Origin of the sequence: Myxococcus sp. CA056 (assembly GCF_013336715.1) — a bacterium.
GTDB classification, from domain to species: domain Bacteria; phylum Myxococcota; class Myxococcia; order Myxococcales; family Myxococcaceae; genus Myxococcus; species Myxococcus llanfairpwllgwyngyllgogerychwyrndrobwllllantysiliogogogochensis.
In genome coordinates this window covers 173,015-288,357 of the sequence record NZ_JABUMT010000008.1, presented here as the reverse complement: position 1 = coordinate 288,357, position 115,343 = coordinate 173,015, and the positions used below count along the sequence as shown (strand labels likewise).

Below are 115,343 nucleotides of genomic sequence, written 5' to 3'. Positions count from 1 at the left end.
GCACGTTGCGCGAGTCGAGCAGCAGCCTGACGCCGCCTCGGAACACCTCGACTCCGCCCACCTCCTGTCTCAGCGTCACCACCGAGGAGCCCAGCGGGCTGCGGCGGGTGCTGGCGACGAAGACGCCCTCTTGCGAGAGCGAGCGGTCCCCATAGAGGGGCGCCAGCGCGTCGAGCTGGGCGCGAGCCGCCGTGGCCGGAGTCATCCGGGCGTAGGCGCTGTCGGCTCGAAGCGCCAGGGGCCGCGCGGCACCCGCCATGGGCTTGGAGGCCCAGACGAAGGTGGGTACTCCGAGCCGGGAGTCGGTGTGCAGCACCCGGGCATCCGGGAACGCTCCTTCCGGTGGCATGGCACCGGCGTCCCGCGCGGGGGCGTGTTCCAGGAGCGCATCGTGGTTCGGAGGGGCACTGGCACCCGCCCGCGTGCCGGCGAGCGCCAGGACCACCCCGGCAAGGGTTCTGAGCAGAGTCTTCATGAGAGGGACCTCGAGAGCGGGCGAAGTGCGAGACGGGCCGGGGACGGCGCTAGCGAACCCAAGACACGCGCCTCACGAAGTACGCGGGCGGATTGCCCATGGAGACAGCGTCCGTGCCATCGATGTTGGAGACCATGATGGTCTCAATCCCTGTCTCCGGATCGGACTGCGCGTAGGCCACGCGCGTACCGTCCGGAGAGAGCGTGAAGAGCGACTGCAGGTACCTGCCGCCATTGCCGAGCCCGATGGGACGCACGATCTCTCGCCCGGTACCATCGGGCTTCACACGCTCCAGCCAGGTGTCCGAGGTCACGTCCAGGTTCCGGTAGTGATAGAGCAGGTCACCATTGGGCAGCACCATCGGGAACTTCGAGAGGGACGCCATCTCCTGCCCCCGGACCGCGAAGTCGAGCACCTTGCGCGCGCTCCTGTCCGCGAGGGAGTAGGCCCAGAGCCGGGTGCCCTTGGCCAAATACTCGACGGTGTAGAGCGTGGCGCTGTCGCGCGAGAAGGTGCCGTAGACCACGGACGAGATGGGCGTGGGCGACGGCATGTCATTGACGTCCGCGATGAGGATGCGCCGCTCGTCGGTCCCGTCGGGGCGGATGATGTACTGGAACTCCGTGGAGGCACGGCCCGGGAATGGGTCGTACGAACAGGACCTCACGAAGGAGATCCACTGCCCATCCGGCGAGAACTCGACGGAGCGTTCTCCGCACAGCGCGGGGCTCACCTGCGAGAGGCGCCTCACATGGCTGCCATCCGCATCCGCGAGATAGACGACGCCCCGGAAGAAGATGCCTCCGAACATGTCGCGCCCATCCACCCACGCCATCGTCTTGCGGTCGGGCGAACGGGTCAGCTCGGAGTGCACGTCGCGAGGCGAGACGAAGGGAGCGGGAACCGGCGTGAGCTGACGAAGCCGTGTGCCGTCCGGGGACACGGCGTACGCCTGCGGGAAGCTCGACTCCTCGCTCGTGGCCTCCCCTGTCGGTGACGCGGCATACAGCAGCAACTCGGACGCGTCCGGCGCGCGCAGGGTGCCCACGGTGGCGCTCAGCGCCGTCTCTCCGCCGAGGCGCACGGGAGCGCCCGCCTCGCTGACATCGAGCAGTTCGAGCAGCAGCGTGTAGCGGCCCTTGATGGCGAAGCGCGTGCGGAAGGCCCAGGTCTGGCCCTCGCTCGTCTGGAGCTGCGTCGTGCCCACCTCGAACCCCTCCTCCGGGCCGAGATAGGTGACGCCACTCCCGTCCGTCTCGAAGCCACCCATCCAGGTCTCGGGCCGGTCCGACACTTCGCCCGCCGTCCCCGTGTCGTAGCGCAGGGCCTGCCCCACGACAGGAGACTGGATCTCCGGCTCGGACGAAGTCATGGGGGGATTCGTGCGGCTCAGCGTCACCCGCCAGCGCAGCTTCGTGGAGGGGGCCACCGCCTTGGCGAGCTGAGCCGTGAAGGAGACCACCCCATCCTCCAGCGTCTGGAAGGTGGGGACGACCGCGGAGACACTCAGGCGCGCGACGTTCACCTGGGCGCTGGCGCTCAGGCCGTTGAAGGTCGCCGTGAGAGACGAGGCACCCGGCCCCACCGGCGTGACCTGACCGCGCGTGGAGGCATCCATGGAGACGACGGCCACCGTGGGCTGGCTGCTCTTCCACGTGGCGCTGGTGGTGACGTCCTGGCTCGTGCCGTTATCGAGCGTGGCCGTCGCATGGAGCTGGCGCGGGTGTCCTTCCACCAGCGTGACCTCCGCTGGCGAGAGCGTGAGCGCGGTGGCCTCCGCGACCGTCAGCTGGGTGCTCCCGCTCACCTCACGAAACGTCGCCGTGATGCGCGCGGTGCCCATCCCCTGACCGCTCGCGACGCGCTGGCTCAGGGACACGACCGCCGTGTCACTGGAGATCCAAGTCGCCTCGGTGGAGACATCCGCCACCGTGCCGTCGGAGCGCGTGGCGGTGGCGACCAACGACACGGTGCTTCCACGGGCGAGCGAGGCCGCATCGGGCGTCACGGCGATGGCGGTGACGACGGCGTCGGTGACAGTCACCAAGGCGGAGACCTCCACCGTGCCGAGCACCGCCCGGACCGTGGCCTGCCCCGGAGCGAGGGCGCGCACCAGGCCGCTCTCGGAGACCGTGGCCACCGTCGCGTCCGAGGAGTTCCACTGGACGTCACTGGTGACGACGTGCGTGCCGCCATCCGTGAGGGTGGCCGTGGCCGTGAGCTGCTGGGAGAGCCCCACGGCGAGGGACGGCGCAGAGGGAGCAATCACCATGGAGACCGGCGTGGCGTCGGTCACCTGCACGGGCGCTTCCGCGGAGACCGCGTCCCACCGGGCCCGCACGGTCGTCTGGCCCTGGGCCAGCGCTCGCACCTGGGGCGCGCCACTCGCGTCCTGGGACACCGTCGCGATGGCGGCGTCATCCGAGGACCACGTCGTCTCCCGCGTGACATCGCGCGTGCTGCCATCGGAGAGGGTGGCCGTCGCCACCACCTCGCCCCCCAGGCCCGCGGCGAGCGTGAAGCTCGTGGGCGCGATCCGCAGGGATTTCACGGAGGAGGGAGACTTGTCGCTGCTACACGCCGCGATGGCGGCCACGGAGACAAGCCCGAGCAACGCGCGGTGAAGCCAACGACGACCGGAACGCTCTCTCATGAATCGACCTCTCTGCACGGCGCCGCGCATCCGACACGCGAGGACCGGGGATGGGGAATGGTGACTGTGAAGAAGGAGGGAACCGCGAACCATCGGGGGCGCCCCTAGGAGTCCCTCAGGAATCCCCTAGGGGCGCGTGGCGCCGCGCACGGCTCAGGGGCGCGGACTGGCGCTCACGCCACGGAAGGCGGTGTTGGCCGGGGCCGTCGCCAGCACGGTCACCGAGGGAGTCACCGTGCTCCCGTCGTCCAGGAAGGTGACCACCATGTTGCCCGCGCCACCCGAGCTGCTCAGGTAGGTGGTGACGTAGACCCTCACGCCCGAGGGAGTCTTCGTCGCGGAGACACCATGGGCTGCCATGCGGTTGGTCGTCGTCCCCGCGACGGCGAAGGTGGGCACGAAGGAGTCCTTCTTGCTCCAGGCCACTCCGTCGAAGGTCCACTTCTCCAGGCGCAACGTGTCCGGCGTTCCACCCTGCGAGGCAGGGAGGCTGATGTTGATGGAGACGTAGGCCGTGTCCACTCCCTCCACCTCGGGGTCCAGGTCGAGCAGCGCGAAGCCGGAGGTCGTGAGCGTGATGGCGAACGAGGGCAGTTGAACCGGGGTCTCCATCACGGTGGGGAGCGCGGAAGGGAACGCGTGCACGCCCTGACGGTAGCCCTGCGGGTTCGGGACCGGCGCGATGCCGAGCGTGAAGTAGACACGCCCGTCGAAGACATTCACGACACGGCAGTCATTCACCCCGTTGGAGAGGACGGTCGATGCCCTGGGGTTCGCGCCCGCCAGGACGTGGCGGATGCCACCACCCCGCCCCGCGAGCCAGTACGCGGAGCCATCCACCGTCGTGGCCGAGCGCACCGAGTCGAGGTCATAGGCATCGCTCAGGCGAGCGCCGATGGTGAAGGCTCCCGCGACATCCACCTGACCCACCACGCGGGACGTCTGCGCCGCGGACGTGCCGGAGACATTCGCGGTTCCCACCTCCGCGTCATACCCCGCGAAGGTGAGCAGGCGGCCGTCCCCGGAGAGCGAGAGGAACCCCTGATAGTCATCGCTGCCGGAGACGGTCAGCCGGTTCGCGCCAGCAAGGCCCATGGCGGGAATCGCGAGGGTCCGCACCGGAGCCCCCCCCGTGGGGCGGTACTCCTCGAGGAAGGCCTCGGTGGCGGACGCGTTGAGGGCCGAGGCGCCGCCCCCCACGTGAAGCACCATCACGTTGGGCGCGCAGGAGACGGCCACGGTGAGGCCCGCATCGCCCATGGTGCCCGTGCCGCTCAGCACCTCGCATGTCTGCCCCAGCGGCTGACGGCTCACCTGCACCGAGTACGACTCACCGGGGAGCAGCCCTTGCGCGAAGGCGTGCTCTCCATCGGCGACGACGGTGAGGGTGTCTGTTCCGGAGCGCAGCCCCAACGTGCCCGTCAACCCCGCGACGTGAACCCCCAGCGCGTAGACATCCTCACAGGAGACCGCGAGGTCGGAGACCGGACCTCCATTCACCGCGCCGTCCCCGGACTGGACGGAGCAGCGCTGCCCCACCGGCTGCGTCTTCACCGTCACCGCGTACGTGGCCTGGTCCACCACGGACCGGGTGAAGGTAAACGGACCGTTGGCGGAGAGCGCGAGCACGTCGTCGCCGTTGTTCTGGAGTTCGAGCGTGGCGCCCGCCGCCAGCCCCGCCACGACGCCTCCGACAGGGTATGACGTCCCTCCACAGAGCACCGTCACGTCGGTCACATCCCCCGCGCCCATGGTGCCAAAGCCCTTCGCCACGCTGCACCCCAGCGGGGACGCGATCTCCGCCGAGACGGAGTAGGCGCTACCAAACGCCACCGGCGTCGGGAAGGCGAAGGCACCATTCACGGCCACGGTGAGCGCCGTCCCTCCGTTGTTCCGCAGCACCACGGACTGCGAGCCGTCGAGCCCGGCCACCGTGCCCCTTACGACGAAGGAGTCCGGGCTGCATGTGACAGCCACCTGCGTGACATTCGAGCCTCCCACCGTGCCCGTACCCTGCTGCACCGAGCAGGACTGCCCCGCAGGCTGCGTCTTCACCGCGACGGCGTAGGCCCCCAGGTCCGCCACCGGACGGGTGAACGTGAAGGCACCGTTGGAGTCGACGGTGAGGACCTCGCTCTCGTTGAGCCACAGCTCGAACGTCATTCCCTCGACGAATCCTGTCACCGTGCCCCCGACCGCGAAGGACCAGGTGCGGCACGCGACAGCCACATTCGTGACGGCCGCCGAGCCCTGCGTGCCCGTGCCATTCGGCACGACGCAGCTCAGCGGATAGGTGGCCTCCGCGGTGACGGCGTAGGTGCCGCGAAAGGGCACCCCGGTCGGGAAGGCGAAGGCGCCGTTGGCCGTGACGGTGACAGCGTCCGTCCCGTTGTTCTTCAACACCACCGACTGACCGCTGGAGAGGCCCGTCACCGTCCCACTCATTGGGTACTGCTTCGCTCCACAGGTGACGACCACCGAGCTGACATTGGCTCCGCTCAGCGTGCCCGTTCCCCCCACCATCTCGCAGTCATGTCCAATGGGCGAGGAAACGAGGCTCACCGCATAGCCCGCGAGGTCGTCCACGGGCTGCGCGAAGGTGAAGGGGCCGTTGGTGTTGACCAGGAGCGTCTCGGCGCCGTTCTGCAGCTTGAGCACGCCTCCCTTGATGATGCCCGACACCGTTCCGCCCACCTGGTATCGCGTGGTGGTGCAGGTGACAGCGACGTTGGTCACCGCCTGCGCCGCCATGGTGCCCTCGCCCCGCGACACGCTGCACGTGACGGGATAGGTCGCCTCGACGGTGACCGCGTACGGCGCCCCGAAGGCCACCGGACGGGCGAAGGTGAAGAGGCCGTTGGAGGACACGGTGACGGCGTCTTCGCCGTTGTTCCTCAGCACGACCGATTTCCCTGGGGTCAGGCCGAACAGCGAGCCGCCCAGGGCGAAGGTCCGCGCCGTGCAATGGACCGCCACATCGGTGACCGCCGAGCCGCTCAGCGTGCCCGCGCCGTGCTCCACGATGCAGTCGTGGCCCTCGGGCTGCGCCTTCACCGTCACCGCGTAGTCCGTGAGGTCCGCGACCTCCTCCGCGAAACGGAAGGCTCCGCTCTCCGTGATGGTGAGCACTGGCCCTCCATTGTTCTGGAGCTCCAGCGTGGAGCCCGCAACCAGGCCGGACACGCTGCCTCCCACCGCGTGGAGGTTCGCCGCGCAGCTCACGAGGACGCCGGTGACGTCCGCATCCCCCACGGTGCCGCTCGCCTCCCCCGTGGTGCATGTGGCGCCCGCCGGCTGCTCCTGGATGACGACCGAGTAGGCGCTCCCTTCCGCCACCTTCTGGCCGAATACGAAGGCCCCATTGGCGCTCACCCGCAGCGAATCGTCGCCATTGCGCAGCACCACCTGGGCGCCCTCACGCAGGCCCGTGACGGTGCCGCCCACCGCGTGGCTGACAGGTGTCTCGCCTCCGGCATCTGTCCCGCCTCCGGCATCTGGCTCGCCTCCGGCATCTATCCCGCCTCCGGCATCTGGCTCGCCTGGCGACTTCGGGTCCGAACCGCAAGCGGTGAGCACGACACTCAGGAGTCCCACCAGCAAGGCGCTGGAGAGACGGGGACGGGGATGGAGACTCATGCGGTGGGGGCGCTCCGTGAGGGACGAGGACACGGCGCGACGCTAGATAACCCTCGGATGAGCCCACCATCGGGGAGCCCCCTAGCCGTCCCTCAGGAATCCCCTACGGCCCCACGGGCTCCCCCGGGACGAGCCCGTGGCGCACCGCGAGGCGGACGAGCGAGGGGACGTCGTGGATGTCCAGTCGGTCCATCAACTGCGTCCGGTGTGCCTCCACCGTCTTCACGCTCACGTCCAGCCGCTCGGCGATGGCACGCGTGCCGTTCCCCTCCGCGATGAGCTGGAGGATCTCCCGCTGGCGCGAGGTGAGGAGGTCCAGGGGATTCGCCGCGGGCGTCTCCTCGGTGATGCGCAAGAAGCCCGCCACCACCGTCTGGGAGATGGCGGGGCTCAGGTAGGTGCGCCCCTGCGACACGGAGTCCAGCGCCACCTTGAGTTCCTCCACCGCCGAGTCCTTGACGAGGTAGCCCGCCACGCCCGCGCGCAGCGCCTGCGCCACGTACTCCGCCGAGGTGTGCATGGAGAGCACGAGCACCCGCGTGGAGGGGCTCAGCTTCGGCACCCGCCGCGCGACCTCGATGCCATTGAGCCCGGGCAGCGACAGGTCCAGCAGCAGCACGTCCGGCTGGAGCTTGTTCGTCAACACCAGCGCCTCCTGCCCGTCGCCGCATTCCGCGAGCACCGTCACCCCACCGAAGGTTTCGAGCAGCGCGCGCAGCCCCGCCCTCACCAACTGGTGGTCATCCGTCAGCAACACGCGCATGCGTTCCTCCGATGGAGTCGTCCTCCAGTCGCACTTCCGCCACCACCCGCGTCCCCTCCCCCGGGCGCGAGGTCACCTCGAAACGTCCTCCGAGGTCTCGAACCCGCTCCTGCATGCCGAACACCCCGAAGCTTCCGGGTGCACGGCCCGTCAGGACCTGGTCGACCTCGAAGCCCTTCCCGTCGTCCCGCACCTCGAGCCGGATGAGCTGCCCCACCGACTCCAGCCTGACGTCGATGCGCCGGGCCTTCGCGTGGCGCAAGGCATTGGTGACCGCCTCCTGGATGACCCGGAAGACGACGATGTCTCGCCCCGCGCCCAGCGAGGGAGGCGCCGCCGCCGAGGTGAACACCAGCTCCACCCCACTGCGCTGGGTCACCCCGCGCAGGTACCACTCCAGCGCGGAGACCAGCCCCAGCTCGTCGAGCTGGGGAGGACGCAGGTCCACCGACAGCGCGCGCACCTGACCGATGAGCCGGTCGATGAGCGCGACGGCGTCCGGCAGGCGCACCGCCGCGGAGCCGGTGATGGGGACCGTGGCGCTCACCAGGCCCAGGTTGAGCTTCACCGCGGTGAGCGCCTGACCGAACTCGTCATGCAGCTCCCGGGCAAGGTGCTTGCGCTCCTCTTCCTTCGCCGCCTCCAGTCGCATGGTCAGGCGACGAAGCCGGTCGCGCCCCGTCTGCGCCTCCTCGAGGGCCTGCTCGCGCTCGACCTGCAAGGTGCGAAGCGCCTGGTTGCGCCGGCCCAGCAGGCGGGTGCGCCACGCGAGCCCCGCCACCAAGAGGATGAGGACCACCGCGAGCGTGCCGAAGCGCACGTCGGTGCGCTGCCAGAGGGGCGGGGCGACGCGCAGGACGAAGGGGCGCATCCGGACCCACTCACGCCCCGGACTGCGCGCGCGCAGTTGCAGGGAGTGCTCCCCCGGCGGAAGCGAGTGAAAGGAAATCTGGTTCCGAGTGCCCAGCGGAAGCCAGGGCTCGTCGGAGGTGAAGCGGTACGCGTACTCCGTGCCGCTGCGTCCGTAGTCGAGCAACGAGAACTCGAGCGAGAACGGCTGATGCCACGGCACGTCCAGGCGGGACAGCTCCCACACGGGCTTGTCGGGCAGGGCGTCGCGCTCCAGCCCCTCGATGGAGGTGAGCACCAGGGGCGGCGGCGGCTCTCGCGGCGGACGCACCGTGGGGTCCAGGTCCACGAGTCCCTTGGAGCTTCCCCAGTAGAGCCGTCCTCCCAGCAGGGCCACCGCCTCTGGGTTGAACGCCCCCGTGGGCAGTCCATCCGATGCGGCGTAGTTCTCGAACGCCTGGGTGTGCACCTCGAGGCGGGAGAGTCCCGCGCGAGTGCTCACCCAGAGCGCGCCATCCGGGGCACCTGCCAGCGCCATCACGTTGTCGTCGATGAGCCCCTCGGCGCTGGTCCACAACGCCACGTCCACGGGCACGCCCGCCTCGTCGAGGGAGACGCGCTGCAACCCACCGCCCACCGTTCCCACCCAGACCGCCCCTGTCGGGTCTTCCATCAACGAGCTCACGTAGAAGTGGCTCAGGCGCGGCACCGAGCTCGCGCCCAGCCGGGTGCAGTCGAGCGTGTCCTCTCCCGCCGTGCAGACATTGAGCCCGCCCGAGCGCGTGCCCACCCAGAGCCGCCCACGTCGGTCCTCCATCAACGCGGTCACGTAGTCGTCGGACAGCGAGCGCGGCGCGTCCGCTCGATGCTGGAAGGCCAGGAAGTCGTCGGTCTCCGGGCGATAGCGCTGCACCCCGTCGCCGCCACTGCCCAGCCATACCCGCCCGCGCGAGTCCTCCAGCAGCGCGGTGACGTAGCGAGGATTGTCACCCGCGCCGGTGTCCAGGCGACTGCGGTACATCTTCAACCGGCCCGTCCCGGGCTCGAAGCGGTACGAGCCCTGCGTGAAGCCCGCCCACAACATGCCCTCCCTCGTGCGCAGCAGGCTCAGCACACCGCGCGCATCCGCGCCCTCGGGAACGGGCACGCGCAGGGGCTCCGCCTGACCGGTGCGCACGTCCACGCGGTCCACGCCCCCGCCGAAGCTGCCCACCAGCAGGTGGCCTTCGTCCTCGGGAATCACCGCCCACACGTCCTCATTCGTCAGCCCGGAGGTCCTGTCCCCACCCCTCGCCCGCAACGTCTGGAAGACGTCGGAGCGCAGCGGCGCATGGAACAGGCCCATTCCAAACGTGCCGATGAACAGGTCTCCGCTCGCGCCCACGGCGAGCGAGCCCTCGTCGATGCGCTGCTCGTAGCCGGGCCCCGCCGAAGGAAGCCGCTCCTCGCTCACCACTCCGCTCACGGTGTCCACGCGAAACAGGCCTGAGCCGAAGGAGCCGACCCACAGCGTCCCTCGCCCATCGGGCTCGAGCTCGGTGACGGTGCGCAGCTTGTCCACGACGCTGGACGGCGTGAGCCTGGCGCGGCGAAGGACCTGCTCGCCCGGCCCGATCCGATAGAGCCCCGCGCGCGTCCCCACCCACATTCCTCCGCCCAGGTCCGGGGCGAGGCTGAAGACATCCCTCGCGTCGGGGCCTCCCTCGTCTGGAGAGACGTGCTCGAAGGCGTGGGTTCCCGGGTCCAGCCGGAACAAGCCCCCCTTGAGCGTGCCCACCCAGAGCGCGCCGGCGCGGTCGTGACGCAGCGCCATCACGAACTCCTCGCCGCCTCCCGGTACGAGCGGCACGCGCATCGCTCGCCCGGTCGATGGGTCCAGCAACGCCAGGCCCGCGCTCGTCCCCACCCACAGTTGGCCGTCATCCGCGTCCGCGAGCGCGAACACGCCGTCGTGGGGAAGGCTCGTGGCGTCCGAGGAGTCGTGGCGGAAGTGTTTGAAAGACCAGTGTGCCCGGTCCACCAGGCTCAGCCCGCCCGTCATGGTGCCGACCCACAGGCGACCGAGGCGGTCTTCGAACAAGGTCCGCACCGCGTTGCTCGCCAGGGATGCGGGGTTGCCGAGCTCGTACTGGAACTTGCGAAAGCGCTGACCGTCGTGGAGGTAGAGCCCCTCGCGGGTGCCAATCCAGAGCAGCCCCACGCGGTCGTACATCACCTCGGTGATGTACTCGGCCTCAAAGGGGCGGGCGCCTCCCACCTGCACCAGCTCGAGTGCCGGGGCGCCAGACGCGACGCCGGCGCTCAACCCCAGCAGCAAGAGAACAACCAGAAACCGAGACCACGAGGCGGTGCGCGCGGTGCGCATCCCGGGCTCATACCACTGGAGCCGAGGGGCCGTGGACGGACGCGGCGTCACTCGCGCGACGCGCGCTGCCCGCCGGCTGGCTCGCCAACCGTCTCGCCTCACGGAAAACACACCACAGGGGCAAGTGAACGGCGAGCTGCCCGGCGGCATTCCTATGACGGCGAGGATCGCGGTGACCGTAGCCGACGCCTGGGTGCCCGCTCAGTCCTCGTTGAAGTCGGCGTCGAATGAAGCGATGGCTTGCTCAACCGTCGCGAACAGCCTGCTCCTCACCTCGGGAGCCTCTTCACAAAGCAATTCCCAGAAGCGCTGCTCGTGGCCCCGGAGCATCTCTCGCTCAACGGGCAGCCAGACCCTGTCAGCGCTCTGGACCATGAAGCCGCGTCCGGGAAGCACTTCAATGCAACGGTAGATGACGGCCTTCTCTGTCCCCAGGCGTTGGACGATGTCGAAGGGGCGGTAGAGAACCGGGTCGCTCATGAGCGGGAAACATACTCCCGCGGAGCCCAAGCCCCGCGGGAGTCGATACGTCAGGGCGTCTTCGCCGCGGGCTTCTCGATCTCCTTGAGAACCTTCTCCGCGTTCGTATTGGTCGGATCCAGCTCCAGCGAGCGGCGATAGCTCGACGCGGCCAGGGCCTTGTCGCCGTTGGCCAGATACGCTTCGCCCAGGCTGTCATGGACGTTCCCATCCTGCGGGAACTGCTCCACGTTGAACTTGAAGATCTCGATGGCCTCCGGCGTGCGCCCGGCCGACAACAGCTGATAGCCGACGGTGTTGAGCTCTCCCGGACCGAAGAAGTACTCGGTGGGCTTCTTCTCCTTGACCGTCTTGTACCGCGCGATGGCGTCCGAGGCGGTCCCCTTGTCGAGCACCTCCCACACCACTTCGCCCATCGGCTTCAGCGGAGTCTGGGGCGTGACGCCGTGCAGGATGCTCAGGGCTCCCACTGCCACGCTGCGCGCCCTCACCCCGCGCCCCACGTTGCTCAAAACGATGACAACTTCCTTCTTTTCCGGCACGCGAATCAGAAACGAGCTGAAGCCGTGGATGCCTCCACCGTGGCTCGTGGTCGCGACCTTCGTCTTCCCGTCATCCAGTTGGGTCGGGGCCACGTTCCAGCCGAAGCCGTAGTCGTCCAGCCCCGGGGTGAACATCTTCTGCTTCAGCGCCGCCGGCAGCACCTTGTCCCCGTAGAGCGCGCGGTCCCACAGGTAGAGATCCTCCACCGTCGAGTACATCGACCCGGCGGCATAAGGCAGGCCCATGTCGATGTATGCCGCGTTCACGAAGCCGCCCGGGTTGCGCTCGTAGCCGCTCGCGCGCTTCGCCAGCACCGTCGCCGACACGTCGAAGCCCGTGTTCTTCATCCCCACCGGCTCGAAGATCCGCTCGCGCAGCACCTGCGCATAGGTCTTGCCCGTCACCTTCTCGATGATGGCGCCCAGGAGGAAGTAGCCCGAGTTGTTGTACGAGTACTTCGACCCCGGCTCGAACTCCAGGTCGCCGCTGGCGAACTGCTTCACGAAGTCGGGAACCTTGTACGGATTGCGAGCGAACTTCGCACTGAAGTCTGGCCGCGACGTGTAGCTGGGGATGCCCGACGTGTGGTTCAGCAGGTGCGTCACCGTGACGCGCGCGCCCGTGTCCTGGCGGTAGTCCGGCAGGTGCTTCGTGATGGGGTCCTCGAGCCCCACCTTGCCCTCTTCCACGAGCTTCAGGATGAGCACGGCGGTGAACTGCTTGGTGACGGAGCCGATGCGGAACTTCGTGTCCGGCGTCACCGGGATCTGCCACTCGAAGTTCGCCGGGCCGTACCCCTTCTTGAGGATGATGCCCTTCTCGTCGGCGACCAGCAGCGCACCGTTGAACTGCTTCAGCTCGTGGTACTTCGCCGCCAGGCGGTCAATCGAGTCCTTCCGGCTCGCCGCGGCGGCCGGTGACACCACGAGCAACAGCGCCAGTCCCGCGACAACACCCACATCCATCCAACCGCGCTTCATTCAGGACTCCCGCGACACATAGAACAGCCAGAACCCGCCATCTCCACCGGTTCAGGCCCACAACCACTTCCCCTGCACGAACGAAGACCGCTTCGATTGCGTGCGGGCATGGCATGGGCCAAGGGCCCGCGCTACCTTCAGGGCCTGATGCGCATCCCTCACCCCTGGCATGCCCTGGCGCTCGGCCTGCTCGCCATGACCTGGGCCTGCCGGAGTGACCCTCCGCCCAGCTACGTCCGGATAGAAGGCCCCGCGCCGATCATCGCGGATGCACCGGACTCGCGCGCGTTGCTGGTGGTGTTCTGGGCGTCGTGGTGCCCTCCCTGCCGCGGGGAGACACCTCAGCTGCGTTCCCTGGCCGAATCGCCTCCCGAGGGACTCCAGGTCATCGTCCTCAGCCACGACACGGACCTCGCGGACGTGGAGTCGTACTTCGAGGGCCCTCCCCCCCCCGAGTTTCGACTTCGCCTGGACGTGGGCAAGCAGGTCGCCCATGCCTTCGGCGTGGAGCTGCTCCCGACCAGCCTCCTCGTGGTCGATGGCAGGTTGGTCGCCCGCTTCCCAGGCCCTCGTGACTGGGACTCGCGGGCCATGCGACGCCTCCTGGAGAAGTTGACCGTCCCTCCGGAGAGTCGGGCCGCCGGCTCGGCGAATTGACTCCGACCCTTCGTCCTGGCTAAGCCAGTGGGTGGATGCGGTTCCTCCTGCGATTCCTGGCCGTGCTCCTCGTCCTGATGACGGGCGGCGTCTTTCAGACGCTGGCCTTCGCTTCGGATACGCACGCCGACTGCGCGGAGGAAGAAGACGACGAGTGCACCGACTGCGCTCCCAGCTGCGTCCTCTGCCCGTGCTGCCCGCTGAGGGCCACTCCCGCGCCGGTTCCCGTCCTGGAGAACCTCGCGGACGCGCCCACTCCGCCGCCCGTGCCGGGCCGCGTGGACGAGCCGGTCCTCTCCGGGCTGGCCGACGACATCTTCCAGCCGCCTAGAGCCTGACGCCTCCCTTCACGGGAGACGTGTGCCCTCCGCATGCCCACCGGGCGTGCGCGTGCATGCGCGTCCTCGTCGCCTGAAGCCTTGTCCAACGTCCCCGCGCCTGGTCGCGCGGGAATTCACCGCCGTGGGCGACTGCCCCGGCTGGAGTCTCCTCATGCGTTCTCTGCGTACCCTGTCCGTGCTCGTCGCGCTGTTCACCGTCTCCCCTGCCCTGGCCGAAGCGCCCAAGGCCCCCGAGAAGTCCCAGTCCGCCGAAGCCGAGAAGCCCAAGTGTGAGCACGGCGTGCAGAAGTCCCTGTGCACGCGCTGCAACCCGAAGCTCGCCGCCGTCTTCAAGGCCAAGGGCGACTGGTGCGCGGAGCACGAGCGGCCCGAATCCCAGTGCTCCCTCTGCCACCCCGACCTCGCCAAGAAGGGCGTGAAGTAGATGCCTGCCTCCCGCGTCGGTCCGGTGATGCTGTGCGCCCTGCTCTGCTTGAGCGCGGCGAGCTGCTCGAAGGAATCCAAGCCCGCCGAGGCGGAGAAGCGCGCCGCATCGTCGGCCGTCGCGGGAGGCACCTCCGGGCCCGCCCAGCCCATCCCCCTGTGTGAACACAAGGTGCCCGCGGAGCTGTGCACCCAATGCAACCCGGACCTCATCGACGTCTTCAAGGCACAAGACGACTGGTGCGCGGAACACGGAGTGCCCGAGTCACAGTGCTTCCAATGCAACCCGAGCCTCACCTTCACCGCGCAGACCACCGCGCCGAAGGACTGGTGCAAGGAACACGCGGTCCCCGAGTCAAAGTGTACGAAGTGTCATCCAGCCCTCGTCGCGAAGTTCATCGAGGCCGGTGACTACTGCCGGGAGCACGGCTTCCCGGAGTCCGTCTGTCCGTACTGCCACCCGGAGCTGGTGAAGGCCGCCGGCGCGGAGCCACCCGCCTTCCCCGAGCCGGGCACGCGCGTTCGACTCGCCTCGGCGGAGACCGCGCGAGAGGCGGGCATCCAGACCCGGCGCGTGGAGAAGCGGCCTTTTGCCCGCACGTTGGAGGTCGTCGGTCAGCTCGACTTCAACAACAACCGCCGGGCACAGCTCTCGACTCGCGGCGAAGCGCTCATCGTCGAAGTCCGAGCCGACGTCGGCGACGAGGTGAAGGCCGGACAGGCCCTCGTGGTGGTGACCTCCGGTGCGGTGGGCGCGGACCAGAGTCGACTCTCCTCGGCCCAGGCGCGCGTGGAAGCCTCACGTGCCGCGCTCGCTCGCCAACAGTCCCTCGTCGACAGTGGCATCAGCGCGCGCAAGAGCCTTGAACAGGCCCAGGCGGATGTGGTCGCGGCCGAGGCGGAGCGCGACGCCGCCCGCGCCTCCCTGACGGCCACGGGCGCCTCCGCCCACAGCCAGCAGGGGACGTACACGCTGACAGCTCCATTCGCCGGCACGGTGGTGAGCCGCGACGCGGTCCCCGGCAGACAGGTGGGCGCGGGACAGACGCTCCTTCAAATCGCCGACCTGAGCACCCTGTGGGCCTTGCTGGAAGTGCCCGAGGCGGACGCCAGCGTGGTGCGCGCGGGACAGCCCGTCACCCTCTCGTTCGAGAGCATGCCGGGCGAAACCCGCGAAGCCACCCTCACCCGCGTAGGGGCCTCCGTTGACCCGACCACTCGCACCGTGCGCGCTCGCGTGGAGCTGCCCAACCCCGAGGGCGCCCTCAAGGCGGGCCTCTTTCTTCGAGCCCGCGTGCAGGTCGCCGCCGAACATCAGGCCCTGCTCGTCCCTCGCGCGGCCATCCAGCGCGCCGAGGGCCGCACGCTCGTCTTCGTGAAGAAGGACGCGGGACTCTACGAGCCCGTCGTGGTGGAGCTGGGCGCCGGGACTCGCGAGGCCGTGGAGGTGGTGAAGGGACTCTCCGAGGGTCAGGAGGTCGTCACCACGGGCGCCTTCCTCCTCAAGACGGAGATCCTCAAGGAGTCCATCGGCGCGGGCTGCTGCGAGACGGCGGAGGGCGAATAGCCACCATGCTGACCCGAGTCATCGACTGGTCGCTGACGCATCGCGGAGCCGTCCTCGTCGGCACCCTGGCCCTCATCATCTCGGGGCTCTTGTCCTTCCGGGCGCTGCCCATCGACGCCATCCCGGACACGACACCCACGCAGGTGCAGGTCAACACCGTGGCCCCGGCCCTCACGCCCCTGGAGGTGGAGCGGCAGCTCACCATCCCCATCGAGCAATCACTGGCGGGCCTGCCCCGCGTCAGCGAGCTGCGGTCCATCTCCAAGTTCGGCCTGTCCCAGGTGACGCTCCAGTTCAGCGACGGCACGGACCTGTGGTTCGCGCGGCAACAGGTGGCCGAGCGGCTCGGCCGCGTGGAAGTCCCAGCGGGCATCGAGCGCCCCTCGCTGGGGCCGGTGGCCACGGGCCTGGGCGAGGTCTTCCACTACGTCGTCAAGAGCCGCACGAAGAGCCTGGAGGAGCTGCGCACCCTGCATGACGGCATCATCGCGCCGCGCCTGCGCAGCGTGCCCGGCGTCGCCGAGGTGAACGCCTGGGGTGGTGAGGAGAAGCAGTGGCACGTCGTGGTGGATCCGCGCCGCGTGCAACAGTTCAACCTCTCCCTACAGGACGTCTACCGGGCGCTAGAGGAGAACAACGCGAACGTGGGCGGTGGCGTGGTGGAGCGCGGAGGCGCGGCGAGCCTCGTCCTCGGCGTGGGCATCCTGGAGAGCGGCAAGGCCGTCGAGGACGTCGTCGTCGCGGCGCATGACGGCGTGCCCGTGCGCATCCGCGATGTGGCCCGCGTGGAGGTGGGCCATGAAATCCGCCGGGGCGCCACCACGGCGGATGGCGAAGGAGAGGCCGTCCTGGGCCTGGGCTTCATGCTGGTGGGAGAGAACTCCCACACGGTGACGAAGGCGCTGGCGCAGCGACTCGAGGAGGTGAAGCGCGCCCTGCCCCAGGACATCTCCGTGGAGCCCATCTACGAGCGCACCGAGCTGGTGGACCTCGTGCTGCGCACGGTGCGCACCAACCTGATGGAAGGCGCGCTGCTCGTCATCGCCATCCTCTTCCTGTTCCTGGGCAACTGGCGCGCGGGCCTCATCGTCGCGGCGGCCATTCCCCTGTCCCTGCTGTTTGCCTTCAACGCGATGCTGCAATTCGGCATCGCCGGCACCCTCATGTCATTGGGAGCCATCGACTTCGGGCTCGTCGTCGACTCGTCCGTCATCCTCGTGGAGAACGCGGAGCGGCGGCTCGCCGAGGCCCGAGGGAGCCGCTCCCTCCTCGAAGTCGTGCGCGACGCCGCCGTCGAGGTGCGCGGGCCCACCCTCTTCGGTGAACTCATCATCCTGGTGGTGTACCTGCCCATCCTCGCGCTGGAGGGCGTGGAGGGAAGGCTGTTCCGCCCCATGGCGCTCACCGTCATCTTCGCCCTGCTGGGCAGCGCGCTGCTCTCCATGACGTTGATGCCGGTGCTGGCATCCTTCGCCTTGAGGCGCGGTGGAGGACAGCACCGCGAGCCGCGCCTCGTCACCTTCCTCAAGCGCCGCTACCAGCCCGTGCTCGACTGGGCCCTCCGTCACACCCGGGCAGTCCTCGTCGGCGCGGGGCTGCTCGTCGTGGGCGCGCTCATCGCCGCCACGCAGCTCGGCAGCGAGTTCGTCCCGCGCCTGTCCGAAGGCACGCTTGTCATCAACACCGTGCGACTGGCCGAGGTGTCCCTCACCGAATCCGTCCGCTACGGCACGCAGATAGAGAAGGTGCTCCTCACCCGCTTCCCCGATGAAGTGCGGCGCGTGTGGACGCGCACCGGCACGGCGGAGGTGGCCACGGACCCGATGGGCATCGAACTGTCCGACGTCTTCATCACCCTCCAGCCACGGGACGCCTGGAAGCGAGCCACGACGCAGGATGAACTGGTCGCGGAGATGAAGGCGGAGCTGGCGGACCTGCCCGGGATGCGCATGGCGTTCCTCCAGCCCATCGAGATGCGCGTCAACGAGATGATCGCCGGCGTGCGCGGCGACGTGGGCATCAAGCTCTTCGGGGACGACCTGGACGTGCTGAAGGCCAAGGCCCGTGAGCTGGAGGGCCTCGTCAAGGCCATCCCAGGCGCCGCCGACGTCACCGTGGAGCAGCTCACGGGTCAGCCCGTGCTGGAGGTGACGGTGGACCGCGAGGCCGTGGCCCGCCACGGCATCTCCACCCGCGCGGTGCTCGACATCGTGGAGGCGGTGGGTACCCGAAGCGTGGGCGAGGTGCGCGAGGGCGAGCGGCGCTTCGACCTGGCCGTGCGGCTGTCCGAGGAGTACCGCGATGACCCGGCGAAGCTGGCCACGGTACCGGTGACGGCGCCCGGGGGAGCGCGTGTGCCGCTGGGGCGGCTGGCCCGCATCCGCGAGGTGTCCGGGCCCACCACGCTCCAGCGCGAGTGGGGCAAGCGCCGCATCGTCGTGCAGGCCAACGTGCGCGACCGAGACCTCGGCGGCTTCGTCGATGAAGTGCGCCGCACCCTGGACGAAAAGTTGGAGCTGCCCTCGGGCTACTACCTCCGCTTCGGCGGACAGTTCGAACACCTGGAGCGGGCACAGGCGCGCCTGCTCATCGTGGTGCCGCTGGCGCTGGCCCTCATCTTCCTCCTGCTCTACCTCACCTATCGGCGCGTGCTCGACGCCGTGCGCATCTTCGCGGGCGTGCCCTTCGCCCTGGTGGGCGGCGTGCTCGCGCTCCTGCTTCGGGGTCTGCCCTTCTCCATCTCCGCCGCCGTGGGCTTCATCGCCCTCTCCGGCGTATCGGTGCTGGGAGACATGGTGCTCGTCTCACGCGTGCGCGCCCTCCTCGATGAAGGCCACGCGTTGAGCGAAGCCCTCCGCGAAGCGGCCCTCTCACGCTTGAGACCCGTGCTGATGACAGCCGCCGTGGCCGCCATCGGGTTCCTGCCCATGGCGCTCAACACCGGCGTGGGAGCGGAGGTCCAACGGCCTCTCGCCACCGTGGTCATCGGCGGAGTCATCTCCTCCACCCTGCTCACCCTGGTGGTGCTGCCGGTCCTCTACGCCGTGTTCGGAGCCGGACGGCAACGGCCCCCGCACCCACGGGAAGAAGCACCCCCGCCACCCGCGGAGGCCCTTCTCGACGCTCACAAATCAGCGGCCGGCTGACCCACCTGCTCGGGCACCTCTCCCCCTGGGACACGACCGCGTCGAGGAGCGATCACTCGCCCTACCCACCAGGCCAGGACCGCGTCACCTCCATGACCTGACAGGTTCGGCGGGTTTCACCCAACCGACAGAATTGTGGATTCCTCACTGTCACTCGATTCCGGGTTCAGGAGCACTGCGCTTATTTTGGCGTCAACGGCATCACGGTGACGGCACCTGGGCGAGTCGAAGCACGGGGGACGCGGCATGGTCAGTCCGAGGACGGCACCGATCCGGACAGGCAACACGAGCACCTTCACGCTGAAGCAACGACGCCTGCACATCATCCTGTTGGACCCGAGGGAACAGCCCTACGCGGGACGTGAGTACGTCCTCCGGGTGGGACGCACCGAGCACTGCGGCACGACAGCCTCCGATGGCTCGCTCTCCCACGAGGTCCCCGGCCTCGCCACCGGTGAGCTGCTGTTGCACCTGCCTCCGCCCGACCCGGGCCCCGACGAGCCTCCGCCCCCCGTGGCCACACGCCCCGGCCAGCCTCCCCGATATCCCCCGTCCATCGTCGCCAGCGACTTCATGGACACGCACGCCTCGGTGGAGCCCTCACCCGACCTGCTGAGCTGGGCGCTGCACCTCGAATCCCCCGCGACCTTCGACGCCGACGCGATGACGGCCGCCCAGGAACGACTGCACAACCTGGGCTTCCTCATCGAAGGCGAGCGCGGCGCTCCCGGGCCCCGCACTCGCGCCGCGGTGCGCGCCTTCCAGCGCCACCATGGACTCGCGGAAACAGGTCAGCTCGCGGACGTGCAACGCGAGCTGATTCGCCGTCACGACACGTGAGCCCCCGCCATGGCACGCCTCGCTCTCTCGGCCCATGTCGCGCTCACTCCTCCCAGTGGACGCAATCGCAACCGGCTTCGTCTCGCCAGCTTTGGCGTCACGGACTTCCGGCTCTCCATCCCCGGCGGCGCGACCTCCCGCTTCCATCGCCCGGGACTCCGCACACGCACCACCGAGGCTCCCGAAGATGACTTCCACTTCGTGCCCGAAGTGGAGCCCGCGGAGCTGACCTATCGGCTCTCCAATGACGCCCACCTCGTGCGCGTCGGTCGCCTGGAGCTGTTCACCCGCCACGCGAAGAAGCCCCTGTGGACCCGGGACCTGACCGCCGAGGAGCTCACGGGCGGCGAGCACCGCCTGCCCTGGGACGGCACCGTCACCGCGTGCGAGACCTTTCCCGATGGCGTCGTCACCGTGGAGCACTCGCCCTACAAGCTCAAGCTGACGCTCCAGGGCGCGGGCCTCGCGGAGTGCCCCGTCGCCTGGACGTACTTCCATGTCCTGGTGGATGGGATTGAGCTGGAGCTGGGTGACTCCCGCGTGCTCACGCGACAGAGGGACCGCGACGTGGCGACCACCCTCGGACGGCTTCCATCCGACGGAGAGCGGGCGGAGATTCGACTCGTCAGCAACCTCTTCAAGACACGCATCGAGGAGATGGGCGACGACACCGACTTCCGGCAATACCGCCGCGCGTGGGGCATGGGGCCCGATGTCCCCATCTTCGCCCGCGCGTGGCTCAAGGACTCACGGAACCGTCGCGTCGACGCTCCCCGCGCGCTCGGCAGGGTGCGCTTCCTCTGGGATTGGGAAGACGAGTCCGAGGACCTCACCCCGCACTCGCCCCTCGCCCGCGCCTATCTGGAGCACGCGCTGGCGCGGCAATGCCAGACCTCACGCCCCAAGGGAGACAACGCGCACCGCGACGTGGGCGGCAAGCGCGGCCAGCCCTCCGCGACGGTCTTCCCTCGGCAGACCGGTTACACCCCGCAGGCCGAGCCCCGGGACGGAGCGTTCCCCTTCCGCGTCGTGCCGTGTTCGAAGCGCAAGTGGGCGGCGTACAGCCTGCCGTGGACCCGCGGCGCCTTCGCGGGGCGAACGGGTGTGGTGTTCCAGCCCTCACGCATCGCGGGTGACGCCTGGCGCGTGACGGTGCAGCTTGCCTACGACAAGCGGAAGGACGGCGGCGTCGTGCTGGACGTCGAGGACGAGGCTCCGCTCCCCGCCGCCATCCAGGCCCGCACCGGCATCTTCGAGTCCTGGCGCGAGGTCCACATCTCGCGCGTGCTGCGCAAGCACCCGAGCGTCTCCGGCGTCTGCATCGCCGACGTCCAGCAACGCTTCGCTCGCGCTTTTTTACGACTGGAAGACCGCAGCGGTGGCGTCACCATCATGGACGCGGACACCTACAACAAACGCATCGCCCGAGCTGTCGCCGCCCTGTCCCCGGAGGTCCGCGCCGCCATCGACCCCCTCGTGGACCAATACGCCGCGGGCCCGCATGCCCTCACTTTTCGCACCTACCCGAACTTTCTCGACGAAGTGAAGCGGCTGCGCGGAGGTGGGCGCGCCACCGCTTCTCGCTGGCTCGTTCCCGGCAAGATCGCGAGCACGGACAACAAGGAACACGCGTACCATCGTCTCTGTAAGGACTGGGCCAAGAGCATCCTCGTCACGGCCTTCGACGAGCCCACCGGTGGCACTCCCGGCATCGTGCTCCTGCAATTCAACGGCCTCTACAATCTCGAAACAGAACCTGGGGGCAGTCTCGTCAATGGATTCTCCCAGGAGTTTCCCTCGCAGGACCGCGCGCGCTGCGCCGTCGTGCAGTGCGGAACCGCGAGGAACTACAACGGCGGCGCCAACTCGCTCGTGCAGACCATCGCCCACGAAGTGGGCCATCAGCTCTTCCTTCCCCATGCCCCCTTCCCGGTCCACCGGGTGCCCACCGGCGCGATGACCGAACAGCATGACCAGGACGGGAGCGACTGTTTGATGGGTTACGACTTCTCCGTGGAGCGAAGGTTCTGTGGCATGTGCCTGCTACGACTCCGGGGCTGGAACAAACAGGCGCTGAGCAGCATCGGAAGTCGGAACGCCCGGCCATGAGCCCGATTCTCCTGTCCTGCCACACGCTCCTCGTCTCGCTGACGCTCGCGAGCGCGCCGCCCCGGCCCACCAAGAGTCCTTCCACGCAGCCTGGAGGTCCCTCCGTGCGCATCCAGTTCAACATGCCCAAGGAGCGCTTCACCGCCATCGAGGACCGCAGCCTGCGCCTCACCGTGCGCAACAACGGCCCATCTCCCGTGGAGCTGGCGGACCCCTTCCGGAACTCGGATGCCACGCTCACGTACACGCTGACGGGCCCCGAGTATCCCCAGGGTCGCAGCGCCAACGGGCGCGAGGTCACCCTGCGCAATCCAGACAACGCCGTGTCTCCCGACGCCGCCCCGCGCGTGAGGCTCGGCGTGGGCCAGGCGCTCGAGTCCGTGCTGGAGCTGCACGAGTGGCTTCCCGTCACCCGTCCCGGACGCTATCGCCTGGAGGCGCGGCTGGAGCAGCCGGCGCTCTCGGTGGAGTCGGCGCCGGTCGAGTTCGACATCGTCGCGTCGACTTCGGGTCCCGCGTCCTTGGGCTTCGACGTGGCGGCCAGGTATCGCAGCAGCGTCTTCGCCACGTGGTTCCAGGAGATTGAGGGCCAGCCGATGCTCGTCGCGGGCGTCTATGCGGACGCGACGGACGACAGTGAGTGGGGCGTGCGGTGGAGTCCCGCGACCATCCTCGGCCCTGTCGAGCCCGGCTCCAGAGACGCCCTGGCGCCGTGGACCAACAACACACAGGGCGCGCCGTGTGTCGACTGGGTGGTCTGGCGCAAGGGCGCCTCGGTGATGGCCCTGGCGGAGCCCGCAACCACCGAGCATCCGTTTCGCATGGACCTGGAGGCGCCCCCCGAGTCCCTGGTGCGTCCGCCCCTCCAGACAGCCGCCGGTGAGCTGTTCATTCCCTTCATCGCCGCGGGCGGGAGGGAGCTTCGGCTCCTCCGCTTCCAGTCCACCCTCGATTCGACGGAGGTCACCCCCGGCCGCGAGGTGGGGCGCGTGCGGCTGCCAGGAAAACCCATCGCCTCGCGCGCCACCATCCAGCCCGACTCCCTGGGAGACGCCATCAGCGTGGTGCTCGTCGAGGACACGGCCGAAGGACTGGACCTGCACCATGTGCGCAGCCGTGCCGGAGGTGGGCTCACCCGCGTCGCCAGCACCCGCCTGCCTGGGCTCAGAGCGCTTCCCAGCTCGGAGCCCGGGCTGTGGATGGACCCGGCGGGCAGGCTGAACGTCGCGGTGCTCGCCGCGTCACTGAAGCACCCACGCCGGGCCATGCTCGCGCAGGTGCGCTACCGGGCGGATGGGAGGTTGGAGTCGCCCCCTCGGGTGAAGGCCTTGGCGGAGCTCCCCGCGGTACCTCGCGCGGCCATCGCCCGGCACCATCCGGAGGACCTGAGCAAGGGCGAGTTGTTCTGGGCCATCCTGCTGGTGGATGGGCGGATGGTGACCTCCTCCACGAAGAATGGAGGCCCGATAACGCCCCGTCATCCGGTGGCCCTGCCGCTCGAGCTCTATCCGGCCCGGGACACGTACGTGCTCACCGTGGACCCCGTGCTCGGACCTTCCTTCGAGCCCCTGCGCTGACACCGTGACGGATGCCCACCTACAGCCCGGGCGGCGGGGCGGGCGTCCGGCGCTCAGGTTTCACTGTCCAACACGGGCCCGGTAGAGCTAGGTAGAGACGGCTCCCGGGAGTTCCGATGACCGCCGCCCTGCTTTCCCTGACCCTTGCATTCGGCCTCATCACCGGCCAGTTCGCGCCCCAGCAGGCGGCGAGCGAGCCTCTCGCGCCCGAACTCGAGGTCCGCGTCCAGCAGCTCGGCAAGACGTTGCGCTGCGCGGTGTGCCAGGGCCTCTCCATCTCCGACAGCCCGTCCTCCATGGCGCGCGCGCAGCTCGACATGGTCCGCGAGCTGGTCTCCGAGGGGAAGAACGACCAGGAAGTCGTCGACTTCTTCGTGTCGCGTTACGGAGAGTGGGTGCTGCTGGAGCCCAAGGCGGAGGGCTTCAACTGGTTCGTCTGGCTGGGCCCCGTCGCGCTCCTCATGGTGGGCGGGTTCGTCATCTGGCGACAGGTCCAGCAAGGACCGCCCCCGCAGGCCACGGCGGCCACGCCGGCCACTGCTTCCGCGCCCACTCCGGGCACCCCTTCCGCGGCGGATGACGCCGACCCCTACCTCCAGGCCGTGCGCCGGGAGCTGGAGCGCTAAGCCATGCAGCAACAGCCGACCAACTGGTTGCCCGGTATCATCGTCCTCGCCGTGGCCTTCATCGCCGCCGCCGCGTGGCTGCTCTTCATGCGTCGCAAGGGCGCGCTCACCACGCCCGAGCCCAAGGACGGCGTGCTCGACGACCTGGGCCAGCGCGCGCAGTCGCTCATCGACCAGCTGCGCACCCTGGAGGCGGACAAGCACAACCTGGCCGCCGAGCAGTACGCCGCGGAGAAGTCCCGCCTGGAGCACGAGGCCGCCGCGGCCTTTCGCGCCAAGGACGAGCACCTCAAGCGCAAGGCGTCCAGTGGGGAGCCGCGCGCCCGGACGCAGCAGGCGCCCGCGCCCACCGGATGGTCGGCGCGCAATCCGCAGTTGTCTGGCGCGCTGTGGGGCGCCGGCATCGTCCTGTTCTTCGGAGGACTGGGCTACCTGCTCGTCTCCGAACAGCAGGCGCGCACCGACGGGCAGGAGGCCACCGGCCGCATGCCTCCGGGCGCCCCCGGGCAGGGGCAGGCGCCGCAGCAGGGCGGCATGGGCGCGCAGCAGCCGGAAGGCGCGGAGATGGAGGAGGCGCGCGCCCGGCTGGAGGCCAATCCGTTCGACCTGGACTCCGCGTCCATGCTCAGCCACGAGTTGATCCGTCGTCAGCAGTTCGACGAGGCCGCGACGGTGACGGCCAAGGGCCTGGCGGTGGACCCGTTCCACGTCGAGCTGCGCGTGCACCGGGGCGTGCTGCGCGCCACTCGAGGGGACATGGAGGGCGCCGAGGCGGAGCTGACCGAGCTGGTCAACACGTGGCCCGACGCGCAGGAGGCGCTCATCTTCCTGGGCAGCCTCGCGCTGCGCCGCGACGACAAGCTCAAGGCGCTGGAGCACTTCGAGCGGTTCTCCGTCGAGGTGCCGCGCAACATGCAGCCTCCGCAGCTCCTGCCCGCGATTGCCCAGCTGCGCTCCGAGGTGGCCGCGGTTCCGTGATGGGTCCGGGCTTCCACTCTGGAAGCCCGCGTGGTCCACACAGTTGTCGAGATGGGTCCGTGAGTGGACGGGCCCTGTGCGACGGAGTCAGTTGAGCGTGCCGCACTCGGCGATGCGCTGAACTCGCAGCGCGGCCAGTCGCTCCAGCGCCGCCGCGGCCTCGGGTCCTTCCAGCATCGCCACCGCGCGGGCTATCGCGTCGAGGGTGGACATCCCGGACGGATGCGTGGGCTCGCGGAGCATGAGCATTCCGGACTCGGGTGGAGGGAGGACGAGTCTTGGAAGCGTCCGGAGCACGGGGATGCGTTGAGACATCCGCCGAGCCTGGGACCAGCTCCCGTCCAGCACCACGAGCTGTCGGGGCGCGGGGGCATCCGGCGGTGCGGAGGGACCGTCTGGGAAGAGCATCCAGGTGCCCGGCTCGGAGAGGACCGACGTGTCGAAGGACTCGTCCGGCGCGCCGTAGGTGAGCAGCTTCGCGTTCGACAGCGCGAGCGCGGCCACCCGCCCGGTGTTGCTCTTCTTCCATGTCTCCACGATGTGCTGGAGCAGGACGATGCGGGTGCGCGTCGCGACCTGGGGAATCTCTGCGCACAGGCACAGGTGCTGCGGGAGGTTGCAGCGCTGACAACGGGGCCGACGAAAGACGGGGACAGACATCCTCCTGCATCCTGTTCCGCGAGCCCCTGGAAGAGAAGCGCTCGCACCTGCTCACCCTGAAACATCCCGAGCCGTTGATTTCGCGTGCCGTCACAGTGTTACATCGTGACCGCAGTGCAGCACCGTGACTGAAGAGGGGGAGACATGTCGACTCGTATCTCGAAGGACGCATCGCCCGTCGCGAATGTCGCGGCGGAGCAGGCCCGTCGTGCCGCGGAGGAAGCCGCGCGGCGTGCGGCGGAAGAAGCGGCCCGGCGCATGTTGGAAGAACTCACGAGGCTCGCCGCCCAGGCCGCGAGCCTGGACGCCAAGAAGCCCGACTCATTCAAGACCGCGCAACCCCAGACGCGAGGCCCTGACCTCGCGACCGATGGAACCTCCGCGCCCGGCACCTCGCTCGCGAGCGAGAACGCGAAGGACGGCCGGGTAAACTGCCTGGACGCGATCGCGGACTTCCTGTCGCTGGCGCCCGCCGTCATCCGCGCACGCTCGGAGGTCCTCTTCCTGAAGGACAGCCGCCCCGGCGCCGAGGGCACCACGGGCCACGTCGTCATCCGCCAGGGCAACAACATCTACGACCCCACGACGCGCGAATGGACCGCGTCGGAGACCTGGCTGAAGCAGCACCCCGAGTACTCCATCGCGGGCTCCGTGCCGGGGAGCACGGTGAACACGATTCTCTCCGCTCCCCCTGGCCCGGAACGAGAGGCCGCGCTGGCCCGGGCGAACCTTCCACCGGAGATCGCGAACATGGTGGTGGCGGACACGGGCACCTCGCTCCCCGTCCCCGCCTGGCTCGAACAAGGCGGCCCTCCGCCATGGCTGCACGGCGCCTGGCACCATCTGGATGCCACGGCCCAGGCGAGCGTCCTGAACGGCATCCGTGAGAATTGGAGCCAGCACGTCGAGGACATGGCCCCCGCGTGGATTCGCGACCCGTCCCTGTCTCCTCCACCCCTGACGGAGGACTGGAGCGAGCTGTCGCCGGAAGAGCAGCGCGCGACGGCCGAAGAGCACTGGGCCACGCTGGTCGAGGAAGAGATGTCCCTCTACTTCGGGCCCCTGCCTGAAACCGGCGTGGCGGCGGAGACGCCTCTCATCGGCACCTCACGCGGGTGGCCCTGGGGCGAAGGCAGCGTCGGCGAGTGGGCCGCGAACCACTCCGCGGGACAAGACCCCATCGCCCAGTACCTGAACATCGGCGCCATCCTCAACGGCGAGGGCAAGGACTACACCCACGGCAACCTGTGCGGAGAGCTGTCCGCCCTCTCCGTCATGGGGATGGAGCTCGTGGACGGCCTCACCCGCTTCGCCAACCTCGGCTCCGATTACCGAGGCATCCTGAGCAACGGCGAGATGCTGACGAACTCCACCCACCTGGAGACCTTCCTGGCCAGCGAGGGCTGGAGAATCGTCGGTCAGCAGGCGGGCTCCGAGAACGACCCGACCATGACGGACCTGGACGGCAGCTTCAGCGCCACCAACACGTACAACAACAACCACGCGCAGAACCCCACGCCCGAGGCCGTGCAACGCATCCTCGACGACGGCGGCGCATTGATGGTCCTCGTCAACATCGACGGCGCCGACAACGGAATGCTGGAGTCGGTGCGCACCTCGGACCAGGACATCACCCACTGGGTGAGCGTGGTCGACATCACCGAGAACGCCCAGGGACAGACGTACGTACGCGTCTACAATCCCTATCAGAACCGCGAGGAGGTCTACTCGTGGGCGGACTTCAAGGCGGCCTGGCAGAGCCCCAGTGAGTCGGGCTTCACGTACGTCGCCGCGATGCCGCCCGACGCAACCAGCACGCCCTGAGCGAAAGGCCGCGAGCGAAAGGGCGCGCGGCCATTCACGCCGCCGCCCTCTTCTGCTCGCATCGGACGCCCGCCTCCGGCCTCGCCCTACGCACGATGCCGGTCGCCTGGCCTCACCGCGACGTCCTCAATCCACCGCGGCACGGCGACGCCGGAACCGGCGCACCTTCTCCACCCACGTGCCCGGCATCACCTGCTTCGCCGCGTTGCGCCCCTTGCGCGCCAGCTCCTCCGCCCGGGTGAACCAGGCCCCCGCGCGCGTCCCGCTGTGCACGCGCACGGACACCGTGCGCCGCTGCTTCGACACCCAGTCGGACTTGTACGTCTCGGTGCCTCGCAGGAAGTCGTACTCGGTGAGCCCGGCCTCCATCGCGTCCTTGAACGTCTCGCCCACCAGCACCAGGCCCACGCTGCGGTTGCGCCACTCCGGGTCATACCCGGACTGGAAGTACACGAAGCGGTCCCCGTGCACGATGCCGTACACCGAAGCCACGGCCCGGCCGCCCACCTTCATCGTGTACAGCCGCAGCCGTCCCCGCTCCGCGAGCAATTGCGTCGCGTCCCGGTGGAACGACTCCACACCCGTGCCCTTGATGCCCTGCGAGCCACCGTCCTCCGCCCACCGCGCCGAGTGCAGTCGGAAGAAGTCCGTCATCGGCCCGGCCAGCTCACCCGGCGCCTCGGTGCGCTCTATGCGGTAGCCATCCTGCTTCTCCAGCCATTTGCGCCGCCGCAGGTAGTTGTCACGCCGACCCGTGCGCTTGAGGAACGCGTCGAACGGCTCGCGCGGGTCCAACACGTCGTACGGACACACGTACCGCTCCGACAGCCGCACGTCCTGTCCGGAGAAGGCCGCGCGCAGAACGTCCACCGTGACGGAGTCCTCGCGCAGGTCCGTCAAATCCAGCACGTCCCACTCCTCGCGCAGCGCCACCAGCATCCGCGCGAAGGCCCCCGCAACCTCGCGCTCCGCGCCCCTCCGGGCCACGACGTCCAGGTAGTCACTGCCCACGTGCGTCTCGCCCAGGAAGCCCAGGCGCCGCACCCGCGCACCCGTCACCCGACGCGTCTCCAACCCCAGCGGCAACAGCCCCACCAGCGTCCCCGCCGCGTCGCGCGCCGTCAGGACCAAGGGCCTCCGCCCCGGTTCGATGCGCCGGCACCACGGATACAACCACTCCCATGAATTGAAGGGCCCCGCGTGGCTCGAATCCAGCAGCGAATCCCACTCCGCGCGCATTCCCGCCAGCGCGGACAGACTGCCCACGGCGCTCACGTCCAGCCGCTGCGCGGCGCGCGGCCCCTGCCTCAGCTCGTCCTCGCGAATCACCGTCCCGCCTCCTCGGAGGGGAGAACCGCCCCTCCCATCCCCGCAGACCCACTCATCCCGCGCGCTTCTTCGACCGCTTCTCCGCTCGCACCGCGTCGCGCACCACCAGCGCCACGTCCGCCATCACCTCCGGCGACAGGTCCTGGTGACACGGAATCTCCACGATGCTGCGCCGCAACTGCGCCACCTCGGGGAACGCCCCCGCGTCACACGCCGGATGGAAGCGCTTCCAGAAGTCGATGGCATCGATGCCCTTCGCCCTCAGCCGCGCGAGCACCTCCGCCTTCTCCTGCACCACCATCGGGAAGAAGAGCGGACACGCGCCGGGCGGCAGCTGGTTGAACAGCGGAGGCACCACGTCCCGCAGCCGGCCCAGCAGGTAGAAGTAGTTGCGCCGCCGCTTCTCGACGATGGACTCCAAATCCTGCGCCAGGGCGATCCGCTTCGTCAGCGGACTCATGCCCAGGTCCACGTGCTTGCGGTCGAAGTGCTGCGTGCCCGTGGCCACGCGCTCGATGCTCGCCGCCTTCACCGTGCCGTGCCCCAGCGTGCGGACGAAGCCCCGCAGCGTGCGCCCCGCCACTCCGCCGCGCAGCTCCAGGTTCTGCAGCAGCGCGGACACCGTGTGACTGAAGGTCGACGCGGACGGCGGCGACGGAGGCTCCGGCAGGCTGTAGGAGCGCGGCCCGTTCACCACCAGCGCGCCACCGTTCGGCACGGGCAGCGTCTTGTAGAGACAGTAGATGCCCACGTCTCCCGTCGTCCCGAGCGGCACCGAGCCATCCGACGACAGGAGCGACAGCGCGCAGTCCTCAATCAGCACCAGCCCGTGCTGGTCCGCCAGCTTGCGCATCTCTTCCACCGGGCCCGGGAAGCCCGCGTAGTGCGTCAGGTACAGCGCCTTCGTCTTCGGACCGATGCGCCGCGCCACGTCCTCCAGGTCCACGTCCCACCGGCTGCCCACCCGGTAGAACCGCGGCGTGGCGCCCGCGTCCACCAGCGCCTCCACCTCCACGCCATGGTGGTACGACGGCATCAGGACTTCGCCCTTGTCCAACCCCAGCATCTTCACCGTGAGCCACACGGCGTTGCGGGCGAAGTAGAAGTAGCGGACGTTGGGAGACGAGAACGGCGGCAGTGCTCCGGGCCGGGGCTTGGACAGCAACATGCCAGGCCACAGCGTGGGCAGGGACGGCACGAACATCTTGCCCGGGGGAGTCATCGCTTCCATTTCGCCACCACCTCTTTCACCGCCGGGCTCCACCGGAACTTGGCCGCGCACAGCGCCCGGCCGAAGGCGGAGTCGTTGAAGATGTAGAGCCACGTGTGGCGCCGGACCTGGTCGGTCCAGTCGCGCTTCCACACCATGTCCGGCCCCAGGAAATCGAACTCGCGCAGGCCCCGGTCGATGCAGGCCCCCACCACTTCCTCCATCAGGAGCTGGCCCGGGCTGCACTCGCGCAGCGCCTCGTCGTAGCCAGGCTTCAAGAGGAAGTAGCGCCCGCCGTCTTCCAGGCCGTAGTGGAAGGCCACCGGCCGGCCATCCAGCCGCAGGATGTACAGCGCCAGCTTCTTGCGGTAGGCCGCATCGCGCCCCAGCTCCGTGTAGAAGCCGCGCGTCGCCGCGTCCTGCGCCATGGCCGTGCCGCGCTCGCCCTTCCAGCCGCTCTGCTCCAGCAGGAAGCCGTCCTCCAGCGTGCGCTCCAAATCGAGCCCGCCCTCCACCCGCTCGAAGGTGACGCGGCCCTTCTCCTCCAGCTTGCGACGCCGACGCCGGCAGTTCGCCTTGAACTTCGCCTGGAGTGACGCCTGGTACTTCTCCCGCGTCGCGGGCAGCGGAATGTACGGAGACTGAAGCGACTCCCACGCGCCCACGGGCATGTCCGCGCTGCGGGCCGCCGCGTGCAGTCGCCACGCCGAGCCCCCATCCGGCACGTCCGTCAAACGCAGCACGTCCCACCCGCCCCGCCGTCGCAGGTGCGAGAGGAACAGGGCCGCGGCGACCTCCGGCTCGCGGGCCAGCAGGTCAAAGCGACACGAGTGCGCATTGGCCGCGCCGGAGAGCTGACGCACCGGCACGCCGTACAGCGTGGTGCGCTCCTCCCACAGCGGCAGCGCCGCGCTCAGCTGGCCGTCCGCGTCCCGCAGCGTCAGCACGCGCAGGCGCGCGCCGGGGGCGAAGTTGTCCAGCCAGATGCGCAGGAACTCGTGCCGGTAGAACACCTCGCCGGACGTCGCCTCCACCAGCGCGTTCCACTCCGACTCCAGGGCCATGAAGGCCGCACGGTCGTCGACTTCGACGACGCGCGGCCCGGGGTTGCTCAGGGTTGCTTCCATGTTCGGGCGCCCAAGGTGGTGATGGGAAGGCGTGGCTACAAGCCGCTGCGCGCCATCTTCAACAAGCAGGCGGCGACCTTGCGGCTGTCGTGTCGGATCCTCGACCCATCCTTGAGGAGGTCGGCCCGCACCGGCACCACCCCCGCGGCGATGAGCTCGCGAGTGTCCACGTCGACGGGGAACGAGCCCCGCCGCCCGTACCGCCGCATGGCGTCCGGCGCCGGCAGCGTGCCGTTCACCAGCACCGCGTCCAGCACGGGGCCCACGTGCTCTCGCACCGCCTGCACGTGGTCCAGGCACGACATGCCGTCCGTCTCCCCCGGCTGCGTCATCAGGTTGGCGACCATGACCTTGAGCGCGCGCGTCTCTTTCAGCGCCTGGGCCACGCCGTCCACCAGCAGATTGGGCAAGAGGCTCGAGTACAGCGAGCCCGGGCCAATCGCCACCAGGTCCGCGGTGTAGATGGCCTCCAGCAGGCCCTCCACCGGAGGCGGCGAGCGCGGGCTGAGCGTCACCTTGCGCACCCGCCCCTGCGCCCGGCAGATGTTGCGCTCGCCGACGACCTCCGTGTCGTCATGCATCTGCGCCACCAGCTGCACGGAGGCCAGCGTGGACGGCAGCACCGTGCCGCGCGCGCCCAGCAGCTCGCCGGACATGCGCACCGCCTCCATGAAGTCGCCCTTGAGCTCCGCCAGCGCGGCGATGAGCAGGTTGCCCACCGCGTGACCGGCCAGTCCGCGCGCCCCACCGAAGCGGAACTGGAACACTTCCTTCAGCGCGCTGCGCCCTCCGGCCAGCGCCACCAGGCAATTTCGGATGTCACCCGGAGGCAGCGCGCCGTGCAGCCTGCGCAGGCGGCCAGAGCTGCCCCCGTCGTCGCTCATCGCCACCACGGCGGTGATGTCCACGCCCGGGTCGCCCGGCTTGGGCGCCGAGCGCTTCGCCAGGCCGCGCAGCACCATGGGAAGCCCCGTGCCGCCGCCAATGGCGACGATGCGAGTGGGCCGCTGCAAGTGCGGCTGCATCAGCTCGTTGCGGTCCGTCTCCCGTTCACGCTCACGCTCCCTGCGAGCACGGGCCTCCTCCCACGACTCCGGGAGCTGCGAATCCATGTCCATCCCCACCATGACCCAACCCCCATCCACGACGCCCAAACCCGCCACCCCTGGCGAGTCCCCGCCCGACCTTCCCTCCCTCGAGGGAAGGCCGACGAGAGGTGTGCCTACCGAGCTCCACGCCCGAGCAAAACATGCCTCACGGTGTGGAAAATGATGCCCACGTCCAGGAACAGCGAGCCGTTCTTCACGTAGTACAGGTCGAACTCCAGCTTGTTGCGCGCATCCTCCACGGAGGCTCCGTAGGGGTAGCGAATCTGGGCCCAGCCCGTCAGGCCCGGCTTCACTGCCTCACGCAGTCCGTAGAAGGGAATCTGCTGCTTGAGTTGCTCGACAAACACGGGCCGCTCCGGACGCGGACCCACGAAGCTCATCTCCCCCATCAACACGTTGAACACCTGGGGAATCTCGTCGATTCGCGTGCGCCGGATGAACTTGCCCACCCGGGTGACACGGTCATCGTTCGCACGAGCCCACACCGCGCCGTTCTTCTCCGCGTCCGTCCGCATGCTGCGGAACTTCCACAGGTAGTACGTCACGCCTCCCAGCCCCGTGCGCTCCTGTCGGTAGAAGACAGGCCCCTTCGAATCCAGCTTGATGGCCACCGCCACCAGAAGCAGGAAGGGTGCCGACAACGCCAGGAGCAGCGACGCCACCGCCAGGTCGAAGGCCCGCTTCAGCGCCCGCCGCAACGGAGACACCGTCAGCTCGTCCGCGAAGGCGAAGTCGCTCGCCCGGAGGAACTGCACCGGAATCCGCCGCAGCACCCGCTCGCAGAAGCCCGTCGCGTCATAAACGCGGCGGCCTTGCAGCCGACAGCTCAGCAGTGAGTCCACCCAGTTGGCCCCGCGCATGTCGTCAGCAGCCTGCACGACATATGCCGCGCCCATGCGGGCCGCCATCTGCTCCAGGGGTTCCTCCGTGGTGCGTGGGTCCACCAGCGCGACGACGCGGTAGCTGCCCTCGCCGCCCGCTTCGATGGCGGTCGCCACCGCGCGGGCCTTGAGGCCATCACCGACGATGAGCACCGCGTGCGGCGCCCCCACCAGCGCGCGAATGGACACCCGGACGACCAGCGTGCCCGCGAGCGCCCCCATGGCTCCACCGAGCAGCGCGCCAGGAGGCAGCGCGACGGGCAGCACCAGCGGGGCCACCAGCATCACCCCACCGGTCACCATCGCCGTGACACCCGCGGCCTTCAGGAAGCGGTAGCCCCGCGCCCGGTCCTCCGCGGCGACGCGCAAGTCATACAAATCCAACAGGTACAGCGTGAACTGGAACGTGACCACGAAGGCCGCGCCCAGGCCCAGCAGCGTGGGCCACAGCGCCGTGAGCGGCGGCCGTGTCCCAGCAGGCGCGAAGAGTGCCGCACAGGCCGCCGCGCCCATCACGCAGGCCAGTGCGATCGCCGAGCTCTCGGCGAGGAAGAACGTCAGCTTCTTGGCAGAAAAATAGTGGTGAAAAACCCGGAGCACGTGCCCCTCCAACCAACCCGCCCGACTCACGACCCGCCCCCTCGACTCGTCACCTCCGCCCCACTCCCGTCACCGGGACGCGGGGCGGAGGCTACCGCCCTCTACTTCTGCTTCTCGTAGTTCTTCAGGTACGGCGTCGCATGCACCTCCGCGCCGTTGAGCACGCACCCCAACACGGGCGCGCCGGCCAGCTGCTCCACCGCCTGGTGCACCGTCTTGCCCGGCGTCACGTTGGCGCGGATGACCATCAGCACCCCGTCCACCTGGTGCCCCAGGATGGCCGCGTCCGCGAACGGCAGCGTCGGCGGCAGGTCGATGTACACCTCGTCGAAGCCCTCACGCACCGCCTTGAGGAACTGCTTCATCCGAGGGCTGGCCAGCACCTGCGAGGGCTCCTCCGGCGCGGTGCCGGCGGGGATGAGGGCCAGGCGCGTGGCCGCGAAGCGACGCACCACGTCCCGCACCTCCACCTCGCCGGACAACAGCTCCGCCAGGCCCGTCTTGTTGCGCACCCCCAGCGTGGCCGCCACACCGCCGCGCCGCAGGTCCGCGTCCACCAGCAGGATGCGCCGGTCCGGATTCGCCCGGGCCGCCGCCATCGCCAGGTTGACGCTCGTCACCGTCTTGCCCTCGCCGGGCATCGCGGAGGTCAGCGCCACCACCTTCATGGGGCGCAGCTCCCGCATCCGCTCCAGCCGGTAATACAGGCTGCGGTACTGCTCCGCCGCCGCCGAGGCCGGCGCGGTCAGCGTCACCACCCGCCGGTCCACCGCGTTCGGGTTCGTCGAGTTCTCATCCACCCGCGGGAGGAAGTTGCCCGCCCGCTCCATCGTCTGGTCCATGTTCGGTTTCCGTCCTTTCCTTTGGGTGTCAGTTCAAAGAGGTGGGGGAGGACACGTTGTTGCGTCCGCCCTGGGACGGCATCAGCACGCGCCGCTCCGTCTTGCCCTGCATGTCCGGCACCACCGCCAACACCGGCAGCGTCAGGCGCTGGCGCACTTCCGAGCCATCGCGCAGGCTGTCGTCACGCATCTCCAGCACCGCGCCCGTGAGGATGCCCAGGCCCAGCGCCACCAGCAGGGCAATCACCAGCCCCGTCATCCGGTCCGGCCTCGCCGCCGTCACCGGCACACCCGCGGGGGAGATGACGTTGAACAGGCTCTTGGAGCTCTTGGCCTCCAGCTCCTGGGCAATCTCCGCCTCCACCTTGCGGCTCACCACGCTCTGGTACTTGGTGCGCGCGATTTCGTAGTCGCGGTTCATCACCCCCAGCTCGTGCGCCCACTTCGGCGTGTTGTTCAGCCGGGCCTGGTACGCCTCCGCCTTCCCCTGCAGGTCGACGATGTCCTTCTGGATGACCTCGATGAGCGATGCCACCCGGCCGCGCTCGGCACGCTCCGCCCACAAGCGGCCTTCGGCCTCCTTGCGGCGCGTCGTCATCCCGTCCAGCTCGGTCTGCATGCGCTTGATCTCCGGGTGGTCCTCCGTCCACGTCGTCCGTGCATTCACCAGGGCCCGCGTCAGCCCGCTCTCCGCGGACTCCAGGCGACCGGCCTCGCTGTCCACCGCGTTGCGAGCCCGCGCCAGGTCCGAGCGGCGCGCTTCCGCCACGCGCAGCTCCTCCGACTTCGTCTGCAGCTCGTGCGACACGCGCTCGAGCCCTCGCATGTTCATCTCCATCTGCTCGGGCAGCTCGCCCAGGTGGTCCACCTTGAACTGGGAAATCTTTCGCTCCCAGTTGGAGACCGCCTTGCCCATGCTGCCCATTTCCTCGGTAAAGAGGTCCGTGGCACGCGCCGCCTGCGCCTGGCGCAGCTTCAGCGTCTCCTCGGAGAAGATGGTCGGCAGCCGGTTGGCCACCTGCGCGGCCACCTGCGGGTCGCGGTTGGTGTAGGTGATTTCGAACGCCGTCTCACCCTCCACGCGCACCTGCAGGTCCTTGCGCATCTGCGCAACCGCCGTCTCCATGCCCTTCTCGGACACGATGTCCGGATAGAGGTTCATTTCCTCGATGGCCTTCTGGAGCACGGGGCGTGCCATGAGCTCCTGGCGCACCGTGAGCAGCCTTTGCTCGATGAGCTCGCTCACCGTGCGCTGCACCATTTCCTCCCCTGGCCGCTGCGGCTCCACGCGGACCACCGCCGACGCTTCGTACATGCTCGGCCGCGTCATCACGATGGCCGCTCCCACCGCGAATACCGCTGCTGTGATGGCTCCCACCAACGCCTTGCGGCGCCAGAGAGAGGCCAACAGCTGGTCCGCCGTCATCCCACGCTCCATGATCCGCTCCTCCACCAACCCACTCACGTGTTGTCACCACGCCGTCACGATGAGACGGACAGCGAAAACGTTGCGCGTCAGATCTCCCGCAGCGCCCGCCGACTCCGCCACGCCCACCTGGGCAATCCGGTCCACCGCTCCCTGAGCCGCCACCTGGCGGCTGAAGCGGTACTCCACCCCTGCACCTACCGCGTACCCCTGGGAAACCAGGGGGGTGCTGCCAAACGTCGTCCAGTCCCGCGAGGGCGCTCGCCCGTTGCGGAAGAAGCTGGCCGCTCCAAACGCCGAGAACTGGTGGTCGAACCGCCGCGCCAGCATCAGCGACGCGTAGTCCGCCCACAGCGCGGTGGCGAAACCGCTGGCGCCGACCAGGTCGTGCCCCACGGCGAAGCCCAGGTCGAACAGCTCACCCTCGCGCGCCAGCTCCACATTCACGCGAGGAACCCACCCGCCCTCCTGCCCGTCCGGCGCCAGGTAGCGCACCGGTCCACCGCGAACGATGAGCGTGGTGGGCCGCGTCAGGCGATAGCGCAACGTGCCCGCCACGCCATGCGCCTGGGACAGGGAGTTGTCGTAATAGAAGCCCTGGTAGCGGTACTCCACGCCCAGGGTCAGCCGGCGCGTGGTGCGGTACATCACCTCCAGGGACGGCGTGTGGGCATAGCCCGGCTCCTGGCCGCTCTCGAGGATGCGCACCACTTCGATTCCGTAACCCACGCGCACGTCCACCCGCTCCGACGCGCGCGCGGTGAGTCCCAACCGGGCCTGCGTGAAGAACGTGGGTGACGTCGAGCGGGCCAGACCATCGCGAGGCAGCGAGGTGGGGTCCGTGACGCGGAAGACGCGCACGTTCGTGTCCACCCGGAGCCGCCGCGACAACAGGTGCCGCAGCTCCAGTGCCCCGCGGTGGTCCAACGTCACCTTGCCGGAGCCGTGCCGCATCAGCACGTCCGCGCCGTAGTAGCCGTTGAGGTTCAGCCGTTCGTCCCTGCCCTCGACCCCCAGGCGCGGCGACAGCTTCGTCATCAGCTGGCCGCCCGTGGCGCCCGCGCCCAGGCGCAGGTCGTCGTCGTAGCGTTCCTCGGCGGCGATTCTCAGCCGAGGCTCCCACACGGTCGCCGCCGGTACGGCCGGCGCGGTGAGCATGAGGCCCGTCAGCAGCCACTTCTTCCAGTCGCCCTTCACCGTCGTCCTCCCTCGCCTACGCCACCCACCGTCCATGGACCCCTCACTCGACTTCCGACGACGCTTCACGGCACGACGATGGTGTCACCGGGCCGAAGCATGACGTCCTGGCTCCCGTCGGGAGAGATGAGGTCGCTGTAGCGCACCGGAATCTGCCCGCCGTTGCCGTCGCTGCGGATGACGACGATGCCATCCGAGTTGGCGAAGTCGGTGAAGCCGCCCGCCAGGGCGATGGCCTGGATGAGCGACACGCGGCCGCGCAGCGGATAGGCGCCCGGATGCGTGACTTCGCCGGTGACGAACACGCGGCTGCTGTTGACCTCGCGGACAATCACAGTCACGCGCGGCTCCTGCACATACGGCTGGAAGCTGCTCTTCAACGCCTCGGCCAGCTCCGTCGGCGTCTTGCCCGCGGCCAGCACCTCGCCCACCATCGGCATGGAGATGTAGCCGTCGGGGCGAACCGGCAGCGTGCGAGACAGCTCCGCGTCGCGCCACACCGCGACGTCCAGCACATCCTCCCGTCCAATACGGTAAGGCTGCTCGGAGTTGTCCACCTTCACCGCAGGCTGGTGCGCACACCCGCCCAGGAGCATCACCCCCAACACCGTCCAGAACCCCGCGCTCGTCTTGCCCATCGTCCTCTCCCTCGTCGCTGCGGATGTCTCTTGGAGTCCCGCACCCGCGGAACTCGTCCCGTCCTACCCGGCGCGGTTGCCATAGCAGCGGGTGTGCCATGCAGCCCTGGGAGGGAAAACCCATGGATCGTCGTGGGTTACGAAATGCCCAGCGATTCGACCTCCCGCGGTCCGGGAAGAATTACTGGCATCGGACGGGGGGATGGCCCGGTGTTTTCGACAGTCTTCCTCCTGTTGATGGAAGACATTTTCCCACTGCGGGGCACGTGGCTTCTCATTCCGCACCGTGTGTGCGCGGCACGCGAATTGAAGTCTGTTGAGGGAGAGGAGTTTTGGTTCCACAACGGGCCCCTGGGCCCGGCAGACAGGGAGCGAGCGGATGAGGAAGGCAGCGGGGGCGGTGGCGGCGGCGTTCGCGATGGGAACCGGAGTGATGACGTGGATGGGCGTCGCCTTCGCGGCCCAGACGGAAGCGGCGGCGCTCGGGGTGATGGGGCTGGCCCTCTACGCGAGCAGCGCGCTGTTGAGCGGCAAGACGGCCGAGGACACGACGCGAGGCATGGCGAACCAGGCCTGACGCCTCGACACGAGATATCAGTACAAGGCCCGATGCCCGCGAGGACATCGGGCCTTTTGTTTTTCAGACGTCAACCCCGTCAGGGGTCGCACTCAAGGAATGGCGCGCACCACTCCGCCATCCACGCGCAGCGCCGAGCCGTTGATGCCCGACGCCTGAGGGCTGCACACGAAGGCCACCAGCGAGGCGACCTCGTCCGTGCGCGCGAAGCGCTGGAGCAGCGACGACGGCCGCGCGCTCTTGAAGAACTCGCGCTCCACCGTGGCCACGTCCACGCCCTGCTGCTTCGACAAGCTCTTGAGGAACTCCTCCACGCCTTCGGAGCGAGTGGGCCCGGGGAGGATGGAGTTCGAGGTGATGTTCGTCCCGGACAGGCCCTCCGCGATTCCGCGCGCCAGGGCAATCTGCGCCGTCTTCGTGACGCCGTAGTGAATCATCTCCACGGGAATCTGCACGCCGGACTCGCTGGAGATGAAGACGATGCGGCCCCAGTTCTTCTCGCGCATGCCCTTGAGGTAGTACCGGCTGAGCCGCACGCCGCTCATCACGTTCACGTCGAAGATGTTCAGCCAGTCCTCGTCGGAGATGGCCTCGAAGGGCTTGGGTTCGAACACGCCCAGGTTGTTGACCAGGATGTCCACATGGGGAACGGCCTTGACCATCAGCGCCGCGCCCTCGCTCGTGCCCAGGTCTCCCGGAACTCCGCGCAGCTTCGCGTCCGGCTGCTTGCGGCGGACCTCCGCGATGGCCGCGTCCACGCGCTCCTTCGTGCGTCCATTGACGATGACCTCCGCGCCCTCCCGGGCCAGGGCCTCCACGATGGACAGGCCAATGCCCGCCGTGGAGCCGCTCACCAGCGCAACCTTGTTCTTCAGATCCAGGTCCATTCGTTCCCTCTCGAAATAGGCGGCGGTTGGTAACGGCTGGGGGGGCCCCTCGCCAGCCCGGTGTTCGGCGCTCCCGGTCGCCCCGTCCGTCACGGCGTGGTCAGCCCACATTGCGGAGTATCCGTGATGTGGTGTATTTCTCGCCGGGCATGGTCCGGACGAAGAAGGGCGCGAAGAAGGCGACACCCTCCCCGCTCAAGTGCACCCCCGCGCAGCGCGAGCTGGGGGCGAGCCTTCTGCAAAAGCTGATGAGCTTCAACCGGGCACGGGCCGTCCTCCGGGACCCCATCAGCCAGCTCTGCCAGGAAGAGGACCTCAGCTCGCCCCAGTTCCACGTGATTCTCTGGCTGGGCTACGACGGGCCCCTGCACACCGGTGAGCTTTCGCGGCTCGCGGACATCAATGACAAGAGCATCACCGGCGTGGTGGACCGGCTGGAGCACCGGGGCCTGGTCGCACGAACCCGGCATCCCGACGACCGGCGCACCGTGGTCAACACGCTCACGGCGGCGGGCCGAGCGCTCTACGCCGAAATCGCGAACCGCATCGAGACGGGCCTGGGCTTCTTCATCGGAACCATGGACCCGCTGGAGCAGGAAATCACCTTCAGGCTCGCGGACCGCCTCCTCACGCTCATGAGCAGCGGCTCGAAGTAGGTCGGCCCTGGGGGTGGCATCGAAGTCACCCGCGACGCACAGCCGTTTGCAGTCCTCACCCTCGAGACCCCGAACAAGACCATGAGCACCGAGCACCGCACCGCCATCCTCGCCGCCGCCACGGAGAGCTTCGCCCGGCTCGGCTTCTCCGCCTCCTCGCTGGAGGACATCGCCCGGCGCGCGGGCCTGGAGCCGGGGCGCGTCCACGGCCACTTCGAGAGCAAGGAGGCCTTGTTCGCGGTGGTGGTGAGGCAGGTCTGGTGTGATGCCTTCGCGCGGATAGAGCAGGCAGTCGCGCGAGCGCCCACCCCGGAGACCAAGGTGGCGGCCTTCGTGGAGACCCGACAGGAGCAGGTCGAGCGCATCCTCCAGGAGCTGCACGTGTCCTCGGAGGCCCTGCTCGACGTCCTGCCCCGCCTGGACCCGCTGCTCACGGACTTGTGGGAGCAGGAGGTCGCCCTGCTCGAGTCCGCGCTGACCGGGGGAAACACCGGGGGTGGGTCCACGTTCCACGACCCGAAGGGCGTGGCGCTCGCCCTGGCCTCGGGGCTCCGGTCCGTCGAGCGCACCCTGCTGGAGGTGCGTGTGACGACGGGGAGCGTGGACGACTCGAGCACATCGCCCGGGAGTCCCGGCGCACCGTCGCGTTGGCTGCACTAGCGGCCGTGCTGCTCTATGGTGCGCCGCCATGGCGAACCCCCAGTACTGGCTCATCAAGAGCGAGCCGTCGGTCTACGCGTACGCGCAGCTCGAGAAGGACAAGCAGACGGAGTGGACGGGCATCCGCAGCTTCGAGGCGCGCAACAACCTGCGGGCGATGAAGCCCGGCGACCTCTGCCTCTACTACCACTCCAATGAAGGCAAGGCCGTGGTCGGCATCGCGAAGGTGCTCACCTCCGCGGGTCCCGACTCCACGGCGCCCGACGAGGACTGGGCCTCCGTGAAGGTGGCGGCCCTCCTCCCCTTCAAGCAGGCCGTGGACCTGGCCACCGTCAAGGCCACCGCCACGTTGAAGGACTTCCCGCTCATCACCCGCAGCCGGCTCAGCGTGGCCTCCGTCACCGCCGAGCACTTCAAGCTCATCCTGAAGATGGGGAAGACGGCGCTGCCGAAGTAGGCCCGGACGCGGGAGGCCTCAGCAGCGTCACCTGGGGCCCCGTGAAGGTGTGGCGCTGGAAGAAGCCCCAGTAGAGCCCCAGCAACACGAGCGCGCCGGCGAACGTGTAGCCGGCGAGCTGGTTGGGCGGCAGCACGAACAGCACCATCACCACCGCGCTCCACGTCAGCGCCACGCCGTTGACCCACGGCGACGCGCGACCCAGGTCCCAAGGCCCCCGGTGGGACCACGTGCCGGCGCGGCGGGCGCGCAAGCCCACCCAGACGGGCAAGGCGTAGGACGCGTAGAGCGCCAGCGTGCTCAGCGCCACCATGGCCGCGTACGCCTCCGCCCACAGCGCGACCAGTCCCGAGCCCGCCACGGACACCCAGACCGCCACGGCGGGACTCCGGAAGCGCGGCGACACCTGGGCCAGCCACTTCGACGCGGGAAGCCCGTTGTCGCGCGCGAAGGCGAACAGCATGCGCGAGTTGGACGTCACCGAGGACAGTCCACAGAACCACATGGCGCCAATGGCCACCCACACCAACGCGCCCCCAAGCGACGGGCCCAGCGCCTGCGTCAGCACGTACAGGAACGGGTTGGCCGCGGCGGCCGTCGTCGGCAGGTCCTGGATGGCCAGCGTCACCGCGCCCAGGAGCAGGTAGCCCGCCACGGCGCTGACGGCCACGGACAGGAAGATGCCCCAGGGGGCGTTGCGCGTGGGGTCTCGCGTCTCCTCGGAGATGTGCGCGCTGGCGTCGTAGCCGGTGAAGGTCCACTGCGCCTGCAAGAGGCCGATGAGGAAGCCGTAGGCGTACCACGGCGTCTCCGAGCTGAAGCGCGTGAGCAGGAAGGCCGCGTCCTGCTTCGGAGCGAACACCGCGAGCGCGCCGATGAGCACCGCGACGCCCGCGACGTGGTACCAGGCGGAGAAGTCATTGAGCCACGCGACGACGCGCACGCCCACGTGGTTCAACACCGCGTGGGACAGGAGGATGGCCGCGTAGAGGGGCAGCACCGAGGCGCGCTCGCGAGGCCAGCCGAGCATGTCCGCGAGGAACTCGGCCAGGCCGTAGTCGATGCCCGCGGTGATTGCGAACTGGCCCAGTGTGTTGAGCCACGCGGTGAAGAAGCCCACCCGGGGGCCGCCCAGCATCGCGGCCCAGTGGTAGAGCGCGCCCGCGGTGGGGAAGGACGACGCGAGCTGCGCGAGGCTCGCCGCCACCGCCAGCGTCATCACCGCGACCAGGGGCCAGCCCACGCCCATGACGAAGGGCCCGCCGAAGCGCAGCCCGTGGCCGTAGAGCGTCACCGCTCCGGTGAGGATGGAGATGATGGAGAAGGAGACGGCGAAATTGGAGAAGCCGCCCATGCCGCGCAAGAGCTGCTGCGCATACCCCAGGCGCTGGAGCTGGGCGGCATCCTCCTCCAGCTGACGCTCATGGTCCGGAAGGTTGGCCATGACGCCCAGGATACGCGGGCCCATCCGCGACACCTTGGAGGGGCAGGTCGAATGGGCCCGCGTCTGTCCGGAACGCTACGGCTTGCGCGGCGGCGGGGGACTTCCGGCCTCACCGTCACCCGGAGGACCCTTGCGAATCTCGATGCGCTTCTGGATGCGCACCGTGCCCAGCTCCGCCTCCAGCTTGCGCCACAGCTCGGGGCCGAGGAGCCTCTTGATGCGGACCATCAACCCCAGGCGGTTGCGGCGCACCGCCGTCTCCGCGCGGCCCACCTCGTCCACCTGCTTGAGCACGGCGTTCTCGTCGGTGGAGTCCGCGCTCAACAGGCGCTCCAGTTGGAGCTGCGTCCGCTTCAGGTCCGCCTCCAGCGGGATGATGGCCTCGTTGGCATCGAACGTCAGCTCCTGCACCTGTTTGGCCACCTCGCGCGGCACGCCCAGCTTCTCCACCAGGTGCGGGGGAATGCCATGAGCGGCGGCGGGGAACTGTCCCGGAGGAAGCGCGCCTCCGCCGGGCCCCACGTGGTGAATCATGGTGCCCGCGGGCCCCTGGCGGTGGAGGACGAAGTCATCCTCCGGCTGGGCCAGGGCGGACATGGGCGACAGCAGCAGCGGGGCCAGCGCGGCCGTGAGCAGCGTGGCAACGGGTGTCTTCTTCATGGCAACGACTCCTGTGGATTGAGTGGGAGGACCGCCGTTCGGAACGGCGGGTTTTCCAGCGCGCGGGAATCAGGGGGACGCAGCCACGCGGCCATCGTCCCAAAAGGTTTGTAGGTGTCGTCGCGGAACACCACGTCTCGGCGCGAGTAGCCGCGCACCTCCGTGACGAGCCACGACAGCGAGCCGCGCTCGGCGCGAACGGCCCGGGCCACGGAGTCCAGGTCGACGTCGTCGGCCCCCTCGGCGCGACGCAGGCCCAGCTCGGGATGCGGCGCGGTGCCAGACTCGTCGGGCATTTCCACCCGCGCCTCGTGGAGCGCGGGGGCCCCTGGTGAGGGCGGAGCCCCGGGGCCCGACAGCCACGTCACCAGACCGACACAGAAGGAGGCGACGACCCCCGCGACGGCGCGACGGCGCACCTTGCGGCGACGCACTTCCCGCAGCACGGCCTCGCGAGGCACGGGGGCCAGGGGCGGCGGCTGGGGCAGGCGCAGCCCGGACGCCGAGGCATGCACGGCGGCCAGCGTGCGACAGTCCTCACAGCCCTCCAGGTGGACCCGCGCTTCCGGAGGCCACGGTGGCGAGGACTCCAGGAGGGCGGTGGCCACGTCGTGGCATCTCATGGCGTGTCTCCTTCCAGGGCCTGTTCGGCCTTGAGCTTCTTGAGTGCGCGATACAAGTGGATGCGGACGGTGCCCCGGCCAATGCCCATCGCCTCCGCGACGGCGTCCAGCTCCAAACCTTCCAGGTAGCGCAGGGTGAAGGCCGTGGACTGCTGCGCGGGGAGCGCTCGCACCGCGCGGCCCAACGCCCGCCACCGCTCGGCGCCGACGAAACGCTCCTCCGGAGAGAGGTCCAGCGGCGTCCCCCAGTCCAGGGCTTCACGCAGCACGTTCCACACGCGCCGCCGCCGCAAGTGGCCCATGGCCCGCGACACCAGGATGCGGCGCAGCCAGGCGGGCCCGGCCTTCGCGTCCCTCAGCAAATGACGCTTCTCGTAGGCATCAGCCAGGGCGGCCTGCACCAGGTCCCTCGCCTCCTCCCCATCCCACACCAACCGCCGAGCCAGCCGCAGCAACACGCCCTGCTCCGCCTCCAGGAGCGCGTCGAAATCCAACGCGGCCACGGCGCGCGCTGGGCTTCCAGGCTCCTCCAGGATGGCGGTACCCTTCACGGTGAAACGACCTCCTCGTCGGCTTCCACGGAATGAGGACGCACGAGGTCGGAAACCGGCATACTCGAATCGTGAGCTCATCAGAAATCCGCCGGATTCCAGCCGCCGAGACGCGCGGGCTGCGCCGCGCCGTCCTCCGTCCCCACCAGCCTCCCGAGGCGGTCGTCTATCCAGGGGATGACGACAAGGACACCCTCCATCTGGGCCTGTATGCGGAAGGCCGCCTGCTCGGAGTGGCCTCCCTGTACCGGGAGCCGCCACCTTACGCGCTGAAGGCCATCACCGCCTGGCGCCTGCGGGGCATGGCCGTGGAGCAGGGACGACAGGGACAGGGCCTGGGCGCGGCCCTGCTGAAGGCCTGCATGGAGCACGCCGTGACACAGAAGGGCACGCAGCTGTGGTGCAACGCGCGGTCGACGGCCTCGGGCTTCTATCGCTCGCTGGGCTTCGTGCAGCATGGAGACGCGTTCGAGCTGCCGGGCATCGGACCGCACCACCTCATGTCCCGGAACCTGGCGGAGTCCGCGCGATGACGTCGCCGCTGGACCTGGACGCGCTGCGGACCGCCATCGAGAACATCGACGAGGAGATCCTCGACGCGCTCCGCCGCCGCATGGACCTGGCCGATGACGTGGCCCGCTCCAAGCTGGCCACGGCCGCGCCGTTCAGGGACCAGCGTCGCGAGGACCTCCTGCTGCGCCGCATCCGCACCCGCGCCGCCGAGCACGGCCTGGACCCGCACGAGGTGGAGCGCTTCTGGCGGCTGGTCATCGACATGTCCGTCGCGCGCCAGCAGGCGCTCGTCACGCGGCTGGACACCACCCCGCTGCGCGTGGGGTATCCGGGCGTCGAAGGCTCGTACAGTCACCTGGCCGCGCGTCGCCGCTATACGGGCCGCGCCGGGGGCGTGCTGCTCACCGGGTTCGACCACTCGCGAGATTTGGTGGAGGCGCTGCGTCGCGGGGAGATGGACCTGGCGCTGCTGCCGATTGAAAACACCACCGCCGGCAGCATGAACGAGACGTATGACCTGCTCGCCGAGGGCGGCGTGGTCATCACCGCGGAGCTGGTGAGCCAGGTGGACCACAGGCTGCTGGGCCTGCCGGGCGCGAAGCTGGAGGGTCTGCGCGAGGTGATTTCCCATCCGCAGGCCCTGGCCCAGTGCGAGGCGTTCCTGCGTGAGAAGCTGCCGTGGGCGCGCGCGGTGCCGGACGCGGACACAGGGGGCGCGGCGCAGAAGGTGCGTGAGCGCAACGACGCCACCGTCGCCGCCATCGCCAGCGAGACGGCCGCGCAGCGCTTCGGCCTGGAGGTGCTCGCGCGGGAGCTGCAGCCGGAGTTCGACTACACGCGCTTCGTGGAGGTGGGCCGCGAGGCCACGCCGCTGGCCCCGGGCGTGCCGTGTAAGACGTCGCTGCTGATGGTGCTGGAGCACAAGCCGGGCACGCTGGGGGAGATGCTCCAGCGGCTCACCCTGCGCGGCGTCAATCTGAGCAAGCTGGAGTCGCGTCCCATTCCGGGCAGCCCGTGGCAGTACCGCTTCTACGTGGACGTGGAGGGGCACGCGGCCTCCGCGCCGCTGACGGCCGCGCTGGAGGACATCCGACCGCTGACCTCCTTCCTGCGCGTGCTGGGGACGTATGGCCGCGCCGAGGGGAGCCATGGCTGAGCAGTCCAGGCGCCGCGTCGGCTTCCAGGGAGAGCACGGCGCGTATGGAGAAGAGGCGCTGCGCGCGCTCTACGGACCGGACGTGGAGGCCATCCCCTGCCCCACCTTCCGCGCCGTCTTCGAGGCGGTGGCGGAGGGCCGCGTGGAGGCAGGCGTGCTCCCCGTGGAGAGTTCGCTGGGCGGGCCCGTGGTGGAGAACGTGGACCTGCTGCTGGAGCATGACCTGCAGATCTCCAGCGAGCTGTCGCTGCGCATCCACCACTGCCTCGTCGCGCCGCCGGGCCTCGTGCTGGAGGACGTCGAGCGGGCCCTGTCACATCCCCAGGCACTGGCGCAGTGCGCGGGCTACCTGCGACGGCGCGGCATCCAGCCCGTGGCGGAGGCCAACACCGCCGTCGCCGCGCGCAAGGTCGCCGAGCAGGCCCCGCCGCGCACGGCCGCCATCGCCAGCCGCGTCTCCGCGGAGCTGTACGGACTGACGGTGCTGGAAGAAGGCGTGGAGGACTCGCCCGACAACCACACGCGCTTCGTCACGGTGGGCGTCGCGCCGCCGCGCGCGTGGAAGCGGCGCAAGACGGCGCTGGCCTTCACCGTCCAGAACGAGCCCGGCGCGCTGTACCGCGTGCTGGGGGCCTTCTCCGGACGGGGACTGGAAGTGTCCCGCCTGGAGTCCCGGCCCCAGCGCCGCGCGTGGGAGTACGTGTGGTGCCTGGACGTGGACGGCGCGCTGGAGGACCCGCGGGTGCGTGAAGCGGTGGAGGCCGCACAGGCGGCCTGCATCACCCTACGGGTCCTCGGCAGCTACGGCGTGGCCTGAGCCGCTACGCCGGGATGAGCTGGCTGCCGTCGCCGTTCTTCACGACGGACAGGTACGCCTCGCGGACAATCTGCGTGTAGCGCTGGAGCGACGCGAGCTGCTCCAACCGCAGCGCCTGCGGGCCGTCGCACAGGGCCGCTTCCGGGTGCGGGTGGAAGTCCACCAGCACCATGGACGCGCCCGCGATGAGGCCCTGGCCAATGGAGTGGAAGATGTCCGGCAGGCCGTCCGGCGGCGCGTCCGCGCGGCCAATGGCGTGCGACGGATCCACGCACACGGGCATGCGTGTGAGCCGGCGCACCACCGGCACGTGGGCGAAGTCCACCATGTTGCGGTGCGGGTCACCCAGGTGCGTCTTCACGCCGCGGAGGCAGAAGACAATCTTGGGGTTGCCCTCGCTCGCGATGTACTCGCACGCGTTGAGGGACTCCTCCAACGTAATCCCCATGCCGCGCTTGAAGAGCACGGGGAAGACGCGCTGCTGGCCAATGGACTTGAGCAGTTCGAAGTTCTGCGCGTTGCGCGTGCCCACCTGGAGCATGACGCCCGTGGCGTTGCCCGAGCGCTCCAGCGCGTCGCGAATCTCGTCGATGTGCCGGGGGTGCGTCACCTCCATGGCGACGACCTTGATGCCGTGCTTGCCCGCGGACTCGAACACCCACGGAAGGCACGCGGCACCCAGCCCCTGGAACTCGTACGGGTTGGTGCGCGGCTTGTACGCCCCCATGCGCGTGGTGCGGATGTCGCAGCGCGCGAGCGCCGCCATCATCGAATCCACGTTCTCCTTCGTGTCCACCGCGCACAGGCCGGCGAACAACTGCACCGAGCGCTCGTCGAACGTCACGCCGTTGTAGTCGAAGCCCGTGGACGCCCGCTGGCCCTTGTGCCGGCCGATGACGCGGTACTTCTGCGAGACGCGCACCACCTGCCGCACGCCCGGAATCTGCTCGAAGACCTCCGTGGGAATCTGCGCGGTGGGGCCCAGCAGGTACACCTCCGTCACGGTGTACTCCGCGCCCTCCATGACGTGAGGCCGAGGCGTCACGCCCTTGTACTGAGAGGCGGCTTGGAGGACGGCGGACACCACGGACTCGGGGGAGTCCGGCTCGAGCATGACAATCATCTTCTGGATTCTCCGGGCAGTGTTTTCGTATTAATCTGGAATTGTAGCGCGGAATGCCCGCGCGGATGGGTAACATCGGGAGCGGAGCAATGCGTCCACGAAGGGCGTCATCCCTTCGAGGACGGGGATGAGCGCGCGTCGGGGCGCGCGGCCCCCTGTTCCGTCGCTCGCTCAGCCCCCCACGGGCCGCAGGCGCAGGGCGAGCTGGGCGTAGTGGTCTCGCTGGGCGGTGTCGCCCAGGTGCTCCCACACGTCGGCCAGGGCCTTGGCGGCCTCGACGTAGGCGGGAGACAGCTCCAGGGCCAGCTCGAAGGTGTGGCGGGCCTGCCGGTAGCGCGCCTTGTCCGGGCGCCGAGGGCCCCGGGTGAGCAGCGCGTTGCCCCGCTCATAGACTTCGATGGCGGAGGCCTCGCGGTAGCCAGGGTCCGCGTTGAGCTGGATGGCGCGCTCCATCAGCTGCGCGGCGGCCTCCGGCTCTCCCAGCTCCAGCTGACAGAGGGCGGCGTCGCGATGCGGGTCCGCGGCGGACGGGTCCACGTCGATGGCGCGCTCGAAGCAGCGCAGGGCTTCTTCGGTGCGGCCCAGCCGTGCGAGCGAGGAGCCCCGCGCGGTGAGGGCCGGGAAGTGCTTGGGGTCCACGGCGAGGACCTTGTCGAAGGCGGAGATCGCGGCTTCGTGTTGGCCGGTCATCGAGAGCTTGGCGCCCTCGTTGAATGCCGCGAACAGCAACTTGGACATCGTGCCCCCAGGGCAAGGATTGCCCGGCCATCCAACGGCCGTTCGGCCAGCCTCTCACCGGTAAGCACCGGCTGGAAAGGCGTTCTGGGGGGCTTCGATTTCGTCCGGCTGATGGGAGCCATCCACTCCACTCCGGACACCGTCCATCAGAGACGCAGACCTACCTGGACTCCAGGCCAGAACAGGACGTCTCGGTCGGAGGTCTTGGAGAACTGGCTGAGCGACGTCACGGGTTCACCGTCCGTGGTGTGCATGACGTTGAAGGTAGGGCCGGCGATGATGGCGAAGCGGGAGGCCAGCTGGAAGCCCGCCATCAGCCGGGCCTGGTGCAGCAGCTGGTTCCCATCGAACGCACCACCCCACTCGTGGATGTTGTTCGTCACCACGTCCACGTCGAAGAAGAAGCGCTCGCTCAGGGGTACGTGGCCGCCGATGCCCACGCCCGTCGTCCAGTGGCTGGGGCCGCGCGCGTTCGCCGTGGAGCCCATGCCGACGACGAGCGTGGTGTACAGGTAGCGGCTGCCGACCTTGAGCGCGACGTTGGCGTAGTTGACGTCGCTGCCGTACGCCTCGACGTGGAACTGGCCGTTGCTCACGATGTTCAAGAGGCCCACCGGGACGCCGGATTCCAGGTCCTTCACCACGTTGATGAGGCCCAGCTGCACGCCGTTCATCTTCCCCGCGACGTTGATGAGGCCCAGCTGCATGCCGTCCACGTCACCGCCCATGTTGATGAGCGACAGCTGCGCGCCGCGCGCCGAATCGGCCCAGTTCATGCCCACCGACATCTGCACGCCGGACATCTTGCCGCGCACCATGCTGAGGCCCACCGCGGCCTGGTAACCCTCGAAATCGCCATCCACCCAACTGGAACCCACCGCCATCTGCGTGCCGGACATCGACGTGCTGGACACGTTGGCGCCCACCGCGAGCTGGCCCAGCGTTCCGCCCTGCCGCGCGACGTTGACGCCCACGGCGAGCTGCATGCCGCCCACCGGCCCACTGGCCCAGTTGCCGCCCACGGCGAGCTGCATGCCGTCCACCTCGCCGCGCACCACGTTGCCGCCGATGGCCGTCTGCACGCCGCGGATGGAGTCCGAGTTCCAGTTCGCGCCCAGCGCCATCGCGAAGCCATCCAGCCGTCCCAGGCTCGCCACGCCCAGCGACACGGAGAGGGCGTTGTCCACCTCGCCATTCGCGCCGAAGAGGTCGTTGGTCTGGAGCTTCGGAGCGAGCCCCAGGTTCAGGAAGCGGTAGGTGTGCCCCGCGCGGTCCACCGGCGTCACCATCGGCTGCGAGCCCGCGCCCGCGACGGGAGCGCCGCCGCGCATCGCGGTCAGCTCGCCCGCCATCGGCACGAAGGCGGTGTCGGCGAGCACCGTGCGCCCGCCTTCGCCCACCACCAGCGCGGCCTGGGAGCTGGCGCCGCGCGACTCGCGCATCACCGTGTAGCGACCGGGCTGCAGGCCCAGCTCCGTGGCGCGGCCCGCCAGCTTGTTGAGCTCCACCACCAGACGTCCGGGCTCGTCACGGACGTACAGGCGTCCCTCGACGCCCTCGCCCATCACCAGCACGGCCGACGTGGTGCGCAGGTCCGTCATCACCAGTTCGCCCGTGCCGGCCAGCTCGATGTCATAGGCGGGGTGCTGGGCGCCGGCGCGCGTGCGCTCGGTGCGCGCGAGCGTCTCGTGGAAGGCGAACTGGTAGGCCTCGTGGAGCGTGACGCGCCCGTCGCCCGTGGAGTCGGCGGCGCCGCGCAGGCCGGACACCAGGTTGTGCGTGAAGAACGAGCCGCCGATGCGGTCGGACTCCTGCGACACCTCATCCTCGGAGGAGGACGTGAGGATGGCGTGGCCGCGCACGGCGGAGGACGTGTCGACGAGGAAGGCGGGACGGCGCACGCCGCCCTTCTGGCGCGCCAGCGTGCCGGAGGCGCACGAGTCGAGGATGGCGATGCGCACGTCGGCGGGGAGCTGCTCCAGCGCCTGGCGCAGCTCGCGGTAGCCGAAGCGGTCCTTGTGCAGCAGCAGGCCCTCTTCGTCCGAGTGGCCCGAGTAGTAGATGAGCGCCTCGGTACGAGCCCCCGGGGCCTTCGCCGCGCCGACCATGGCCTTGAAGCGCGCCAGCGCCTGCTCCAGCGCCGCGCGGTCTCCTTCCAGCATCATCAGCCGGTCTTGAGGCAACACTCCGCCCAGCTCCTCCAGCACGTTGCCGAAGGAGCTCGCGTCGGTGACGGCGTAGCGGAGCCGGGCACGGCCAGGGCCTCCATCGTTGACGCCCACCAGCAGCGCGAAGCGACGGACGGCGACGGGCGCGGGCGTGGCGGGAGCCGCCATGGCCAGCGTGGGAAGCAACAGGGACAGGAACAGGAGCGACCGCGGCATCACGGCACTTTCTCCAACGTGAAGGATGTCTGGGCCAGGGTACCCGGAAGCGGGAGCGGCCGGATGCTCGCCTCGGTGGGGTGACGGGCCAGCAGGCGCGCGGCCTCCAGCACGGACCCCACGTCCAGCGGCGAATCCGAGGTGACGAGGAAGAAGCGCTCGAAACCCGGTGCGTCATCGAGTTCGTAGGAATGCGTCAAGGACACCGCGTCTCCCGACTGAAGCTTCGTGGGCCCCACCAGGGTGGTGGGGTGATGCAGCGTCACTGCGCCTCGTCCGTCCACGGAGACCACCACGCCATGGCGGTGGCCTCCGGAAATGTAGCTGAGCTGGAGCAGATCTCCGGTGCGGGCGGGCGTGTGGTCCGCCAGCAGTTCCGGCGCTCCCGCGTCCTGCCGATACACCAGCAACCGGGCATCGCCCTTGATGCCCACCGTCTCGAGCAACTCGACGCGCACGGGCAGCAGCGAAGGCGACTCCACCACGTCCTGCTGCGCGGACAGGAACAGCAGCACCAGGGACGCGGCCACCGGCATGCTCAGGGACCACCCGTGCCAGCCCTGGCGCTCCGGCTGCGGAGCGGCGTTCGCCTGGAGCTGGGCGGTGCGGAGGCGACGGGCCACTTCCCGGCTCACGGACTCGGGGGGGTGACGGGCCAGCGTCTCGCGCGAGTCCGACTCCAACCGGGCGAGCCGCGCGGCCCCGTGGGGTTCCTGCTCCAGCTTGGCGCGGGCGGCGGCGAGCGCGTCCGAGGGCAGTTCACCCAGGGCGATTCGCTCCAGCAGCCAGTCAGGGGTGCACAGGGCCATGCTCACGAAGCCTCCAGCGCGGTCAGCGCGGCCCTCCATCCAGGCCACCTCCGCGTCCTCCGTTCCCTGGAACACCATGGCGTCGTGGATCTGTCACCCGCCATCGCCGGGTGGCGCAAACAAACGACACGTCGCGGGCTCGACCTGAAGCGACAGGCCGGGTGCGAGGATGTGCGCGCGGGGTTTCGCCTCAGAGCGTGAGGACCATCAGCTCCTCGTCGACATAGGCGCCGCCGATCTTCAGCGCCCGGGGCTCCACCCCATATGTCTGGAAGCCAACGGAGCGGTACAGGGTGTGGGCAGCGGCGTTGCCGGAGACGACGGCCAGGAGGAGCTGCTCGACGCCTGGGAGCTTTCGCCCCTCGGCGAGGATGGCGACGAGCAGCCGGCGGCCAACACCGCGTGAGCGCGCCTCCTCGGCCACGTACATGCCCCAGACGAAGGCCTTGTGCGCGGACTTGAGACGGGGCTCCCGGCGCACGCCCACCACTGCCACCAACCGCGTCCCGTCGTAGGCCCCCAGCACCCGCTGCGAATCCGTCGACTCGAGCCGCCCGCGAAACACCTCCATCGCGAACTCGGACTCCTCCTCGAACGAGGACCCGAAGGCCTCCGGGTGCTCCGTCAGCGAGCGCAGCCGCATCGCCCGGAAGGCCTCCGCCTCGTCGGGAAACACCGGGCGGATGACGACGTCGCCCTCCCCGCTCGTGCGCCCTTCCTCCTTCAGCACCGCGGCGAAGCCCACGGTGAAGTCCGGGTAGCGCGGCAGCCAGCCCAGCTCCTTGAGCCGGGCATTGGAGATGGCCCTGTCACCGCGCAGGGACTCATGCAGCGTCTCCAGGGGCACCCGCGGAGGCACCGACATGGCCAGCCGATGCGCCAGCCAGGTGACGGTCTCTTCCAGGGGCGCGGCGCGATCATCCGCCACGCAGTACAGGGCCCCGGGCGTTCCCTGCTCGAGCCCCGCGAGGATGGCCGCGCCCAGGTCATCCACGTGGACGCGGGAGATGCGCCCTCCGCGCTCCGGCAGGCGGAGGTTGCCGGACAGCAGGCGGGAGTGGGCACCGCGCCCGGGGCCATAGATGCCGGCGATGCGCAGCACCATCGCTCCGAGCGGCAGGTAGCGCGACTCCGCTTCCAGGCGACCGAGTGACGAGGGCCAGGCGACGTCCACCGGCGTGTCCTCGTCCACCGCCCCCCGAGCACTGCCATAGACACCGGTGGAGGACAGGTACACGAGTCGCGCGGGAGGCCGGGCCGCGAGCGCGCTGGCGATGGCGCCGTCGAGCCCCGCCTCGGGTGGAACGGAGACGACGACATGCGCGCCCTGGGTCTGGAGCAGCGCGTCTTCCAGCGAGGAGACGCGAGCGCCCGCGCGCACCAGCTCCTCGCGTCGGGCGGAATCCCGCGTGGCCGCGAGGACGTCTCGTCCTGCCTGGGCCTCCGCCACCGCGAGTCGCGTCAGCGTGTAACCGGAGCCTAGGAGGACCAGGGAAGGAGTCATGCCCCCCGCGATAGCGAAAGCCGGGGGGCAAAGGCAAGCCGTGGCGTACCGCTCACAGCTCCGCGCTGGCGCGCGGGTCGATGATTCCGCACTCCTTGATTTTGTAGAGCAGCGCCTTGTAGCTGATGCGCAGCTTGCCGGCCGCGCGCCGCTTGTTCCACGCGGTGCGCTGGAGCATGGCGAGGATGGCCTCGCGCTCGGCCAGCATCGCCGCGCGCTTGCCGATGTCCTTCAGCGACAGCTCTCCCGCCGGAGGCGGCGGAGGCGGAGGCTGCGGCACGTCGAACGGATTGACGTAGCGCGGCGCCGGAATCACGGAGTTCATCGGCTCCATCACCGCGGACGCATGGGCCTGGCTGTGCGCCGCCGCCGTGGTCGGGGACACGCTGCGCGAGGGCATCTCCAGCACCTGGACGGACGAGCCCTGGTGCCCACGCGGATGCTCCTCCACCGCGCGGTGCCCGTAGCCGCTGTCGTCGCCACCAAAGGCGGTGGGAAGGGACGGCGCGCTCGCCGGAGAGCGACCCGCGGCGTTGAGCTCGTCGAGCACCAGCGTCGGGTCCTTGAGCACGCACAGCCGGCGCACCATGTTCTCCAGCTCGCGCACGTTGCCCGGCCAGTCGTAGTCCGCGAAGGCCTGCAGCACCTCCGTGGGCAGCTCCGAGACGCCGGTGATGTACTGGCGGCCGTACTTCTTGAGGAAGTGGTCCGTCAGCGGCACCACGTCCTCGCGCCGCTCGCGCAGGGGCGGCAGGCGGATGGCCACCACGTTGAGGCGGTAGTAGAGGTCCTCGCGGAAGTTGCCGAGCGCAATCTCCTTCTCCAGGTCGCGGTTGGTCGCCACCACCACGCGGCTGTCCACGCGGACGCTCTTCTTGCCACCGACGCGGAAGAACTCCTCGTCCTGCAGCACCTGGAGCAGCTTGGCCTGGAGCCGGATGGCCATCTCGCCAATCTCGTCCAGGAAGATGGTGCCCTGGTCGGCCAGCTCGAACTTGCCGGGCTTCTCCGCCGTGGCTCCCGTGAACGCGCCGCGCTCGTGTCCGAACAGCTCGCTCTCCAGGAGTTCGCCAGGGAGCGCCGCGCAGTTCACCTTGATGAACGGCCGTCCGCGACGCTGGCTGCGTGCGTGGATCTCCCGCGCGATGACCTCCTTGCCCGTGCCGGACTCGCCCAGGAGCAGCACCGGGACGTTCTCGTTCGCGATGCGCTCCACCAGCGCCCGCGCCCGTCTCATGGACGGAGACGAGGAGATGAGCACCCGGGATTCCGCCGCCGTGTCCACCGCCGGACGCGGCGCCAGGGGCGGAGGCACCACCTGGCGATCAGGCACGCGCGTGCCGAGCGCCCGGGCCAGGGCATCCTGCAACTCGTCATTGCCCAGGGGCTTCGACAGATAGTCGCTGGCGCCCATCTTCATGGCGCGCACGGCGTCGTCCGCGCCCGTCAGGCCGCTGAGCACGACCACGGGGGCATTGCCACCCTGGCCCCGGTAGCGACGCAGCACCTCCAGGCCACTCATTTCGGGCATCACGACATCGAGCAACACCGCGTCGAACGAGCCCCCCGCGAGCATCTCCAACGCCTGCGCGCCACTCCCCGCGCAGCGCACTTGATAGCCCGCGCTGCCGAGCAACTCGGACAGGAAGGTGCGAACCGACTCCTCGTCATCCACCACCAGCACCGCGATCCGATCCATCCCCTCGCCTCCGCTCGCCCTCTGCATCGAACCTCCGCCCATCCTCACACCGAGAGCCGGGTCATGGACCCGGCCATCCGACGAAACTCACGCGTGCGCCGCATGTCCTGCTGCGCCGCGCTCAAAAGCTGCTGAGGCGTGCCCACCGTGTCCGGGAAGCTCACCGCCCCCAGCTCCAACGTGGTGCGCACCACCCGACCGTCCACCTGGAAACGCGCCGACTCGAAGCGCGCGGCCACCCGCGACAGCATCACCGGCACCGCCTCCGCCGGAGTCCCCGGCAACATCAGCGCGAACTGGCTCTCACCCACCCGGGCCACCGCGTCCGCTTCCCGCACCGTCTGTCCCAGCACCACCGCGCTGTACACCAAGAGACGCTCCGCCATGCCGCGCCCGTACTCCTTGCGCATCGCACTCCAGCCCCCGACCTCCGCGGAGATCACGGAGAAGCTCCCGCCATACCGCTCGCACCGGCGCACCTCCAGGCCCAGGAGCGAGAGCAGGAACGGTTTGTTGTAAAGCCCCGTCACCGGGTCATGCAGCGCCAGCGCCGTGTCTTCTTCCTCACCTGACGCCGCCCGCAGGACGGCCGCCTTCAGTCGCAGCTGCGCGTGCAGCTTCACCGCCAGCTCCGACCCGCTGCCCGACCGCGGCACGACGTCCACGCACTGCCCCTTCTCCAGACAGTGCTGGTAGGCCCCCACGTCGTGGGGGTCCACCATGTAGAGCAACGGCACGGTGCCCCGGCTGATCTGCCGCAGCCTCCTCGCCACCTGCACGGCGCCATAGTCCGGCGCCTGCACCGCCAGCAGCACCGCGTCCGGGCGGATGACCTCGAACAGCGGCACCGCCGCGTCGAAGCGAGTCACTGGCACCACCCGGAAGCCGGCCTCCCCGAGGAGCATCCGGGTCCGCGCCAGGTCGTCCGCCCGCGGCTCGATGAGCAGCACGGTGGGCGGCTGCGCCGCCTTCCCCACCCGCTTGCGTCTCACGCCCACCACGTCCGCCTCCCCACCAGAATTTTCTCCACCACTCCCCCGGCACGTGCCCGGAATTACAGTCCCCAGCCCTTCCCTGCTCTCTTCATCCCCCCGGATTTCCAAGGGAAGGGCGCTCGGCTACCCATCCTGGGCATCGGTTTTAGCAATGGACATGCCACCTTGGACCTCACGCAACCGGGCCTCCAGCTCGGCCTCGGTGACGTGGTGTTTGAAGGCGGGCACGTCGTTGATGACGATCACGGGGATGTCGTAGCGCCAGCGCTCGAAGAGCGCCGGGTCCTCCAGGATGGAGATGAGCCTCAGCTCGAAGGGGATGCGAGCGCGGACGGCGTCCACGACGTCGGCTGCCTTGTCGCAGAGGGAGCATTTGGGTTTCGAGTAGATCTCGACTCTCATGGCGGGCAGGATGGACGGTCGATGCGCGGTCTGACTGGTGACTTACCGACGATGCCCCTCAAGGACCTCGTCGTCTACCTCGGGAACCGTCGAGCCACTGGCTCGCTGAAGGTGGAGCGAGGGGAGGTCCGCAAGCAATGGGTCCTCCGTGATGGCCAGGTGATTTGCGCCAGCTCCAATCAGCATCGGGAGTACTTCGGTCAATTCCTCATCACCATGGGGCATCTGACGGAGGCCCAGCTCGAGAAGGCGTTCAGCACCCAGGCCCAGACGCGCGTCTTCCTGGGCAAGGTGCTGGTGATGACCGGGGTGGTGCCGGAAGCGACGGCGCGCTCGACGCTGAGCCACAAGTTCCGGGAGATGATGTTGGATGCCTTCCACTGGAGGGAGGGCGAGTTCACCTTCGAGGCGTCGGACACGGCCCCGGAGATCGCCGGCCTCGACATCGAGGTGGACCTGATGGACATCCACCGCGAGGGCGAGTTCCGGGAGACGGCGTGGGAGGCCATCCGCGCGGTGTTCCCCTCCGGCGCGGTGCGGCTGTCCGTGGATGAACGCAAGCTGCCCGAGCGCAAGCCCGGCAGCATGGACGAGCGCATCGTCCAGCTCATCCAGGACGGCCTGAGCATCGACGGGCTGGCCAGGGCGCTGCACGCCACGGACTTCTTCCTCTATCAGCGGCTGTACGCGCTCTACCGGCTGGACGCGGTGAAGGTCTCGGACGAGGCCCCCGTGCCCGTCACGTCCGCGGTGGTGGAGGTGGAGAAGCCGGAGGACACGGGCGTCATCGGCTCGGAGTCGTCATCGGACGAGGTGCTCCAGGCGGCGCAGCTCTTCCTCGACGCTGGCAACGTGCGCGACGGCGAGGCGCTGGCGCGACGGGCGCACGAGATGTCCCCGACGTCCCGCTCGGCGGCGTTGGTGAAGGCGGCGCAGGAGAAGCTGCTGGCGGAGCTGCGCCGGGAGCTGATGGACGCCACGAAGGTGCCGGCGCTCCAGGTGTCGCCCGCGCATCTGAAGACGCTCCAGCTCACCGCGCCCGAGCGCTACCTGCTCTCACGCGTCGACGGCCGCCGGGACATCGCCGCCATCGTCCACGTGTCTCCGCTGCAAGAACTCGAAGCGCTGAAGTTCTTCCACGGCTTCGTGGACATGGGACTGGTGAAGCTCACCGCGCGCTGACCGCGCGTCGAGTCGTCCTCCCGCGCGGTGCCTGCCCCGTCAATGAAGCGGGCCGCACGCAAGTGCATCCACGGAGACGTCGTCCCCGCGCTGGTGAAGCTCACCGCACGGCGCGTCGTCCACCCCAGCGGTGACTGCCTCCCTCAAGGAAGCGGGCCGCACGCCAGTACATCCACGGAGGCGTCGTCACTGCGCTGGTGAAGCGCACCGCGCGGCGAGTCGTCCTCCCTCGCGGTGCCTGCTCCATCAAGGAGGCCGGCCGCACGCCAGTACATCCACGGAGGCGTCGTCACTGCGCTGGTGAAGCGCACCGCGCGGCGAGTCGTCCTCCCGCACAGTGCCTGCTCCGTCAAGGAAACGGGCCGCACGCACGTGCATCCACGGCGGCGGCCCCGCTGGTGAAGCGCACCGCGTGGCGCGTCGACCACCCGCTCAGTGCTTGCCCGCGGCGGACGCGGGCGCGGTCAGCTCCACGGGGGCGGGCACGCGCTCCAGGCCGAGCCGCAGCGCCTCGCGCCCCAGCCAGGTGCCACGGATGCGCCATTTCGGGTCATTGACGATGAGCGCGGCCACGGCGACGCGCGGGTTGTCGCGAGGCGCGAAGCCGACGAACCACGAGTAGTCCCGGAACGGATTGCGGTCCGCGAGCGTGCCCGTCTTTCCCACGGCGTTGTCCACGCGGAAGTTGCGCTCGCGGAAGATGCCGCGCGCGGTGCCGTGCGTGACGGTCTCCTCGAGCATGTCCGTCAGCGCGCGGGCCGCCTCGGGAGTCAGCACGCGCTCGCCCTCGGGAGGCAGCAGCGAGCCCTGCTCCGGCTCCACCAGCACGGGGTCCACCCAGCGTCCGTCATTCGCGGCCACCGAGGCCAGCAGCGCGCCATGCAGGGGCGAGAGGTAGACGTCGCCGAAGCCGGCGCCCGTGTTGGCCAGGGCGAAGCCGTCCTCCGGCACGGCGGCGAGCGACACGTCCGTGGGCACCACGAAGTCAATCTCACGGTTGAAGCGGAAGCGCGCGGCCATGCGCCGCAGCACATCCGCAGTGAGGTGCTTCTGCGTCAGCTTGGCGAAGATGACGTTGGCGCTCTTGCCCATCGCGAGCGCCAGCGAGTAGCAGGCCCCGTCGCGCTCGCTGTCCTCCAGGTGCTTCTCGGTGAGCCGCCGCTTCCCGCCGTGGAAGCACTCCTCCATGGTGGGCGTGACGCCGGCCTCCAGCAGCGCGCTGCCGGTGACGATCTTGAAGATGCTCGCGGCGGGGAACACCGCGCGGTAGGGCAGCCCTCGCAGCTCCGGCTGCGCCTGCGAGTGTTCCGCGAGCGCCAGCACCCGCCCCGTCGAGGGCTCCAGCACCACGGCGGCGCCATACGGCACCTCATAGTCGCGGAGGATCTTCGTCAGCGACGCCTGGAGCACCGGGTCCACGGTGAGCGCGCGCGTGTGCCCGTCCTTCTCCTTCACCACCAGCCGCTCGCCCTGCAGCTTCGCGCGAGCCATCAGGTCCGCGGCGCGAGGCATCGTCTGGAGCTTCGCCATGGGAGGCGCCGTCAGTCGCGAGGGCACCGGCGTGGGCGGCAGCAGCCCCGGCACCGTCACCAGCGTGGTCAACCCCGCATCGGCCCCACCCTGCACCGCGGCGGCCGCCACCGCCTCGGCCTCGGCGCTCGTTCCGCCGTCCTCTCCGCCAGCGGGAGACGGGGACGCGATGGTGCCCCCTCCTCCGGCATGCGCGCCCGGGTCGCTTCCCGAATCCCCCGCGCCCGAGATGGCCACACCGGCGCCGGACCCGCTCGCCGTCCCAGAAGGACCCGCCGTGGGTGTCGAGGCAGCGGCCTGACTCGCGCCATTCGCCCCCGTTCCAGAGTCACTGGCGGCCGGGGCCTCGACGGAGGCGCCCCCCTGGACGGGTTCTTGGGCCCCCAGGAGCAGAGCGAGGGGAAGCAGCGCGGCGGCGGACAGGAGGCGGCGGCGAATCGTCATGTGCGGCGCGAGGGGGGCGGCTGAGAGGGGGCAGGAGCAGCACGCGAATCCTAGCGGCTGGAGGCTCGCTGTCCACGGACGCTTCCCTGCCCGCCTGATTGCCGCTCCTGTCAGAAACTTGGCGGTGGAGTGTGCAAGTCCGATAGGGTCACCCACACTTTGGACGGACTGAAAGAAACCCTGGTCATCTGGGGCGCCGAGCTTCAACGGGCCGTGCGCAGTGGTCGCGCGGTGGTGTTGCTCGGGCTCTACAGCATGTTCTCCGCGCTGGTGCTGCTGGTGATTGGCAAGCTGACCAGTGACCTGCGCACCGCGATGAACGAGCGGCTGGCGGGCGCCGGTGCCGACGCGGAGTCGGCCACGAGGCTGATGGAGGAGACGCGCAAGGGCGTGCTGGGCTTCCTCACCAGCAACGACACCTCGATGATGGAGGCGCTCGCGCAGGTTCCCATCGAGGTGCTGCTCGTCTTCAAGGTCACCCTCTTCTTCCTGCCAGCCTACGTGGCGCTGATGGGGTTCGATCAGATCAGCGGCGAGGTGGCCCCCCGCTCAATGCGCTACCTGACGGTGCGCGCGCGGCGCTCGTCGGTGCTGCTGGGCAAGTTCCTGACGCAGGCGGCGCTGCTGGTGGGGCTGGTGCTCGTCATCGACCTGGCCATCTTCATCTACGCGCGCATCGCCAACCCCGACTTCGGCTCCGCGGCGTTGATCATCAACCTGCTCAAGTTCTGGTTCGCCGCCATCGTCTTCTCGCTGGCGTACGTGGCCCTCACCACGCTGTGCTCCAGCCTCTTCCGCACGCCCGGGGTGAGCCTGGTCTTCAACTTCATCCTCCTGTTCGTCTTCTGGCTGATGGACACGGTGGGCCGGGCCTCGGGAGAGACGGGCACGCTGCGCTTCCTGCGCTACCTGTCGCCCTCCAACTACGCGGGGGACCTGTTGCACCCGAAGTTCACCGAGTTCGGCATCAGCGGCGCGGCCTACGCGGGCTTCGCGACCCTCTTTCTTCTGGGCGCCTACGGGGCCCTGCGCGCGAGGGACCTGTGAGCGACCTGGCCATCGAACTGTTCGGCATCACCAAGCGCTTCGGCCCGAAGGTCGCCGTCAACGGCGTCAGCTTCTCGGTGCCCCGGGGCGCGGTGTATGGCCTCATCGGCCCCAACGGCGCCGGCAAGACCACGACCTTCTCCATGATGTGTGGGTATCTCTATCCCTCCGAGGGCACGCTCAAGATCATGGACGTGGACCCCTCCACGCCCGGGGCCCTCAAGGGCCGCGTCGGGGCGCTGCCGCAGGACGCGGTGCTGCCCTCGGGCTGGGAAGTGGGCGCGCTCCTGACGTACTGGGCGAAGCTGTCGGGGCTCGCGACTCCGGAGAACGAGGCCCGTGAAGCGCTGGAGCAGGTGGGGCTGATGGACGCGTGGAAGGTCCAGACGCAGGCGCTCAGCCACGGCATGGCCAAGCGCACGGCCATGGCGCAGGCGCTGATGGGGCGCCCGCCGCTGGTGCTGCTGGACGAGCCCACCGCCGGCCTGGACCCGCGCATCGCCGCGCAGGTGCGTCAGGTCATCAAAGACATGAAGGGCAGACAGACGGTGGTGGTCTCCAGCCACAACCTCCAGGAGCTGGAGGAGCTGTGCGACGCGGCCGCCATCCTCGACAAAGGCAGTCTCGCGCAGGCGGGCACCATGTCCGAGCTCACCGGACAGGGCGCGGAGTTCCGCGTGCAGATCGCCAGCGGAATGGTCATCCCCCCGGAGCTGACCGCCCTGCCCGACGTCACCGACGCGCGCATGGACGGTGAGGGCATCCTCGTCGTGCGCTTCGGCGGACAGGCGAAGCCCGAGGAAGTCATCAGCCGCGTGGTGGCCCACCTGCTCCAGAGCGGCGTGCTCATCCTCGGCGTCAGCCGCGGCCGGCGCCTCGAGGACCGCGTCCTCCAGTTGCTCTAGAGAGGGAGTGCGCTCGGGCGTCAGCCCGCCTTGCGCACCCAGCCCACGTAGCTCGTCCCTCTGCGCTCCAGACGGACGAGCTCGTGGCCCGTCGCTTCACACCAGGCGGGCAGATCCGCCTCCAGCCCCCGGTCCGTGGAGATGAGCTCCACCAGGGCGCCGGCGGGCAGGCGCCTCATCACCTTGGCAATCTCCAGGATGGGCACGGGGCAATATGCCCCAGAGGTGTCCACGCGCACTGCGATGTCCATTCAAGGACTCTCTCGCACCACGCAGATCCGAGCATGCGGAATTTTTCCGAGAACCGCCCAGTTTCCGGGCCCCTGAGGGGCCTGTTCGCCGAGCGGAGTGCGTCTCCACTCGGCTTGCGTGTCTGGAAATCCCTCTGTTAAGTACCCCGGCCCTCTCAATCTTTCTCGCACATCCACGCTCGGGGCCGGAGTCGGACCTATGGCGAAGGAGCAGAACCCACCCATGAAGCCCAATATCATCGTGGCCCTGCTGGTCGGCCTGGTGCTTGGTTTCGTTGGCGGCCGTGTTTACAGCGGCCCGTCCTCGAAGACCGATACCACCAAGCCCGCTGCGCAAGCTGGTCAGGCCAACCCCGCGCGTCGTCCGGTGGACCCCACCGTGTTCAAGGTTCCCATCGAAGGTTCCCCCACCCGGGGTAACGCCGATGCCCTTGTCACGATTGTGGAGTTCTCGGATTACGAGTGCCCCTTCTGCAGCCGCGCCAATGTGACGGTGGAGAAGCTTGAGGAGGACTACGGCAAGAAGCTGCGCGTGGTGATGCGTCAGAACCCGCTGTCCTTCCACCCCCGCGCCAAGCCGGCGGCCCTGGCCGCCCTCGCGGCCGGTGAGCAAGGCAAGTACTGGGAGATGCACGGCAAGCTCTTCGCCAACCAGAAGAAGCTCGATGACGCGTCCCTGCAGCAGTTCGCGCAGGAGATTGGTCTGGATCTGGACAAGTGGAAGGCCGACCTGACCAGCCCCAAGCTGGCCGAGGCCATCCAGCGGGACCAGGCCCTGGCGAGCCAGCTCGGCGCGAGCGGCACCCCGGCCTTCTTCATCAACGGCCGCTTCCTCTCCGGCGCGCAGCCCATCGACAACTTCAAGGCCCTCATCGACGAGGAGCTGGGCAAGGCCGAGGCCCTAGTGAAGGGTGGCGTTCCCGCCAGCCAGGTGTACGCGAAGATCATCGAGAAGGGCGCCGAGCGCGCCGCGCCGAAGGCGGCCCCGCAGCAGCAGGCGCCCGCCGTGCGGAAGATCGACGTGCCGGCCGACGCGGCCGCCTTCGGTCCCGCCACCGCCAAGGTGACCATCGTCGAGTGGTCGGACTTCGAGTGCCCCTTCTGCAGCCGCGCGGGCCCCACGCTCGCGCAGATCAAGAAGGACTACCCGAAGGACGTGCGCGTGGTGTTCCGTCACCAGCCGCTGCCCTTCCACGCCAACGCGAAGCTGGCCGCCGAGGCCTCCGAGGCCGCCAACGAGCAGGGTCGCTTCTGGGAGTTCCACGACAAGCTCTTCGCCAACCAGAAGGCGTTGGATCGCGCCTCCCTGGAGAAGTACGCGCAGGAGCTGGGCCTGAACGTCGCCAAGTTCAAGGCCGCGCTGGACAGCGGCAAGTTCAAGGCGAAGGTCGAGGCGGACAGCGCCGCCGGCACCGCCGTGGGCGCCAGTGGCACGCCGACGTTCTTCGTCAACGGCCGTGAGCTCGTGGGCGCGCAGCCCTTCGACTCCTTCAAGCGCCTCATCGACGAGGAGATCGCCAAGGCCGACAAGCTGCTGGCCTCCGGCACCAAGGCCGAGGAGCTCTACGCGAAGCTGAACGCGCAGAACGTCGCAGAGGCTCCGGCCGCGCCTCCCGCGGGCGCCCCCGCCGAGCCGCCCGTGCAGAAGGTGGACGTGGGCAACGCCCCGGTGAAGGGCCCGAAGAACGCGCCCGTCACCATCGTCGCCTTCTCCGACTTCGAGTGCCCCTTCTGCAGCCGCGTCGTCCCGACGCTCAAGCAGATCGAGGAGCAGTACCAGGGCAAGGTGAAGGTGGCCTTCAAGAACCAGCCGCTGCCCATGCACGGCAACGCCAAGGCCGCCGCGGCCGCCGCGCTGGCCGCGCACGAGCAGGGCAAGTTCTGGGAGATGCACGACAAGCTCTTCGCCAACCAGCGCGCGCTGGACCGCGCGTCCCTGGACAAGTACGCGCAGGAGCTGGGCCTGAACGTCGCCAAGTTCAAGGCGGCCCTGGACGAGAACAAGTTCGCGGCGCAGATCGACGCGGACGCCGCCGAGGGCTCCCGCCTGGGCGCCACCGGCACCCCCACGTTCTTCATCAACGGCCGGACGCTCGTGGGCGCCCAGCCGCTGGACGGCTTCAAGCGCATCATCGATGAAGAGCTGAAGAAGGCCGGCGCCGTCGCGGCGGACGGGAAGTAATCCGCTCCACCGGGCTGCTTCTCGAGCCCTGAAGCACCAGAGGCCGTCGGACCGACAAGGTCCGGCGGCCTCTTGCTTTGGACGACAGAGGAAGGACGCTCAGGAGACGGCGATGGCGTCGATCTCCACCTTGGAGCCGCGGGGCAGCGCGGCCACCTGCACGGTGGCGCGGGCCGGCGGCGCGCCGGTGAAGTAGCGGCCGTACACCTCGTTCACCTTGGCGAAGTCACCCAGGTCCGTGAGGAAGATGGTGCAGCGCACGACGTGGCTGAAGTCCAGCCCGCCCGCCGCCAGCACCGCCTGGAGGTTGAGCATCACCCGCTCCGCCTGGGCGACGACGTCCCCCTGCACCATCTCCATGGTGACGGGGTCCAGGGGAATCTGTCCGGAGAGGAAGGTCAGCTTCCCGGCGTCCACCTGCACCGCCTGCGAGTACGGGCCAATGGCCTTGGGAGCCTGGTCCGAGTGAAGAGTCTTCCGAGCCATGGAGCGCACCTCGAGGGTTCGGGCGGCCCTGAGAGGCGGCCGCCGGATTTCTCGGGCGCTCTAGCACGAAAGGCGGCGGATTAGATTCGCTCCACGGAGTAGACGCCGCTCAGGCGCTCGATGGTGCGCATCAGGTCCGTGAGCTGCTTCAGGTCCGAGATGATGACCTCGAAGGTGTTCACCGCCCGGTCATCGCCCGTGGCCCGACAGTTGGCCTGGGAGATGTTGACGCCCTTCTTCGAGAAGATGTTGGAGATGTCGGCCAACAGACCCGTCCGGTCCGCCGTCAGTACGCGCAGGGTGACGGGGCGCTTGAAGTCACCCCGCACGTCCCAGCTCACGTCCACGCGCCGCTCGGGGTCCGTCGCCAGAGCCTTCTCGCAGCCCACCGTGTGCACCGTGACTCCCCGTCCCCGGGTGATGAAGCCGGCGATGGGGTCGCCGGGGACGGGGTTGCAACACCGTCCGAAGCGCACGAGCACATCGTCCACGCCGCCAATCTGCACGCCGCTGCGGTTGCTGCGGCCCACCAGGCGCTTGGCCAGGTCCGTCACGCGGGACAGCCCGGGGAGCATGGACGAGCCCCCTGCGTGCGAGCCGTTGCCGGAGCCGTCGCCTCGGGGCGTGGCCTCCGCTTCGTTGCGCTTCTCCTCGGGGACCAGGCGCTGCACCAGTTGCTGCGGCGTCACCTTGCCGTAGCCGATGGCCACCAGCAGGTCGTCTTCGATCCGGAAGCCCAGCTCCTCGGCGACCTTCTTCACCTCGCCGGACTTGAGCAGCTTGTTGAAGTTGAGCTGGAAGCGCTTGAACTCGCGGTCCGTCAGCTCGCGCCCCAGTTGCAGGCTCTTCTCGCGCTGCTGCTGCTTGATGAAGCCGCGGATGCGCTGCTGCGCGCGGCTCGTCTTGACGAAGGTGAGCCAGTCCTTGGACGGGTGCTGCTGCGGGCTGGTGAGCACCTCCACCGTGTCGCCGTTCTTCAGCTTGTAGCGCAGGGGAACAATCTTGCCGTTCACCTTCGCGCCCACGCACCGATTGCCCACGTCCGAGTGGATGGCGTACGCGAAGTCCACCGGCGTCGCGCCGCGTGGCAGCGAGCGCACGTCGCCCTTGGGCGTGAAGACGAAGACCTCGTCGGTGAAGAGGTCCACCTTCACCGTCTCGAGGAACTCCTTCGGGTCCTTCAGGTCCTGCTGCCACTCCATGAGCTGGCGCAGCCACGCGAACTTCTCGTCATCCTTGGAGATGACGGCCTTGCCCTCTTTGTACTTCCAGTGCGCGGCGATGCCTTCCTCGGCGATCTTGTGCATCTCCGCGGTGCGAATCTGCACCTCCACGCGCTCGCTCAACGGGCCAATCACGGTGGTGTGCAGCGACTGGTACATGTTGGGCTTCGGAATCGCGATGAAGTCCTTGAAGCGACCCGGCACCGGCTTCCACATCTCGTGCACCAGGCCCAGCGCCTCGTAGCAGGCGGGCGCGGCGGGGGAGATGATGCGGAAGGCGATGATGTCGTGGATCTGATCGAAGTCGATGCCCTGTGACTTGATCTTCTTGTAGATGCTGTAGACGTGCTTGAAGCGGCCGGAGACCTCGCCCTTCAGTCCGCGCTCCGCGAGCTTGGAGCGGATGAGGTCGCAGGTGTCCTCGATGTACTTCTCCCGCTCCTTCTTGCGCTTGTTGAGCTTCTCCTGGAGGCCGAAGAACTCCTGCGGCTTCACGTAGCGGAAGCTCAGGTCCTCCAGCTCCGTCTTGATCCAGGAGATACCGAGCCGGTTCGCCAGGGGCGCGTAGATGTCCAGCGTCTCCTGGGCGATGCGCGCCTGCTTCTCCTCGTTCATGTGGTCCAGCGTCCGCATGTTGTGCGTGCGGTCCGCCAGCTTCACGAGGATGACGCGGATGTCCTGCGCCATCGCGATGATCATCTTCCGGAAGTTCTCCGCCTGCTTCTCCTCCTGGGAGAGCGTGGCGGACGCGGAGAACTTGGACAGCTTGGTGACGCCGTCCACCAGCTGGGCCACCTCCGCGCCGAACAGCTCCGTGAGCTCCTCCGCGGTGGCGAGCGTGTCCTCGATGGTGTCGTGGAGCAGACCGGTGACGATGGACGCCTCGTCCAGCTTGAGGTCCGCGAGGATGCCGGCCACCTCGAGCGGGTGGACGAGATAGGGCTCGCCTGACTTCCTCAGTTGGCCCTGATGCACCTTGGCCGAGTAGACGTAGGCCTTCTTGATGATGTCCAGGTCGGGGTCCGGGTGGTACGAGGAAACCCGTTGGAGGATGTCGTTCAGGCGGATCATCGAAGCAGGGGGAATCGTAACTTCGTGCCGGAGGGGGGGCAACGTTGCCCCACGGAACCTGTCACATTTCTCTTCCGGGCTTGTCCCACCCATCGCGTTCGCTTTCGTTGACCCGACGTTTTACGCGCCCGTAGATTCTGGTTCGCCCATGTCACAGCTCTTGTTGTCGGCTCTCTCCGTGGTCTGCCCGAACTGTGACGGGTTCAATCCGCCGCGCTCGGCCTCTTGCGTGCTCTGCGGCCAGGCCCTCGGGGATGCCCCGGCCGCTCGGCCTGCCGCCGCGAAGCCCGCGGCGACGGCGCGCCCACCCGCCGCGACGCCCCAGGGGGGCCGGCCCGCGGCCGTGGCCTCCTTCCCTGGCCCCCGGCCGGCGGAGCCCGCCAGCCCCCCCGTCACGCCGCCTCCGCCCAGCGCCATCCCTCCGGGAATGCGCCCCTCGGCCCGGACGCCGCCTCCGACGGCCGCTGCCGGGTTGATGGTGGAGCGGCCCGCCGCCACCCGCCCCCCTGCTCCGACCGCGCCTCCGGCGACCCCTCCCTCCCTGTCCCCTCGAGGCACCGCGCCCGCAGGGCCCGCCAACACGCGTCCGCCGCCCCCGGTGCCCGACTCCGCCCTCCCTGGCCGGACAGGTGCCACGGCGCCCCCGGTCGCGGCCCCCCGCCCCGCCCCCGCGGCCTCGCGCTTCGGACTGGCGGTCATCGCGGGTTCGACGCGGGGTCAGCGCTACAAGCTTCCCGTCACGGGCTGTGTGGTGGGCCGCCAGCGCGGCGCCATCCTCTTCCCGGATGACGGCTTCGTGTCGCCGCTGCACGCCACCTTCCTGGTGAAGGACGGCGCGCTCTTCGTGCGGGACGAGTCCAGCGCCTCCGGTGTGTTCGTCACGGTGGCGGGCACGGAGGCCATCACCGCGCGCACCCACTTCAGCGCGGGTCAGCGGTTGTTCCGCTTCACGGGCCGACTGGAGACGCCCGCGCCGGTGGCCGGTCGCCCCATCGTCTACGGCGCTCCCGTGCCGCTCGGGCAGGCCGTGTACGGCGTGGAGGAGGTCATCTTCGGTGGCCGGGGAGGCCGCGCGGTGGTGACAGCCGCCCCACTGCTCACGCTGGGACAGGCGCACTGCGACCTGAGCTTCCCGGGCGACGAGGGCCTCGCGGGTCGCCACTGCGAGCTGTCCCCCACGCCGACCGGAGCGCTCCTGCGGGACTTGTCCGGCGGCCTGGGCACCTACGTGCGCATCCCCGCGGGCGAGGAGCGCCCCCTGCGTCCCGGAGACCGGGTCCGGCTGGGACAGCACGTGCTCCAGGTCGAAACGCTCGGTTAGCGCGAGCGGCTCGGGTACCGCGCCTCATGTGCTCGCTGAGACGACGCGCGGCCATTGCGAGCACCTCTGGTGTCCGCGCGTCACGTCTTCGTTGAGACGGCGCACGGCCATTGCGAGCAATGATGGTGTCCACGCGTCACGTGTTCGTTGAGACGAAGCACGGCCATTGCGAGCACCTCCGGGAGCACCGCGCATCATGTGATCGCTGAGACGGCGCACAGCCATTGCGGGCACCTCTGGTGTCCACGCGTCACGTGTTCGTTGAGACGACGCTCGGCCATTGCGTGCACCTCTGGGCACCGCGCGTCATGTGCTCGCTGAGACAACGCGCGGCCATTGCGAGCACCTCCGGGAGCACCGCGATTCATGTGCTCGTCGAGAGAACGCACGGCCCTTGCGAGCACTGATGGTGTCCACGCGTCACGTGTTCGTTGAGATGACGCACGGCCATTGCGAGCACCTCCGGGAGCACCGCGCATCATGTGATCGCTGAGACAGCGAGCTGTCGTTACGAGCGTCTCGGGGCACCCGCGCATCACGTGTTCGTTGAGACGATGCTCGGCCATTGCGCGCTTCGTGGGGCACCGCGCCTCGGGCCATTGCGCGCTTCGTGGGGCACCGCGCCTCGTGTGTTCGCTGAGACGGCGAGCGGTCGCTGTGAGCATCTCGGGGCGCGGGCGCGTCACCTGTTCGCTGAGACGACGCGCGGCCATTGCGAGCACCTCTTCTGGGTCCGCGCATCACCTGCTCGCTGAGACGACGCGCGGCCATTGCGAGCACCCGTTTGGGGGCCACGCGTCGCGTGTTCGCCGAGACGACACGCTGCCTGTCCTCCCGCGCGAGTGGCCCCGGGGTACCGAGCACCGCGTACTCAAGGGAGAGACACCCAGCCTGTCCTCCCGCGCGAGCGGCCCGGGGTACCGAGCACCGCGTACTCGAGGGAGAGACACCCAGCCAGAGCAAGCGTCTCGAGGGAGTCGAGTGGCTCCTCGCTACGGACTCGACGGGCGGGCCACGGTGCCCCCCAGGCGCTGCTCGATGAGAGGCCTGGCCTTCGAGTTCGACACCTCGCGCAGATGCCGCGACCACCAGCCCCTGGCCTCGTCGAGCTGATCCTGCTGCCAGTACAGCTCGCCCAGCTTGAGGGCCAGCTCCGGGTCCGGGTTGCTCTGGAAGGCGTCCTTGTACTTCGACTTGGCGAGCCCCAGGTCGCCGCGCTCCAGCGCCTGATCTCCCGCCTGCGCATGGCGGCTGGATTCCTCCAGGTTGCGGTTCGCCGCGGGGATCTGCTGCTCGTAGAGCGGCTGCTCGGAGTCCCCCGCCGTGCTCCCCACGTTCCCGGGAACGGGCGCGTTGCGAGGCAGCGAGAAGGGGGAGACAACGCCCGGCTTCCCCCCGCCGTTCAAGTAATAGAAGTAGTACGCGAAGAAGAGGCCCGCGCCGACCACCAGCAGCACGGTGAGCGACTTGAAGAAGAAGCCCAGCCCTCCGCCCCCCACCCCGGGCTGGGTGGGAATGATGGAGTCCGTCTTCTCCCGCGTCGCGGGCATCGCGTCGGCATTGGAGGGAAGCGGCGAGAGCACGTCCGGAAGCGCGCGGACGGTGGCTTCCACCGTCACCTCGCTGCCCCACCCTGGAGCCGTGGCATCGCGACTGTCGTCGTTGCGTCCCGTCGACTTGCGCGGCAGAGGCGCGAGCACCGCCGAGGGCTGGGGCCGCCGAGGAGGCGCCTCCGAGCGACGACGCTCCTTCTCCACCGCCATCAACTCCGCGCGGAAGGCCTCCGCGTTGGCGGGCCGGTCATCCGGGCTCTTCGAGAGCGTGCGCAGGATGAGCCGCTCCATCGCCGGGGAGATGCGCGCGTCGGGCCGGCGCCGCGTCGGGGGCGGCGGCTCCTCGGTGAGGTGCTTGGTGGCGAACCCCACCGCCGAGTCCGACTCGAACGGCAGTAGGCCCGTCATGAGCTGGTAGAGGATGACACCCACCGCGTACAAATCGGAGCGGTGGTCCAACGTCGCGCCGCGCGCCTGCTCCGGCGACATGTACTCGGGCGTGCCGCAGACGAAGCCCGCGCGCGTGAGCGCCGGTCCGTCGTCGGTGGAGTCGGTGATCTTCGCGATGCCGAAGTCGAGCACCTTGACGAAGTCCGGCTCGTTGCGCCGCTGCTCCACCATGATGTTCTCGGGCTTGAGGTCCCGGTGGATGACGCCAGCGCCGTGCGCGTCCGACAGCGCGCCGAGCACCTGGCTCACGATGCGCACCACGCGCCCCTCGCCCAGGGGCCACTCGCGGCTGAGAATCTGGTGCAGGTCCTGCCCCGCCACGTACTCCATGGCGATGAAGAGCGCCCCGTCCTCGGCCTGGCCGAAGTCCAGCACGCTGATGGAGTTGCGGTGGTTCAGTCGGCTGGCGGCCTTGGCCTCGCGCTGGAAGCGCGCCACGGTGCGCTCGTCCGACAGCAACGTGTGCCGGAGCACCTTGAGCACCACGACCTTGTCGAGCGAAATCTGCCGGGCTCGGAACACCCGCCCCATGCCGCCCTCGCCAATGAGGGCCTCGACCCGATATTTCTGGGCAATGGTCAGGCCGACGTAGTCGTCAGCATCCGGCGTGCGCACGAGGGTCGCACCGCAGGCCGGGCAGAAACGGGAGGATTCTTGGGCGTCAGCGCCGCAGGAGGGGCAGTGCAAGTCAACTTCCCCGAAGGGTGGGTCACGGAGTTCACCACGTCGCTCGGGTACTGAGCAAGCCGCTCGCAAGACGAGCAACCTCGCGTCACCCCTGGTAGAAACGCGGAGCCCTCATGGAAGCGATGGAATACTGCCCCCGCTGTGATACCGAAAACCCCCGGGACGCCACCGTCTGCCGAGCGTGCGGCTCGCCGCTGCGCTCCGGAACGATGGTCATGGCCGTGGCCAGCCTGTCCTCCCGCCCCCAGGTCTCCATCCGCGTGGTGCGGGCCGACGGCGGCCCCGAGTCCGTCGTCCGCATGCAGCGAGACACCCTCACCTGCGGCCAGCAGGGGGAACTCTCGCTCCCGGACGACCCCTTCATCATGCCCGTCCAGATGCGCTTCTTCTTCTCCGGCTCGCGCCTGGCGGTAGAGGACGTGGGCGGCGCCAACGGCGTCTTCGTGCGGCTGCGCCAGGAGCGCGAGCTGTCACCCGGCGGTGAAGTGCGCCTGGGACGTCAGCGGCTGGTGCTGGAGCCCATCCCCACCGCGACGCAGGGGCCTGGAGGAACGCAGATCTGGGGCTCGCCGGATCCCGGCTACCGCCTGCGGCTCATCCAGTTGCTCGAGGGGGGACTCCGGGGCGCGGCGTATCCGCTTCGCGAGGGCGACAACCTGCTGGGACGCGAGCAGGGCGACCTCACCTTCCCCACGGACGGCTTCGTCTCCGGGCGTCACGCGGTGCTGCAGGTCCGCCAGGACCGGCTGACCGTGCGTGACGTCGGCTCGTCGAACGGCACCTTCATGCGGCTGGCCGGCCCCACCTTCGTGGACAACGGCGACCACTACCTCATCGGCCGACAGCTGCTCCGGGTGGAGATCCAAGCGCCCCTCGCCTGAGGCGGCGCCGCTCTTCCCCGGACTCACCCGGGCCGCACGGGGGATTCCCGCGCGGCCCTGGGCTCCCACGGCACTCAGCCGTAGGACTTCTCTTTCTTCTCCTGCTCCTCCTTGCAGCGGATGCAGAGCGTCGTCACCGGACGTGCCTCCAACCGCTTGGGGGAGATGTCCTCTTCACAACGCTCGCAGACGCCGAACGTGCCGTCTTCGATCCGGGTCAGCGCCCGATCAATCTTCTGCAGCAAGAACTTCTCTCGGTCCCGCAGTCGGAACACCATTGACTGCGCGTACTCGGAAGAGGCCAGGTCAATCTCATCGGGGAGGTCGTCCGTGTCGAAATTCGACTCCTCCACCAGGGTCTTCTTGGCGCTCTCGAGCAGGCTCGTCTTGCTGTCCTCGAGCATCTTCTTGTAACGCTTGAGATCTTTCTGGTTCACAGCCTTCGCTCCAGTGCGCGAGGGTTTTTGGGCCCTGTCCCCCAAAAAACGGGCCCGAAAGCTTTATTCAGAGAGCCGTCGGTGTCAAGCTGACCCAGTCACGACTGCGGGTGAACGGGAGGGCGGTTGAGCGAGAACACGAAGTTTGATCGGGAGTTCCTGCGCTCGGCCCTCTCGCTGGCCGCCAAGAGCGATGTGGATCATTTTCTCTACATCTGTGACACGCCCATCCCTCCCGAGGAACTCCGGGGCCGGCCTGCTCGCAAGAAGCTCGTGTATGCGGTGACGCTGGACAAGCTGGCACAGGAGCACCTGCTTCGGAAGGTCCGTGCGCTCGTCATCCCCGCCTACGACTATTCGCGCACCGAACGGGTGAAGGTGGCCCTCGTCTCCGCGCTCTCGCAGGGAGCGTTCAAGGAAGGCGACCTGGTGCTCTGCATGACGGGGCGTGTGGGTCGTGCTCCCGATACGCTGATGCAGATGCGGATTGGTGGGTCGCTGGATGATCGGCTCGCGATTGAAGGCGTGAAATTGGGCGAGGAGTTTAACTCCCAGGTGGTGGACGCGCTCATCCAGTTGGCGCTCCAGATTGGGCAGGAGGGTTTCGAGGGTCATCCCATCGGCACCATCATCACCATCGGCGACCACACGACGGTGCTGGAGAAGAGCCGGCAGATGACCATCAACCCGTTCCAGGGCCTCTCCGAGGCCGAACGGAACGTGTTGGACCCGAAGATTCGCGAGGCCATCAAGAACTTCTCCGTGCTGGACGGCGCCTTCGTCATCCGCGAGGACGGCGTGGTGCTGGCCGCCGGACGCTACCTGTCCGCGCAGGACGAGATGGTGAAGATTCCGCTCGGCCTGGGCGCCCGGCACGCGGCCGCCGCGGGAATCACCTCTTCCACGGCCTGCATCGCGCTGGTGGTGAGCCAGACGTCCGGCGCGGTGCGCCTCTTCAAGGGCGGCAACATCGTCCTGGAGTTGCACCAGACGGCGCGCCGCACCTGAGACGGCTGACTCAGTCCGCCTTTTCCCGGCGCTCCTCCCGGTAGACCTCCGCCAGCGCGTGCGCGCGCTCCACCTCGTCACGCGCCGCATCCACCACCAACGCTTGCTCGAAGCGGGCCACACGCTCCTTCAGCGCGTCGGTGACGATGCCGCCCAGGGTGAGGCGCGCGGAGGCGCTCTCCCGCTCGCGGCGCAGCTCCTCCACCCGGTCCCCCAGCTCCGCGGCGGCTTCCAGCAGCAGCTTTCCATCCGAGTCCGCGCGCTCCAGCGACTCCCGCGTGGTGGCCAGCAGGGCCTCGGCTTGGGTGGAGTCTCTCGCGAGCACCCCCACGGCCTTCGAGTCCCCTCGCGACGCGGCGGTGGCATGGCGCGAGGCCAGGTCCTCCAGGCGACGGGAGTAGCGCTCCACGGCGCGAGCAAGGTCCCCCTTCAGGGCGAGCAGCGTGGCCGCGGACTTGCGCAGCTCGGCGGCCTGCCGGTCCAGGTTCTCGAGCAGCTCGTCGAAGGCGACGAGCGGGTCCGCCGGGCGGGCGGGCTCCTTCTTCCGTTTCCAGAGGCCGAAGAACATGGCGTGGGCCGGAGACTACCCGAAGGGCCGGCACAACAGCCGCACCCGCGCGAGCGCATCCATCACCGACGGTCCACCCACGGACAGGGCCGCGAGGTACCGCGCCGGGGTCAGCCCATACACCGCCAACAGGTGCTGGAGGAGCACCACGCTCTCCGTGGCGCGCTTGTCCGCCGGAGCCAGCGAGGCGGCTTCCACCAGCGCGCCGAGGATGTCCACCACGCGGCCCACGACGTCGGAGCCGGGCACCTGTCCGCCCTCGGGGCGCGGCGGTGATTCAGGGAAGAGGGCTTCGAACGAGGCCTCCACGGCGACGGTGGCCGAGGTGCTCCGCCCACCGGCGACGCGCTCCAGGGCCTCCAGGTGAGGCGCGAGCTGCTCCAGCGAATCCGGCGTGGCGGGCACGTCCCGAGGCAGCAGCGTGCGCCAGGGCGTGTCGAACTCGGTACGGGCCCACTGAATCTCCTCGTCGGAGAGGTGGTGGTAGAAGGCGCGGATGCCGGAGGCGCGCTGCTCGCGAACCAGTGAGCGGAGGTCCGGGTTCTCCTCGCCCAGGGAGATGAAGCTCAGGGCGATGTCGAGCGAGCCCATGGGCGCGCGGGTGCGGCGGATGAGCTCCAGGTCCACGCGGTCCTCGCCATCGGTGACGAGGACGACAGTGGCCCGGGCGAGGTACGGGTCCCTGCCCTGCGCGGCGCGGATGGAGTCGAAGGCCGACATCAGCGCGAGCGAGATATCGGTCTGCCCCTCGGCGGGCGAGTCCCGGAAGAGTCGCTCTATCTGCCGGGTGGCCTCGGCGGCGGTGTCCACGCGGGCCAGCTCGGTGGGCACGTCGTTGAAGAAGCTGAAGTAGAGCGGGTCGAACGTCTCCCCACGGCGCGCCTTGACGCGCAGGTTGTTCAGCTCCGCGATGATGAGGGCGTCACGGAAGCGGGCCCGGGCGCCATGCATGGAGCCGGAGGCGTCACAGACATAGACGCGCACGGCGGTGCGCTTCACCTTCTTCGACTGGGGAGGTGGCGCTTCTTCCAGGTAGGCCCGCACGAGCTGCCGGTTGGCCGCGAGGTCCCTCAGCAACATCCTCGGGTCTGTCAGGACGAAGTTGTTCACCTCGTGCAGGCCGCCGGTCACCTCGAAGGTCATCGTCTGGGTGGGATAGGGAACGCGCCGGGGCACGGGCCTCGCCACCTGGGTCTCCGCCAGGACGATTTCCTCGGAGAGCGCGTCCTCCACGTCGAAGTAACGGGCACACCCCGCCGCCAGCTCGAAGGTGGCGAGCTGCTCGGGCCGCAGCGAGAAGGCCAGGTCCGCCAGCAGCTCGTCCGGACGTGGAGTGGCCACCTCGGGCTTCTCCTCCGGGGGAGACTCCCCGAACCAGTGGGCCAGCGCGTCCCGCTCGGCGCGCTCCACGAGGGCAGTCAACTGGGAGCGGGAGGGCAACAGGGGCTCCAGGGCCGCGCGAGCCGCCGCCGCCAGCTCCAGATCCCCCGCCTCCACTGCCCGCTCGTAGAGGCCGCGCAGCGAACGGTAGGCTGCCTGGGGGTCATGCCGGGCCGCGTGCCGCACGTGCCGCAGGAGTTCCTCCAGGGAGCGCACGGCCGGCACCGCGCGAGTGCGCTCCCGGGCCTCGGCCACCTCGCGGCGCAGGGGTAGGCCGCGCTCCCGGTCGTGGTCCGCTCCCAGGCGCAGCAACATCTCGTGGGCCAGGTCCAGGTCCCTGCGCTTCTGCACGACGTCGACGACGTTCTCCCGGGCGCGCAGCGCGAAGTACTCGGCCACGGCCATCCGGGAGCTGCTGGGCGCGCGCTGCCTGCGCGGGGAGGCTGGACGCTCGAAGGCGATGAAGCCCTCGTCGTCGTCGACGTCCTCGGTGGGCGGACGGGCGAAGAGGTCGGCCACCTTCACGGCCCTCGCGAGCTGGACAAAGGCCCTATCGAGCACCGTGAGGGTTCCCGGCGGCATCACTCCCGCCCGCCAGGCGCGCTCCACGCGCTCCACACACGCCTCGAGTTCTTGAAGTGCCTGCCCGGCCCGGGCCTGGAGCCCCTGGGACAATGCCCCCGCGAGCCCTCGACGGGCCCCCAGCTCACGCAGCAACTGCGCGTCCGCCGAGGTGTGGATGCCCACCTTGTCGAGTTCCCGGTCCAGCACCGCGAGCACGGGAAGGGCGAGGTCGCCGGGACCCGTCACCTTGCGCCCGAACGTCCACCGGCGCATGCCCCCTACCGGGGGCGCGGGCTGACGGAACATGTCCAGGCGCCGTCTCAGGTCCGTGAGCCGCCGGGAGAGCATGCTCAGCCCTCCCTTCGCGCCCTATGCGACTCGGGCGTGCTCATGCGGCGGACCGCCGCTCCAGCACCTGACGGCTGTACCGCCCGAAGTCCTCGTCGATGCCCCGGAGCTGCGCCTCCAGCCGCTGCGCGCTCTCGCCCACTTCGCCTGGAATGGCCGCGAGCAGCGACAGCACCCCCTTGAGGCGCACCAGCTCCCCTTCCTTCAAGGCCAGCAGGGGGAAGCGGCTGCGAACCAGTCGGTCCACCGTGCGCTCCACCTCGGGCCGCTCCGTCAGGGCCTCCGGCGAGGGCAGCGAGGTGAGCAGCTGGGTCAGCCAGCTGCGCAGGTACTTGACGCGCGTCTGGATGAACGTGAGCTCCGCCTGGGCCACCGCCGCGCGGGCGTTCTCCGAGAAGAAGGCCGACGCTGACCCCCCTCGGGTGAACGCGAGCTGTCCGTCCAGGCCCAACAACGCCGCCAACTCGCCGTCCGGGGCCTTGGCGGAGAAATCGCCCCGGTAGAAGACGTACGCGTCGCCGTTGAGGACGGAGGCGGCCGGCGGAGGCGGGCTCGGCACCTCGCGAGTGAGGAGTCGAGCGTGCTCGCGCAGCCGACCGTCGAGGATGCTCTGGCACTCCCCCATCACCACGTCGACGGGCAGTCCCTCGCGCCGCAGGTTCTCCGCCACGGCCTGCACCGCGCGCCCGTATTGTTCGATGCGCTCGAACGGCGTGGAGGCCAGCACCTCGCGCGCATAGGCGAGGCCCAGGGGCAGCAGCAGCTCCTCCTTGAAGCTTCGCTGTGTCGGGTCCAGCGCGACCAGCGACTGCTCCAGCTGTGACAGTCGGCGCGAGTCCGCGGCCAGCGTCTCCAGCGGCTCCTTGCGTCCGCGTGCGGATGCGCCCTGGAAGGCAACGGTCGCCCGGCGCCGCAACGCCCCCACCACCCGCTTTCGCGCGGCGGCCTCCGACTGGCGCAGCCGCTCCACCGCCACCGGAGCACCTTCCGCCAGGACGCCCACCAGGTCCGCCGACCTGGACAGTTCCTCCTCCAGGTTGTCCGCCAGCCCCACCAGCCCCTCCAGCTTGAGGCCCTCCTCGAAGTCCGCGCTCTCCGCGGTCAGGGCAATCATCTCCAGGGCCCCCTCGAGGAATCGGGCCGTGGACTCACTCAGGGGGGACAGGCCGACCTTGAGTTCGGGGATGACGCGGCACAGCTCCAGCACGTCGTGGAATGAGGACAGCAGGGCCAGCCCTCCCCGTCCCTCTCCCTGCCCCGCCATGCCGCGCGCGAGCCGCTGGTCCATCGCCGCCACCAGCGCCCGGGCAGACACCAGCAACGGAGCGCGGTTCTGCGCATGACGTGGACCGGGGACGAGCTTCGTCAAAAGGCCCCGCGCGGAGGTGGATGCCATGGAAGGCTGCCAGTTGCGTGAGAGGGCCTCCACTGCCGAGGCCTCCTCCGCCGAGCCCAGCACCTGGGCCTCGCGTTCCAGGCCCCCGCCCAGCTCCTGCCGCACCTTCGCGATGACCTCGTCGAAGGTGCGCTGCTCCAACCGGACGATTTCGAGCTGCGCCCGCTCACGGGGGTCCACCACCGACTTGAGCAGCGCCTCCGTCTCCGTCGAGGGGGGACCGCCCAACAGGAAGAACCAGCGCAGCGCGTCCAGGTCCTCCACGGACGCCTCCAGCGGTCGCTCCGGCCGCCGGTAGATCTGGTCCCGCACCACCGCCGCCTTGAGCGCCCACAGCGCCTTCACCGCCGAGCGCTGGGAGAAGTACTTCGTGGGCACGTAGTCGGGCAGCTTGGACACCTGGGCCGTCAGGGCCCGCTCCAGGGCATCCGCCAGCAACTCCACGCCCTCCAGCACGTCACTGGGCACCTTCACCCGCGAGACGGCGTCCTGCAGCAGGTCCATCTGCTGCAGCGAAAGAGGAGCCCGCAGGTCCGCGCGCGCGCCCTGCGCGAAGCGCTGCAGCATGGCGGCCCGGCTCTCCTTTCGGGCGAAGGACTTGGGCACGAAGCTGATGAAGCTCAGCCGGTCAGCGAAGGCGAGCAACAGCTCCGGCGAGCGCGCCAGCACCTCGGAGAGATACCGGTTGCTCGTCATAATGACGCACTCGGTGCGTCCCGCCGTCACCCGCCGACCGTGCTTGAGTTCCCGTTCGAAGAGCACGTTGAGGATGGAGCGCAACAGCATGTCCCGGCCGTCGAAGATTTCATCCAGGAACGCGTGCTGCGAGCCCAGCATGCCCTCGTCGGTGAGGTACTCCGTGCGCCCCGTCTCCGTCAGCACCTTGAAGTCCACCGGACCCAGCAGGTCCGTCTGCACGGTGGACTCGGCAAGCTGCTTGGAGAACAGCGAGGGCAGGCCGGTGTGCTCGTCAAAGATGCGCCCCAGCACCGCGCTGGCGATGGCGCTCTTGGCCGTCCCGGGTGGCCCTACGACGAGCACATGCTCCCGGCTCAGCAGCGCCAGCTCGAGCTGCGTGAAGAGCGTTTCTCGCTCCAGGTAGACGTCCCGCAGCTCGCTGAAGAAGTGGCGAAAGGCGCGAGCGGCCTGGAGGTACGGCGGCGGATGAGCTTGCACGAACAATCCAGGGGCAGCGGGGTTGGCCCCATGCTACCCGCCGGCCTCTGTCTATTTGAAGTGGACCTCGCAACCACCGTCCGAACAGGTCCGCCCGGCAATCTTGAACCGGTAGCGGGCGAAGGCCCGGTAGAAGACGTCAACAAGCTGGCGGAGGCCAGGGACGTAGTAGACGTACAGCAGGCGGCCCAGGGGGTGCCTGCCCAGCGCCCGGACGATGGCCTCCGCGCCTTCCAGCACCCGCCCATCCGCCTGGACGAGCTGCATGGCGTTCTCGCACCGCTCCGCGCTGATGCCCGGGAAGCCCACCAGCACGCCCTCGTCCCGGAACGAGCGCAGCTGCGTCCCCCGCCCTCCCAGCAGCTTCTGGAACTCGCGGGCCGCGCCGCTGCAGATGCGGCAATGCCCGTCGTAGAGGATCACATCATGTCCCGGCGGCGTCGTCCTCAGCACCATCCGCGTCACCTCCAACCCTCGGTTCTATGTCAGCGTGAGACGAGCGTGTCATGCAGATGCGAATGTACGCCGCGCCAGATGTCATGCTGCCGTTCGATGGGGTCCATCAGCATGAGGCCCACCGCCGTCGCGGGTGAGCTGCCCTGGAAGGCCGAGTACTGGCGCAGTCGCGTTCCACCCTCCCCGTCGTCCTCGAAGACGAAGCGGTTCGTCCCCCGCAGAGGGTGCCCGTCCAGGGTGGTGATGTGCACGGTGTTCGTCTCCGCCTCCAACCGGAACGAAACCGGGGCCCAGACAGGAGGAGGCCCCTTCTCTTCCAGGAACACCTTCGCCCCATCCGTCAGCGCGACGGTGGATGGCTGGATGCGGATGCCGGCGGACTCGAACACCGGCCCGGGATTGCGCACGAAGTAGCCCCAGGCCGCCTCGGGAGGGACTCCCGGAAGCGCGCTGGTGTAGTCCGTCAGGGACGTGGGCGCGCCCTGGATGGGAGGGCTGGGCTCCAGGAGCCGCAGGTGCCCCCGTGCATAGGCGTCCACGACGCTGCCGCCCTTCATCAGCAGGCTCGCGGTGGCGGCCTCCGACTGGGCGAGCGTGAAGGCCCCCTGCTTCATCTGCTCCCGCACGTTGCCCGTGGGGCGAGGAGGAAAGGAGCCGCCCACCGCGAAGTCGAAGCCATTCGACTCCCCCATCCTGGGCCCGCAGCGAGGCCCGGGCACGGAGAAGGCTCCAACCGTTCCGGACGGGCCCTGAAAGACCTCCAGCGTGCTGGCCGACGGACTCTTCGTCGGAGACAGCGTGCCGCGGACTGGAGCGGAGTCGAGGGAAGCAGCCGCGGACTCCCCTTCGATGGGCAAGGACGAGGCGGGAGACAGCGGGGACGAGACGCGGGACATGCCAGGCACCTCTCAAGAAGACGTGGAGCCCCAGCCTGTTGCACCTCCGTCACCAGCCCCCACCCCAGTCCCCTCAACCCCTTGCACCCGCCCCAAGTCTCGCCACGCACACGGCCATCCATCCTTTCGGAAGGTCCGCCCCGAGTCCGGCAACGCAGAAGGGCCGGCCCCCCGCGTGTGGCGGGAGTACCGGCCCTCTGCTTCAACACCCGGGCCTCACGGCCCCGGCGCTACGACTGGCGGAACTCGGCGTCCACCACGTCGTCCTTCTTCGCGCCCGGCTGAGCCCCGGGAGCAGCACCCGGAGGCGGCTCGCCACCCGGCGCCCCACCGGTGGCCTTGTACATCTCCTCCGCGGCCTTGTAGCTGGCGGCCTGGAGCTTCTCGAGCGCGGCCTTGATGGCGTCCTTGTCCTGGCCCTCGCGCACCTTGTTGAGCTCCGCCACGCTGTCCTCGAGCGCCTTCGCCACGTCCGGAGTGAGCTTCTCCTTGTTCTCCTTGACGAGCTTCTCCGCGGCGTAGGACTGGGCCTCCGCCTGGTTCTTCAGCTCCACCAGTTCGCGGCGCTCCTTGTCGGCCGCCTCGTTCGAGCGGGCGTCGGCGACCATCTTCTCCACCTCGTCCTTCGCGAGACCGGACGAGTGGGTGATGGTGACCTTCTGCTCCTTGCCGGTGGCCTTGTCCTTGGCGTTGACGTTGAGGATGCCGTTGGCGTCGAGGTCGAACGTCACCTCGATCTGCGGCACGCCGCGCGGCGCCGGGGGCAAGCCCGTCAGGTGGAAGCGGCCCAGGCTCCGGTTGTCGTTCGCCATCTCGCGCTCACCCTGGAGCACGTGGATCTCCACCTGCGACTGGCCATCCGCGGCCGTGGAGAACGTCTCCGACTTGCGCGTGGGGATGGTGGTGTTGCGCTCGATGAGCTTGGTCATCACGCCACCCAGCGTCTCCACGCCCAGGCTCAGCGGCGTCACGTCCAGCAGGAGGATGTCCTTCACCTCGCCGGAGAGCACACCCGCCTGCACCGCCGCGCCGACGGCGACGACCTCGTCCGGGTTCACCGAACGGTTCGGCTCCTTGCCGAACAGCCGCTTCACCGCTTCCTGCACCTTCGGGATGCGCGTGGTACCGCCCACGAGCACGACCTCGTTGAGGTCCTTGAGGTCCACGCCCGAGTCCTTCAGGCACTTGCGGCACGGCTCCAGCGAGCGCTCGATGAGGTCATCGATCATCGCCTCGAACTTGGCGCGCGTGAGCTTCAGGTTGAGGTGCTTGGGACCGGTCGCATCCGCCGTGAGGAACGGCAGGTTGATGTCCGTCTCCGTCGCGCTCGACAGCTCGATCTTCGCCTTCTCCGCCGCCTCCTTCAGGCGCTGGAGGACCATCTTGTCCTTGCTGACGTCCAGCCCCGTGTCCTTCTTGAACTCGGAGATCAGCCAGTCCATGATCCGCTGGTCGATGTTGTCACCGCCCAGGTGCGTGTCGCCGTTGGTCGCGAGCACGTCGACCACGCTCTCACCCACCTCCAGGATGGAGATGTCGAACGTGCCGCCGCCGAAGTCGTAGACGGCGATCTTCTCGTCCTTCTTCTTGTCCAGGCCGTACGCGAGCGCCGCGGCGGTCGGCTCGTTCACGATGCGCCGAACCGTGAGGCCCGCGATTTCACCCGCGTCCTTCGTGGCCTGGCGCTGAGCGTCGTTGAAGTACGCGGGGACGGTGATGACCGCCTCCGTCACCTTCTCACCCAGGTAGTTCTCCGCCGCCCGCTTCAGCTTCAGCAGGATCTGCGCGCTGATCTCCGGCGCGCTGTACTGCTTGCCGTCCAGTTCGATGCGCGCGTCACCGTTCGGTCCTCGAGCAACCTTGTAAGGGACGAGCTTCGCCTCCTCGGTCACCTCGTCATGCCGCCGGCCCATGAAGCGCTTGCTGGAGTAGATGGTGCGCTCCGGATTGGTGATGGCCTGGCGCTTCGCCACCTGACCAACCAGTCGCTCGCCGTCCTTGGTGAACGCGACGACCGAGGGCGTGATGCGGCTGCCTTCCTCGTTGACGATGACCTTGGGCTCGCGACCCTCCATGATCGCCACCACGCTGTTCGTGGTGCCCAGGTCGATCCCAATAATCTTGCCCACGGTTCGTATCCTCCGGAAATAACTGCGTTTTCTGCGAAAGCTCCTGATGTACGCCCAACGTAACCACCCACCCCCCTGTGTCAAACCGGAGGTGGCGCCGGGCCCTCTGGCACAAGGTGGTGCTCCCGGGTGCGTAGCGCAGTGCGCACGAGGCTGGTTGCCGCGTCACGTCATCGCCACCTTCACGGCACGGGTGCGTAACGCGCTCTACACCGCCGTCACCTCCAGGTAGCAACCGGGCGACCTTTCGAACAGCAACCAACGCTGCAACCCCTTGGAATGACATGCCTGCCCGCCTGCTGACGCCTCGCGTCACCGGTTGGCAATGAAAGTGCACATTGCGGCGACGCGTCGATGTCGGGTTCCCCCACCCGCACCTACCCTGGAGCCATCCTCATGTTGGTTCAGCCCCTGCGCTCTCCGGACCTCCGCCGCTCCCCGTCGGCGGACGTATCCGCTGAACCGAAGGTCGCGGTGCTCCTCAACGCCAATGCCCGGAAGGTGGACGCCCGGGTGGTGAAGTCGCTGTCGCACGTGGTGCCGGAGCAGGACCTGTTCCTCTCCCGCTCGCAGTTGGACGGCCGCCGCATCGCCCAGACGGTGCTGGAGCGCGGCTATCCCCTGGTCTTCACGGGCGGCGGCGACGGCACGTTCATGGGCTTCGTGAACGAGGTCCTCCAGTTGGTCGGCCCCCGAGGCCGCTTCGCCGGTCAGCAGGCGCCCCGCTTCGGCATCCTCAAGCTGGGCACGGGCAACGGTATCGCCGCCCACGTCAACGCCTCCGGCACCCGGGGCGACGGAATCCTCAACGACGTGCTGCGCGCCCGCACCGGTGAAGTCCCGGGCTTCCGCCCAATGGACCTCCTGATGGTGGATGGGCAGCGCGCGCCCTTCGCGGGGCTGGGCGTGGATGGCAAGGTGCTCAACGACTACATCTGGGTGAAGGAGAACCTGGGCAAGGGTCTCCTCAAGAGCGTGCTGTCCGGCAGCGGTGGCTACTTCTCCGCGGTGGCCTGCAAGACGGTGCCGCACTACCTGACGAACTCCACCTGGGTGGAGTGCGAGGTCGTCAACGGGCAGGCCGGCGAGGCGTACCGCCTGGGCGCGGACGGCCAGCCCATGGGCGAGCCGGTGGCCCCTGGCGAGCTGCTCTTCCGGGGCAGGCTGATGATGGCCGCCGCGGGCACCATGCCCTTCTACGGCTATGGCTTCCGCATGTTCCCCTTCGCGTGTGGCCGGCGCGGCTTCATGCAACTGCGGCTGGGCCAGGTGACTCCCACGCAGGTGCTGGCGAACCTGCCCCGCCTCTGGAACGGGCGCTGGTTCCCCGAGGGCCTGCACGACTTCCACGTCCGCGACGCCACCATCCGCTTCGCGCGCCCCATGCCCTTCCAGGTGGGCGGCGACGCGGCCGGATATCGGGATCAGGTGTCGCTGTCCGTGGCGCCCGAGTCCATCGAGCTCGTCGACTTCAACGGCGCGCTGAACTAGCCCGCTGGGCTGGAAGGGGGCGGCCAGATTGCCGCCCTCCCCCGCCTGGCCGACTAGCCCCTGTCGCGTGAAGCCGGGGGCTTCTCGCCCGGCTCCTTGCGGCGTCCCACCACGAAGGCGTAGCTGACCGTGGCCTTGCCGTTGCTCTCGCGGTGCAGCGCCAGTTCCTCGCGCAGCGCGGACGCCTGGGAACCCGACATGGGCTTCAGGCTGGACTCCACCTCTCGGTAGTAGTCGTCGAGTTCCACGTCGTGCAGCGTCTCCGCCGACTCCGGCTCGAATCCGCCCAGCTCCAGCGACTGGAGCAGCTCGCGCGGCAGCAACAGGGGGGCGCCCAGACGGCGCTCCCAGAGCTCGGCGGCGGCCTTGGGGACGACTCGCGCCACCCTCGCGGGGAAGGTCATTCCCAGCCGCCCTCTTCTCGCCAGGAGCGGCCGCAGGGACGACAGCGTCCCGCGCAGGGTGTACAGCACCCGGCCCTGGACAAGGATGGCGTCGAAAGCGCCGTCCGGCAGTCCGAGCGAATCCAGGGCCACGCCGCGCACATCGATGCGGTCCGTCAGCCCTTGATGGCGCACCCGCTCGCGGGCGGAGGAGACCAGGGCCTCGTCCATGTCCGCGGCCAGCACGGTGCAGCCCATCTCCCGGGCGAGCAGCAGCGCCGCGCTGCCATCCGCGCCACACCCGAGCACCAGCACCCGGGCGCCCGGCTCCAGTTGGGCCACCTTGGCGAACCGCCGAGTCACGTCGTCCGAGCTGAACGCGCGCCGGGCGTCCGCGGGGTGGTACAGCGGAAAGGGATCTGCCGGGCTCATGGGCTCCTCATATACCCAACCCCGCCCGGACTTCCAGAGACGGCGCGGGCCCCCCACCCGACAGAGGAGGCCGCGCGCGTCCGGCGTCACAGGTAGTAGACGACGCGCGGGTCCTTTTTCAGCTGTTCGTAGATGGAGCGCCGCTGCTCCTCGGACAGCAGGTACACCGACACGCTGAGGGACAGGTACTTGCCCTTGCTGCTGGGCTGCTCGTGGATGGAGTCCGGAGAGATTTCGGAGCCCATCATCTTCCGGAACAAGTCCCTCACGTGCTCGGCGAAGCCGGGCCCCTGCAGGCCCATCACCTTGAAGGTGTAGACCGCGGGGTACTCGATGAGGGGCTTCTTCTCTCCGTCTTCCGGAGGGGTGTCTCCAGGGCCGTCGTTCGTCATGACACGTCTCTTCGCGCAGGCACCCGCGGGTGCCTAGAGCAGGTTGGCGGCGAGCTCGGCCAGGGCACTGCGCTCGCCCTTGGCCATGGTGATGTGCGCGGCGATCTTCTCGCTCTTGAAGCGATTGACCACGTGCACCAGGCCGTTGTTGGTCGAATCCACATAGGGGTTGTCGATCTGGAACGGATCCCCCGTGAGGATGATCTTCGTGTTGTCACCCACGCGGGTGATGATGGTCTTCACCTCGTGAGGCGTGAGGTTCTGCGCTTCGTCCACGATGATGAACTGGTTGGGGATGCTCCGGCCACGGATGTACGTGAGCGGCTCGATTTCCATCAGCCCCAGGTCCAGCAGTTCGTGATAGCCGCGGCCGGCCTTCTTGTCCGCGCGGCTGAGGTTCATCAGGAACTCCACGTTGTCGAAGATGGGCTGCATCCAGGGGTTGAGCTTCTCCTCGACGCTGCCGGGCAGATAGCCGATGTCCCGCCCCAGGGGGAAGATGGGACGGCTCACCAGGAGCTTCTGGTAGAGGTTCTCCTCCGTCACCTTCTGGAGCCCCGCGGCGATGGCCAGCAGCGTCTTGCCCGTGCCCGCCTTGCCGACGATGGTGACGAGCTTGATGTCGTCGTTGAGCAGCAGGTCCAGGCAGAAGGCCTGCTCCATGTTGCGCGGACGGATGCCCCAGGTGCCTTCCTTGCTCTGGCGGAGCAGCGGCACCAGCCGGTTCTTGAGCCCGTGCAGGCGCCCCATGGCGGTGTGCGACGGGTTCGTCTCGTCCTTGAGCAGCACCAGCTGATTGGGGAAGAGCGTGTCCACGTCCGGCAGCTCCACCTCCGCGCCGGGCCTGTACATCTGGTCCACCAGCTCCTTGGGGACGAGCCGCTCGGTGAAGCCCGTGTACAGCTCGGTGATCTCCACCCGCTCGGTGTCGTAGTCCTCGGCGATGAGGCCCAACGCGTCCGCGCGGATGCGCAGGTTGGTGTCCTTGGTGATGAAGACGGCCTGGGTGTCAGGCTCCTGCTCCATCAGGTCGATGGCCACCGCGAGGATGCGGTTGTCCATCAGGTTGCTGTCCGCCATGGACAGCGGCAGGTCGCGGTCCGTGAAGCACACGCGCAAGAGGCCGCCCCTCGGCATGGGCACCCCTTCCTTCAGCGAGCCCTCCGCGCGGAAGGTGTCCAGGTAGCGCGCCACCATGCGGGCGTTGCGCCCCAGCTCGGAGAGATCTCTCTTGAACTGATCAATCTCCTCGATGACGTAGATGGGGATGATGACGTTGTTGTCCTCGAAGCCGTAGATGCTGCGCGGATCATGGAGGAGGACGTTGGTATCGAGGATGAAGTTCTTTCGCATCGTGGGTTCGCGCGACCTGATTGGTTCGGGTGCGACCGCTGGGGACCGTGCGACGTGGCTGAGCCTGACGCCCACTCCAATATAGACAGCGGCTCCGACGGAAGCAGCCAGGTTGGCGTCGGGGACGCCGGTTGTTCGAAACCCCACGCCTTGGCGCTCAGTGCGCGAGCACGGGGGCGAGCGGGTCGTACCCCAGCAGCTCCGCCAGCCGCTCGGGGGGCGGCCCCGGGGGCATGCGCTCCCAGGGGAAGCTCTGCTGGAGCGCCTCCTCGTCGAGCGTCACCACCTGTCGCCCCGTCTGCTCGCGCGCTTCGGCCCAGGCCTTGGCGTCGAACGAGCGGATCAGCCGGCGACTGAGCGGAGACAACATGGGCATGGGGGTGAAGGGGAGCGGCTGCCCTTCCGCGTCGCGCATGCAGCCCAGCTCCACGGCCCACGCGAGCAGCCAGCGAGGGCGCTTGCCGCCAGCGCCGCGCAACGCGAGGAAGCGCCCCTGGGCCGCGCCGTCCACGAAGAGGAAGCGCCGGTCATAGACGCTCGCGGCGGCGAAGGTGGAGGGAGTGAGGGCCAGGGCCTCCGCGCCGATGCGACGGGCCATGAGCATCAAGAGTTCCAACAGGGGCGCGGAGAGCGCGAGCCCGGGGTGGCTCTGCCCTGGCAGCGGTGGGCGGTGCCAGTCGAACGAGCGGCCCGGATTCTGGAGCAGCAGCGCGTCCACATAGAGCAGGGGCGCGGTGGCGAGCGCGTCACCGAGGCCGACCTCGGCGCCGGTGGCCATGCGCAGGGACAGGTCGGCGACGGGGGCGTAGAAGCGGCGGCTCCACAAGACGACCCGGGGGCGGAACGGATCCTCGCCCTGGATGCGCAGTTCGATGGGCCCCACCCGCTCCTCTGCGCGCTGGAACAGGCCGTAGGTGCGCAGGACGCGCTCGAGGCCCTGGTGGCTGTAGGTCCCGAACAGCAGGCCCACGCGGGTCTTCTGGGAGTCGCCCAGGCCCAGGTCCTCGAGGGAGAGTTCCTCGGGGTCGAGCGCGGCCAGGTCCGCCCCGCTCAGGTGCTGATAGATGCGGCGGAAGCGGGGGTTGATGGGGAGCGTCCGAGGCATGGGGCCTCCTAGTCGTAGCGGATGTCGATGACGGTCAGCTCGATTTCGCCCCGGGGGCGGTGCACCTCGACGGAGTCACCCACGCTCTTGCGAAGAAGGGCGCGACCGATGGGGGACTCCACGCTGATGCGACCTCCGGCGGCGTCGATTTCGTCGGACCCGACAATCTGGTACTTCGTGCGTGCTCCGTCCTCGTCCTCCAGGGTGACCGTGGCGCCGAAGTAAACGCGTGCACGGTCGCTCTGTTCAGAAGGCGTGACGATGGTGGCGGTGTCCAGGCGCCTCTGTAGGAAGCGGATGCGGCGGTCGATTTCGCGCAGGCGCTTCTTTCCGTAAATGTACTCGGCGTTCTCGGAGCGGTCCCCCTGGGCGGCGGCGGCGGAGACCTCGGCGGTCACCTTGGGGCGCTCCTCGTTGAGCAGCCGGACGAGCTCCCGGTGCATCCGCTCGGCGCCCGGGCGGGTGAGGTAGCGGCGGAAGGGAGCCTTCTCGTCGCCGTCCTCGGCCTCCGTGTCTTCGTGTTCTTCAGGGGGGAGGTCCTGGGCCATGCCTGCTGTATACAACCGATGACTGACGGCGGCGTGTGGCGGGGCCCCAGGCGTTCACCGGGAGGCGGTGGAAGCGCCGTCAGGATGGGAGACATGCGCTCGCCAGTGGAAAGCGCGAAGGAGTTCGGGTAGGAAGCGCCTGCCTTCGGGCCCAGGCGGGCCGCGCGAGTTTTTTTGAACAAAAGAATAGTGCGAGTCGCTAGCTCAGATGGTAGAGCACCGGCCTTTTAAGCCGAGGGTCGGGGGTTCGATCCCCCCGCGACTCATGTAGGTGGCGACGTCCCCGTCGTCTAGAGGCCCAGGACGCTGGCCTTTCAAGCCGGTAACACGGGTTCGAATCCCGTCGGGGACACTGCAATCGGGGCCGGAAGCCGCTGGAATCTCAGCGGCTTCCGGCCCCGATTCTTTTCAGGCTGCTTCTCGTCTCCAGGATGTCTCCAAGACGGAGACGCATCCCGCCCTCCCCAGCCGATTCGTCGGGGGCGGAGCGCGCGCTTCAATGCTAGGCCCTGCTGTCATGTCCGGCGACTCCCCCGTCCCCGCCCCCGGCGGCTTGCCCACCCTGCACTTCCCCCCCGAGCTCCCCATCTCGAGCCGGGTGGAGGACATCACCGCGGCCATCACCGCCCATCAGGTGGTCATTGTCGCGGGGGCCACCGGCTCGGGGAAGACGACGCAGCTGCCGAAAGTCCTGCTCGCCATGGGGCGCGGCCGCCCGCGCCAGATTGGTGTCACCCAGCCCCGGCGTATCGCCGCGACGAGCGTGGCGGCGCGCGTGGCACGCGAGCTCGGCACGGAGCTGGGCACGGACGTCGGCTACCAGATTCGCTTCGAGGACCGCTCGTCCCGGCGGACGGCCGTGAAGTTCATGACCGACGGAGTCCTCCTCGCTCAGATTCACAGCGACCCGCTCCTGAACCGCTACGACACCATCGTGCTCGACGAGGCCCACGAGCGCAGCCTCACCATCGACTTCCTGCTGGGGTGGCTCAAGCGCATCCTCCCCCGGCGCCCCGACCTCAAGGTGGTGGTGAGTTCGGCCACCATCGAGACCGAGCGCTTCTCGCAGTTCTTCGGGGGGGCTCCGGTCATCCAGGTGGAGGGCCGTACCTTTCCGGTGGACGTGCTCTACGAGCCGCCCCCCGAGGACGACGAGCTCACCGACTCCGTCGCCGATGCGGTAGCGAACGTGCTCTCGCTCGACCCGGACGGGGACGTCCTCGTGTTCCTCCCCGGGGAGCGGGAAATCCGCGAGGCCGAGAATGCCCTGAACGCGCGCGCGCTCCGCGGCACGGTGGTGCAACCCCTGTATTCGCGCCTGTCGGCCGCCGAGCAGTCGCGCGTCTTCTCCACCATCCCTGAGCGCCGGGTCATCCTCGCCACCAACGTCGCGGAGACGTCGGTCACCATCCCGGGAATCGTTTACGTCGTGGACACGGGGGTGGCGCGCCTGTCGCGCTACGACCCCCGCTCGGGCACCACGCGCCTGCACATCGAGCCGGTCTCCCAGGCCAGCGCCGACCAGCGCAAAGGGCGCTGCGGACGCGTGCGCGAGGGCATCTGCGTGCGCCTCTACGACGAGGTGAGCTTCACCACGCGCCCCGCCTTCACCGACCCGGAAATCAAGCGCACCGGGCTCGCGGGGGTCATCCTACGGATGAAGTCCCTGGGCCTCGGTGACGTCGAGGACTTCCCCTTCCTCGACCCGCCCCAGCCGAGGGCCATCGCCGAGGGATGGCGAGTGCTCGAGGAGCTCGGGGCCATCGAGGGCCAGGAGCGCACCTTGACGCCGCTCGGGCACCAGCTCGCGCGCTTCCCGGTGGACCCGCGCATCGCACGGATGATTCTCGCTGGCGCCGAGTACGGGTGTCTGGACGAGGTGCTCATCGTCGCCGCGGCGCTCAACCTGCAGGACCCACGCGAGCGGCCACGGGAGCTCGCGCAGAAGGCGGATGAGCTGCACCGGCGCTTCCGTGACGAGCACTCGGACTTCACGGGGCTCCTCAAGCTGTGGGCGTTCGTGAGCGAGGCCGAGGGCCGGGGGACGTCCCATCTGCGGCGCGTGTGCCGGGACAACTTCCTGTCCTTCTTGAGGGTGCGCGAGTGGCGGGACGTCCAGCGCCAGCTCGAGGAGACCGTCCGCGAGTTGCGCCTGTCGCGCAAGGGCCGGGGCACCCCGGCGCGCGGGGACGTCCTGCACCAGGCGCTCCTCACCGGGCTCCTGTCCCGCATCGGCCAGTGGAATCCGGAGCAGCGCCTTTATACGGGTGCGAAGCAGACGCGCTTCATGGTTCACCCCTCGTCGGCGCTCGCGAAAAAGCCCCCTGCCTGGGTGATGGCGTTCGAGCTCGTGGAGACGTCCCAGTTGTTCGCGCGCACCGTGGCGAAGCTCGACCCCGAGTGGCTCGCGGCGGCGGCCCCCCACCTGCTCAAGCGCAGCTACTCCGACCCGCACTGGTCGGAGAAGTCCGCGCGCGCGGTGGTGAAGGAGAACGCGACCCTCTTCGGGCTTCAGGTCTTCAAGGAGCGCCCCGTGGCCCTGGCCAGCATGGACCCCGCCCGGGCACGGCTGATGTTCCTGGAGCATGCCCTGGTGCGCGGCGAGTACCGCACCCGGGGGGCGTTCCAGGAGAAGAACCGCCAGGTGTTCGAGCGCGTGGCGCGCCTGCGGGACAAGGCCCGGCGCAGCGAGCTGCTCGACAGCGAGGCGATGCTGACGTTCTTCGACCAGCGCCTCCCGGCGGACGTGACGGACGGAGCGAGCTTCGAGGCCTGGCGCCGCAAGGCCGAGGCGGCCGACCCCGACGTGCTCGTCCTCTCGATGGAGGATGCCCTCTCGCACGACCCGGGCCTGTCCCCGGCGCACTACCCGGACGCCATCACCCTGAACGGCGCGTCCGTGCCGGTGACGTACACCTTCGACCCCTCGGCCGAGGACGACGGCATCACCCTGAGCGTGCCGCTGCTGCTGCTCGCCCAGTTGGTCCCGGGTGAATTCGACTGGACCATCCCGGGGTGGCAGCGGGAGAAACTCACCGCCCTGCTCGAGCAGATCCCCCGCGCCCAGCGCAAGCAGTTGGGGCCTCTGCCAACGCTGGTCGACCGTCTCGAGAAGGAACTGGTGCCCTTCCGCGGGCCGATGATTCCGGCGCTCGTGCGTGCGGTGTCCCGGCTGTGCGGCGTGGACGTGCCCGAGGAGTCCCTCCGGCCGGATACCGTGGCGCCGTACCTGCGCATCACGCTCCGGGTGCTCGACGAGCGGGGAAAGGAGCTCGCGCGGAGCCGCGACGCCGACGCGCTGCTGGAGCAGTACGGGGGACGCGCACGGGCTGCGCTGCGCAGCGCCGCGCCGACTTCGGACTGGGAGCGCCAGGGGCTGACGACCTGGACCTTCGGCGAGCTGCCCCCCGTGGTCACCCGCCGGGTCGGCGGGCTCGACGTCCGCAGCTACCCCGCGCTCGTCGACCGGGGTGCTGCCGTGGACCTGGTGCTGCTCGAGACATCCTCTGCCGCCGAGGCGGCCACTCGCACGGGGGTCCGCCGGCTCCTGATGCTCGCCGCGCGCGGACACGTGGCCGTCAGCGCCTCGCGCATGCCACTGCCCTTCCCGTCCCTGGACGGCGCGCCGCCCGCGCGGGGCCAGGCCGACGCCTTCCGGCCGCTCGTCCTCGCACGCAGCGTCGACGATGCGTTCAAGCTCGCACCGGGCGCGCCGCTGCCGCGCACGAAGGCGGCCTTCGAGGCGCTGGTCCGTGAGGGCTCACCGCGCATCGAGCCCGCTGCCCGGGACTGGGCGAACGCCGTCGTTGTCACCTCCGCGGAACTCTCCGCGACGCTCGCCGCACTCAAGGCGGCATCAAAGGGGCCGAGCGGCGCGGCGGCCGTGCGGGACATCCGCGCGCAGCTCGGGCACCTGTTCCCCGCGAACCTCATCGAGTGGATTCCCTTCGCGCGCCTGCTGAACTACCCGCGCTACGTCCGGGCAGCGCAGGCACGGCTGTCGCGCGCGGTGGCGAACCCCGGCAAGGACGCGGGGAAGGCCGCGCCCTTCACCCCTCTGTGGGAGACCTTCCTCGCCAGGCGCGCCACCGTGCGTGACCAGGAGGCGGTGCAGGCGCTGCGGTGGGACTTCGAGGAACTCCGCGTGGCCATCTTCGCGCCGGAGGTGACGACGCCCGTGTCGGTGACGGTGGCGAAGGTCGGCGCGGCCCTCGCGGCGCTGCGCTAGCAGCGGGTGGCTGTGCGTCCGTGACGAGAGCATCGGCATCCTCAAGGCGCTCCGCCGTCAAACGTCGCCGTCCTACACAAGCTCAGGTTCCTGCTGAGCGATAAGTCCGAGCCAGCTGGGCGGACTTTTTGGAGAACCGCGACATCCACTTCGACGATGCCCACTCTTGGCTGAGAGTGTCTGCCCAGTCCGCAATCGCCTTGCGCTGCGCGACGCTGAGAGTCGTCAACACAGGGGCCGGATAGTCACCATCAATGCGACAAAGAAAGCCGTGGAGATGAATCCACAGCTCGAAGTCGGTCGAATTCGCCAGCATGACGCGGAGAACCGAAGGCAGGTAGTACAGGACGGCGGCGTCCGTCATGTACGAGAAGTCTTCCATGTACAGCGAGCCAGGGAATGGCTGGGATTCCACGTCGCGCCGCATCTTGCCGAAGAAGTGGTCGACAACGTACTTGGCCTCGATGCCCGGCGGTGCAAGCTCTTCCTCGGTTCGTGGAATGGCCGCATCCCTGAAGGCGAGGTCAATTCCGCGGATGACGTCGTCGCGTTTCAACATGGTCGGCCCGTGATTGTCTCATCAAGGAGAATGAAGAACCAACCGTGAGAAGGAAACGAGCGGAAGACGAATAGGAGCTGTGTTGAGGGTTGGGCTGGTGCTGAGGGCCGAGCATGGCTGCTGACAATTTCCGCTCGACAGAACTCGGCTGGCCTCCAGGCGTCCCCGAATCGCATTCTGGAGATGGTTCCAGGGCTTGAAGTACGGCGTTACGTCCGCGACGCGCCCCCTCCGGGGGACACCGGACTGAACAGGAAGCCTCAAGGCCCACGTCCAGGGGGAGCCATCACGACGAGTGCCCCCAGACCCAGGTGTCCGGTACGCCCCTTGGACGGGAAGTCGCCGGTTCGGCAGGCCGTGGGCCCCCCAGCCAGGGCTCAGCCCTCTGCCCCCGGAATGTCGCGCGGAGGCGTCGTCGTCGCCAGATTCACGAGTCCGCGGAGCGATTCATGTCGATCCCCGTACTGCCCAATCGTCGCGCTCTTGAAGGCGCCCTGCCGGCGTCCCCTCATTCCCAGAGGAGCATCCCATGTCTTACATCGATGGTTTCGTCATCGCCGTGCCGACCGCGAACAAGGAGAAGTTCATCGCACATGCCCGCAAGGGCGACCCCGCCTTCATCGGGTACGGTGCCCTCCGCGTGCTGGAGTGCTGGGGGGACGACGTGCCGAGCGGCAAGCTCACCGACTTCCGCAGGGCCGTGCAGGCCAAGGACGATGAGACGGTGGTCTTCTCGTGGATTGAATGGCCCGACAAGGCCACGCGCGACGCTGGCATGGAGAAGATGATGAAGGACCCAAGCATGAGCCCCGAGCAGAACCCGATGCCCTTCGACGGCGCGCGGATGATCTACGGCGGCTTCGCGCCGGTAGTGGTGCTGGACAAGTAACCCGGGCCGGCCCGCGGGGACTCAGGTCAAAATCCGTCCCCGCGCGCCCTCTGCGCCCACCTTGAGCCGGAGCGTGTACAGGCCACCCTCTCCACGCTCGCTGGCGCGAGTCCACTGCAGCCTGCCTTCACACTCGAGGCACCCGCGCGGCGCGGCTGGCACTCCACAAATGGAGGGCACCGCGCCGCTTCCTGCTGGGCGCCCGTGGCGGCGTCACACCCGCCCAGCCCACTCTCGCGGCTCAGCCATACAGCTCGCTCAGCGGTCCCGGCGCGATGCGCGTGCTGCCCTCTTGCCCGAAGGTGTTGAAGTCCGCGTCTCCGAACGCGTGGCCGAGCGTGTTGAAGAGGTTGGAGACCTGCCGGTTCCGGGCCGCGTCGTACTTCGGGTACACCACTGTGCGCCCGTCGGTCTTCAGGCCCAGCGCGTTGCCGCCCACCACGAGCTTCGGCCACTCACGCGAGGTGGAGTGGTGCTGCTCGCCGTTGTCGGACATGAAGACAATCGCGGTGTGGTCCAGCATCGAGCCGCTCGCGCCGACCTCTGGCGTAGCGGCCAGCGTCCTCGCCAGGTTCGCCACCAACTGCACGTGCCGGCGGGTGACCTCCGCGACGCGATCCCAGTTCTGCCCGGCATCCAGGCCGTGCTGCAGGCTGTGTCGCGCGATGTCGGCCACGTCCGGGCCGTAGGCCACGTCAAAACCCGAGGTGCCCGTCGCCAGTACCACCGTGTTCGTCAGCCCACCCAGGAGGGACGCCGTGGCGATCTGGAACTGCGCCTCGAACCACTTCAGCGAGTCGGGCGGTGAGCCCGCGCCGGTGATGAGCGGGTTGTCCTTCGGCGCCAGCGGCAGGTAGGGCCGCACGCGGTCCGCCATGCCCGCGAGCTGATCCTCCCGCGTGCGCAGCGATTCGAGCGAGGAGAGGTAGCGCTCCAGTTTCAGCCGCTCGTTGGAGTTGCCTCTGAACTCCGCCAGCGCCTTGCGCGAGTCGGCCAGCGCGAAGTCGAAGAGCATCTTGCGATCACGCCCGTTCGTCGAGCCGCCGAGCAGCGAGCCGAAGGTGCTGTCGAACGCGAGCGACGGGTTGACGATGATGCCCGCGGGCTTGCGCGGTCCGAGCGCGCAGGTCTCGTACACAATCGACACCCGTGCGGAGCTGGTGCCCAGGCGCAGCACGTCGAACGGTGCACCACGACGCAGGCGAGGGGCGATCACCGCGTCGAAGGTCGCGCCCGCGCCGTTCACCGCGCAACTCAGCCCGCCCGTCCCGCTGGAGTGCCCGCCGCCCGCGATGAGGCTCGAGAGCCCCAGCAGCACGGCGGAGCGGTTCACCAGGTCGATGTTGCCGGAAGACGCCGCCAGCGGCCCGAGGCTGATGGCACTGGCGAGATTGTCGCCCTCACGAACCAGCGGCGCGTCCTTGTACGCGTCCCAGAAGAGGCGATCGGAGGTGTTGGCGCGTCCACCCAGCGCCGTGCGGGTGCCCGTGCTCAGGAGCGCGCGGGGGTAGACGCCATTGCATTCGAGGACCAGCACCAGACGCGCCGGCCGCGCTGACGACTGGGCGTAGACGTCGTGGAAGTAGGGCGCGAAGAGGCCGGCGGCCATGCCCTTCAGGACGGTTCGTCGCGAGAACATGGCAGTCACTCTCCAGCCTGCGGCACGCGCCGCGTCTTCCAGGTGTCACTGGTCATCAACGTGGTCAGCATCTTGGAGAACGAGCCGTTGTTCTGATCATAGGCCTGCTCCATTTGCGTCAGCGTGCAGGCGTCGCTCGGGTTCTCCGGGCGGCCCATGAAGTAGCGGAAGGCCTGTCGCATGAAGCAGCGTTTCACGTGCCGCGAGGTCGCCAGGCGCTCGCTCAGCTCCACCGCGTCGCGCACCGTGCCGTTCAGCGCGGGGTCCGGCATCGACGTGAGCGTCGAGCTTCCATCCGGCGTGGTCCAGCCTCCGCTGGGCGAGTGATCCCGCGCGCGCAGGAAGCCCGCGTGGTTGTAGATCTCGAAGGGCAGACCGAGCGGCTCCATCAGGCGGTGACAGCCCTGACACTGCGATCCGGCGGTCGCCTCCTGCAGGCGGCGGCGAGCGTTCTTGTCGGCCGCGTGAGCGCCGACCTGGGCTGCCACCTGCACGCTGCTGAGCGGCGGGACGAAGCCGCACAGGAGGTTCTCTCGCACCCACTTGCCGCGGTGGACGATGGATGGATCATCCTCGAAGTTGCCTCCGTGCGCGGCCAGCCACACCGGGTGGGTCAGCACGCCCGCGCGCTCGGTGGCGGGCAGCGTCTTCCAGCGGCCCGCGACGGTCGCCGGGAGAATCTCGCTGACGTTGTAGGGGTGCGAGAGGCCCTTGTGCGAATCGTACGCCGCGTGCTGCATGGAGGGTACGTAGAAGGTGCGCGTGGTGAGCAGATTCGCCAGCACGTCCTGATCCTCGATGACCACCCGCGCGATCAGATCGTCGAACTGCTGGATGAAGGTCGGCTCCAGCGGATGGAAGTTGGTGAGCAGGTTGTCGTACGAGACCGCGCTGATGTAGCCGAGCCCCTCGATTTCGAAGCGCGAGGTCGCCGCCGGAGACTCCTTGAACACCGCGGACACGTGCTCGTAGCCGAGCCACTCGCGGAAGAAACCCGCGACGCCGTCACCCAGCCAGTACTGCCCGCGCTTGGAGCGCTGCTCCTCGTTGTAGTCCTGCACCAGATCGAAGCGCGGCGTCCCGTTCTGGTTGGCGTCGACTCCGCCCAGGTACTTCTCGATCAGGGCGGTGGTCGTCGCATCCTGCATGAGCGAGCCGTCCTTCGCGGCGGTGGCCACGTCCGCCAGATGCCCCTCGAGGGGCGCGGAGTAGTGAGGGTACACGAAGCTCGGCGTGGCCGAGGGCGCCCGCCCCGCCAGCGCGTAGGCCAGCTGAGAGCCCAGCTCGAGGCTGGTCAGCTCCACGCGACCGTCGGCCGGCTCGCCGCCCATCTCGCGGCGGAACACGGCGCCGGTCATCATCCACGCGGCGTTGGAGATCCGCGTGATGGAGGCCGCGCGGTTTGTCGGGGAGTTGCTCGGCTCCTGCGCGATGACCTCGGTCGCGAAGGCGGTGAGGCGGGTGAGCTCATCCTCCGTGGGCGGGCGGAAGAAGACGCCGAACTCGAGCATCTGGCCGAGGTGGAAGCGCTTGCAGGTGTCGCTCGGGTTCGCGTCGACGAACATGCAGTTGAAGCGCCTGTCGGTGTAGACACGCTCCATCCGGTTGCCGTCCGGGTAGTTCATCGTCCACGGCGCGGCGGCCTCGCCGACCACCGGCAGGAAGAGCTCCACCGTGGCCTCGTCCAGCGTCTCGTCCGTGGCCCAGGAGCTGTACTGCTCGATGGCGCTGGGATCGAGCGGGTTGTCGTAGAAGCTGAACCCGGTCCAGCTGCGCTCGACCGAGCCACCAACGTTGCGGGTGAACTCGCGCCGGTTCATGCGGCGGATGCGCGTCGACGCATCCGAGCGCACGCCCTCGGTGCAGCTGAAGAGCGTGGACTGATCGAGCAGGTTGGGCTCGGAAACCACCGTCACGGGTGGGCTGCCCGTGCCACTGCAGAGGGGCATCCCCTCCCCGATCCAGGTCTCGAGCGCGGTGAGCTCAGCTGCGCTCGCACGCGCATGCGGGGCCGGCGGCATCGGAGACGCGTCGTCGCGCATGCGGATGAGCGCGCGCCGGGCGTTGCTGAGGCTCCCATCCATCGCCGAGCTCACCCGCATGTCGTGCAGGGTGCGCAGCGGCATCGTCGCCCCCTGGGTTGGCAGCGCGCCGTGACAGGTGGCGCAGCGATCGGTGAGCACCGACTGCACCACGCACGCGGCCCCCAAGCCCCCCCCGGGACCACCTGGCCCCCCGGGACCACCGGGGTTGTTGGGGTCTCCGGGGTCGGTGCCTGGCGTGATGGAGCCCTTGCACGCAACGAGGCTCAGCAATCCGGCCAGCAGGAGGATACGGTTCATACGGACAGTCTGAATCGGACGACCGGTGGGATAGCAAGCAGGTTCTGCCAATCGGGCTCAGACCTGAGCGGGCGCCCCGTGGTACCGCCGGTTCAGCACGCGCTCGGCCACCACGCAGTCCATCCCGCGCGGCGTGGCCGCCAGCACCGTGCAGAGGATTCTCAGGGGCGCGACCGTGAGCAGCACGCGACAACGCAGCAGGTCGAAGCTGGCGCGGCCACACAGCTGACGCTCGGGAAGGTTGAGCTTCATGATCTGGCCCTCGGACTGGACGCTGCCCCAGAGGGGTCAGTGCAGCCCGGACGGCATCCTCGCGTCCCGTTGACAGGCCGCGCTCCCATCGGGTGTGTGGCAGGAGCCTGGGCCGGTTGGATCGAGCCGCTCGGCCATCCGCTTCTTCGTGCTGGGGGCAGACCTGCTCGCGCAGCTGGACGTGGCGAAGGGCCAGCGCGCGACGCGTAGGCCTGCCGGCGGGCTTCACACGCGCCCCGCCCGGGAGGATGGTGGAGACCCATGGCCCAGTTGCTGACCCTCCTCGAGTCCGAGCAGTTCCGCGTGCTCGATTCGCGCTGCCGGCATCCGCGCGCGGGGCCCGCGGAGGAGCGAGGCGGGGACCCGGGACACCTGGTGCTGCTGCGCCGCGGCTGCTTCAGCTACCACCGGGGGCTCCGGCGCTTCGTCGCGGACCCCTGCACCGCACTGCTGCACCACCCGCGCGTGGACTACCGGGTCGGCCATCCGGGCGCGGAGGGAGACGATGCGACGGTCATCAAGCTCGCACCGGAACTCTTCGACGAGCTGTGGGGCCGGCGTGGCCCGGACCATCCGGAGCTGGGGCTGAGCGCCGCGGTGCACCTGCGCCACGCGCGCGTGTGTGCCGCCCTGCGCGACCCACGCGGAGACCGGCTCTCGCGTGAGGAGACGGTGTTCGCACTGCTCGAGGTGGCCGCTTCGGACAGGCAGCGCGCGGAGGCCCCTGCGCGCGGAGACCGGGGCGCACGGCGCCGCACGGTCGGCCGCGTGCGCGCACTGCTCGCGGCCCAGCTCTCAGCGAACCTCTCGCTCGACACCGTGGCGCAGGAGGCCCGCTGCTCACCCTTCCACCTCATGCGCCTCTTCCACGCGGAGACGGGGCTGTCCCTGCGCGCCTACCGCCGCCAGCTGCGGGTGCTCACGGCGCTGCAGCGGCTCGCGGAGGGCGAGCAGGACCTCGCGCGGCTCGCACTGGAGCTGGGCTTCTCGCACCACAGCCACCTCTCGCAGAGCGTGCGCCAGGTGCTGGGGAGCAGCCCCGCGCGCCTGCGTGCGGAGCTGCAGCAGGTCCGCGCAGGTTCCTGACAGCGGGGCGGCGCGCACGCCTCTAGCTTCGCGTGCATGAACCCCCTCCACCTGCTCCGGCCGCTGCTCTTCGCCTGCTTGCCCGCACTCGTGTTGTACCCACTCCCGGGGCTTGCCCAGGAGCGCGAAGCCTCTGCGCCTGCCCCGCGCGATGGCCAGCGCGACTTCGACTTCGAGATCGGCACCTGGCGCACGCAGCTGAAGCGGCGCCTGCGCCCGCTGACGGGCTCGAACACCTGGGTGGAGATGAATGGGACCACTGTCGTGCGCAAGGTGTGGAACGGCCGCGGCAACCTCGTGGAGCTCGTGGCCGACGGCGAGGGTGGGCGCTTCGAGGGCCTCAACCTGCGCCTGTACAATCCGCGGACGCGCCAGTGGAGCCTGCACTTCGCGAACAGCCGCGATGGCACTCTCGCCGTGCCGACCGTGGGCGAGTTCAAGGAAGGACGCGGTGAGTTCTACGCCCAGGAGCAGCTCGACGGGCGCGCCATCCTGGTGCGCTTCGTCATCTCGAACGTGACGCCTACTTCCGTCCGCTTCGAGCAGGCCTTCTCTGACGACGGAGGCAAGACCTGGGAGGTGAACTGGATCGCCCAGGACACGCGGGTCGACGCGGCGGCCGGCAGGACGAAGCAAGGCGCAGGCACCGATTGAGGCAGCACGGCCGGCTTCCGAGGCGGGCCCTGCCGACCGAGGGCACGGCTGAGGATATGCGGGTGGAACATCATGAACGCAGGGCTGAAGCGACGTCGCCGCCGCCTCTGCCTCTTCTCCGACATCGAACACCTGGACCTGACGGTACGTGCCCGTCCAGTCTGCCCGGCTCGGAACCTGACACACCTTGGCGACGGCGCGCGCCATGACGATGCCGCATTTCGCCCAGAGACCCGGGACCTGAGGGCTAGACACAATCACATACCAATCGACCACACATCGACACTCGACGACTTTCACATCAATCCCAGGCGCTCACCGACTTATTCTCCGCGCACCCGAAGGCAGCCCAGCCGCCCCCGCCCGGACTGAAATCGCACTGAGGACTGCCCTTGGGCATCCGACCCACAAACAAAGGAATGCCAGGCATGTCTAATTACAAGGTCCAGAACCAATGGGGTGGCTCGTCGGCTCCTTGGAATCCGGGGGGCAACTGGGTGATTGGCGGCCGCGAGAAGCAGAACGTCGTCGCGATGAAGGTCACCTCCAACGATGGCGGCCAGACGCTGACCGGGAGCATGACCTACAACGGCGAGGGGCCTATCGCCTTCCGCGCCACCCTCACCAGCCCGAACAACTACGTGGTGGAGAATCAGTGGGGTGGGCCGACCGCGCCCTGGAATCCAGGTGGCACCTTCGTCCTCGGCTCCCGGCAGGGGCAGAACGTCATCGCCCTCGACCTGACCTCCGGCAACAGCGGGGAGTCACTGACCGGGACCATGACGTACAACGGTGAGGGCCCCATCGGCTTCCGCGGCAACATGGGCTGACGCCGCACCCGATGACACTTCTTCCCGGCGGGCCCACGTCGAGGGCCCGCCCCTCACTGAGATGGAGTCCCCTGAAGGGCTCCCTCATGGAATCGTGGTCATGAGAGGCGATGGATACTTCCTGCAGAAGAACTGCATGAAGCCGCCGTTGTTGATGTCGGCCTCCATGCACTACTTGAAACGAGTAGGACTTGCCCGTGGAGTATGACGCATCAGAGCGGTGGGGGCCCTGCTGACTGAGTCGGGAGATGAGAGGCAATCAACGAGCGTCGCGATCAACGGCTCAGGACGCGCCGCATCCTGAGGTCCACGGCTGGCTCCATGCCCCCCACAGGGCGCCCGATGCACGCGGCGCCCTGCCCCGACCGCTGCGTTCAGCGACGGCTCACCTCAGTGGACGCGACCCGCCGGTAGGTTGGAGGGCGGCGGAAAGCCAGGCACCGCGGGCCGGACCGATTCACTCGAACCCGAGAGCATCGACGTGCCCAGGGTCTCCATTGCCCGAGCGAGAGGATTCGCCGCGGGCACGCCACACACGAGCGACGTCATGTCCGCCTGGCGCCGAACCAGGTCCGCGAAGTTTCGCGTCACGGAGGGGTCGAACCGATCCGGAATGGGCCCAGACGTCACGAGGAAGGGAGACAAGGCCGACGACACTCCCTCGGCGCGAGGGTGCACGTGCAAGAAGACGGTGCCCGTCTCCCCTCCGTGACAGCCACTGCAGGTGTTCAACGAGAACTTGTGGCGCGCCTCGGTGGAGACCTGCGGCACGGCCCACGCGAAGTTGGGGAACGTAAACGCGGAGCCCGCGAGCAGGGGTTGGTTCTCGAAGAACTCCGGGACGGTGTGCGTCTCCGTGAGGATGGAGGACAGGTTCAGGTTGACATAGTCCCCCAGGGTGCGCGAGCCGTCCCAGAACAGGGTGGGCGAGAGCGCGACGTGCGCGGGCATCAACCCTCCGGGGCCCAGGTGGAACTCACGCAGCTCCCAGAGCGGCACCAACGCGTTCTCGTTGGTGCGGACCTGGTGGATGGCGCTGCCCAGGTGCGCACCCCGCGCGACGAAGGACTTCGTGAAGCGGCTCGTGAGGGCCTCGAGCTTCTCGTTGTAGCCCGGGCTCCCGACACCGATGCGCCCCAACTCGTGCCAGTCCCGCGCCCAGCGCTGGAACTCATCCGGTGAGCCCCCGGGCAGGATGTATTCCAGGATGACGGTGAACGGCAGTGGATGGCCGTTGGGGTCCGTCACGCCGAACACGAAGCGCCCCTCGCCCGCGAACTCGCCCTCCTTGCGCAAGTCCATCCGGTTGACGATGGCCAGCAGACGGAACGGGGCCACGTTGAAGTCCAGGGAGGGTCCCGGCCCACTGCTGTTCTCCCACGGCTGCAGCACCATCCCCGCCATGTTGGGCCGCGCTCCGACCTCCGTCGCACCGATGAACTGGTCCGACATCCAGGTGGACAACCAGTCGCGGACCAGGTCCGACGGGTCCTGACCACCGTTCATCTCGCGCATGAGGTGACCGAAGGTCCACACACCGTCACCCGTGGTCCGCAAGGGGTCATCGACCACTGACAGGTCGGTGATCATCAGCTCCGACGAGATGTCCACGCCACACGCCAACGGCGCGCACGCACTGGGGGACTCGCAGCCGTTGGCCGCGCTGCCGTCACAATCGAACGTGCCCACCACACAGCCCAGCCCGCAAGTCCCCGCGCCGCACACGGCACGGGCAGACGGAGCGCCAGCGCACACGGTGCCGCAGGCCCCGCAGTTCGCCTCGTCCGCGAGCAGGTCCCCCTCACACCCGTTGGCCGGATTCCCATCGCAGTCCGCGAAGCCCATGTCGCAGCCCACCGGCACCGGAACACATGCGGAGCGATTGCCCACCACGTCGCGCGCATCCGCGAACAGCGGCCCGAGCCGCTGGCCCGGCGTCAGCGCCATCGTCACCGAGCCATCCACGCCCACCACGAAGGGACCCGATGGCGAGAACAGTGTGGCGCACGCAGCATCCATGAAGAGCGTGACTCGCGAGTCCACCTCCCCCATCGCGAGGACCAGCCCCCCGGTGCCGCTCCCATTGACGGGAATGAAGCCCGGCATGAACCGAGGCGCGGGAGGGGCGATGCCGTCGTGCCGGTAACTGATGGCCGTCGAACACACCGACACGTTCCCCGCCGGGTCCACGGCCCGCGCGGAGATATCCGTCACCGTGTTGGCCGTGACAGTCACGGAGGCAGAGAACGCACCCGTGGAGGCATCCGCCACGGCGCTCACCGCGACAGGCGCCACGCAGCCCGAGCCCTTGAAGACTTGAACGGTGCCCCCCTTCTCCGCGGTGCCGCGCACCTGAGGCGTGAGCGAGTTGCCTGGAGACACCGGCAGGAACCCCGTCAGCACAGACACCGCCGGGGCAATGCTGTCCTGCACGTAGCTGATGGGGGTGGCACACGCCGACACGTTCCCCGCCAGGTCCACGGCCCGCGCTGAGAAGCTCGTCGTCGTGTTGGCCGTGACAGACACAGTGGCCGAGAACGCGCCCGTGGAGGCATCCGCCACGGCGCTCACCACGACGGGCGCCACACAGCCCGAGCCCTTGAAGACCTGAACCGTGCTCCCCTTCTCCGCGGTGCCGCGCGCCTGGGGCGTCAGTGAGTTGCCCGGTGACACGGGTTGGAAGCCCGTCATCACGGGCGCCGCCGGAGCCATGCTGTCATGCACGTAGCTCAGGGGTTGCGAGCATGCGGACACATTCCCGGAGGAGTCCGTCGCCGTGGCGGTGAAGACCGTCGTCGCGTTGGGATTCACGGGGACGACCGCCAGGAAGAGCTGCTCCGTTCCCGCGGTGACCGAGACCGCTGGCGTCCCCGAGCAGTTGGCGTTGGGGTAGACGCGCACCGTCGACCCGGTCTCCGCGTTTCCAATCAGATTGGGGTTTGAAGTGGTGGACGGTGGGGCCGGGGTGAAGTGCGCGAGGACAGGCGCCGTGGGGGGCGTCGTATCCGGCAGACAGCCGAGCAGTTCGAGCCGCCCTATCGAAACAACCTCGATGCCCGCGCGCGAATCATTGTCATCCGTCACGTTGAGGCGGAACTTCGGGTAGGTCGCGGTGGCCGCCAGGGTGTACACACGGCGCTCCGTGCCCCCCCAGTTCACTTCGTTGGTTCGGGTATCCACCACCACCCACTGCGAGCCGTTCCAGCCCTGGAGCGTCCAGGCCTTGGGCGCGCGAGACGTGAGCGAGCCATTCGAGAAGCGGATGGCGTAGCGGATGATTCGCCGCGGGCCGTCCGCCCATTCGTAGCCAATCCACGCGGGGCTCTGCTGTAGCCCGGAGATCCACATCGAGCCGGAGCTATCGACCTCATCGAATGCCAGCCAGGCCTCGTAACCGGGGCCGAAAGCCCCCGAGCGAGTCACGATGCCGACTGGCAACGTGCCGCTCGTCATCACAGGGACCTGGCTGCTCCCGCATGTGATTTCCTGGGACTGGTGGGCCAGGTCCGCGCGAGGCGCCTCCGGTGCGTCGCCCTCCTCCGGACCAGGTCGACATCCCGGAGCACACACCACAAACAGGGTGCCCACCATGAGCAAGCGCCGCCACGACTTCATGAATCGCATGTCACTCCCTCGGCCGTCTGCGGAGACCACGAGCCGTGCGGTCTGTCGCCACTTCGTGGTTCCACCCGGCTATCTACGCCGCCGAGACAGGCGTCTTGCGCGGGAAGGGCTCAATCCCCTCTACGGCGGGACGAAACCGTCGGGCCGAGGGATGAAGCCTCCCGGGCCCCATCTCCATCCCGGCCGCCATGTCGATCGGGCGTGCCCATTCCCGCCCATCGGAGACTCGCCCTGCCCTTCCTCCCGAGACTGGATGGGAACGCGGTTGATGGCTCCGGATGTTGTGGAGGACACTGGGCAGATGCCTCGGCCCTCCTCGCGTCCCGTCAGCCTCTCGAAACGCGCGGTTCAGGGCGTGCTGGCGCTACTGGTCCTCACGGTGGCCTATCAGGTGTACGACCGGATGAGGCTGCGCATGAGTGGCGCACCCCGGGCCGCGCTGGAGAAACTGGCGGCGTGCACGGAGGCTCGCAACCTGCTGGGCGAGCCCATTGACGCGGCGTGGTGGGGCTGGTCCTACGGATACCTGAAGGTCCCTCGGAAGAGTCAGGCCTGGTCCGCGACCTCTGGCCGGGTGGACTGGCGAATGCCAGTGGCGGGGTCGACCGGTCGTGGAGTGCTCCACTTCCAGGGCGAGAAGATCAACGGCTTCTGGGTGCTGGAGGGAATCCTCGAGACCGAGGGCGCCGCGATACAGACGCACGGGTGCGCGGCACTGTAGGGCTGACGTCGTCCCCTTCCACTCCCCGTCGACTCTCGCGAAAGCGCTGACACGGCATGAGCGCGCGCTCGGTGTTCCACGCGCATGAGTGAAGTCGCGCGGAAGGAGTTGGAGCACGGGACGGAGCCTCTGCTCAAACGTCACGCCGCCGGTCCTCGCGGTAGATGCCGACGCGCGGGAGTCAGTCCATGAGAACGCACTCGCGAAAACGACGCGCCAGCGGCGCAAAGGCTGCGCGGCGCGCAAAGACTGCGCCGTAGCGCGCAAGTGTTGCGCGTCATCACGAAGCGCCGCGCCCGGAGCCACACTCCAGCAATCCGACAGGCCTCACCATCCGCACGCGACAGCAACATCCCACTTCCGCGTAGCACGAGCATTGCTAGGTTGCCCTGCGTGCCCCCCACCTCCCGCACCGTGCTGGCCGTGATCCTCGGGATTGCCATCGGTGTGGCGGTTGGCCTCGGCGGCTTCACCTTCGTGTACGCGAAGGGCTCGTCCTACCTGCAAGACGACCCGGCCGCCTGCGCCAACTGCCACATCATGAACGAGCAGTACGAAGGCTGGCGCAAGAGCAGCCACCACGCGGTGGCCACCTGCAACGACTGCCATACGCCCGCGGGTTTCCTGCCCAAGTACTACACGAAGGCGAGCAACGGCTTCTGGCACTCCTACTACTTCACCACCGGCACCTTCCCGGACCCCATCCGCCTGCGTCCGGGCAATCGCGTGGTGACGGAGAACGCCTGCCGCAAGTGCCACGGTCCCATCGTGGAAGCCATTGAAACGCCCCCCACGGGCCACGAGCAGGTGGCCCCCAGCGAGCAACTGCAGTGCCTCACCTGCCACAACTCCGTGGGCCACCCCGAAGGTTCGGGGAACCCCGAGCTCATCCGTAAGGAGAACGCACGATGACCGAGCCCGAGAAGGCCCCGGAGAAGCGCCGACGCTTCAGCGGCACCAGACTCGTGGTCGCGGTCGCTGTCGCCGCGGCGCTGGCCGCGGCGGGTGTCACCGCGCTCCTGGTCAACATCATGGAGCGCAAGCAGGAGGCGAGGAACCCCTTCTACCGGGTGGTGGAACTCGACGACACCATCACGGACCCCGCCGTGTGGGGGAAGAACTTCCCGCTGCAGTACGACGGCTACAAGCGCACGGTGGACCAGCAGCGCACCCGCTACGGCGGCAGCGAGGCGGTGGCGCGCACGCCCACCCAGGCGGACCCCCGCTCGGTAGTGGCGCAGAGCCGGCTCGAGGAAGACCCGCGACTGGTCACCATGTGGAGCGGCTATGCCTTCGCCACCGACTTCCGCGAGGAGCGTGGCCACGCGCACATGCTCGAGGACCAGGTCTTCACCGAGCGCCAGCACGTAACGCAGCAGCCGGGCACCTGCATCCACTGTCACGGCAGCGTGTACGTCCCCTACAAGAAGCTGGGCGACGGGGACCTCATCAAGGGCTTCGAGAAGATGAACCAGATGCCCTTCGCCGAGGCGCGCAAGCTCGTGGAGCACCCGGTGTCCTGCATCGACTGCCACGACCCCTCCACGATGCAGCTGCGCGTCACACGCCCCGGCTTCATCGAGGGCATCGCCGCGCTCAAGGCCAGCCAGGGCGTGCCTGACTTCCGCGTGAATGAGCACGCCACGCGCCAGGAGATGCGCACGTACGTCTGTGGGCAATGCCACGTCGAGTACTACTTCAAGGGCAAGGAGAAGCGCCTCACCTACCCCTGGGCCAAGGGCATCAACGTCGACCAGATCATGGCCTATTACGACGAGGACGGGCACACCGACTGGACCCACAAGCTCACCGGCGCGAAGGTCCTCAAGGCGCAGCACCCCGAGTTCGAGATGTACAACCAGGGCATCCACGCGAAGAGCGGCGTGGCCTGCGCCGACTGCCACATGCCCTACCAGCGTGAAGGGGCGATGAAGATCAGCGACCACCACGTGCGCAGCCCGCTGCTCAACATCAACCGCGCCTGCCAGACATGCCACAAGTGGAGCGAGGCGGAGCTGCTCGACCGCGTGGAGACCATCCAGACGCGCACCTTCGAGACTCGCAACATCGCCATGGACGCGCTGGTGGACCTCATCCACGACCTCGAGAGCGCACAGAAGGCGGGCCTCCCCGAGGAAGCACTGGCCAAGGCGCGTGACTTCCAGAAGCGCGCCCAGTTCTACCTGGACTTCGTGGAGGCGGAGAACTCCATGGGCTTCCACGCGGACCAGGAGGCGGTGCGCATCCTGAGCAACTCCATCAACTTCTCGCGCCTGGGCCAGAACGCACTGCGGCCCGGCGGTGGAGCCTCCACCGCGCCGAACCAGCGGCCCCCGGGAGCCCCCAAGGCCACCGGGAGCGAGGGCTCGCGGCAGGGCTCCAGGTAGCCACGGGTTGACGCACCTCCGGTGGAGGCAAGGCCATCTCCGTCTTCGTGAACGAAAAGGGCATCACGAAGAACGTGCCTGGCACCACGTCGGACCGGTGGTTCTCGAGACCCGGGCAGCTTCCGACGCGGCGGACAAACGCGTCCTCGAAACCCGGCAGGACATGTCCGAGCACTCCACGGGCCAAAGGAGAAGCCGCTCCATCTTCTTCCGACTGGACGGAGGGCCCCTTGAGCATCGGCCCGCTGAGCGGGGACTGCATGTAGCGTCGGCCATCTGGCGCCGCCCGACAGAACGGCACTTGGATTAGACTGACGGCCATGAACCGTCAGACATCGCGACGCCGCTGCTTGCTGGGGTTGACCGTCATCGTGCTCACCACGGGCTGCGCCAGCTACAAGAGTGACATGGAAAACCTCTGCCACTCCGTGGAGCGCTCGAAGGCCCGCGACCTGCCCATCAAGGAGGAGGACGTCCTGACCATCGCGGCATCCTGGGCCGGCGAGCGCGCTCGCTCCGAGGACGGCCTGGCGTTGCTGAATGCGGTCGCCCATGTCGAGCCCGGGAGCAAGGGCCGGGTCATCCGGGATGCAGCGAAGGATGCGGGAGTCTTGAACTGCCCGTTCGCCGATGAACTTGAAGCCTCCGTCCTCGCGGACCGGGCGCAGCGGGAGCGTAAGGCGCTGATGCGCGAGCAAGCGCGGTCAGCGAAGGAGCCCACCGCGCCGACGCCGGCGCCCTAGACACAGCCGCGCGCGGATGCGCTGCATCAACGCGCACTCTCCACCCGCTGGCAGGCATCGTTCACGTCCCTGTCTCCGGCCCCCCGTTTGCGAGGCTCCAGCGAGACTGGTAGACGCTCTCCAATCCCGCCGCTTTGGCGGGTCTGACGCGGAGAGCCTGGATGAACAGCCTTGGACGCCTTGCAGTGGTGTGTGGCCTGTTGACGCTGATCGGTTGCGGTCCGGAAGCCCCTGTCCCGGAGGCCTCGGAGGAGGCCACGACGAGCCAGACTGCCGTCCCCGTGGGCCATCCCATCTGCCCGGAGGTGATGCCTCCGCTGTGCGAGGACGGCGACCTCTACCCCATCTACTCGGGCAAGTGCCTCATCGGCTTCAACTGCGTTCCCCATGTCGTCGCCAACGCCATCTGTCCGAACCCGGTCTATCCGGCCCCGGGCTTCTGCGAGGACGGCATCATCACCCCGGTGTACGTGGGCGGCTGCATCGTTCGTTATACCTGCACGCGGTAGTCCCCCGCGCGCCCGCCCACCGCTGGTTGCGTGGGCGGGCCGCATCCTCACCGCTACTGGCAGGCGATGCCGGGCAGGCCCCGGTACGCACCCTGCGACGTCCACCGCGTATACGGCGTGCCGCACGAGCCCGCGTACGGGTCATCCGTGCCGTAGCCCGGCACCCAGTATTCGAAGTGCAGGTGTGGACCCGTGGAGGCACCCGACGAGCCCACTCGCGCAATCCAGTAGGCGCAGTCGAGCGACGTGCCCCGGGCGAACTGCTGCGTGTAGGCCTTCAAGTGCCAGTACCAGGTCTGGGTGTTATCCGGGTGCCGCATGATGATGTAGTTGGCCGTGTAGAGGCCGCAGGCGGCGTAGGGGTTGGACTGGTTCCAGTAGTTGCACCGGTCGTAGTACCCATCCACGTTGGACTCGATGTAACCCCGCGCGGCATTCATCGCCCAGACGCCGTAGTCCATCTTGCTGAACCCGCCGACCAGCGCGTAGTCCGTGCCCGTGTGGCCACTGTATCGAACACCACCACAGGCGTAGTCCCGGCCACCGTAATCCTTGTACGCGCTCACGGTACACCCGCCGTTTCCGCACTGGTCCGCGAGCTGCGACGCGGGAAAGCGGAACATCGTCTGCGCGGAGGACAGGGCCGGAAGGGCCAGCAGCGAGAAGGCCAGCGCCACCGTGAGCTGCTTCAGCATCGCGCGCATCACTTCTCACCTCCCAGGTCCGCGGAGGCCGCGCCCGTTCGCACGTTCAGCTTCCAGAACTCACCGCCGCCCGCGTTGTAGCGGAGCACGTCGTCGCTCACCCACTCCATGTGATGACTGGAGACGGGCGGTGGCACGAAGGCCTTGGGCGGGCCGCCATACAGCATCGTGCTGTCCATCCCGACGTTGGTGAGTTGCTTCGGCGCCGAGCCATCCACGTCCGTCACGTAGAACGACGCCACGGTGGTGCGGCCGGACACGAAGACCACGGTCCTGCCATCCGGAGAGATGCTGGGCGTCGCGTCCACGCCGGGGCCATCCGCCAGCACCTTCACTCGGCCCTTCATGTCGATGATGCCCACGGAGGTCTCGTGCTTGGGGCCACGGGACATCGCCAGCGTGGCCACCAGGGCGTCGCCCTTCGCCGTGGGGAACAAGTCTCCGCCCACACCCTGAGCCAGCAGTCGCTCGCCGCCGTTGGCATCGCGCAGGCGCAGGTTGCCCTCGCCATCCAGCAATGCCACCTCGGGGCCTACCGTCCGGGCCTCGCGGTACTTGAACTCACGGGCCACCACGCGCACCGCGCCCGTGGCCTCATCGTACTGGACGATGGCCAGCAGCGGCAGCTCGTCCGTGCCCAGCGCCTCGGCGGGAATCTCCGCGACCACGCCCGCCAGCATTCCCTTGCCCTGCCCGAAGAGGTGGACGAAACGGGCCTTGGGTCCGAACTCCTTCGCGACAGCGGGAGCGATGAAATCACGCGCCTTCGTCACACGGCGCAGGTCCGCCGGATTCATGCGGTCCGCCGCGGAGGCGCTCGCAGCCGCCAGCGTCAACACGGTGAGTGCCAGGAATTGTCTTCTCATGTCGCTCCAGGGGTGAGGGGTGACCCATTCGATGATGTGTGACGAATGGGTTTTCCTACCGCACGGGAACGAGTTGCTTGGAAACCAATGATTGCTTGAGCGCGTAAAATTGAAGACAGGGTGTGTTTCGGAGCTCCTCGGGTCGCGGATGTTTTCAGTCCGCGCGGTCGCGGCGTTCAGGCCGCCGCTTGATCGGCGCGGGGGGCAGCCCCCTGCCACGCGGCCTGACGTTGAGGCGCGCGCGAGGCATGAATGGCATCCAGCAGTCGACGGCCCGTCTCGCGGTAGTCAAAGGAGCGCACAGCCCGTTCGCGTGCGGCCCGCGCCATCCGCTCGCGCAGCGCCACATCCTGCCCGAGCCGGAGGAACGCGTTCGCCAGCCCCTCTTCATCCCCCTGTGCCACCAGCAGCCCATCCGTGCCGTCGGAAATCATGTCTGGCGTGCCGCCGATGATGGAGCAGACCGGGGGGACGCCACACGCCATGGCCTCCATGACCGCGACGGGAGAGGCCTCGCCGAGACCAATACTGGAGAGCACGAAAGCATCCGCCCCGTGCAGCAACTCGATCACCGCGGCTTCTCCGAGCGGCCCCACCAGCTTCACGTGCGGCTCCAGCCCGAAGCGGGCAACGGACTGGCGGATCTCCTGCTCGTGCGGCCCCCGTCCCCCCACGGTGAGGTGTGCTCGAAGCCCTCGGTCCAACGCCTTGCGGAGTGCGGCGAAGGTATGGACGTGGCCCTTGCAGAGGTGCAGCCGCCCAACGGAGACGAGGTGAAGGCCGCGGGGGGACTCCACGCGCTGCGGCGGAGGAACGAAGCGGTCGGTGTCCACCCCCATCCACAGGGTGTAGGTACGCTCCGGCGGCAGCCCCACGTCCTCGATGAGTTCGCGCTGCATGGGGCGCGCGGCGGCGGCCACGAACGTGGCGTCCCAGGCCTTCGCGGCGTGGTCCGTTCCATACACAGGCAGGTCGCCGTGGAGGTGGAAGCTATAGCGCGGACCGCCGAGGATTCTGCAGAGCGCGAGCACGTGCGCGGCGTCCGCGGCGGAATGGCCATGAATGTGGTCCAGCTTCCGCTCGCGCGAGTAGTGGAGGAAGTCCACCGCGCACGCCAGCATCCCCAGCGCTCTCGCCTTCTGCTTCACGTTCACCGAGAGCCTGGAGACATACGCGAGGGCCTTCGCCATCCCGGGGAAGTCCCGAGGCGAAAGCAGCGCCGACGAGAGTCGGGGCGGGTAGAGATACGTGGTCTCGGAGGCCGCGCGCTCCGCCCATTCATGCGGACATCCCTCCACCGGGCGGCGCGTGGAGAAGATGTGTACCTCGACGCCAGCGGCGCGCAGGGCGGTGATCTCCCGCCAGAAGAAGGCGTGGGTTTGCGTGGGGAACTCTGGGATGAGCATGCCCAGACGAAAAGGGGCGACCGTCATGGCCCGCGTTCTATCCAGAAGTGTCCACGCCATGGAACAGCCAAAGCACGACGGGCCCGAAGTGGTGGAGAAGTGTGCAGTGCAAACCAAAAATAGACGGCCTCATTCGCACTCGCGATGTGGTGCCTCCCTGGGTCTTGCCTACCCCCAATCTCCACCCATGGCACACGGCTGAGAGTCAATCCATGTCCAGGAAAATATGCGCCGTCATTGTCGTCACGCCGCGAGGGCCCATTGGCGTTGGGTACCCGGGGTGCCTGAACGCCCTGGCGCGTCTGACAATTTTGACAGGGAGGGGATGAGCACCTGACGTTGGCAGCGAGCCTCGAGCGTGCGCGAGGGCGGCCCGGCGCGCGCGGCGTCCTTGAACCACGGACGCCGCGGATCAGCTCGGGCGAGCATCGCTTCCGCTCTCAGGACGACGGACTCCAACCGTTGTCAGGAGGAGCCTTCCTCGAGACGGGTGAGGCCCAGCGTGTCCGCATAGCTGTGCAGGCCGCGAATGTGATTGCCACCGTCAACCGCGAGGGTGTCCCCGGTAATCCATGACGCGAGGTCGCTGCAGAGGAACGACACCACCTTCGCCACGTCCTCCGGCTCGCCACACGGCTTGCCGAGCGGAGTGTGGGCAAGAAACTCCCGCCCCATCGCCCCGGTCAGGAGTCCAGCCCCCTCAGCCAGAGGGGTGCGGATGGCTCCCGGTGCCACGACATTCACGCGGATGTTGTACCGCCCCAGCTCCGAGGCCGCGACCTTCGAGAAGTTCGCGAGCCCCGCCTTGGAGGCGCAGTAGTGGGCGAGCCCGTCCGTCACGGCCGTCTGGTTCAACGAGGAGATGTTGACGATGGAGCCCGGCTGCTTCGCGGCGACCAGCGCCTTCGCCAGTGCCTGGGTGAACAGGAAAGGGCCCTTGAGGTTGATGGCCAGAACCTGGTCGAACTCCTCCACCGGCAGCTCCAGGATTGGGCGGAGGGTGGCCGAGCCTGCGTTGTTCACCAGGATGCCCGGGAGGCCGAACTCACGCGTCGCAACCTCGATGGCCCGCGCCACGTCCTCCACATGGACCACATCTCCCGCGAAGGGCACGGCCCGCGTGCGCCCCTCCGCCACCCGGTTGAGCTCCACGGCGGCCGCCTCCACCTTCTCCCGGGTCCGCCCGAAGAGGAGCACGTTGGCTCCGTCTCGCATGAGCCGCGAGGCGATTCCCAGCCCAATGCCCTGCCCTGCTCCTGTCACGATGGCACTGCTCGACACCAGCTTCATGGTGGCTCCTGTTTCCAAGTTTCAGGTACAAGCCTAGCAGCCCGGTGGCGGTCTGACGCCGCGGCTCTTCGGCCATGAGCATCCACTCCTGTCCGAAGAGGCGGAGCCCAGCGGCGTGGTGTCGCCCGTGTGGGAAGTGTCAAAGGTTGCCCAGCCGCTCAGCGCGGCCCCGCCACGAAGGCGCGCAGGTCCGCCACCAGGGCGGGGGCATCCACGAGACGGGCCGGAGCGAGCGTGCCCGGGGGAGCCTCCTGCTCTTTCGCCAGCCGATGCGGCGGCCCCCATGAGCGGCCATCATCCCGCGTGGCATACGAGAACCACAGCGTGCGAGGCTTTTCGCCGGTCCGCTCCAGTCCCGCCGAACCCACGAGCACGCCGCGGCCTCGCGCGCTGATGTCCAGGTCGTGGACTTCGAGATACTCGCCGTTCCAGGTGGGCGCGTTCAGCTCCCTTGGAAAGCCCAGCGTCGCACACGTCGCGGTGACGAAGTCGTCGTCCGAGCGGACGACGGTGAACGACTGGCCCGGGTCTCCCATCTGTCGCTGGGTGATGAGGATGACCTTGTGACTCGAAGGTGACACGTAGAAGCCGACCTCTTCCTCTTCATGGCGGGGAACCACCGCGCGCCAGCCCTTCGGGCCCTTGATGAAGAGCACCATCCCACTCGCCGCTTCGGCGGCTTCCCGCGGCTCGCGCAGGTAGCTCAGCTTTCCGACGAGCAGGTCCTCGCGCGTCGCGACACCCTTGAGCCCGAGCCGCGCCGCGTCGTTGACGAGCTGCTCGGTGAGGGGGCGCACACCCGCGCAGGCGACTTCGTCCTCCTGGGTGGACTGCTTCTCGCCCGCCCATCCCGTGGCCGCGAGAAGGACGGCCGCCGACGCAGCACCGATGACAAAGCCCTGCTTCCTCATGTGCTCCACCTCTGCCGCCATCAGAGTGGATCCAGCTCGGGGTGTCGAGGTGCTGGACACGGATGGCGAAGGAATCCCGTCGCCCTCGTTCGATGACAAGCAGATGCGATGCCCTCACATGGCGCCCCCGCCTCTGGCTTGTCGTGAGTATTCGAGCGGGCAATTCGCACTCGAGCTGTAGGCCTATCGAAGTGTCTCTCTTTCCTGGAGGTCCCATGTCCTCGATTCGTCCCCTTGTCGCGGGTGCAGTCCTGTTGTCGATGGCAGTCCCGGGAGCGGCGTTCGCGCGCGCCGCGTCTGGCTTCCTTGGCAGTCCCTACAATCCGGCGGATGCTGGTTGCTTCAGCAACTACTACGGCTCCGCTCGCAACAACTGCTCCACCACGAGGAGCTGGTGCATCCCGGCGGTGGTCGACCCCGCTGGCTCGTATACCGTGAATGTCGTGGCGTACGCGCCGAACACGTCCGCGACGGTGGGCTGCTACGCAACGGGTGTGGATGACGCGATCTCCGCCGTCTGGACGTCCGGGATGCGCTACGTGTCGTCCTTCGGATCGGGCGCGCGGTACATCACCCTGACCGGCGCCTATGTGCCGGGCAACGGGCAGCTCTTCGTCTGCTGCGACGTCGGCCCTGGCGCGGGCGTCAACGGCATTCTCTGGTAGGGATTGCCTGACGGGAACGGCCCAGGTGTGGCCGTTCCCGTCATTTCCGAGCGGAGCGCGTCAATGAGAGTCGAGAGAATCATCGTGGGCACGCTCCTCGTCGGGAGCCTGGTCATCCAGGGGCTGCATGCCCAGAATCAACGCGAAGCACTGGCCCTCCTTCGGGATGAACTGGACCGCGTCTCCGTCTCAGTGGAGAAGCTGCAGCGGGTTTCCTCGGCACGTGGAAGCGAGCCCCTGGCCCGGTTGACACTCGCGCCCGTACGGCAGGCCTCGCCGACAGCCGCCGTCGCACCCGCCCACGAACTGGACGAGCCCCTGCCCCCGCCGCCCCCCGCCGCCGTTCCCTTCGACGCCAATGCCGCGCGCGCCCACGTGGAGCGGACTTTCGAGCACGAGTCCTCCGACAGCGGTTGGGCCTCTGAAGCGCAGCGGGAGATTCGTGAAAACCTGTCGTCGCACCTGCCAGCGACCGCGTCCGTGCGTGACTTGGATTGTCGCGCGACGCTCTGCCGTCTGGAGGTCGACTTCCCGGTGGAGACAGACTTCCAGGAGGCCATGGGCCGGCCAGGTGCCATGGCGCGCCTGTGGAAGGGACCGAGCATGGCCCGCATCGACAGAGACAGCACTCGTGGGTCCGTGACGGTCGTCGGGTACCTCGTCCGTCCGGGTCATCCCATGCCGGTGGAGGCCCCCACGGGCTCTCTGTCCACTCTCGAATAAGGCCTCATCTCAAGGCCTGATTGGCGAAAGGCGTCACGCATCGCACCCTCTGTCGGTTCTGGGCCGGAGAGGAGCATGAGATGAGCGCCAGTCATTGGTCTGTCCTGTTGACGTTGGGCCTCGCGGGATGTGGTGCGCCCACCCGACTCGAACTCCAGGGAGCGGGCCTGACGCCGCTCCCGGAGAATGCCTCGGTGGCCCGCACGAGCGAGATCGCTCGAGAGGACTCCCGCCACGCGTGCCCCGGCGCCGCATCTCGCCTGAAGGTCGTCATCCCCCCCGGGTCCGGGGCCTCCATCAACGGGCCCTTCCCGGAGTCGTTCGTCGACGTGCGAGGCAAGCTCTACTTCGCCACCAACCTGTTCGACGGCAGCGCGACCCTGTGGCGCAGCAATGGCACGGAGGCCGGCACCGTCCCGGTGAAGTCGTTTCCCGCCGCCCCTGTCGGCGTCCCCGCGCTGAGAAACCTGTTCCCCGTGGGCGACCAGGTCTTCTTCCAATTCGATGAACCCTCCACCGGCCGGGAGCTGTGGG

The 115,343-nt window shown here is 68.9% G+C and carries 95 protein-coding genes, 2 tRNA genes and 1 pseudogene (2 of these 98 running past the window's edge); 41 read left to right on the top strand and 57 right to left on the bottom strand.

The window, feature by feature from the left end; translation table 11 throughout:
• From HUA76_RS29055 to HUA76_RS29025, 7 genes are all read right to left on the bottom strand, one after another.
• Positions 1-475, bottom strand: the beginning of a protein-coding gene (locus tag HUA76_RS29055) for a myxosortase-dependent M36 family metallopeptidase (protein WP_174462668.1). It extends 4,085 nt beyond the left edge of the window; 475 of the gene's 4,560 nt are visible here — the first part of the coding sequence; it begins with the start codon at positions 473-475; its stop codon lies off the left edge, out of view.
• Between the two features lie 49 nt (positions 476-524).
• Positions 525-3,128: an Ig-like domain-containing protein gene (locus tag HUA76_RS29050; protein ID WP_174462667.1), complete on the bottom strand. Its 2,604-nt coding sequence runs from the start codon at positions 3,126-3,128 to the stop codon at positions 525-527.
• Between the two features lie 153 nt (positions 3,129-3,281).
• Positions 3,282-6,764: a hypothetical protein gene (locus HUA76_RS29045; RefSeq protein WP_174458648.1), complete on the bottom strand. Its 3,483-nt coding sequence runs from the start codon at positions 6,762-6,764 to the stop codon at positions 3,282-3,284.
• 103 nt (positions 6,765-6,867) lie between these two features.
• A complete protein-coding gene (locus HUA76_RS29040; protein ID WP_141643310.1) occupies positions 6,868-7,527 on the bottom strand; it encodes a response regulator transcription factor in 660 nt (219 codons plus the stop codon).
• Positions 7,505-10,741 (bottom strand): two-component regulator propeller domain-containing protein, encoded by a 3,237-nt coding sequence (locus tag HUA76_RS29035; protein WP_217440352.1) that lies wholly within the window; start codon positions 10,739-10,741, stop codon positions 7,505-7,507. Before HUA76_RS29035 ends, HUA76_RS29040 begins: the two co-directional genes overlap by 23 nt.
• A gap of 201 nt (positions 10,742-10,942) precedes the next feature.
• A complete protein-coding gene (locus tag HUA76_RS29030) occupies positions 10,943-11,221 on the bottom strand; it encodes a hypothetical protein (RefSeq protein WP_174462666.1) in 279 nt (92 codons plus the stop codon).
• Between the two features lie 50 nt (positions 11,222-11,271).
• Complete coding sequence (locus tag HUA76_RS29025) at positions 11,272-12,744, bottom strand: serine hydrolase domain-containing protein (RefSeq protein ID WP_174462665.1); 1,473 nt, start codon at positions 12,742-12,744, stop codon at positions 11,272-11,274.
• Positions 12,745-12,852: 108 nt separating this feature from the next.
• Here HUA76_RS29025 and HUA76_RS29020 point away from each other — a divergent pair, with 108 nt between their 5' ends.
• The 10 genes from HUA76_RS29020 (at position 12,853) to HUA76_RS28975 (ending at position 25,008) form a co-directional block, all read left to right on the top strand.
• On the top strand, positions 12,853-13,401 hold the full coding sequence (locus HUA76_RS29020; RefSeq protein WP_371817379.1) for a TlpA family protein disulfide reductase: 549 nt from the start codon (positions 12,853-12,855) through the stop codon (positions 13,399-13,401).
• A gap of 35 nt (positions 13,402-13,436) precedes the next feature.
• Positions 13,437-13,739, top strand: coding sequence for a hypothetical protein (locus tag HUA76_RS29015; protein WP_141643313.1), 303 nt, complete (start codon positions 13,437-13,439; stop codon positions 13,737-13,739).
• 154 nt (positions 13,740-13,893) lie between these two features.
• On the top strand, positions 13,894-14,166 hold the full coding sequence (locus HUA76_RS29010) for a hypothetical protein (RefSeq protein ID WP_174462664.1): 273 nt from the start codon (positions 13,894-13,896) through the stop codon (positions 14,164-14,166).
• On the top strand, positions 14,167-15,732 hold the full coding sequence (locus tag HUA76_RS29005) for an efflux RND transporter periplasmic adaptor subunit (protein WP_174462663.1): 1,566 nt from the start codon (positions 14,167-14,169) through the stop codon (positions 15,730-15,732).
• Positions 15,733-15,737: 5 nt separating this feature from the next.
• A complete protein-coding gene (locus HUA76_RS29000) occupies positions 15,738-18,878 on the top strand; it encodes an efflux RND transporter permease subunit (RefSeq protein WP_174462662.1) in 3,141 nt (1,046 codons plus the stop codon).
• Between the two features lie 246 nt (positions 18,879-19,124).
• Positions 19,125-19,718, top strand: coding sequence for a peptidoglycan-binding protein (locus HUA76_RS28995; RefSeq protein ID WP_174458643.1), 594 nt, complete (start codon positions 19,125-19,127; stop codon positions 19,716-19,718).
• A 9-nt stretch (positions 19,719-19,727) separates the two neighbouring features.
• Complete coding sequence (locus tag HUA76_RS28990) at positions 19,728-21,827, top strand: hypothetical protein (RefSeq protein WP_174462661.1); 2,100 nt, start codon at positions 19,728-19,730, stop codon at positions 21,825-21,827.
• Positions 21,824-23,404: a hypothetical protein gene (locus HUA76_RS28985; protein ID WP_174462660.1), complete on the top strand. Its 1,581-nt coding sequence runs from the start codon at positions 21,824-21,826 to the stop codon at positions 23,402-23,404. Before HUA76_RS28990 ends, HUA76_RS28985 begins: the two co-directional genes overlap by 4 nt.
• A 116-nt stretch (positions 23,405-23,520) precedes the next feature.
• Positions 23,521-24,030, top strand: coding sequence for a cytochrome c-type biogenesis protein (locus HUA76_RS28980; protein ID WP_174462659.1), 510 nt, complete (start codon positions 23,521-23,523; stop codon positions 24,028-24,030).
• A 3-nt stretch (positions 24,031-24,033) separates the two neighbouring features.
• Positions 24,034-25,008: a tetratricopeptide repeat protein gene (locus HUA76_RS28975; RefSeq protein WP_141648029.1), complete on the top strand. Its 975-nt coding sequence runs from the start codon at positions 24,034-24,036 to the stop codon at positions 25,006-25,008.
• Positions 25,009-25,095: 87 nt separating this feature from the next.
• Here the strand turns inward: HUA76_RS28975 and HUA76_RS28970 are convergent, their stop codons facing one another.
• Complete coding sequence (locus HUA76_RS28970) at positions 25,096-25,668, bottom strand: tRNA-uridine aminocarboxypropyltransferase (protein WP_174462658.1); 573 nt, start codon at positions 25,666-25,668, stop codon at positions 25,096-25,098.
• A 144-nt stretch (positions 25,669-25,812) separates the two neighbouring features.
• Here HUA76_RS28970 and HUA76_RS28965 point away from each other — a divergent pair, with 144 nt between their 5' ends.
• Complete coding sequence (locus tag HUA76_RS28965; protein ID WP_174458638.1) at positions 25,813-27,492, top strand: hypothetical protein; 1,680 nt, start codon at positions 25,813-25,815, stop codon at positions 27,490-27,492.
• Between the two features lie 126 nt (positions 27,493-27,618).
• Here the strand turns inward: HUA76_RS28965 and HUA76_RS28960 are convergent, their stop codons facing one another.
• The 9 genes from HUA76_RS28960 to HUA76_RS28920 all read right to left on the bottom strand — a co-directional run bounded on the left by HUA76_RS28960 (position 27,619) and on the right by HUA76_RS28920 (position 37,851).
• Entirely contained in the window at positions 27,619-28,821 is a 1,203-nt protein-coding gene (locus HUA76_RS28960; RefSeq protein WP_141648025.1) for a GNAT family N-acetyltransferase, read from the bottom strand.
• 52 nt (positions 28,822-28,873) lie between these two features.
• Positions 28,874-30,052 (bottom strand): DegT/DnrJ/EryC1/StrS family aminotransferase, encoded by a 1,179-nt coding sequence (locus HUA76_RS28955; protein WP_371745776.1) that lies wholly within the window; start codon positions 30,050-30,052, stop codon positions 28,874-28,876.
• Entirely contained in the window at positions 30,040-31,158 is a 1,119-nt protein-coding gene (locus HUA76_RS28950) for a GNAT family N-acetyltransferase (protein WP_174462657.1), read from the bottom strand. The genes HUA76_RS28955 and HUA76_RS28950 overlap by 13 nt, the downstream gene beginning before the upstream one ends.
• 35 nt (positions 31,159-31,193) lie before the next feature.
• Positions 31,194-32,285, bottom strand: coding sequence for a gluconeogenesis factor YvcK family protein (yvcK, locus tag HUA76_RS28945; RefSeq protein ID WP_141648023.1), 1,092 nt, complete (start codon positions 32,283-32,285; stop codon positions 31,194-31,196).
• A 95-nt stretch (positions 32,286-32,380) separates the two neighbouring features.
• The gene (gene exoE / locus HUA76_RS28940) at positions 32,381-33,748 is read right to left on the bottom strand and encodes a polyisoprenyl-phosphate hexose-1-phosphate transferase ExoE (protein ID WP_174458635.1); all 1,368 of its coding nucleotides are present in this window, start codon (positions 33,746-33,748) and stop codon (positions 32,381-32,383) included.
• Between the two features lie 101 nt (positions 33,749-33,849).
• Positions 33,850-34,590: a CpsD/CapB family tyrosine-protein kinase gene (locus HUA76_RS28935; protein ID WP_141645315.1), complete on the bottom strand. Its 741-nt coding sequence runs from the start codon at positions 34,588-34,590 to the stop codon at positions 33,850-33,852.
• A 28-nt stretch (positions 34,591-34,618) separates the two neighbouring features.
• Positions 34,619-36,028: a Wzz/FepE/Etk N-terminal domain-containing protein gene (locus HUA76_RS28930; RefSeq protein ID WP_141645314.1), complete on the bottom strand. Its 1,410-nt coding sequence runs from the start codon at positions 36,026-36,028 to the stop codon at positions 34,619-34,621.
• Positions 36,029-36,061: 33 nt separating this feature from the next.
• Positions 36,062-37,213, bottom strand: coding sequence for a hypothetical protein (locus HUA76_RS28925; protein WP_174458633.1), 1,152 nt, complete (start codon positions 37,211-37,213; stop codon positions 36,062-36,064).
• Between the two features lie 65 nt (positions 37,214-37,278).
• The gene (locus HUA76_RS28920) at positions 37,279-37,851 is read right to left on the bottom strand and encodes a polysaccharide biosynthesis/export family protein (protein ID WP_174462656.1); all 573 of its coding nucleotides are present in this window, start codon (positions 37,849-37,851) and stop codon (positions 37,279-37,281) included.
• 379 nt (positions 37,852-38,230) lie between these two features.
• Here HUA76_RS28920 and HUA76_RS28915 point away from each other — a divergent pair, with 379 nt between their 5' ends.
• Positions 38,231-38,428, top strand: a complete 198-nt coding sequence (locus HUA76_RS28915) for a hypothetical protein (RefSeq protein WP_141645311.1) — start codon at positions 38,231-38,233, stop codon at positions 38,426-38,428.
• A 92-nt stretch (positions 38,429-38,520) separates the two neighbouring features.
• Here HUA76_RS28915 and HUA76_RS28910 read toward each other — a convergent pair whose 3' ends face one another.
• A complete protein-coding gene (locus tag HUA76_RS28910; protein WP_174462655.1) occupies positions 38,521-39,315 on the bottom strand; it encodes an SDR family NAD(P)-dependent oxidoreductase in 795 nt (264 codons plus the stop codon).
• A gap of 149 nt (positions 39,316-39,464) precedes the next feature.
• Between HUA76_RS28910 and HUA76_RS28905 the strand changes: the two genes are divergently transcribed.
• The 3 genes from HUA76_RS28905 to HUA76_RS28895 all read left to right on the top strand — a co-directional run bounded on the left by HUA76_RS28905 (position 39,465) and on the right by HUA76_RS28895 (position 41,088).
• A complete protein-coding gene (locus HUA76_RS28905) occupies positions 39,465-39,971 on the top strand; it encodes a MarR family winged helix-turn-helix transcriptional regulator (protein WP_141645309.1) in 507 nt (168 codons plus the stop codon).
• A gap of 81 nt (positions 39,972-40,052) precedes the next feature.
• Positions 40,053-40,631, top strand: a complete 579-nt coding sequence (locus HUA76_RS28900) for a TetR/AcrR family transcriptional regulator (protein WP_174458631.1) — start codon at positions 40,053-40,055, stop codon at positions 40,629-40,631.
• A 28-nt stretch (positions 40,632-40,659) separates the two neighbouring features.
• Entirely contained in the window at positions 40,660-41,088 is a 429-nt protein-coding gene (locus tag HUA76_RS28895; RefSeq protein WP_141645307.1) for an EVE domain-containing protein, read from the top strand.
• Here the strand turns inward: HUA76_RS28895 and HUA76_RS28890 are convergent.
• Genes HUA76_RS28890 through HUA76_RS28875 form a run of 4 tightly spaced genes read right to left on the bottom strand, consistent with a single transcriptional unit; the run spans position 41,051 to position 44,366 of the window.
• Positions 41,051-42,556 (bottom strand): amino acid permease, encoded by a 1,506-nt coding sequence (locus HUA76_RS28890; protein WP_254614549.1) that lies wholly within the window; start codon positions 42,554-42,556, stop codon positions 41,051-41,053. The genes HUA76_RS28895 and HUA76_RS28890 overlap by 38 nt on opposite strands.
• Positions 42,557-42,607: 51 nt before the next feature.
• Positions 42,608-43,192 (bottom strand): periplasmic heavy metal sensor, encoded by a 585-nt coding sequence (locus HUA76_RS28885; RefSeq protein ID WP_174462654.1) that lies wholly within the window; start codon positions 43,190-43,192, stop codon positions 42,608-42,610.
• Positions 43,189-43,815, bottom strand: a complete 627-nt coding sequence (locus tag HUA76_RS28880) for a hypothetical protein (RefSeq protein WP_174458630.1) — start codon at positions 43,813-43,815, stop codon at positions 43,189-43,191. Before HUA76_RS28880 ends, HUA76_RS28885 begins: the two co-directional genes overlap by 4 nt.
• A complete protein-coding gene (locus HUA76_RS28875) occupies positions 43,812-44,366 on the bottom strand; it encodes an RNA polymerase sigma factor (protein ID WP_141645304.1) in 555 nt (184 codons plus the stop codon). The genes HUA76_RS28880 and HUA76_RS28875 overlap by 4 nt, the downstream gene beginning before the upstream one ends.
• A 71-nt stretch (positions 44,367-44,437) precedes the next feature.
• Here HUA76_RS28875 and HUA76_RS28870 point away from each other — a divergent pair, with 71 nt between their 5' ends.
• The 3 genes from HUA76_RS28870 to pheA are packed head-to-tail and all read left to right on the top strand — an operon-like array spanning position 44,438 to position 46,852.
• On the top strand, positions 44,438-44,899 hold the full coding sequence (locus HUA76_RS28870; RefSeq protein WP_174462653.1) for a GNAT family N-acetyltransferase: 462 nt from the start codon (positions 44,438-44,440) through the stop codon (positions 44,897-44,899).
• The gene (locus HUA76_RS28865) at positions 44,896-46,035 is read left to right on the top strand and encodes a bifunctional chorismate mutase/prephenate dehydratase (protein ID WP_141645302.1); all 1,140 of its coding nucleotides are present in this window, start codon (positions 44,896-44,898) and stop codon (positions 46,033-46,035) included. The genes HUA76_RS28870 and HUA76_RS28865 overlap by 4 nt, the downstream gene beginning before the upstream one ends.
• Positions 46,028-46,852: a prephenate dehydratase gene (gene pheA / locus HUA76_RS28860; RefSeq protein WP_174458628.1), complete on the top strand. Its 825-nt coding sequence runs from the start codon at positions 46,028-46,030 to the stop codon at positions 46,850-46,852. Before HUA76_RS28865 ends, pheA begins: the two co-directional genes overlap by 8 nt.
• Before the next feature lie 4 nt (positions 46,853-46,856).
• Here the strand turns inward: pheA and HUA76_RS28855 are convergent, their stop codons facing one another.
• The 8 genes from HUA76_RS28855 to HUA76_RS28820 form a co-directional block, all read right to left on the bottom strand.
• On the bottom strand, positions 46,857-47,975 hold the full coding sequence (locus HUA76_RS28855; RefSeq protein ID WP_141645300.1) for a 3-deoxy-7-phosphoheptulonate synthase: 1,119 nt from the start codon (positions 47,973-47,975) through the stop codon (positions 46,857-46,859).
• 171 nt (positions 47,976-48,146) lie between these two features.
• Complete coding sequence (locus tag HUA76_RS28850; RefSeq protein ID WP_174458627.1) at positions 48,147-48,713, bottom strand: tetratricopeptide repeat protein; 567 nt, start codon at positions 48,711-48,713, stop codon at positions 48,147-48,149.
• A 146-nt stretch (positions 48,714-48,859) separates the two neighbouring features.
• Positions 48,860-51,097, bottom strand: a complete 2,238-nt coding sequence (locus tag HUA76_RS28845; RefSeq protein WP_174462652.1) for a caspase family protein — start codon at positions 51,095-51,097, stop codon at positions 48,860-48,862.
• Complete coding sequence (locus HUA76_RS28840; protein WP_174462696.1) at positions 51,097-51,906, bottom strand: ActD protein; 810 nt, start codon at positions 51,904-51,906, stop codon at positions 51,097-51,099. Before HUA76_RS28840 ends, HUA76_RS28845 begins: the two co-directional genes overlap by 1 nt.
• A gap of 190 nt (positions 51,907-52,096) precedes the next feature.
• Positions 52,097-53,410, bottom strand: coding sequence for a GNAT family N-acetyltransferase (locus tag HUA76_RS28835; protein WP_174462651.1), 1,314 nt, complete (start codon positions 53,408-53,410; stop codon positions 52,097-52,099).
• 52 nt (positions 53,411-53,462) lie between these two features.
• Positions 53,463-55,109, bottom strand: coding sequence for a sigma-54 dependent transcriptional regulator (locus tag HUA76_RS28830; protein WP_141645296.1), 1,647 nt, complete (start codon positions 55,107-55,109; stop codon positions 53,463-53,465).
• 44 nt (positions 55,110-55,153) lie between these two features.
• Positions 55,154-56,107, bottom strand: coding sequence for a GGDEF domain-containing protein (locus tag HUA76_RS28825; protein WP_371823532.1), 954 nt, complete (start codon positions 56,105-56,107; stop codon positions 55,154-55,156).
• 120 nt (positions 56,108-56,227) lie between these two features.
• Positions 56,228-56,506 (bottom strand): glutaredoxin family protein, encoded by a 279-nt coding sequence (locus tag HUA76_RS28820; RefSeq protein WP_141645295.1) that lies wholly within the window; start codon positions 56,504-56,506, stop codon positions 56,228-56,230.
• Between the two features lie 21 nt (positions 56,507-56,527).
• Between HUA76_RS28820 and HUA76_RS28815 the strand changes: the two genes are divergently transcribed.
• Positions 56,528-57,688: a DUF4388 domain-containing protein gene (locus HUA76_RS28815; protein ID WP_174458624.1), complete on the top strand. Its 1,161-nt coding sequence runs from the start codon at positions 56,528-56,530 to the stop codon at positions 57,686-57,688.
• A 432-nt stretch (positions 57,689-58,120) separates the two neighbouring features.
• On the opposite strand, the gene HUA76_RS28810 is transcribed toward HUA76_RS28815, so the two are convergent.
• Positions 58,121-59,662, bottom strand: coding sequence for a penicillin-binding transpeptidase domain-containing protein (locus tag HUA76_RS28810; RefSeq protein ID WP_174458623.1), 1,542 nt, complete (start codon positions 59,660-59,662; stop codon positions 58,121-58,123).
• Positions 59,663-59,821: 159 nt separating this feature from the next.
• On the opposite strand from HUA76_RS28810, the gene HUA76_RS28805 reads away from it, so the two are divergent.
• Both HUA76_RS28805 and HUA76_RS28800 read left to right on the top strand, forming a co-directional pair.
• Positions 59,822-60,709: an ABC transporter permease gene (locus HUA76_RS28805; protein ID WP_217440346.1), complete on the top strand. Its 888-nt coding sequence runs from the start codon at positions 59,822-59,824 to the stop codon at positions 60,707-60,709.
• Positions 60,706-61,614 carry an ABC transporter ATP-binding protein gene (locus tag HUA76_RS28800; protein ID WP_174458621.1) on the top strand — a complete coding sequence of 303 codons (909 nt, stop codon included), beginning with the start codon at positions 60,706-60,708 and terminating at the stop codon, positions 61,612-61,614. Before HUA76_RS28805 ends, HUA76_RS28800 begins: the two co-directional genes overlap by 4 nt.
• 20 nt (positions 61,615-61,634) lie before the next feature.
• Here the strand turns inward: HUA76_RS28800 and HUA76_RS28795 are convergent, their stop codons facing one another.
• The gene (locus HUA76_RS28795; RefSeq protein ID WP_174462650.1) at positions 61,635-61,865 is read right to left on the bottom strand and encodes a sulfurtransferase TusA family protein; all 231 of its coding nucleotides are present in this window, start codon (positions 61,863-61,865) and stop codon (positions 61,635-61,637) included.
• A 223-nt stretch (positions 61,866-62,088) separates the two neighbouring features.
• Here HUA76_RS28795 and HUA76_RS28790 point away from each other — a divergent pair, with 223 nt between their 5' ends.
• Positions 62,089-64,047 carry a thioredoxin domain-containing protein gene (locus HUA76_RS28790; RefSeq protein WP_174462649.1) on the top strand — a complete coding sequence of 653 codons (1,959 nt, stop codon included), beginning with the start codon at positions 62,089-62,091 and terminating at the stop codon, positions 64,045-64,047.
• Between the two features lie 99 nt (positions 64,048-64,146).
• On the opposite strand, the gene HUA76_RS28785 is transcribed toward HUA76_RS28790, so the two are convergent.
• Together HUA76_RS28785 and HUA76_RS28780 are read right to left on the bottom strand one after the other, a co-directional pair.
• On the bottom strand, positions 64,147-64,533 hold the full coding sequence (locus HUA76_RS28785) for a RidA family protein (protein WP_141645288.1): 387 nt from the start codon (positions 64,531-64,533) through the stop codon (positions 64,147-64,149).
• 80 nt (positions 64,534-64,613) lie between these two features.
• The gene (locus HUA76_RS28780; protein WP_174458617.1) at positions 64,614-66,827 is read right to left on the bottom strand and encodes a bifunctional (p)ppGpp synthetase/guanosine-3',5'-bis(diphosphate) 3'-pyrophosphohydrolase; all 2,214 of its coding nucleotides are present in this window, start codon (positions 66,825-66,827) and stop codon (positions 64,614-64,616) included.
• 148 nt (positions 66,828-66,975) lie between these two features.
• Here HUA76_RS28780 and HUA76_RS28775 point away from each other — a divergent pair, with 148 nt between their 5' ends.
• Complete coding sequence (locus HUA76_RS28775; RefSeq protein WP_174458616.1) at positions 66,976-68,148, top strand: FHA domain-containing protein; 1,173 nt, start codon at positions 66,976-66,978, stop codon at positions 68,146-68,148.
• Between the two features lie 992 nt (positions 68,149-69,140).
• Here HUA76_RS28775 and HUA76_RS28770 read toward each other — a convergent pair.
• A complete protein-coding gene (locus tag HUA76_RS28770) occupies positions 69,141-70,838 on the bottom strand; it encodes a serine/threonine-protein kinase (RefSeq protein ID WP_141648373.1) in 1,698 nt (565 codons plus the stop codon).
• 113 nt (positions 70,839-70,951) lie between these two features.
• Between HUA76_RS28770 and HUA76_RS28765 the strand changes: the two genes are divergently transcribed.
• On the top strand, positions 70,952-71,719 hold the full coding sequence (locus tag HUA76_RS28765) for an FHA domain-containing protein (RefSeq protein WP_174458615.1): 768 nt from the start codon (positions 70,952-70,954) through the stop codon (positions 71,717-71,719).
• 74 nt (positions 71,720-71,793) lie between these two features.
• On the opposite strand, the gene HUA76_RS28760 is transcribed toward HUA76_RS28765, so the two are convergent.
• Positions 71,794-72,156 carry a TraR/DksA C4-type zinc finger protein gene (locus tag HUA76_RS28760; protein WP_141648374.1) on the bottom strand — a complete coding sequence of 121 codons (363 nt, stop codon included), beginning with the start codon at positions 72,154-72,156 and terminating at the stop codon, positions 71,794-71,796.
• Between the two features lie 126 nt (positions 72,157-72,282).
• On the opposite strand from HUA76_RS28760, the gene HUA76_RS28755 reads away from it, so the two are divergent.
• Positions 72,283-73,164: a diadenylate cyclase gene (locus HUA76_RS28755; protein ID WP_141648375.1), complete on the top strand. Its 882-nt coding sequence runs from the start codon at positions 72,283-72,285 to the stop codon at positions 73,162-73,164.
• Between the two features lie 10 nt (positions 73,165-73,174).
• Here HUA76_RS28755 and HUA76_RS28750 read toward each other — a convergent pair whose 3' ends face one another.
• The 6 genes from HUA76_RS28750 to dnaK form a co-directional block, all read right to left on the bottom strand.
• A complete protein-coding gene (locus HUA76_RS28750) occupies positions 73,175-73,732 on the bottom strand; it encodes a hypothetical protein (protein ID WP_174458614.1) in 558 nt (185 codons plus the stop codon).
• Between the two features lie 15 nt (positions 73,733-73,747).
• A complete protein-coding gene (locus HUA76_RS28745; protein ID WP_174462647.1) occupies positions 73,748-76,024 on the bottom strand; it encodes a vWA domain-containing protein in 2,277 nt (758 codons plus the stop codon).
• A 40-nt stretch (positions 76,025-76,064) separates the two neighbouring features.
• Entirely contained in the window at positions 76,065-78,596 is a 2,532-nt protein-coding gene (locus HUA76_RS28740; protein ID WP_174462646.1) for a MoxR family ATPase, read from the bottom strand.
• A gap of 51 nt (positions 78,597-78,647) precedes the next feature.
• Entirely contained in the window at positions 78,648-79,052 is a 405-nt protein-coding gene (locus HUA76_RS28735) for a thiol-disulfide oxidoreductase DCC family protein (RefSeq protein WP_141648379.1), read from the bottom strand.
• A gap of 29 nt (positions 79,053-79,081) precedes the next feature.
• Positions 79,082-79,948, bottom strand: a complete 867-nt coding sequence (locus tag HUA76_RS28730; RefSeq protein WP_174462645.1) for a hypothetical protein — start codon at positions 79,946-79,948, stop codon at positions 79,082-79,084.
• A gap of 230 nt (positions 79,949-80,178) precedes the next feature.
• Positions 80,179-82,077: a molecular chaperone DnaK gene (gene dnaK / locus HUA76_RS28725; RefSeq protein ID WP_141648838.1), complete on the bottom strand. Its 1,899-nt coding sequence runs from the start codon at positions 82,075-82,077 to the stop codon at positions 80,179-80,181.
• A 396-nt stretch (positions 82,078-82,473) separates the two neighbouring features.
• Here dnaK and HUA76_RS28720 point away from each other — a divergent pair, with 396 nt between their 5' ends.
• On the top strand, positions 82,474-83,568 hold the full coding sequence (locus HUA76_RS28720) for a diacylglycerol kinase family protein (RefSeq protein WP_141648839.1): 1,095 nt from the start codon (positions 82,474-82,476) through the stop codon (positions 83,566-83,568).
• Positions 83,569-83,621: 53 nt separating this feature from the next.
• Here HUA76_RS28720 and HUA76_RS28715 read toward each other — a convergent pair whose 3' ends face one another.
• The 5 genes from HUA76_RS28715 to greB form a co-directional block, all read right to left on the bottom strand.
• The gene (locus tag HUA76_RS28715; protein ID WP_174462644.1) at positions 83,622-84,383 is read right to left on the bottom strand and encodes a cyclopropane-fatty-acyl-phospholipid synthase family protein; all 762 of its coding nucleotides are present in this window, start codon (positions 84,381-84,383) and stop codon (positions 83,622-83,624) included.
• An 86-nt stretch (positions 84,384-84,469) separates the two neighbouring features.
• On the bottom strand, positions 84,470-84,775 hold the full coding sequence (locus tag HUA76_RS28710; protein WP_141648841.1) for a YbeD family protein: 306 nt from the start codon (positions 84,773-84,775) through the stop codon (positions 84,470-84,472).
• 33 nt (positions 84,776-84,808) lie between these two features.
• Complete coding sequence (locus HUA76_RS28705) at positions 84,809-86,128, bottom strand: PhoH family protein (protein WP_141648842.1); 1,320 nt, start codon at positions 86,126-86,128, stop codon at positions 84,809-84,811.
• A 157-nt stretch (positions 86,129-86,285) separates the two neighbouring features.
• A complete protein-coding gene (locus HUA76_RS28700; RefSeq protein ID WP_174462643.1) occupies positions 86,286-87,233 on the bottom strand; it encodes a deacetylase in 948 nt (315 codons plus the stop codon).
• An 8-nt stretch (positions 87,234-87,241) separates the two neighbouring features.
• Positions 87,242-87,781 (bottom strand): transcription elongation factor GreB, encoded by a 540-nt coding sequence (greB, locus tag HUA76_RS28695; RefSeq protein WP_174458608.1) that lies wholly within the window; start codon positions 87,779-87,781, stop codon positions 87,242-87,244.
• A 193-nt stretch (positions 87,782-87,974) separates the two neighbouring features.
• Here greB and HUA76_RS28690 point away from each other — a divergent pair.
• The 3 genes from HUA76_RS28690 (at position 87,975) to hrpA (ending at position 92,009) form a co-directional block, all read left to right on the top strand.
• Positions 87,975-88,047, top strand: a tRNA-Lys gene (locus tag HUA76_RS28690).
• 13 nt (positions 88,048-88,060) lie between these two features.
• Positions 88,061-88,133 (top strand) — tRNA-Glu (locus HUA76_RS28685).
• 165 nt (positions 88,134-88,298) lie between these two features.
• The gene (hrpA, locus tag HUA76_RS28680) at positions 88,299-92,009 is read left to right on the top strand and encodes an ATP-dependent RNA helicase HrpA (protein WP_254614548.1); all 3,711 of its coding nucleotides are present in this window, start codon (positions 88,299-88,301) and stop codon (positions 92,007-92,009) included.
• A gap of 82 nt (positions 92,010-92,091) precedes the next feature.
• Here the strand turns inward: hrpA and HUA76_RS28675 are convergent, their stop codons facing one another.
• The gene (locus tag HUA76_RS28675) at positions 92,092-92,568 is read right to left on the bottom strand and encodes a hypothetical protein (RefSeq protein WP_174458606.1); all 477 of its coding nucleotides are present in this window, start codon (positions 92,566-92,568) and stop codon (positions 92,092-92,094) included.
• 529 nt (positions 92,569-93,097) lie between these two features.
• On the opposite strand from HUA76_RS28675, the gene HUA76_RS28670 reads away from it, so the two are divergent.
• The gene (locus tag HUA76_RS28670; RefSeq protein ID WP_141648852.1) at positions 93,098-93,457 is read left to right on the top strand and encodes a DUF1428 domain-containing protein; all 360 of its coding nucleotides are present in this window, start codon (positions 93,098-93,100) and stop codon (positions 93,455-93,457) included.
• A 241-nt stretch (positions 93,458-93,698) separates the two neighbouring features.
• Here the strand turns inward: HUA76_RS28670 and HUA76_RS28665 are convergent, their stop codons facing one another.
• From HUA76_RS28665 to HUA76_RS28655, 3 genes are read right to left on the bottom strand one after another with little or no spacing between them, the layout of a single operon-like run.
• Positions 93,699-95,096 carry a DUF1552 domain-containing protein gene (locus HUA76_RS28665; protein ID WP_141648851.1) on the bottom strand — a complete coding sequence of 466 codons (1,398 nt, stop codon included), beginning with the start codon at positions 95,094-95,096 and terminating at the stop codon, positions 93,699-93,701.
• Between the two features lie 5 nt (positions 95,097-95,101).
• Positions 95,102-97,438 carry a DUF1588 domain-containing protein gene (locus HUA76_RS28660; protein WP_174462641.1) on the bottom strand — a complete coding sequence of 779 codons (2,337 nt, stop codon included), beginning with the start codon at positions 97,436-97,438 and terminating at the stop codon, positions 95,102-95,104.
• A 57-nt stretch (positions 97,439-97,495) separates the two neighbouring features.
• Positions 97,496-97,690 (bottom strand): hypothetical protein, encoded by a 195-nt coding sequence (locus HUA76_RS28655; protein ID WP_174462640.1) that lies wholly within the window; start codon positions 97,688-97,690, stop codon positions 97,496-97,498.
• A gap of 261 nt (positions 97,691-97,951) precedes the next feature.
• Between HUA76_RS28655 and HUA76_RS28650 the strand changes: the two genes are divergently transcribed.
• The 3 genes and pseudogenes from HUA76_RS28650 to HUA76_RS28640 all read left to right on the top strand — a co-directional run.
• Entirely contained in the window at positions 97,952-98,776 is an 825-nt protein-coding gene (locus tag HUA76_RS28650; protein WP_141647442.1) for a helix-turn-helix transcriptional regulator, read from the top strand.
• A 36-nt stretch (positions 98,777-98,812) separates the two neighbouring features.
• Positions 98,813-99,430, top strand: coding sequence for a hypothetical protein (locus HUA76_RS28645; RefSeq protein WP_174462639.1), 618 nt, complete (start codon positions 98,813-98,815; stop codon positions 99,428-99,430).
• 437 nt (positions 99,431-99,867) lie between these two features.
• Positions 99,868-100,260, top strand: a pseudogene (locus HUA76_RS28640) (lectin ESA-2); the annotation flags it as partial.
• Between the two features lie 390 nt (positions 100,261-100,650).
• Here HUA76_RS28640 and HUA76_RS28635 read toward each other — a convergent pair.
• The gene (locus HUA76_RS28635; protein WP_174462637.1) at positions 100,651-103,884 is read right to left on the bottom strand and encodes a hypothetical protein; all 3,234 of its coding nucleotides are present in this window, start codon (positions 103,882-103,884) and stop codon (positions 100,651-100,653) included.
• A 301-nt stretch (positions 103,885-104,185) separates the two neighbouring features.
• Here HUA76_RS28635 and HUA76_RS28630 point away from each other — a divergent pair, with 301 nt between their 5' ends.
• From HUA76_RS28630 to HUA76_RS28610, 5 genes are all read left to right on the top strand, one after another.
• Positions 104,186-104,605, top strand: coding sequence for a cytochrome c oxidase assembly factor Coa1 family protein (locus HUA76_RS28630; RefSeq protein WP_174459442.1), 420 nt, complete (start codon positions 104,186-104,188; stop codon positions 104,603-104,605).
• Positions 104,606-104,998: 393 nt separating this feature from the next.
• Entirely contained in the window at positions 104,999-105,517 is a 519-nt protein-coding gene (nrfH, locus tag HUA76_RS28625) for a cytochrome c nitrite reductase small subunit (protein ID WP_174462636.1), read from the top strand.
• Positions 105,514-106,992, top strand: a complete 1,479-nt coding sequence (locus HUA76_RS28620) for an ammonia-forming cytochrome c nitrite reductase subunit c552 (RefSeq protein ID WP_174462635.1) — start codon at positions 105,514-105,516, stop codon at positions 106,990-106,992. The genes nrfH and HUA76_RS28620 overlap by 4 nt, the downstream gene beginning before the upstream one ends.
• A 320-nt stretch (positions 106,993-107,312) precedes the next feature.
• Positions 107,313-107,735: a hypothetical protein gene (locus HUA76_RS28615; RefSeq protein ID WP_141647450.1), complete on the top strand. Its 423-nt coding sequence runs from the start codon at positions 107,313-107,315 to the stop codon at positions 107,733-107,735.
• 161 nt (positions 107,736-107,896) lie between these two features.
• On the top strand, positions 107,897-108,244 hold the full coding sequence (locus HUA76_RS28610) for a hypothetical protein (RefSeq protein ID WP_141647451.1): 348 nt from the start codon (positions 107,897-107,899) through the stop codon (positions 108,242-108,244).
• Between the two features lie 53 nt (positions 108,245-108,297).
• Here the strand turns inward: HUA76_RS28610 and HUA76_RS28605 are convergent, their stop codons facing one another.
• The 5 genes from HUA76_RS28605 to HUA76_RS28585 form a co-directional block, all read right to left on the bottom strand.
• Complete coding sequence (locus tag HUA76_RS28605) at positions 108,298-108,948, bottom strand: M23 family metallopeptidase (RefSeq protein WP_254614547.1); 651 nt, start codon at positions 108,946-108,948, stop codon at positions 108,298-108,300.
• Positions 108,948-109,814: a PD40 domain-containing protein gene (locus HUA76_RS28600; RefSeq protein WP_174462634.1), complete on the bottom strand. Its 867-nt coding sequence runs from the start codon at positions 109,812-109,814 to the stop codon at positions 108,948-108,950. Before HUA76_RS28600 ends, HUA76_RS28605 begins: the two co-directional genes overlap by 1 nt.
• A gap of 176 nt (positions 109,815-109,990) precedes the next feature.
• The gene (locus tag HUA76_RS28595) at positions 109,991-111,247 is read right to left on the bottom strand and encodes a glycosyltransferase family 4 protein (protein WP_174462633.1); all 1,257 of its coding nucleotides are present in this window, start codon (positions 111,245-111,247) and stop codon (positions 109,991-109,993) included.
• Between the two features lie 438 nt (positions 111,248-111,685).
• A complete protein-coding gene (locus HUA76_RS28590; RefSeq protein ID WP_174462632.1) occupies positions 111,686-112,510 on the bottom strand; it encodes an SDR family NAD(P)-dependent oxidoreductase in 825 nt (274 codons plus the stop codon).
• A gap of 158 nt (positions 112,511-112,668) precedes the next feature.
• The gene (locus tag HUA76_RS28585) at positions 112,669-113,421 is read right to left on the bottom strand and encodes a hypothetical protein (RefSeq protein WP_174462631.1); all 753 of its coding nucleotides are present in this window, start codon (positions 113,419-113,421) and stop codon (positions 112,669-112,671) included.
• A 215-nt stretch (positions 113,422-113,636) separates the two neighbouring features.
• Between HUA76_RS28585 and HUA76_RS28580 the strand changes: the two genes are divergently transcribed.
• From HUA76_RS28580 to HUA76_RS28570, 3 genes are all read left to right on the top strand, one after another.
• The gene (locus tag HUA76_RS28580) at positions 113,637-114,086 is read left to right on the top strand and encodes a hypothetical protein (RefSeq protein WP_174459433.1); all 450 of its coding nucleotides are present in this window, start codon (positions 113,637-113,639) and stop codon (positions 114,084-114,086) included.
• A 63-nt stretch (positions 114,087-114,149) separates the two neighbouring features.
• Complete coding sequence (locus HUA76_RS28575; RefSeq protein ID WP_174462630.1) at positions 114,150-114,809, top strand: hypothetical protein; 660 nt, start codon at positions 114,150-114,152, stop codon at positions 114,807-114,809.
• Positions 114,810-114,889: 80 nt separating this feature from the next.
• Positions 114,890-115,343, top strand: partial view of a hypothetical protein gene (locus HUA76_RS28570; protein ID WP_174462629.1) — the beginning only. 1,046 nt of this gene lie beyond the right edge of the window; only the first 454 of its 1,500 coding nucleotides appear in the window; it begins with the start codon at positions 114,890-114,892; the stop codon falls past the right edge of the window.

Coding starts and splice junctions, on each gene's coding strand:
- HUA76_RS29005 (WP_174462663.1), top strand. CDS start 14,167: ATGCCTGCCTCCCGCGTCGGTCCGGTGATGCTGTGCGCCCTGCTCTGC.
- HUA76_RS28900 (WP_174458631.1), top strand. CDS start 40,053: ATGAGCACCGAGCACCGCACCGCCATCCTCGCCGCCGCCACGGAGAGC.
- HUA76_RS28840 (WP_174462696.1), bottom strand. CDS start 51,906: ATGGCCCTGTGCACCCCTGACTGGCTGCTGGAGCGAATCGCCCTGGGT.
- HUA76_RS28910 (WP_174462655.1), bottom strand. CDS start 39,315: ATGGACCTGGATCTGAAGAACAAGGTTGCGCTGGTGAGCGGCTCCACG.
- HUA76_RS28950 (WP_174462657.1), bottom strand. CDS start 31,158: ATGGAAGCAACCCTGAGCAACCCCGGGCCGCGCGTCGTCGAAGTCGAC.
- HUA76_RS28635 (WP_174462637.1), bottom strand. CDS start 103,884: ATGCGATTCATGAAGTCGTGGCGGCGCTTGCTCATGGTGGGCACCCTG.
- HUA76_RS28980 (WP_174462659.1), top strand. CDS start 23,521: ATGACCGCCGCCCTGCTTTCCCTGACCCTTGCATTCGGCCTCATCACC.
- HUA76_RS28850 (WP_174458627.1), bottom strand. CDS start 48,713: ATGTCCAAGTTGCTGTTCGCGGCATTCAACGAGGGCGCCAAGCTCTCG.
- HUA76_RS28700 (WP_174462643.1), bottom strand. CDS start 87,233: ATGCCTCGGACGCTCCCCATCAACCCCCGCTTCCGCCGCATCTATCAG.
- HUA76_RS28970 (WP_174462658.1), bottom strand. CDS start 25,668: ATGTCTGTCCCCGTCTTTCGTCGGCCCCGTTGTCAGCGCTGCAACCTC.
- HUA76_RS28605 (WP_254614547.1), bottom strand. CDS start 108,948: ATGCGCGCGATGCTGAAGCAGCTCACGGTGGCGCTGGCCTTCTCGCTG.
- HUA76_RS28845 (WP_174462652.1), bottom strand. CDS start 51,097: ATGCCGCGGTCGCTCCTGTTCCTGTCCCTGTTGCTTCCCACGCTGGCC.
- HUA76_RS28895 (WP_141645307.1), top strand. CDS start 40,660: ATGGCGAACCCCCAGTACTGGCTCATCAAGAGCGAGCCGTCGGTCTAC.
- HUA76_RS28655 (WP_174462640.1), bottom strand. CDS start 97,690: ATGAAGCTCAACCTTCCCGAGCGTCAGCTGTGTGGCCGCGCCAGCTTC.
- HUA76_RS28585 (WP_174462631.1), bottom strand. CDS start 113,421: ATGAGGAAGCAGGGCTTTGTCATCGGTGCTGCGTCGGCGGCCGTCCTT.
- HUA76_RS28715 (WP_174462644.1), bottom strand. CDS start 84,383: ATGAGCCCGGCAGATCCCTTTCCGCTGTACCACCCCGCGGACGCCCGG.
- HUA76_RS28670 (WP_141648852.1), top strand. CDS start 93,098: ATGTCTTACATCGATGGTTTCGTCATCGCCGTGCCGACCGCGAACAAG.
- yvcK (WP_141648023.1), bottom strand. CDS start 32,285: ATGGTGGGGATGGACATGGATTCGCAGCTCCCGGAGTCGTGGGAGGAG.
- HUA76_RS28815 (WP_174458624.1), top strand. CDS start 56,528: ATGCGCGGTCTGACTGGTGACTTACCGACGATGCCCCTCAAGGACCTC.
- HUA76_RS28935 (WP_141645315.1), bottom strand. CDS start 34,590: ATGGACCAGACGATGGAGCGGGCGGGCAACTTCCTCCCGCGGGTGGAT.
- HUA76_RS28990 (WP_174462661.1), top strand. CDS start 19,728: ATGGCACGCCTCGCTCTCTCGGCCCATGTCGCGCTCACTCCTCCCAGT.
- HUA76_RS28590 (WP_174462632.1), bottom strand. CDS start 112,510: ATGAAGCTGGTGTCGAGCAGTGCCATCGTGACAGGAGCAGGGCAGGGC.
- HUA76_RS28620 (WP_174462635.1), top strand. CDS start 105,514: ATGACCGAGCCCGAGAAGGCCCCGGAGAAGCGCCGACGCTTCAGCGGC.
- HUA76_RS28905 (WP_141645309.1), top strand. CDS start 39,465: ATGGTCCGGACGAAGAAGGGCGCGAAGAAGGCGACACCCTCCCCGCTC.
- HUA76_RS28665 (WP_141648851.1), bottom strand. CDS start 95,096: ATGTTCTCGCGACGAACCGTCCTGAAGGGCATGGCCGCCGGCCTCTTC.
- HUA76_RS28975 (WP_141648029.1), top strand. CDS start 24,034: ATGCAGCAACAGCCGACCAACTGGTTGCCCGGTATCATCGTCCTCGCC.
- HUA76_RS28955 (WP_371745776.1), bottom strand. CDS start 30,052: ATGGAAGCGATGACTCCCCCGGGCAAGATGTTCGTGCCGTCCCTGCCC.
- HUA76_RS28885 (WP_174462654.1), bottom strand. CDS start 43,192: ATGAAGAAGACACCCGTTGCCACGCTGCTCACGGCCGCGCTGGCCCCG.
- HUA76_RS28995 (WP_174458643.1), top strand. CDS start 19,125: ATGGTCAGTCCGAGGACGGCACCGATCCGGACAGGCAACACGAGCACC.
- HUA76_RS29050 (WP_174462667.1), bottom strand. CDS start 3,128: ATGAGAGAGCGTTCCGGTCGTCGTTGGCTTCACCGCGCGTTGCTCGGG.
- HUA76_RS28745 (WP_174462647.1), bottom strand. CDS start 76,024: ATGCTCTCCCGGCGGCTCACGGACCTGAGACGGCGCCTGGACATGTTC.
- HUA76_RS29015 (WP_141643313.1), top strand. CDS start 13,437: ATGCGGTTCCTCCTGCGATTCCTGGCCGTGCTCCTCGTCCTGATGACG.
- HUA76_RS28920 (WP_174462656.1), bottom strand. CDS start 37,851: ATGGGCAAGACGAGCGCGGGGTTCTGGACGGTGTTGGGGGTGATGCTC.
- HUA76_RS28730 (WP_174462645.1), bottom strand. CDS start 79,948: ATGTCCCGCGTCTCGTCCCCGCTGTCTCCCGCCTCGTCCTTGCCCATC.
- HUA76_RS28930 (WP_141645314.1), bottom strand. CDS start 36,028: ATGGAGCGTGGGATGACGGCGGACCAGCTGTTGGCCTCTCTCTGGCGC.
- HUA76_RS29020 (WP_371817379.1), top strand. CDS start 12,853: ATGGCATGGGCCAAGGGCCCGCGCTACCTTCAGGGCCTGATGCGCATC.
- HUA76_RS28615 (WP_141647450.1), top strand. CDS start 107,313: ATGAACCGTCAGACATCGCGACGCCGCTGCTTGCTGGGGTTGACCGTC.
- HUA76_RS29000 (WP_174462662.1), top strand. CDS start 15,738: ATGCTGACCCGAGTCATCGACTGGTCGCTGACGCATCGCGGAGCCGTC.
- pheA (WP_174458628.1), top strand. CDS start 46,028: ATGGCTGAGCAGTCCAGGCGCCGCGTCGGCTTCCAGGGAGAGCACGGC.
- HUA76_RS28750 (WP_174458614.1), bottom strand. CDS start 73,732: ATGTTCTTCGGCCTCTGGAAACGGAAGAAGGAGCCCGCCCGCCCGGCG.
- HUA76_RS29035 (WP_217440352.1), bottom strand. CDS start 10,741: ATGCGCACCGCGCGCACCGCCTCGTGGTCTCGGTTTCTGGTTGTTCTC.
- HUA76_RS28890 (WP_254614549.1), bottom strand. CDS start 42,556: ATGGGCCCGCGTATCCTGGGCGTCATGGCCAACCTTCCGGACCATGAG.
- hrpA (WP_254614548.1), top strand. CDS start 88,299: ATGTCCGGCGACTCCCCCGTCCCCGCCCCCGGCGGCTTGCCCACCCTG.
- HUA76_RS28600 (WP_174462634.1), bottom strand. CDS start 109,814: ATGAGAAGACAATTCCTGGCACTCACCGTGTTGACGCTGGCGGCTGCG.
- HUA76_RS28965 (WP_174458638.1), top strand. CDS start 25,813: ATGTCGACTCGTATCTCGAAGGACGCATCGCCCGTCGCGAATGTCGCG.
- HUA76_RS28780 (WP_174458617.1), bottom strand. CDS start 66,827: ATGATCCGCCTGAACGACATCCTCCAACGGGTTTCCTCGTACCACCCG.
- HUA76_RS28785 (WP_141645288.1), bottom strand. CDS start 64,533: ATGGCTCGGAAGACTCTTCACTCGGACCAGGCTCCCAAGGCCATTGGC.
- HUA76_RS28915 (WP_141645311.1), top strand. CDS start 38,231: ATGAGGAAGGCAGCGGGGGCGGTGGCGGCGGCGTTCGCGATGGGAACC.
- HUA76_RS28830 (WP_141645296.1), bottom strand. CDS start 55,109: ATGGATCGGATCGCGGTGCTGGTGGTGGATGACGAGGAGTCGGTTCGC.
- HUA76_RS28810 (WP_174458623.1), bottom strand. CDS start 59,662: ATGACGATTCGCCGCCGCCTCCTGTCCGCCGCCGCGCTGCTTCCCCTC.
- HUA76_RS29010 (WP_174462664.1), top strand. CDS start 13,894: ATGCGTTCTCTGCGTACCCTGTCCGTGCTCGTCGCGCTGTTCACCGTC.
- HUA76_RS28820 (WP_141645295.1), bottom strand. CDS start 56,506: ATGAGAGTCGAGATCTACTCGAAACCCAAATGCTCCCTCTGCGACAAG.
- HUA76_RS28720 (WP_141648839.1), top strand. CDS start 82,474: ATGTTGGTTCAGCCCCTGCGCTCTCCGGACCTCCGCCGCTCCCCGTCG.
- HUA76_RS28630 (WP_174459442.1), top strand. CDS start 104,186: ATGCCTCGGCCCTCCTCGCGTCCCGTCAGCCTCTCGAAACGCGCGGTT.
- HUA76_RS28710 (WP_141648841.1), bottom strand. CDS start 84,775: ATGACGAACGACGGCCCTGGAGACACCCCTCCGGAAGACGGAGAGAAG.
- HUA76_RS28595 (WP_174462633.1), bottom strand. CDS start 111,247: ATGACGGTCGCCCCTTTTCGTCTGGGCATGCTCATCCCAGAGTTCCCC.
- HUA76_RS28865 (WP_141645302.1), top strand. CDS start 44,896: ATGACGTCGCCGCTGGACCTGGACGCGCTGCGGACCGCCATCGAGAAC.
- HUA76_RS28765 (WP_174458615.1), top strand. CDS start 70,952: ATGGAAGCGATGGAATACTGCCCCCGCTGTGATACCGAAAACCCCCGG.
- HUA76_RS28580 (WP_174459433.1), top strand. CDS start 113,637: ATGTCCTCGATTCGTCCCCTTGTCGCGGGTGCAGTCCTGTTGTCGATG.
- HUA76_RS28775 (WP_174458616.1), top strand. CDS start 66,976: ATGTCACAGCTCTTGTTGTCGGCTCTCTCCGTGGTCTGCCCGAACTGT.
- HUA76_RS28795 (WP_174462650.1), bottom strand. CDS start 61,865: ATGGACATCGCAGTGCGCGTGGACACCTCTGGGGCATATTGCCCCGTG.
- HUA76_RS29030 (WP_174462666.1), bottom strand. CDS start 11,221: ATGAGCGACCCGGTTCTCTACCGCCCCTTCGACATCGTCCAACGCCTG.
- HUA76_RS28985 (WP_174462660.1), top strand. CDS start 21,824: ATGAGCCCGATTCTCCTGTCCTGCCACACGCTCCTCGTCTCGCTGACG.
- HUA76_RS28735 (WP_141648379.1), bottom strand. CDS start 79,052: ATGGTGCTGAGGACGACGCCGCCGGGACATGATGTGATCCTCTACGAC.
- HUA76_RS28610 (WP_141647451.1), top strand. CDS start 107,897: ATGAACAGCCTTGGACGCCTTGCAGTGGTGTGTGGCCTGTTGACGCTG.
- HUA76_RS29040 (WP_141643310.1), bottom strand. CDS start 7,527: ATGCGCGTGTTGCTGACGGATGACCACCAGTTGGTGAGGGCGGGGCTG.
- HUA76_RS28790 (WP_174462649.1), top strand. CDS start 62,089: ATGAAGCCCAATATCATCGTGGCCCTGCTGGTCGGCCTGGTGCTTGGT.
- HUA76_RS28645 (WP_174462639.1), top strand. CDS start 98,813: ATGAACCCCCTCCACCTGCTCCGGCCGCTGCTCTTCGCCTGCTTGCCC.
- HUA76_RS29025 (WP_174462665.1), bottom strand. CDS start 12,744: ATGAAGCGCGGTTGGATGGATGTGGGTGTTGTCGCGGGACTGGCGCTG.
- HUA76_RS29045 (WP_174458648.1), bottom strand. CDS start 6,764: ATGAGTCTCCATCCCCGTCCCCGTCTCTCCAGCGCCTTGCTGGTGGGA.
- HUA76_RS28855 (WP_141645300.1), bottom strand. CDS start 47,975: ATGATTGTCATGCTCGAGCCGGACTCCCCCGAGTCCGTGGTGTCCGCC.
- HUA76_RS28880 (WP_174458630.1), bottom strand. CDS start 43,815: ATGAGATGCCACGACGTGGCCACCGCCCTCCTGGAGTCCTCGCCACCG.
- HUA76_RS28660 (WP_174462641.1), bottom strand. CDS start 97,438: ATGAACCGTATCCTCCTGCTGGCCGGATTGCTGAGCCTCGTTGCGTGC.
- greB (WP_174458608.1), bottom strand. CDS start 87,781: ATGGCCCAGGACCTCCCCCCTGAAGAACACGAAGACACGGAGGCCGAG.
- HUA76_RS28675 (WP_174458606.1), bottom strand. CDS start 92,568: ATGTTGAAACGCGACGACGTCATCCGCGGAATTGACCTCGCCTTCAGG.
- HUA76_RS28835 (WP_174462651.1), bottom strand. CDS start 53,410: ATGACTCCTTCCCTGGTCCTCCTAGGCTCCGGTTACACGCTGACGCGA.
- HUA76_RS28575 (WP_174462630.1), top strand. CDS start 114,150: ATGAGAGTCGAGAGAATCATCGTGGGCACGCTCCTCGTCGGGAGCCTG.
- HUA76_RS28650 (WP_141647442.1), top strand. CDS start 97,952: ATGGCCCAGTTGCTGACCCTCCTCGAGTCCGAGCAGTTCCGCGTGCTC.
- HUA76_RS28705 (WP_141648842.1), bottom strand. CDS start 86,128: ATGCGAAAGAACTTCATCCTCGATACCAACGTCCTCCTCCATGATCCG.